Source organism: Roseateles sp. T103, from assembly GCF_057219915.1.
In genome coordinates, this window is the sequence record NZ_JBXVVS010000002.1 from 649068 (window position 1) to 762845 (window position 113778).

Consider the following 113778-nt stretch of genomic DNA (forward strand, 5'->3'; position numbering starts at 1 on the left):
GCCGCCATGTCCGCCGCCATAGCCCATCCCGCCCGCACCGACGCCGCAGCGCTGCGCGACTACAAGCTGTCGGACAACCTCGGCGCCAAGAGTGGCGCCGTGTTCATGACCGGCACGCAGGCCCTGGTGCGCCTGCTGCTGGCCCAGAAGGCTCTGGACGAGCAGGCCGGACTGAACACTGCCGGCTTCGTCAGCGGCTACCGCGGCAGCCCGCTGGGCATGGTGGACCAGCAGCTGTGGAAGGCCAGGAAGTTCCTGGACGCGGCGCAGATCAACTTCCTGCCCGCGATCAACGAGGACCTGGCTGCCACCGCCTGCCTGGGCGTGCAGCGCGTCGCGCTGGACCCCAAGCGCACGGTCGATGGCGTGTTTGCGATGTGGTACGGCAAGGGCCCCGGCGTGGACCGCTCGGGCGATGCGCTCAAGCACGGCAATGTCTATGGCACGGCGCCGCAGGGCGGCGTGCTGGTGGTCTGCGGCGACGACCACGGTTGCGTCTCGTCCAGCACGCCGCACCAGAGCGACCTGGCGCTGCAGGCCTGGAGCATGCCCATCGTGCATCCGGCCAATGTGGCCGAGTACCTGGAGTTCGGTCTCTATGGCTGGGCGCTCTCCCGCTTCTCCGGTGCCTGGGTGGGTTTCAAGGCGATCTCCGAGGTGGTCGAGTCCGGCATGACGGTGGACCTGGACAGCGTGCCGCTGGACTTCGAGCATCCGGTGGACTATCAAGCCCCGACCCATCTGCACATCCGGAGCGTCGACCTGCCTTCACTGGAGCTGGAGTCTCGCCTGGCCCACAAGCTCGACGCCGTGCTGGCCTTCGCCAAGCTGAACTCCATCGACAAGCACATCGTCACCAGCCCGCGCGCCAGCTTGGGCATCGTCACCGTCGGCAAGGCGCATTACGACTTCATGGAGGTGCTGCGCCGCCTGGACCTGGATCCCAATGCGCTGGCCGCTGCCGGCGTGCGCGTCTACAAGGTGGGCCTGGTCTTCCCGCTGGAGCCCACGCGCATCCGCGAATTCGCGCAGGGTCTGACCGATCTGCTGGTGATCGAGGAGAAGGCGCCGGTGGTGGAGCGCCAGATCAAGGAGCTGCTCTACCACCTGCCCGACGCGCAGCGTCCGCGCGTGGTCGGCAAGAGCGATGAACACGGCGCACCGGTGCTGTCGGCGCTCGGCGAGCTGCGCCCCTCGCGCATCATGTCCACCGTCGCCGACTGGCTGGCGCGGCTGAACCCCGCACTGGACCGCCGCCATCTGGTGGTGGACTTCCTCACCCCCTGCCTGCTGTCCAACGAGGCCGACGGCGTGCGCCGCCAGCCCTACTTCTGCTCGGGCTGCCCGCACAACACCTCGACCAAGCTGCCCGAGGGCTCGCGCGCGCTGGCCGGCATCGGCTGCCACTTCATGGCCAGCTGGATGGAGCGCGGCACTTCGGGCCTGATCCAGATGGGCGCCGAGGGCGTGGACTGGGCCGCGCACAGCCGCTTCACCACCGAGAAGCATGTGTTCCAGAACCTCGGCGACGGCACCTACTACCACTCCGGTTACCTGGCCATACGCCAGGCCATCGCGGCCAAGGCCAACATCACCTACAAGATCCTTTACAACGATGCAGTGGCGATGACCGGCGGCCAGCCGGTGGACGGCAAGACCAGCGTGCCGCAGATCGCGCGCCAGGTGGAGGCCGAGGGCGTGAAGCGCCTGGCTGTGGTGTCCGACGAGATCGGCAAATGGGCCGACCATCACGGCCTCTTCCCCGCCAACACGACTTTCCATGACCGCAGCGAGCTCGACGCCGTGCAGCGCGAGCTTCGCGAGATCGAGGGCGTAACGGTGCTGATCTACGACCAGACCTGCGCGGCCGAAAAGCGCCGCCGCCGCAAGAAGGGCGAGTTCCCCGACCCGCCCAAGCGCCTGTTCATCAACGAGGCGGTCTGCGAGGGCTGCGGCGATTGCGGCCAGGCCAGCAACTGCCTGTCAGTGGTGCCGGTGGAGACCGACTGGGGCCGCAAGCGCAGCATCGAGCAGAGCAGCTGCAACAAGGATTTCAGCTGCGTCAACGGCTTCTGCCCCAGCTTCGTCTCGGTGCATGGCGCCAAGCTGAAGAAGAAGGTCGGCTCGGGCTTCACGCAGCAGGACCTGGCGCGCGAAATCGCCGCGCTGCCCGCGCCCGCCGCCTGGAACTGGACGGGGCCCTTCGACCTGCTGGTCACCGGCGTGGGCGGCACCGGCGTCGTCACCGTGGGCGCGCTGGTCGCGATGGCTGCGCACCTGGAGCACAAGCAGGCCTCGGTGCTGGACTTCATGGGCTTCGCGCAGAAAGGCGGCTCGGTGCTGAGCTTCGTGCGCCTGGCGCCGACGCCGGATCTGCTCAACCAGGTACGCATCGACACCCAGCAGGCCGATGTGCTGCTGGCCTGCGATATGGTGGTCGGCGCCAGCCCCGATGCGCTGGGCACGGTCAAGCCCGGCCGCACCGTGATCCTGGCCAACACGCATGAGCTGCCCACGGCGTCCTTCGTGCGCAACCCCGACGCCAGCCTGCACAGCCCCTCGCTGCTGGCGAAGATGCAGCATGCAGTCGGTGGCGACCTGTCGCTGCTCTCGACCATCGATGCGCAGGCCATCGCGACCGAGCTGATGGGCGACTCCATGCCCAGCAATATCGTCATGCTCGGCGCCTGCTGGCAGCGCGGCCTGGTGCCGCTGAGCGAGGCAGCACTGATGCGCGCGATCGAGCTCAACGGCGTGGCAGTGGAAGGCAACAAGACCGCCTTCGCGCTGGGCCGGCTGGCGATCGCCGCGCCCGAGGCGCTGAAGCGCCTGGCCGGCACTGAGGTGCAAAAGGTCAACTTCCTGCCCAGTTTCGACCGCCTCGACGGGCCTGAGGGCCTGATTGCCCGCCGCATGGCCTTCCTCACCGACTACCAGGACGCCGCTTACGCGCAGCGTTATCAGCGCCTGGTCGAGCGTGTGCGCGCCGCCGAAGCTGCGCTTGGCGAAGCCGGCAAAGCCGAGCGCCTCACCAAGGCCGTGGCGCGTTACTACGCCAAGCTGCTGGCCATCAAGGACGAATGGGAAGTCGCCCGCCTCTACACCGACGGCAAGTTCGAGGCCGCGCTAAAGGCGCAGTTCGAGGACTGGGAGCGCCTCTCCTTCCACATGGCCCCGCCGCTGCTGGCCAAACCCGGCGCCGATGGCCGCGTGAAGAAGATCGAGATGGGCTCATGGACCTTCAAGGCCTTGAAGGCCATGGCCCGCCTCAAGGGGCTGCGCGGCACGGCGCTCGACATCTTCGGCAAGACCGAGGAGCGCCGCATGGAGCGCCAGCTGATCAAGGACTACGAAGCGCTGCTCGACGAGCTGCTCGCTCAGCTGTCCGCCGACAAGCTCGACATCGCGGTGCAGCTCGCCCGCCTGCCCGAGAAGATCCGCGGCTACGGCCATGTGAAGTTGGCCAATGTGGTGACGGTGCGCGCGCAGTGGAAGGATCTGCTGGACCGCTTCCATGGCCGCGCAGTGGCCACGGCAGCGGCGCAGCCAGTCACCGTGCGGCGGATCAAGAGCGTGGCCGAGCTCTGACCTCCGAGCCCGCGGCGCCTTGCCGCGCCGCGTCCCACTGCCCCCTCAGGTTCCGACGAGGCCGCCGTCCGCCTTGCGGATCACCACGGTGGCGGAACGCGGGCGGGCGCCAAGGCGCTTGTCGGGCCAGTTGGAGTAGCGATCCGGCTGGGCCGGGTCGCTGCGCTCGCTGGGGCTCTCGCCCGGGTGCTGGATGTTGACGAACATGCTGCGGCCGTCCGGCGTCATCGTGGCACCGGTCACCTCGCAACCTACCGGTCCGGTCAGGAAGCGGCGCACCTCGCCGGTCTGCGGGTCGGCGGCCAGCATCTGGTTCTGACCCATCACGGCCAGCTCGCCCTTGCCCATCGCCGAGGTGGACATATCGGTCTGTATCCACAACACACCGCGGCCGTCCACCCACAGGCCATCGGGGCAGGCGAAGGTGTCGCCCTTCACATTGCCCTTGGCCTCGGCGCGCTCGTTGAAGGGATCGCCAGCGAGCACGAAGTGGTTCCACTGGAAGGCCAGGCCGTCATGGTCGCCGTCTTCCTTCCAGCGGATGATGTGGCCCATGCTGTTGTTGGCGCGCGGGTTGGCGGCGTCCACGCCCGGCTGGTCCTTGCCGCCGCGATTGCTGTTGTTGGTCAGCGTGCAATAGACCCAGCCCTGCGCATCGACGGCAATCCACTCGGGGCGGTCCATCTTGGTGCCGCCGAGCAAATCGCTGGCCTGGCGCGACTTGATCAGCAGCTCGCCCTGGTCGGCAAAGCCGTTGGCGGCGTTGAGCGGCCCCTGGCCATGCACCAGCGGCAGCCAGCGGCCACGGCCGTCGGCATCGAAGCGGGCCACATAGAGCGTGCCGTGGTCCAGCAGTTCACGGTTGGCGGCAGCGCCGCCGGGCTTGACCGCATCGCGGCTGACGAACTTGTAGATGTACTCGAAGCGCGCGTCCTCGCCCATATAGACCACCGCACGGCGGTCGCGCGTCAGCGCCACCGTGGCGCCTTCGTGCGCGGCACGGCCCAGCGCGGTGCGCTTGACGGGCGTGCTGCTGGGGTTCATCGGGTCGATCTCGACCACCCAGCCGAAGCGGTTGGGTTCGTGCGGATGCTTGCTGGCGTCGAAGCGCGGGTCATGCTCATGCCAGCGGTAGCCCACCGGATCGCCCTTGCGCAGGCCCCAGCGGGCCTCGTGCGCATTGGGTGCATCAGGCCCCTTGAAGTAGAAGATGAAGTTCTCTTCGCAGGTCAGGTAGGTGCCCCAGGGCGTGATGCCGCTACCGCAGTTGTTCAGCGTACCCAGCACGCGGCGGCCGCTGGCATCGGCGGCGGTCTTCATCAGCGCGTGGCCGGCGGCCGGGCCGCTGAGCACCATAGGCGTGCTGGCGGTGATGCGCCGCGCCCAGGGCGAGGGCAGCACCACTTCCCAGCGCCCGGCCTTCTCTGCCACCTCGCAGATGCTGACGCCATGGGCGGCCTGCGCCTTGCGCACCTTCTCGGCCGACCACTGGGCCGTGCCATCGCGGTGCAGCAGCCCGTCATCCACGTACTCGTGGTTCATCACCAGCAGGCCGCTCTTCGAGCCCTCGATGGGGAAGTAGTGGATGCCGTCATGGTGCATGCCGAACTGCGCCAGCTGCTCGGCGGCGCTGTTGCTGCCGTCCGGCTTGAAGGCCGGCGTCTCGCCGGACAGGCCGACCGGGTCGCCCCAGGCAGCGATCACCTGGCTCACGTAGCCGGGCGGCACGGTCACGGTATCGGCATTGCTGATCGGAATGCTGCTGAAGCCCAGCAAGGGGCCGCTGCGGCTCGCGGCAGTGCCGACGCCGCTGCTGGCGCATCCGCTCAGCGCACCCAGGCCGGCGAGCGGCGCCAGGAAGGCTGCCGCCGCGGTGCCGCGCAGGAAGCTGCGGCGCGCGGGCTCGCTGATGTCATGGATGCTGGGATTGGAGGAGCGATTGCTGTCCTCCATCGAGGAGAAGTCCTTGGCCATGGCGAATGCTGCGTCGAGGAGTTGGAGTGAACACCAGGAGGCGCAAGCTTCCCCCTTCTCTATGACAAGCCGGTGACAGCTTGGGAACTGCCGCGGCAGCGCTAGGGCGCGTCCCGGCTCAGAGGCCCTTGAAGGGGCCGCTGCTCAGCCACTGCTCGATCTGCGCCTGACGGTCGTTTCCCCAGAAGGGCTCGCCATCGACGATGAAGAACGGCGCGCCGAACACGCCGGCAGCAATGGCCTGCTCGTTGACCGCCTTCAGGCGCTCTTTCCACTGCGGATCCTGCCAGGCCGCTTCGGCGACGTCGGCATCGAGCCCGCTCTCGGCGGCCAGGGCCTTGAGCTGCACCGGGTCGTCCAGTTGCACGCCGCGCGTGAAGTAGGCGCGCAGTCCGGCATGCGCCCAGGCGATGGCGCGCTGCGGGTCCTGCGCATCCAGCCACCAGAACACGCGTGCGGCGTTCTGCGTCGCGATGGGGAAGCGCTCGGGCTGCCTGTAGGGCACGCCGGCAAAACGGGCGGAGCGCGCGAAATCGCGCGCCATGTAGTCGCGCTTGATCGGATAGCTCATCGGCGGCTTGAGTTCGGCCGCCTGAAAGGTGGCGCCGAGCAGGATCGCGTGCCACTGCACGCGGCGGCCGTGGCGCGCGGCGACGGCCTCGATCCATTCGGATGCGATGTAGGAATACGGCGACGAGAAGTCGAAGTAGAAGTGAACGGGCGCACGCAGATTCATGGTGATGCAAGACTAGCCCAGGCCGCGCCCCACGCCAGCCCTGTGAAACCCGCAAGCAAACAGCACCGGAGCGCTTGCGCAAATCGCTGCATGCCGCCGTTGCCCGCTTGATGATCCGCAACTGCGGCGCTGCAGACGCAGGCAAGATGCGGGGCCTGAGATCCATCCGGTGAATGTCCGCGTGCCGATGAACGAGCTGCCACTGTTGGAATTGTTGATGGCTGGCGCGGCCAGCGTGCTGGCACTCGCCTTGCGCCCCTGGCAGATGCTGCGCGCGCCGGCGCTGCGCAGCCCCTGGCTGGCCGCACTGGTGCTGCTGCCGCTGGCGTGGAGCGCGCAGCGCGCGCTGCCCGGCGGTCTGCTGCTTCAGCTCTCCGGCGCGGCGCTGCTGGTGCTGATGTTCGGCTGGCCGCTGGCGATGCTCACATTGCTGCCCGTCGCCGCGACCGGCGCCTGGCTCGCCGGCGAATCCTGGCAACAGGCGGTGCAGCAGCTGGCCTGGAACGGCGTGCTGCCCGGCACGCTGGCCTTGCTGATGGGCCTGGCCACGCGGCGCCTGCTGCCGCAGCACCTGATGGTCTACATCCTCGGCCGCGGCTTCCTCGCCACGCTGCTGGCGATGAGCCTGGCCGGCTGGGCCGCCGCGCTGTGGCAACCGCTGCCGCCGGGCGGCGAGCTGGGCCTGCTGATGGTGGGCCGCTGGCTGATCGCCTGGGGCGATGCGGTGCTGACCGGCATGCTGTGCTCGATCTTCGTCGCCTTCAGGCCCGAGTGGCTGGCCACCTACTCGGACCGGCGCTACCTGCCACCTCGGCCGCAGGCCTGAGCGCGCGAAGTCTTCAGCGCCTGAAGCGCGCCGGGCTCATGCGCGCCGGCTCCACGCCTTCGCGCTGCAGGCCCGCGCTCAAGGGCTGATCCAGCAGCAGCGCCGCCGCCAGCTCGGACGCGCCGGCCGCGCTCTGAATGCCATAGCCGCCCTGGCCGGCCAGCCAGAACAGGCCGTCGCAGGCGGGGTCGAAGCCGATCACCAGCTCGCCATCGGGCACGAAGCTGCGCAAGCCCGCCCAGGCGCTGTGCGGGCGGCGGATCTGCAGCGTCGTCGCGGTCTCGATGTTGTAGATGCCGGTGGCGATGTCCAGTTCCTCCGGCTGCACGTCGTGCGGCCGCACCACGTCGGCATTGGCGGGCGAGCCCAGCATCTGGCCGGCATCGGGCTTGAAGTACCAACCCTCGTCGACGCCGGCCACCAGCGGACAGCGCGCCAGGTCCAGGCCCTCGGGCGCGGCGAACGTGAAGGCGCTGCGGCGTTTGGGCTGCAGACCCACCGGCGCCGCACCGGCGCACTGCGCCAACTCGTCGGCCCAGGCACCGGCGGCATTGACCAGCACGCCCGCGCGCGCCGCACGGCCATCGGCGAGCAGAAGCTGCCAGCTCGCATCGCCGACATCGCGGCGTGCGTGGCGCAGCCGCGCCGAGGTCCACAGCTGCACCCCGCCAGCGCGCGCGCCGCGCAGAAAGCCCTGGTGCAGCGCATGCACCTCCAGATCGGCCGCATCGGCCTCGAACACGCCGCCCAGCAGCCCGTCGGCGCGCAGCACCGGCACCCGCGCCAGCGTCTGCTGCGCGTCGAGCCGCTGTACCGCGGTGCCGGTGGATTGCAGCTCGGCCTGCATCGTGTCGAGCAGCGCCTCCTGCCCCTGCCAGCCGACGTAGAGCGCACCGCGCGGCGCCGCCATCAGCGGCACGTCGGCGAAGCCCGCGGGCGGCGCGCTGTAGAAGCTGCGGCTGGCGCGCGTCAGCGCGCGGGCCTGCGGCGGGCCGTAGCTCTCCATGAACATCGCCGCGCTGCGCCCGGTGCTGTGATAACCCGGCTGTTCCTCGGCTTCGAGCAGCAGCACGCGCGGGGCCGCGCCGGACTGCGCCAGGCGCCAGGCCAGCGAGGCGCCGGCGATGCCCGCACCGACGATGGCGATGTCGAAGCGCGGTTCGTTCATCGCTGCGTCGATTCGATCAGACCAGCGCGCGTCCGATGAGGATCTTCTGCACCTCGGACGTCCCTTCGTAGATCTGCGTCACGCGCACATCGCGGTAGATGCGCTCCACCGGGAAGTCGCTGACATAGCCATAGCCGCCATGGATCTGGATCGCCGCGGAGCAGACTTCTTCAGCCATCTCGCTGGCGAAGAGCTTGGCCATCGCCGCTTCCTTCAGGCAGGGCTGGCCGGCGTCCTTCAGGCTGGCGGCATGCCAGATCAGCTGACGCGCGGCCTCGATCTGCGTGGCCATGTCCGCGAGCTTGTGCTGCATCGCCTGGTGCTCGAAGATCGGCACGCCGAAGGCCACGCGCTCCTTGCTGTACTTCAGCGCCGCCTCGAAGGCCGCGCGCGCCATGCCCACCGACTGGCTGGCGATGCCGATGCGGCCGCCCTCCAGACCGCTGAGCGCGATCTTCAGACCCTGGCCTTCCTCGCCCAGCAGGTTGGCCGCCGGCACGCGGCAGTTCTCGAACAGGATCTGCGCGGTGTCGCTGGCATGCTGGCCCATCTTGTCCTCGATGCGCGCCACCGTGTAGCCGGGCGTGTTCGTGGGCACCAGGAAGGCGCTGATGCCCTTCTTGCCGGCAGCCTTGTCGGTGACGGCCATCACGATGGCCACGTCGCCGTTCTTGCCGCTGGTGATGAACTGCTTGACGCCGTTGATCACGTAATGGTCGCCATCACGGACCGCGCTGGTCTTCAGCCCGCCGGCTTCCGAGCCCACATGCGGCTCGGTCAGGCAGAAGGCGCCGAGCATGTCGCCTCGCGCCAGCGGCTTGAGGAAACGTGCCTTCTGCTCCTCGTTGGCGAAGGCCATCATGATCGAGCAGACCGGGCAGTTGTTGACGCTGACCACCGTCGAGGTGGCACCATCGCCGGCCGCGATCTCTTCGAGGATCACCGCCAGCGCCAGATAGTCCAGGCCCGCGCCGTCGTACTCGGTGGGCACGGCCACGCCGTAGCAGCCCAGTGCCGCCAGACCTTTGAGTTCAGCGGCGGGGAAATGATGGTTCTTATCCCACTCGGCCGCCTTGGGCGCGATCTGCTCCTGCACATAGGCGCGGATGGCGTCCTGGATGGCGCGGTGGTCTTCACTGAGCAGCATGGTTTCGGGTCTCCGATAGGTCTTCTTGGTAAGCAGTGCAGAACAGCACCTTCCAGCCGGCAGGCAGATCTGCCAGCTGATAGCCGGTGCAAAAGCGTTGCAGCACCTCGCCGCTGGCACGACTGAGCGTCCACGCGACATGGGTGAAGGCATGCTGGGGGCCCAGCGCCACATGGTCGCGGATCTCGTACGACCAGGTATGCGGCCCGACGTCGCGGTAGATGCCGCACAGCGCATGCATGTTCGCGCGCATCGGTGCGTCCTCGGCCCACCATGTCAGCCGTGCATGGCCATCGCGGCTGTCGGTGATGGCGCTGCTGTGGTGCCAGAGATCTGCAACGGCATCGCCATCGCCGGCGTTGAACGCGTCCCGATAGCGGTCGAAGAAGGCCTGCGACTGCTGAAGCGTCATCGCCCGCTCTCTCACCAGGCCAGCGCCTGGCCGTCGTAGTTGAAGAAGCTGCCGTTGTGCTCGGGCTTGAGCGTGGCCAGCACCGAGCGCATGCCGGCAACGCTGGTCTGCACGTCGATGTCGGCGCCGGCGCCGCCCATGTCGGTGCGCACCCAGCCGGGATGGAAGCTCACGCAGATGGCCTTGCCCTGCAGTTCCAGCGAGGCGTCCTTGAGCACCGAGTTCAGCGCCGCCTTGGAGGCGCGGTAGAGCCAGCCGTGCGTGCCGGCGCGCAGACCGATCGAGCCCATGCGCGAGGAGATCACCGCCAGCCGCGCGCCGGGGGCCAGCGCATCGACGAGCTGCGGCAGCACGCGCATCGCTCCCAGCACATTGGTGTGCATCACCGTATCGAAATCCGCCGCAGTGGGCGTCTGCAGACCGTCGGTGCGAGGGCCGAAGACGCCGGCGCAGATCACGACGACGTCGAAGGCCTGACCATCGATCTGCCAGGCCAGGCCGGAGGCACTGGCGGTGTCGGCCACGTCGAGCTTGAGCGCCGTGGCCCCGAGCTCACGCAGCGACGCCAGGCTGGCCTCGCTGCGCGCGGTGGCGATCACGCGGTCACCCGCGGCACGGTACTGGCGCACCAGTTCGAAGCCGATGCCGCGCGAGGCACCGATGACAAGAACCTGCTGCGCCATGTGCCGTGTCCTTTCAGCTTCAGATCATCTCCACGCCAACGGCTCGACGGCCGACGTGGAGCTTCACAGGAGCTCCACGCCAACGGCCGTCGCCTCGCCGCCGCCGATGCACAGCGCCGCGACGCCGCGCTTGAGGCCACGCTTCTTCAGCGCGCCCAGCAGCGTGACGATGATGCGCGCGCCAGAGGCGCCGATCGGATGGCCCAGCGCCACGGCACCGCCGTTGACGTTGACGATCTCGTGCGGCAGCTTGAATTCGGCCATCGCTGCCATGGTGACGGCGGCGAAGGCCTCGTTGACTTCCCACAGGTCGACGCTCTTGGCGTCCCAGCCGTTCTTCTTCAGCAGCTTGTCGATCGCGCCGACCGGTGCGGTGGTGAACCACTCCGGCGCATTGGCATGCACCGCGGTGCCGACGATGCGCGCCACCGGCTTCAGGCCCATCTTGGCCGCGGTGCTCTCGCGCATCAGCACCATTGCGGCGGCGCCGTCGGAGATCGAGCTGGAGGTGGCGGCGGTGATGGTGCCGTCCTTCTTGAAAGCGGGCTTCAGGCCGGCGATCTTGTCGAGCTTGGCCTTGAAGGGCTGCTCGTCCTTGCTGATCACGGTGTCGCCGCCACGGCCGGAAATCGTCACCGGCGCGATTTCCCAGTCGAAGCTGCCGTCCTCGTTGGCACGCTTGGCGCGCTCGGTCGAGGTGATCGCGAACTGGTCCTGCGCCTCGCGGCTGAAAGCGTACTTGGCCACGCACTGTTCGGCGAACACGCCCATGGCCTTGCCGCGCTCGTAGGCATCTTCCAGGCCGTCCAGCGCCATGTGGTCGTACAGCGCGGCACCGCCGTACTTGATGCCCTTGCGCGCGAACATCAGGTGCGGCGCATTGGTCATCGATTCCATGCCGCCGGCGATCAGGATGTCGGCGCTCTCGGCCTTCAGCGTGTCGTGGGCGAACATCGTCGCGCGCATGCCGGCGCCGCACATCTTGGACAGCGTCACCGCGCCGACCGACTGCGGCAGGCCGGCCTTGAGCACCGCCTGGCGCGCCGGGGCCTGACCCTGGCCAGCCATCAGGCAGTTGCCGATGAAGGCTTCCTGGATCGCGTCGCCGGGCACGCCGGCGCGCTCCACTGCGGCCTTGACGGCGACAGCGGCGAGTTCCCAGGCCTGCAGGCCGGCGAAGTCACCCAGCAGGCCGCCAATAGGCGTGCGGGCAGCAGAAACGATGACGATGGGATCGGACATGGCGGACTCCTGTCGATGTGTGGGCTAGAAAGCGGTGTTTACTGGATGGGCAGCTCGCGGTCGTCGGGCTCGGCCGGCTCGGGCAGAGCCGCTTCGCCCTTGGGCGGCTTGGCATAGAAGCGCTTGTGCGCTTCGTAGGGGAACACGTCGTGCACATGGCCGGCGAGGATGCGTTCCTTGTGGCCTTGCCAGAACTCGGCGTCGAGCAGGTCGGCGTGATGCTTCATGAACACGTCGCGCACGCCCGGATGCCCCAGCAGGAAGGGGCCGAAGGTTTCCGGGAAGACATCGCGCGGGCCGACCTTGTACCAGATCTCCCCGGACATCTCGTCTTCCTCGTTGCGCGGCGCCGGCACCTTGCGGAAGTTGCAGTCGGTGAGGTACTCGATCTCGTCGTAGTCGTAGAAGACCACCTTGCCATGGCGGGTGACGCCGAAGTTCTTCCACAGCATGTCGCCGGGAAAGATGTTGGCGGCCACCAGGTCCTTGATGGCATTGCCGTACTCGACCACCGCATGCTCCAGCTGGGCCGGCGTGGCCTCCTGGATGTAGATGTTGAGCGGCACCATGCGGCGCTCGATGTAGACGTGCTTGAGGATCAGGTCGCTGCCCTGCTCCTCGAGCAGGCTGCCGCAGAAGGTCTTGAGCTCCTGGATCAGTTCATCCTCGAAGCGCGAGCGCGGAAAGGCCACATTGCTGTACTCCAGCGTGTCGGCCATGCGGCCGACGCGGTCGTGTTGTTTCACCAGCAGATACTTGCTCTGGATGAGTTCGCGCGTGGTGTCCTTCTGCGGCGGGAAGTAGTCCTTGATCAGCTTGAAGACGAAGGGATAGCTGGGCAGGTCGAACACCAGCATCACCATGCCCTTGATGCCGGGCGCGATGCGGAACTTGTCGCTGCTGTGGCGCAGGTGGTAGAGGAAGTCGCGGTAGAACAGGTTCTTGCCGTGCTTCTGCAGGCCGATGGCGCTGTAGAGCTCGGCGCGCGGCTTCCTGGGCATCATCGAGCGCAGGAACTGCACGTAGGCGCTGGGCACCTCCATGTCAACCATGAAGTAGGCGCGCGCGAAGCTGAACAGCATCAGCAGATCATCTTCGCCGAACAGTGCCGCATCGATGTAGAGCCGGCCCTTGCGGTTGTGCAGGATGGGCAGCGCAAACGGCGTCTCGGTGAAGCCGTTGATGATCTTGCCGACCAGATAGGCGCCCTTGTTCCGGTAGAACAGGCTGGACAGCACCTGGATCTGGAAGTTGGTGCGCCAGCGGAACAGGCCCAGCTCCTTCTGCACCGCGCCCAGCACATGGTCGATATCGCGGCCCAGGTCCTCGAACTCGCGCTGCAGACGGAAGTTGTCGACCACGCGGACCAGCGTCTCGCGCAGGGTCTCGCGCGTCGGGTAGTAGGCGCGGAAGGTCGGCGTCGCCGCAGGCTCGTCGTTCTCGATGTACTCGGTGGAGACTGCAGGGCGAACAAAGATGAAGTCGTTGTGGAAGTAGCTGTGGTGCAGGATGCGCGTGCACACCGAATTGAAGAAGGTCTCGGCCAGCTCGGGTTGCCGATGGTTGGTCAGCAAGCCGATGTAGTGCAGCTTGACCTGATGCCAGACCTCCATCGGCAGCTTGCTGGCCTGGAAGCGCTGTTCCAGCAGCTCGCCCGCCTCGGCGACACGGGTGTCGTAGAACTCGATGCGCTCGCGCTGGGCCTTCTGCTGGCCATGCCAGTCGGCCTGTTCGAAGCGGCGCTTGGCTTCGGCCGTGGTGGCGCGAAACAAGCGGTAGTGCCGGTTGAAGCCGCCCAGCATGGTCTGCGCGATCTCGAAGGCACGCGAATCGGTCAGCTTCTGAGGAAACATCGAGGCTCCAGACGTCCGTGGCTCAAACCGACGAGCTTAGGCGCACGCCCTCGTAGCGCAGCTTGACCGCGCGCAAGGCCTGCTGGAAGGCCGGCGCCAGCTGTTCAGGCGCGGCCACCGTGATGCGCAGGTCCTGCAGCAGCCCATTGTGCAGGCCATAGACCCAGCCATGCACGACAACCTCCTGGCCTCGCGCCCAGGCCTCCTGCACCACCGTGGTCTGACAGGCATTACGCGCCTGTTCAAGCACATTGAGTTCGCACAGGGCATCGACGCGAACCTCGGCCTGCAAGGAATCCAGCCACTCCTGGTGGTGGTTGCGCACGTCCTGCACATGGCGCAACCAGTTGTCCACCAGACCGACGCGCTGGTCCAGCAAGGCAGCCTTCACCCCGCCACAGTTGCTGTGACCGACGACGATGATGTGCTTGACCTGCAGCGCATCGACGGCGAATTGCATCACCGACAGGCAGTTCAGATCCGAGTGCACCACGACGTTGGCGACGTTGCGATGCACGAACAGCTCGCCCGGCAGCAGGTTCACCAGCTCGTTGGCGGGCACGCGGCTGTCGGCACAACCGATCCAGAAGTACTGGGGCGTCTGCTGCTTGAGCAGACGCGTGAAGAAGCCAGGCTGACGGGACTCGGTCTCGGCGGCCCACTGCTTGTTGCTATCCAGCAGCTCCTGCAGTTCGGTACTCATCGGACCATTGTCGCAGTGCACAAATCGGCGCGTCTAGTTCATGCGGCCGTACATATCGGCTGGGGGCTTGCTGTCGACTCCCTTGACCATCACATGGTCTCGGCAAACAGCTCGCGGCCGATCAGCATGCGGCGGATCTCGGAAGTGCCGGCGCCGATCTCGTAGAGCTTGGCATCGCGCCACAGCCGGCCCAGCGGGTATTCGTTGATATAGCCGTTGCCGCCGAAGATCTGGATGCCCTCGCCGGCCATCCAGGTGGCCTTCTCGGCGGTCCACAGGATCACCGAGGCGCAGTCCTTGCGCACCTGGCGCACATGCTCGCTGCCCAGCAGGTCGAGGTTCTTGGCCACCGTGTAGGCGAAGCTGCGCGCCGCCTGCAGCACGGTGTACATATCGGCAACCTTGCCCTGGATCAGCTGGAATTCGCCGATGCTCTGGCCGAACTGCTTGCGGTCGTGGATGTAAGGCACGATGTTGTCCATCACCGCCTGCATGATGCCCAGCGGGCCGCCGGTGAGCACCGCGCGCTCGTAGTCCAGGCCCGACATCAGCACCTTGGCGCCGTTGTTGACACCGCCCAGCACGTTCTCCGCCGGCACCTCGACGTTCTGGAACACCAGCTCGCCGGTGTGCGAGCCACGCATGCCCAGCTTGTCGAGCTTCTGCGCGATGCTGAAGCCCTTCATGCCCTTCTCGATCAGGAAGGCGGTGACGCCGCGCGCGCCCAACTCGGGTTCGGTCTTGGCATAGACCACCAGCGTGTCGGCGTCGGGGCCATTGGTGATCCACATCTTGCTGCCGTTGAGGACATAGTAGCCACCCTTGTCCTCGGCGCGCAGCTTCATGCTGATCACGTCCGAGCCGGCGCCCGGCTCGCTCATCGCCAGCGCGCCGACATGCTCGCCGCTGATCAGCTTGGGCAGGTACTTCTTGCGCTGCGCGTCGTTGCCGTTGCGCTTGATCTGGTTGACGCAGAGATTGCTGTGCGCGCCGTAAGAGAGACCCACCGAGGCGCTGGCGCGGCTGATTTCCTCCATCGCGACCATGTGGGCGAGATAGCCCATGTTCGCGCCACCGTACTCCTCGCCGACAGTGATGCCCAGCACGCCCAGCTCACCCATCTTGCGCCACAGATCCATCGGGAACTGGTCATTCCGGTCGATCTCTGCCGCCCGCGGCGCAATCTCGGCCTGGGCAAATTCGCGCACTGCATCGCGCAGCGCGTCGATGTCGTCGCCGAGTTGGAAATTCAGGCCGGGCAAGTTCATGGGCGTCTCCTTCGATACTGGCGGTGGATGCTGGCGGCGGAGCGGGTCCACCGACAGACAGACAAGCAACACAGGCAGTTCAACTGCTGACTTACGTTTACGTAAACGTCAATTCTAAGCACAAGCGCCGAAGCAGCGACCCGGGGGACGCACGCTTGACCATCGCTTCAATCTGAGCTGAGGACTGCAGGCAAGCCATAGAAGATGGGCAGTGCGTGATGCAAGCTGACGCACGCCCTGGCGACCGGCTGCAAGCCGGAAGGCGGCCTGCAGCCCCAGCCCTGCCCCAATACACTCCTGTTTTTTCGAAGTTTTCTTCAGCGGATCTCTGCTTTTTCAAGATCTCTCGATGGCCTAGCCTGCGCGCGTCCGACACTACCTTTGCCCTAGGAGGCCATCCATGGACTTGCATAGCCACTCCAACCACGATCGCAGCAGCGGCTCGGCCCCGGCGATCGCCCTGCCGCACGGCCACGCCGCGGCGCACAGCCCGGCCGTGCAGCGCGTACTGCGCAACACCTATGCCCTGCTGGCCATGACGCTGCTCTTCAGTGCCGGCACTGCCAGCGCCGCGCTGGCGTGGAAGCTGCCCGCTCCCGGCCTGATCTTCAGCCTGATCGGCAGCTTCGGCCTGCTCTTCCTGGTGCACAAGCTGGCGCGCAGCGTGTGGTCCTTGCCGGCGATCTTTGCCTTCACCGGCTTCCTCGGCTACAGCCTGGCGCCGCAGTTGAATGCCGTGCTGTCCATGCCCGGCGGCAGCCAGAGCGTCACCATGGCCCTGGCTGCTACAGGTGCAAGCTTCCTGGCACTGTCGGCGATTGCCCTGGTCAGCCGCCGCGACTTCAGCGGCATGGCGAAGTTCCTCTTCATCGGCATGGTCGTGGCGCTGGTGGCCGGACTCGCCGCGGCCTTCTTTGAGATCCCCGCGCTGGCGCTGACGGTGGCAGCGATGGTGGCGCTGCTTTCCGCCGGCTTGATGCTGATGGAAACAAGCCGCATCGTGAACGGCGGTGAGACCAACTACGTGCTCGCCACGGTGGGCCTGTACCTGTCGATCTACAACATGTTCAGCGCGCTGCTGGCGCTGTTCGGCATCGGCAACAGCCAGGAGTGACCCCCGCCTGAAGTCGCCTGCGCCCAGCGCGCAGGCGCTTCAGAGAAAGCGTTCGAGCAGTTTCTTCGACTGCTTGTCCAGCGCAAAGCGGTCGGGCACCTGGTACTGGATGCCATGGCTGCTGCTGATCAGCAGACGGCCATTGCCGAGGCGGCGGATGTCCTCCTCGGTCCGCAGAATGAATTGCGTGTCGCCTCGGTCCGTGCTCACCGACCACAGGCTGGGCGTGGAAAAGGTCGACACCTGCCGCAAGGCAAGGATGGTCGGCACGAACTCGCGCGCCGCGAACTCCGCCTCCAGCAGCGCGCGGTCGGCTGCCGGCAGATCGGCAAGCCTGTCGATCCACGCCAACTCATGACCATCGCTGCCGATCAGCGAAATGCCTTCGTCCGGCGCACTGATCGGGTGTGCGCGCACCGGATTGACGGCCTCATGCAAGCCCCCCTCAGCATCGACCAGCACCAGGCGACCGAAGGCGTTGCGCGACAGCTGACGGTAGGGAAGAAGAGCAGCGCCGCTCATAGCACCTCCTCGGTATGGGCACTGGGGTTGGGAGGCAGGGCCGGCATGTCCTCCTCGGCCTCAGCCTCGGCACGGCGCGCCTGAGCCTCATACAGGCGCCAGTAGGCACCACGCTTGGCCATCAGCTCGTCGTGCGGGCCCACTTCGACGATATGGCCGCGGTCCATCACCACCAGACGATCGGCCTTGCGCAACGTCGACAGGCGGTGCGCGATGGCGATGGTGGTGCGCCCCTTGACCAGGTTGTCCAGCGCCTTCTGGATCTCCTTCTCGGTCTCGGTGTCCACCGCCGAAGTGGCTTCGTCCAGGATCAGCAGGCGCGGGTTGATCAGCAGTGCTCGCGCGATGGAAATGCGCTGGCGCTCGCCGCCCGAGAGGCCCTGACCACGCTCGCCGACCAGCGAGTCGTAGCCCTGCGGCAGGCGCAGGATGAACTCGTGCGCATGCGCGGCGCGTGCCGCGGCGACGATCTCCTCGCGGCTCGCATCCGGCTTGCCGTAGGCGATGTTCTCGGCGATGGTGCCGAAGAAGAGGAAGGGCTCCTGCAGCACCAGGCCGATGTGGCGCCGGTAGTCGGCCACAGCAATACGACGCAGGTCGACGCCGTCGAGCTTGATCGCACCTTCGGTGACGTCGTAGAAGCGGCAGATCAGGTTGACCAGCGTGCTCTTGCCCGAGCCGCTGTGGCCCACCAGGCCGATCATCTCGCCGGGCTTGATGTCCAGCGAGACGCCGCGGATCACCGCGCGGTTGCCATAGCGGAAGCCGATGTCCTGGATCTGCACACCGCCCTCGACCTTGGGCAGTTGCACCGGCTGCGTCGGCTCCGGCACGTTGGACTGGTGGTCGAGGATGTCGAAGATGCGCTTGGCGCCGGCCGCAGCCTTCTGCGTCACCGAGACAATGCGGCTCATCGAATCCAGCCGGCCGTAGAAGCGGCCGATGTAGGCAATGAAGGCGGTCAGCACACCCACCGTGATGTCGCCGCCGGCGACCAGGTAGATGCCGAAGGCCCAGACCACCAGCAGGCCGATCTCGGTGAGCAGCGAGACCGTGGGCGTGAACAGGCTCCAGGTCTTGTTCAGGCGGTCATTGACCTCGAGGTTGTGCTTGTTCGCGTCCTTGAAGCGCTGTGCCTCGCGACGCTCCTGCGCAAAGGCCTTGACGACACGGATGCCGGGGATGGTGTCAGCCAGCACCGAAGTCACCTCGCCCCAGACGCGGTCGATCTTCTCGAAGCCGGTGCGCAGGCGGTCGCGCACCATGTGGATCATCCAGGCGATGAAGGGCAGCGGCAGCAGCGTGGCCAGCGCCAGCCAGGGGTTGATGGAGAAGAGGATCGCCGCCGTCATCAAGAGCATCAACACATCGGTGATGAAGTCCAGCGCGTGCAGCGAGAGGAAGACGCTGATGCGATCGGTCTCCGAGCCGATACGGGCCATCAGGTCGCCGGTGCGCTTGGAGCCGAAGTACTCCAGTGACAGGCTCAACAGATGCTCGAAGGTGGCGGTGCGCAGGTCGGCAGCGATGCGCTCGGAAGCCAGCGCCAGCAGATAGGTCTTGGCCCAGCCGAGCAACCAGGAGACGATGGCAGCAGCCAGCAGCCCGCCCAGGTACAGAGCCACCAGCGAAGGATCGATCTTCTGCCCCTGCTGGAAGGGGATGAGCACCTCGTCCATCAGCGGCATGGACAGATAGGGTGAGACCAGCGTCGCTGCGGTCGAACCCAGCATCAGCAGGAAGCCCAGCAGCAACTGCCACTGGTAAGGCTTGGCGAAGCGCCACAGGCGCAGCAGCACCCAGGTGGATGGCGGGGTGTGCAGCTCGCGCCGGCAGCTGGGGCACTCCTCGCTCTCGGGCGGCAGCGGCGCATGGCAGCTCGGGCAGTACTCCGGCTCCTCGTCCACCTCGCCGCCAGCGCCGTGGGTCTGCAGCCGCTCGAACTGCTCTGCAAAGCGCTGCATCTGCAGATTGATCTGCAAGGTGAAGCGCCACAGCGCCAGGCGTTGCGTGGCATCCACAAGCTCCAGACTGCCCAGGCCGGCATGGTCGGACAGCCGCAGCTCCAGACCTGGGCTCAGCCGCCATTCGGACCAGGCCCGACTCGCCGGATCCCAAGCCAGAAGTCGTTGGCGGGTCAGCACCAACAGTCCACGCGCGAAGTGCAGGCGCGAGTCCAGGTCAACCTCGACGCTGGCCAGCACGTTCTCGTCCCGCATGAGTCGTGCTGTGACAGCGCTCAGTTCCGGATGCTGCTCCGGCGCGACAACAGGATGGTGATGTTGCATTCTTCTATTTGCCTACGCCGCCCAGGCGCACCGAGGACGCCAGACTGGCGTCATGCCCATACGCAAGGATTTTCACCGAAGCACGACCCGATGGCGAGAAGCGGGCACTAACACTGTCGCCCATCAACCCCGGCGCCCAAAGCGCGCACAATGTCAACCTTGCCAAATCCGGCCCGGCGGCCATCAGCCCTGTCCAGGCGCATTTCCTCCATGAGCAGATTCGAAGACATCAAGCTGTTGCAGGTGAACTACCTGCGTGGTCCAAACATGTGGACCTACCGTCCCGCACTGGAAACCTGGCTGGATCTGGGTGCGCTGGAGGACTATCCGTCCAACAAGCTGCCTGGGTTCAATGAACGCCTGACCACACGCCTGCCAGCGCTGATCGAGCACCATTGCGGTGTCGGAGAGCGGGGCGGCTTCCTAGAGCGTCTGCGCGACGGCACCTGGATGGGCCATGTGCTGGAGCATGTGGTCATCGAACTGCTCAACCTCTCGGGCATGCCCACCGGCTTCGGCCAGACACGCTCCACATCCAAGCACGGCGTCTACCGCATGGTGTTCCGCGCCCGCGACGAGCAGGTCGCGCGCAGCGCGCTAGCCGAAGGCCACAGGCTGCTGATGGCAACGATCAACGACGAGCCCTTCGACGTCGCCGCGGCAGTTGCACGTCTGCGCGACAAGCTGGACGACTGCTATCTGGGGCCGTCGACCGCGGCCATCGTCGCCGCCGCCACCGAGCGCCGTATTCCGCATATCCGGCTGAACGACGGCAACCTGGTACAGCTCGGTCATGGCGCACGCCAACGTCGCATCTGGACGGCCGAGACCGACATGACCAGCGCGATCGCCGAAGGCATCGCTCGCGACAAGGACCTGACCAAGACCCTGCTCAAGGCGGTGGGCGTGCCCGTGCCCGAGGGCGTGGCGGTCGAGTCGCCCGAACAGGCCTGGGCAGCGGCACAGGACATCGGCCTGCCGGTGGTGGTCAAGCCCTCAGACGGCAACCATGCCCGCGGTGTGAGCCTGGACCTGCGCAAGAAGGAAGACATCGAGGCCGCCTTCCATGTCGCCGACAAGGAAGGCTCCGAAGTGCTGGTCGAGCGCTTCATCCCCGGCGTCGAGCACCGGCTGCTGGTGGTCGGCGGTCAGGTGGTAGCCGCATCGAGGGGCGAGGAGTTCTGGATCATCGGCGACGGCAAGCACACAGTGCGCCAGCTGATCGACCTGCAACTCAACAGCGACCCGCGCCGCGGCATCGCCGAGGAATTCCCGCTGAGCCTGATCGTCCTCGAGGACGAGCCGGTGATCGCGCTGGACCTGCAGCGCCAGGGCTTCACGCCGGACTCGGTGCCGCCCACCGGCCATCGCGTGATGGTGCAGCGCACCGGCACCGTCTCCAACGACTGCACGGATCTGGTCCACCCCGAGGTGGCGCACGCGGTCTCGCTGGCCGCGCGCACCGTGGGCCTGGACATCGCCGGCATCGATCTGGTCAGCTCCGACATTTCGCGCCCCTTGAGCGAGACTGGCGGCGCCATCGTCGAGGTGAACGCCGGCCCGGGCCTGCTGATGCACCTGAAGCCGGCCGAAGGCATGCCCCAGCCCGTGGGCCAGGCCATCATCGACCATCTGTTTGCCGAGGACGAAACTGGCCGCATCCCCATCGTCGGCATCGCTTCCTCCGAAGGCGGCCGGCACATTGCCCGGCTGGTCGCCTGGCTGCTGCACCTGAACGGCCGCCATGTCGGCCTGGCCTGCCGCGACGGCCTCTTCCTCGGCACGCGCCGCGTCGAGCGTCGCGACAGCGCCGATTGGTCCGCCAGCCACCGCCTGCTGATGAACCGTGGCGTCGATGCCGTGGTGATCGAGAACGATGCGACGGCCATCCTCGACGATGGACTGGCCTATGACCGCTGTCAGGTGGGCGTGGTTACCGACATGGCGGCCCTCGGACAGCTTGCTGCCTACGACATCGGTACCGAGGAGCAACTCTTCAAGGTCCTGCGCACCCAGGTCGACGTTGTGCTTCCAGAGGGTGTGGCCGTGCTCAACGCCGAGCACCCCAAGCTCGTGGAGATGGGCCCGCTGTGCGACGGCGATGTCATCCTCTACGCGCGGGAGGCTGGCAATGCCCCGCTGTCATCCCACCGCGAGAGCGGCGGTCGTGCGGTCTTCATGCGCGGCGGAGCTGCCGTGCTCGCCGATGGCCACTCGGAGACGGTGGGCGCGAACCTGGCAACCCTGCACCAGCGCTTCGCGGCGGCAGGGATGTCGGTGGCCTCCGACACCCTGCTCGCGGCGGTCGCCACTGCCTGGGCCATGGGCATTCCGCCGGAACTGATCTCGGCTGGTCTCGACACCTTCTCGCCCGAACTCGCCCCCTGAGCCATCGGGCGCACAACCCCTCCTTCCCGAACGAAGACGACGCACCATGGAAGTCTCCCGCATTCGCGCGCTGCGCGGTCCGAACATGTGGAGCCGGCACACGGCCATCGAGGCGGTGGTCCACTGCTCCCCGGAAGAGCGCGCCATCACCGACCTGCCCGCCTTTGAGGCCCGGCTGCGTGGGCTCTTCCCGGCCGTCGGCACCTTGCGCCCGGCCAGCGCGCAGAAGATCGACATCTCGTTGGCCCATGTGCTCGAGCAGACCGCACTGGCGCTGCAGGCCCAGGCCGGCTGCCCGGTGACCTTCAGCCACACCCACGTGACCAGCGAGCCTGGCACCTATCAGGTGGTGGTGGAGTACAGCGAGGAAGACGTCGGCCGCATGGCCTTCGACGACGCCGTTGCGCTGGTCCAGGCTGCCTGCACGCCAGGCGGCAGCTTCGACACCGACAGCGCGCTGGCGCGCATGCGGGAGATCGACGAGGACGTGCGCCTCGGACCCTCGACCGGTTCCATCGTCGAAGCCGCGATCAAGCGGGGCGTGCCCTACCGTCGTCTGACGCAGGGCAGCCTGGTCCAGTTCGGCTGGGGCGCCAAGCAACGCCGCATCTGGGCCGCCGAGGTCGACGCCACCAGCGCGGTGAGCGAATCCATCGCCCAGGACAAGGATCTGTGCAAGCGCCTGCTGCAGGCAGCCGGTGTACCGGTGCCGATCGGCCGCCCGGTCGATTCGGTGGAAGACGCCTGGGCCGCGGCCCTGGAAGTGGGGCTGCCGGTGGTGGTCAAGCCGCAGGACGGCAATCAGGGCAAGGGTGTCACCGTCAATGTGGTGACGCGCGAACACCTGGAAGTCGCCTTCAAGGCCGCCGCCGAAATCGGCCATGTGATGGTCGAGAAGTTCCTGCCCGGCAGCGACTACCGCCTGCTGGTCGTCGGCGACAAGCTCGTCGCGGCGGCACGGCGCGATCCGCCGCATGTGATCGGCGATGGTGTGCATACCGTCAAGCAGCTGGTGGACAAGGTCAACGCCGACCCACGCCGCGGCGACGGCCACGCCACCTCGCTGACCAAGATCCGTTTCGACGACATCGCCGTGGCGCGCCTCGAGATCCAGGGCCTGACCCCCGAGTCGGTGCCCGAGAAGGGCCGTCGGGTCATCCTGCGCAACAACGCCAACCTGTCCACCGGCGGCACCGCCACCGACGTCACCGATGACGTGCATCCCGATGTCGCGGCACGCGCCATCGCCGCCGCACAGGTCGTGGGCCTGCATGTCTGCGGCGTCGACGTGGTCGCCGAAAGCGTGATGCAACCGCTCGAACAGGTGAACGGCGGCATCGTCGAGGTCAATGCCGCGCCTGGGCTGCGCATGCATCTGTCGCCGAGCTACGGCAAGGGTCGGAACGTCGGCGAAGCGATCATCAACCACCTCTACGGCCACGGCCACAAGAGCGAGGATGGCCGCATCCCCGTGGTGGCCGTGACCGGCACCAACGGCAAGACCACGACCACGCGCCTGATCGCGCACCTGTTCGCCACCTGCGGCCTGCGCGTGGGCATGACCAACACCGACGGCGTCTATGTGGACGGACGTCAGATCGACAGCGGCGACTGTTCGGGCCCGAAGAGTGCGCGCAATGTGCTGATGCACCCGGACGTCGAGGCCGCGGTGTTCGAGACCGCCCGCGGCGGCATCCTGCGCGAAGGCCTGGGCTTCGATCAGTGCCAGGTTGCCGTGGTCACCAACCTCGGCGATGGCGATCACCTGGGCATGAACTTCCTCAACACCGTCGAGGAACTCGCGCTGGTCAAGCGCGTGATCGTGCAGAACGTCGCGCCCACCGGCTTCGCGGTGCTCAATGCCGCCGACCCGGTGGTGGCCAAGATGGCCGGCGTCTGCCCGGGCCAGATCATCTACTTCGCGGCCGACCGCCATCATCCGCTGATGGCGGCGCACCGCGCGCAGGGCAAGCGCTGCGTCTATGTGGACGGCGACCAGCTCGTCGCTGCCCAGGGTTCCTGGCGCGAGAGCATCCCGCTGCGCGACATCCCGATCACGCGCAACGGCACCATCGGCTTCCAGGTCGAGAACGCAATGGCCTCGGTGGCCGCCGCCTGGGGCGTGGGCCTGGACTGGGACACGGTGCGCCGCGGCGTGGCCAGCTTCGCCAACGATGCCGACAACGCGCCGGGCCGCTTCAATGTGATGGACTACCGCGGCGCCACCGTGATCGCCGACTACGGCCACAACGGTGATGCGATGCGCGCGCTGGTCGCTGCTGTCGAGGCGATGCCCGGCAAGCGCCGCTCGGTGGTGATCTCCGGCGCCGGCGATCGCCGCGACGAAGACATCCGCATCCAGACGCAGATCCTCGGCAAGGCCTTCGACGAGGTGATCCTGTTCCAGGACGCCTGCCAGCGCGGCCGCGAGGACGGCGAAGTGCTGGCGCTGCTGCGCCAGGGCCTGGAGGGTGCGCCGCGCACCAGCCATGTCGAGGAAATCCGCGGCGAGTTCATCGCCATCGACCGCGCCCTCGAGCGCCTGCAGCCGGGCGATCTGTGCCTGGTGCTGGTCGACCAGGTGGAAGAGGCGCTGGCCCATCTGGCCGAGCGCATCGCCGCCGGCTGAGCTCTTCGCCGCTGGCCGGCCCCATGCGTCGTTGGCCGGATGCTCGGGATCCTCACGTACAGGGAGTACGTTCCGGTCCCTGCGCTCCGGCCGCCTAGCCTGGGGCCGGCCAGCGACGAAGAACCTGCCGCCCAAATACCCAAGCCCGCTGGACGGGCTTGTTTTCGATTCGACCTTTCGACTATCATTGAAATATGGAAGAACAAGACGCGATCAAGGCACTCGCCGCGCTGGCCCACGGCGCCCGGCTGCAGCTGTTCCGGCTGCTGGTCGTCGCCGGGCAGACCGGACTCACCCCGGGCGCGATGAGCGAACAGCTGGGCCTGCCGGCCGCCACCCTGTCCTTCCATCTGAAGGAGCTCGCCAACGCAGGGCTGGTCAGCCAGCAGCGCGACGGCCGCTACCTGATCTACCGCGCCGCCTTCGAGCGCATGACGGCGCTGCTCGCCTACCTCACCGAGAACTGCTGCCAGGGTGAGGCCTGCCTTCCCGTCAAGTCCTGCACCACCAAATCCTGCTAAGCCAAGGAGCAAGCCATGAAGCGATTCCATATCCATGTCCGCGTCACCGATCTGCAGGCCAGCATCGGCTTCTATTCCAAGCTCTTCGGCGCCGCGCCAGCCCGTGTCGAAGGCGACTACGCCAAGTGGATGCTCGAGGATCCGCGCATCAACTTCGCGATCTCCTCGCGCGGCGGCCAGCCCGGCGTCGATCACCTGGGCTTCCAGACCGACACCGCCGAGGAGCTCGGCGAGCTGAAGGCACGCGCCGCCGCCGCCGAGATGGCCATGCTCGATGAGGGTGAGACCACCTGCTGCTACGCGCGCAGCGAGAAGTACTGGGTCACCGACCCGCAGGGCGTGGCCTGGGAGCACTACCACACGCTGGGCAATGTGCCGCTGTTCAGCATGAAGGAAGAAGCAACGCAGGCCGGCGCCTGCTGCGCACCGGCTGCGCCGGCCCCCGCCCCTGTCGCTGCTGCCAAGCCTGCCGCCGCAGCCTCCTGCTGCGGCCCGGCTCCTGCCGGCGCCAAGTCGTCCTGCTGCGGCTGAAGACGATGAGCGCATCCAAGCCCTACCAGGTGCTGTTCGTCTGCACCGGCAACTCGGCACGGTCCATCCTTGCCGAGGCGCTGCTCAACTCGATGGGCCGCGGCCGCTTCCAGGCCTGGTCGGCCGGCAGCCGGCCGACCGGCAGCGTCAATCCGCTGACGCTGGAGACCCTGGCCTCGCTGCATCTGCCCTCGGGCCATTGCCGCAGCAAGAGCTGGGACGAGTTCGCCGGGCCGCAGGCGCCAGCGCTGGACTTCGTCTTCACCGTCTGCGATCAGGCTGCCGGCGAGAGCTGCCCGGTCTGGCCGGGCCAGCCGATCAGCGCCCACTGGGGCCTGCCCGACCCGGCCGCCGTGCAAGGCAGCGAGGCGCAGCGCCGCCAGGCCTTCCTGGACACCGCACTGACGCTGAAACGCCGCATCGAGCTGATGCTGGCCCTGCCTGTCGCCAGCCTGGAACGACTTTCGCTACAGACGGCCTTGCGCGAGATCGGCAGCAAGACCTGAGCCCACCATGACCACCCACGTTCTCATTCTCTGCACCCACAACTCGGCGCGCAGCGTGCTCTCCGAGGGCATGCTCAACCACCTGGCCCGGCGGCTGGGCAAGGATGTCCGCGCGCACAGTGCCGGCAGCGCACCCAGCGGCCGTCTCAATCCCTTCGCGCTGGAGGCCCTGGCCAATGCCGGCGTCGACACCGCCGGCTACCGCAGCAAGAGCTGGGACGAGTTCACCGGCAGCGATGCGCCGCCGCTGTCCATCGTCATCACCGTCTGCGACAGCGCGGCGGCCGAGCAGTGTCCGGTCTTCTTCGGCGGCCACGGCCAGCCGGTCAAGGTGCACTGGGGCTACCCCGATCCGTCGAATGCCGAGGGCGGCGACGAGGGCAAGCGCCGCGCCTTCGAGCTGACCCGCCAAGCCATCGGCTACCGCATGCTGCAGCTGCTCGCGCTGCCGCTGGCGAGCATGGGGCGCGCCGAGCTGCAGCAGGCGCTCGAAGAGATCGGCCGCAGCTGATCGGCACCATCCAACCAAACCACTAACAAACAGAAGACGACTCGCGGAGGATGTCTTGGGACTGTTCGAACGCTATCTGACCCTCTGGGTCGCGCTGGCCATCGCTGCCGGCGTGGGCCTGGGCCTGCTGACCCCCGGCGCCTTCGAGGCCATCGCCGCGCTTGAGGTGGCGCATGTCAACCTGCCGGTGGCGGTGCTGATCTGGGTGATGATCTATCCGATGATGATCCAGATCGACTTCGCCGCGGTGCGGCAGGTCGGCCAGCGCCCGCGCGGCCTGGCGCTGACCCTGGTGGTCAACTGGCTGATCAAGCCCTTCACGATGGCGCTGCTCGCCTGGGCCTTCTTCGAAGGGCTGTTCGCCCAATGGGTCGACCCGCAATCGGCCAGCGAATACATCGCCGGCATGATCCTGCTGGGCGTGGCGCCCTGCACGGCGATGGTGTTCGTGTGGAGCCAGCTGACCAAGGGCAACGCCGCCTACACGCTGGTTCAGGTCTCGGTGAACGACCTGATCATGGTGTTTGCCTTCGCGCCTATCGCCGCCTTCCTGCTCGGCGTCAGCAAGATCGCGGTGCCGTGGGAGACGCTGCTGCTGTCCACCGTGCTCTACGTCGTGCTGCCGCTGATCGCCGGCATCGCCACTCGCCATCTGCTGCTGCAGCGCGGCGGTCTGGGCGCGTTGGGTGGCTTCGTCGCGCGGCTCAAGCCCTGGTCCATCGTCGGCCTGCTGGCCACCGTCGTGCTGCTGTTCGCCTTCCAGGCGCGCACCATCGTCGCGCAGCCGCTGATCATCGCGATGATCGCCGTGCCGTTGGTGCTGCAGAGCTACGGCATCTACTTCATCAGTTATGTCGGTGCACGGCTGCTGAAGCTGCCCTACGAGATCGCGGCGCCGGCCTGCCTGATCGGCACCTCGAACTTCTTCGAGCTGGCTGTCGCGGTGGCGATCTCGCTGTTCGGACTGAACTCGGGCGCCGCGCTGGCCACCGTGGTCGGCGTGCTGGTCGAGGTGCCGGTGATGCTGTCGCTGGTGGCCTACTCGAACCGCACGCAGCACCGTTTCTCAGGCCACGCACGCTAGCGCCTCGGGGGCATCGCCGGCAGCGGTTAGGCTAGCGGCATGCCGGATCACAGAGCCTCCGACTGGCGCCTCGTCTGCGCTTTAGGCGTCGCGCAGATCGTCTCATGGGGCAGCCTGTTCTACGCCTTCGCCCTGCTGCAGCTGCCGCTGCGCGAGCAGCTTGGCGCCAGCCCGGCCGAGGTGGTCGGCGCCTTCTCGCTGGCGCTGCTCGTGGCCGGGCTGCTATCGGCCCCGGTGGGCCGCTGGATCGACCGACGCGGTGGCCGCGCGCTGATGAGCCTGGGCTCGCTGGCCGCGGGTCTGCTGCTCGCGCTGCTGCCCTGGGTGCAAAACCTCGCGCAGCTCTATCTGCTCTGGGCCGGCCTGGGCGCAGCGATGGCCGCCACGCTCTACGACCCAGCCTTCGCCGTGCTGGCGCGCGTGTTCCGCGGCGGCCCGCGCACCGCGATCACCGTGCTGACGCTGTTCGGCGGCTTCGCCAGCACGGTGTTCTGGCCGCTGACGCAGCTGCTGATCGAGCAGCTGGCCTGGCGCGGCGCCCTGTGGACACTGGCGGCAATCAATCTGCTCGTCTGCCTGCCCATCCACGCGCTGCTGCTGCCCGGCGCGCAGCCCGAAGCAGCGCAGGACGAGCCCGGTCCCGCAGCAGCACGGCAAGGCACCCGCTGGCGTGCGCTGCTGGCGCGGCCGGGCTTCGCCTGGCTGTGCGCGGCCTTCACCGCCAACACCCTGGTGTTTTCCGCGCTGTCGGTGCACCTGCTGCCGCTGCTGGCCAGCCGCGGCCTGGACGCACGCGACGCCGCCTGGGTGGGCGCGCTGATCGGGCCGATGCAGGTGCTCGGCCGCCTGGTGGAGTTCTTCGCGCTGCGCTCGCTGCGACCCTCGCACGTCGGCGCACTGACGCTGTGGCTGCTGCCCGCCTCGCTGCTGGTACTGCCGGCCATCGACGGCAGCAGCGGCCTCGGTGCCAGTGCCCTGCTGTTCGCCTTGCTCTACGGTGCCGGCAACGGCCTGATGACCATCGTGCGTGGCGCGCTGCCGGCCGAGCTGTGGGGGCGCGAGGACTATGGCGCCATCAACGGCGCACTGGCCACGCCGGTTCTGCTGGCCAAGGCCGCCGGGCCGCTGGCCGCCGCCGCGTTGCTGGGCTCGCTCACCTCGCTGAGCCTGATCCTGCTCCTGGCAGCGCTGGGAGGGCTGGGCGCCCTGCTCTTCGCGCTGGCGCTGCGCGCCCACGGCAAGGCTTAGAAAACAACAATTACACCATTTTTGCCACTTCTTTCCATTGCGCCCAGCGATGTCCCGCCACTAAGCTGCACCAGTTGAGCAGTAACGCAAGGAGCAGGCATGACGTACACAGGTACGAGCGAAGGATCCAACGAACAAAGCAGTCGCCAGGCAGCCTGGCTCAAGGCCGACAAGCTGCTGCTCGCCGTTGTCGGCGCCCAGGCCCTGCTCGCCCTGGCACTGGGCATCCAATGGGGCAATGTGGGGCTGGCCCTGGGTGTGGGGCTGCTGCTGTTGCTGGCGGCAGTGGGACTCTGCACACTGGCCGGCGGCACCATGCTGGCGGCCACCGGCATGGCCACCGTGCTGATGAGCATGACGGCCCTGCACATCCAGCTGGCCAAGGGCATGCTGGAGTATCACTTTGGCGTGTTTCTGGTGCTGGCGCTGCTGCTGGTCTACCGCCACTGGATCCCCATCGTCACCGGAGCCGCAGTGATTGCGGTTCACCATGTGCTGTTCGACCGCCTGCAGCTGGCCGGCGTCGGTGTCTTCTGCCTGTCCGAGCCCGACTTCGGCCGCATCCTCATCCATGCCGGCTATGTGGTCGTGCAGACAGGTTTCGAAGTCTTCATCGCCATGGAGATGACCAAGCGTGCGGTCGAGCAGAGTGCGCTGATCAAGATCGTCGAGGGCATGGACGACGGCGGTCGCATCAACCTGTCCATCGGCAGCGGCACGGTGACCATCGGTACGGCCGGCCAGTTGCGCCAGGCGCTGGACCGCATCGCCGGCGCGATCGGCCAGGTGCAGCAAGCCGCGCAGAGCATTGGCACGGCCAGCGCCGAGATCGCGTCGGGCAATCAGGATCTGTCCAATCGCACCGAGCAGACCGCCTCCAGCCTGCAGCAGACCTCCTCGTCCATGGACCAGCTGACACATGCGGTGGGCAATACCGCCAGCTCGGCACGCGAGGCCAATAGCCTGGCGGCCGGCGCCTCGCAGGCCGCCGCCAAGGGCGACGCGGTGGTGCGCCAGGTGGTCGACACCATGCAGGCCATCGATGCCAGCGCGAAGCGGATCGCCGACATCACCGGCCTGATCGACAGCATCGCCTTCCAGACCAACATCCTCGCGCTCAATGCCGCGGTCGAAGCCGCGCGCGCCGGCGAGCAGGGCAAGGGCTTTGCCGTCGTGGCCTCGGAGGTGCGCAGTCTGGCGCAGCGCTCGGCCGAAGCCGCCAAGGACATCAAGAGCCTGATCAGCACCTCGGTCGAGCAGGTCGCCGCCGGTGCCGATCTGGTGCAGTCGGCCGGTGAGGCGATGCGCGAAATCGAGGGCGCCGTGCAGCGTGTGGCCTCGCTGATCGGCGAGATCGCCGACTCCTCGGCGCAGCAGAGCGCCGAGATCGCCCGCGTCAACCAGGCCATCCTGCAGCTCGACCAGGTCACGCAGCAGAATGCCGCCCTGGTGGAGGAATCGGCTGCGGCCGCCGAGAGCATGCGCGAGCAGGCCAGGCGTCTGTCCGACAGCTCGGCGGTGTTCCGCACCTGAGCGGGCCAGCGTTCAGCGCGGCACGCGCTCCAGCTGTTCGCGCAGCTGTGCGACCGCGCTGAGCACCGCCTGGTGATAGGCACGCCAGAGCGGATCGCCAGCGACCGCGCTGCTGCTCTCGAGCAGGGCCGTGGATCTGGATGCCTCGGCCTCGAGCACCGCCGTCAGCGGCTCGGCGCGCTCCAGCACGCGCGCGGCGCGACGCAGCAAGGCATAGCGACCTTCGTCAGCCTTCAGCGCCGCAGCGCCGCCAGCCTGCCGGTCGAGCCGGCACATCGGCCCCTGCCCTTGCAGGCGCATTTCCAGCAGCGCGATCTCGGCCGCCAGCCAGGCGGCCAGATCGGATGCGCCGGCGGATCCGGCAGGGACGAAATCTGTGGTCATGGAGGCATCCGTCACGGCGGCGCCATTCTGGCGGCTCTGGCGCCGGCCGGCCGATGATGCAGATCAAGCCCTCCGGCCGAGCTTCGCGGCATAGTCCCGGCTGACGCAATTCCGGCCTGCCCCCTGCAGGCCGACGCCTCGTCCGTCGCGCTGTCGATCGGCCTCGGGGCGAAACCAAGCTCCGCCTCCCCGATCATGACCATTTCCACGACTTCCTTTCCCGCTGTGCTGAGCGATGGCTGGAGCCTCGTGCTCGGCACCTGGCCGCTGCTGGCCGTCGCCGGCGCGCTCTGGCTGGTGATGCTGGCCACCGCACTGCGGCGCATCGCCGCAGGCCGTTCCGGCGGCTATGCGCTGGCGCTGCTGGCCGGTGCCTGGGCCGTCGCCGTGGCGCTGGCTGTCGAGCCGGCTCTGGCACAAGCGGCCCTGAACCAGCCTGCCGCAGGTGCGGTGCTGGCCCTGCTGGCCGGCGCCATGGGCTTCGGCCTGCTCAGCGCACGCAGTACGTCGCGCTGAGGCTGCGGCCGTCGCGCGAAGCCGGTGCGGCGCCGGGTGTTCGGCCGGGGACCGATACTCGGGGTCCACGCCAAGCTGGCTGCCATCCCCGTGCTGCATCCCATGCCCGACGCCGACTCCCGCCCCTCCGTCCTGCCGCCCGACGACGCTCAACGCCGCCTGCTGCATGACGAGGTCCATGCACGCCCGCCGGCGCGCATACGCCTGCCGGCGCTGGTCGTGATGGTCGCGGTGCTCAACGAGGGCGTGAGCCGCGAGCAGGAGTGCGCGCACCTGCGCAGCCTGCCCGGCCAGGACCATCTGCGCCCCGAGGACCTGGCCGACAACTTCCTGCGCCTGCGCCTGGGCGGCCTGACGCTGAAGTGGGAGCGCCACAGCGAGTTCACCCGCTACTCGCTGGTGCAACCGCTGCCGGCGCACGCCCTGCTCGGTGCCGAGGACCCGGCCCTGCTGCCGGCATTGGCGCTGGACCCCGCCTGGCTGCGCGACATTCCCGGCCGCACGGTGGCCGCCGTCAAGCTGGCGATGGTGGAGCACGACATCAGCGACCCGCATGCTGCGCTGGCCCTGGGGCAGAAGTGGCTGGGCGGGCGCACCGTCGTGGCCTCGCTGCTGGGCAACGGCCACTCGATGGCGGTGACCAACTTCCAGCTGCGCGACAGCGGCTTCGAGCGCATGCTGGTGATCGCCCCGCCCGGCACCAGCGAGACCCGCGCCGGCCGCATCTCGGCGCGGCTGCTGGAGCTGGAGATCTACCGCCTGATGGCGCTGCGCGGGTTGCCGGTGGCCAAGTCGCTGGCGCCCATGCTGGCCGAGTCCGAGGGCGCGCTGGCCGACATCACCGCGCAGCTGGAAGACCGCCAGGGTTCGGAAGATGCGCTGCTGGACAGCCTGATCCACGCCGCGGCCCGGGTGGAGCGCGCCACCGCCCAGCACCTCTACCGCTTCTCCGCCACACAGGCCTACGACGCGTTGGTGCGCCAGCGCATTGCCGAGCTGCGCGAGCAACCCATCCCCGGCACGCAGACCATCGGCGAGTTCATGCAGCGCCGGCTCTCGCCGGCCATCGCCACCGTGGCAGCCACGTCAGCACGATTGAGTTCGCTGTCGCAGCGCATCGAGCGCGCCAGCGCCCTGCTGCGCACGCGCGTGGACATCGCCACCGAGACGCAGAACCAGCAACTGCTGGCCAAGCTGACCCGCGGCCAGGAACTGCAGCTGCAGCTGCAGACCACGGTGGAGGGGCTGTCGATCGCGGCGATCTCCTACTACGTGGTCAGCCTGCTGCTCTATGGCGCCAAGGCGCTGAAGACTGCCGGCCTGCCGCTGAACCCCGAGCTCACCACCGGCGCGCTGATCCCGCTGGTGCTGTGGGGCGTCTGGAAGGCGACGCAGCGGGTGCATGCGCGCCTGCATCGCGACCATTGATGCGACAGGGGCACGCGCGATGATGGCCCTGCAGCTCGGCCCCGTGGCCCTGCCGACCGCACCGCTGCTGCTGGGCCTGGGCCTGTGGGCCTCGTCTTGGCTGGCCGGCCGGCTGGCCGCCCAGGGAGCCGCTTCGGCCGACGAGGCGAACACCCGGCGCCAGGCAGCCAGCCAGGCGCTGCTCAATGCCGGCTTTGTCGGCCTGCTGGCGGCGCGACTCGTGCACCTGCTGCTGCATGCCGAGCCCTATCTCGCGCAGCCGCTGGCCATGCTGGACATCCGCGACGGCGGCTGGAACCCCTGGGCCGGGCTGGGCGCCGGCCTGGCCTGGCTGGCCTGGCAGGCGCGGCGATCAGCGGCCCCGCTGCGCCGGGCGCTGGCAGGCGCGGCGATCAGCGGCCTGCTAGCCACCAGCGCAGCGGCAGCGGCGCTGGGCCTGTTCGCCCGACCCGCACTGCCGGACCTGCCGCTGGTGGCAGTGGCCGGAGGGCAGACGATCGGTCTGCGCGAGGCGGCCCGCAACCGCCCGGTGGTGGTGAGCCTGTGGGCCAGCTGGTGCGGCCCCTGCAAGGTAGAGCTGCCGCTGCTCGCGGATGCTGCGCGGCAGCACCCCGAGATCGGCTTCCTCTTCGTCAACCAGGGCGAAAGCGCCGCCACGGTGCAGGACTTCCTGGCCCGCCAGCAACTCCGTCTGGACGAGGTGCTGCTCGACGCCCGCTCGCAGCTGGGCCCCGCCGTCGGCTCGGGCGGCCTGCCGACCACGCTGTTCTACGACGCGCAGGGCCGGCTGATCGACGCGCATCTGGGCGTGCTCAACGCTGCGGCGCTGCACTCGCGCCTGGCCCGGCTGCAACGCTGAGACGGCCTGTGCCCATCGAACTGCTCATCCCCCCGCTGCTCGGCGCCATCGTCGGCCTGGTGATGGCGCTCACCGGCGCGGGCGGCGGCATCCTCGCGGTGCCCATGCTGATCTTCGGCCTGCACCTGAGCGTGCAGCAGGCCGCGCCGGTGGCGCTGATCGCGGTGGGCGCCGCAGCGGCGATCAACACCGTGCTCGGCCTGCGCGAAGGCATCGTGCGCTACCGTGCCGCGGCGCTGATCGGCTGCATCGCGATGGCGATGGCGCCGCTGGGCGTGCTGCTCGCGCATCAGCTGCCCACACGCCCGCTGATGCTCGGCTTTGCCGCTGTGCTGCTGCTCAGCGCCTGGCGCATGGTCGCACCCAACGCCACGACCGCGCAGGTGACCGGACGCCCCTGCCACATCAACCCGGCCAGCGGGAGGCTGCTGTGGACGCGGCCCTGCAGCGTGGTGCTCGCCGGCACGGGCCTGGCCTCGGGCCTGCTGACCGGCCTGCTCGGCGTGGGCGGCGGCTTCGTCATCGTGCCCACGCTGGCGCGCTACACCGATCTGGACATGCGCAACATCACCGCCACCTCGCTGGCAGTGATCGCGCTGGCCTCGCTGGGCGGCGTGCTCGGCGCCGCCAGCCATGGCAGCCTGGACTGGAGCCTGGCCCTGCCCTTCGGCGGCGCCGCGGTGGCCGCGCTGCTGGTCGGACGTCGATTGGCGACGCGCTTGTCGCCGCTGCTGCTGCGTCGCGGCTTCGCCGGTGTGGCGGCGCTGGTGGCCTTGTTGCTGGTCGCGCGGGCCGTCGCTTGGTTGCCCAGCCCTGGCTGAGCCTGCCGGCTTGCAGGCGCCTGTCCTAGATCTCGTCCTGCTCGCGCACCGCGCGCTGCAGCGCGGCCACGTTCAGGCAGGCGGCGCGATTGCCGCGCAGCTCCAGCACGCCGTCGCGCCTGAGCTGGCTGATCAAGCGGCTGGCGGTCTCGATGGTCATGTCAAGCATTGCGCCGATCTCCTCGCGCCGCGGCAGCCAGACGACGCCCTGCTCGTCCGCGTAGTCCGACAGCCGCAGCAGCAGGCGCAGCACGCGGCGCCGCGCCGGGCCGGTGGCGAGCTCGGCCACCCAGGCCTCGGCATCGTCCAGCGCGCGCTGCCAGCGCAGCATCAGCTCGCGCAGCAGGGTCTGCTGCTGCTCACCGAGGGTGTCGACCAGGCTGCGCGGAATGCGGCACAGCTCCACCGGCGTGCAGGCCACCGCATCGTCGCCATAGCTGCGGCCCAGCAGCGCCTCCTGGCCGATCAGGTCGCCGCGGCCAGCCAGACGCACGATGCGCCGATCGCCGCGCTCGGTGACCCGCTCGAAGCGCACCACGCCGGAGCGCACGGTGAAGACCGCCAGTCCCTGCTCGCCGCGGCCGTAGACGCGCTCATCCGCGGCGAGTAGCGGCCCCGCGATATGGGCATGGATGCGCTCCAGCCCCTGCTCGTCCAGCGCGCCGAAGAGCGCGTTGCTGCGCACTTCGCAGGCCATGCAGACGGCGGCCTGCGGATGACGCGAGTCCTGGCGGTGGATGGGAATGACGCTCATGCGGTGCCTCACGGCGGACGGAGTCCGTCGCGATTCTCGCATATATCGCCATTCGCTTATGTTTGCACGCAAGTCGCACAACAAGCCCGGCGCGACAATGCCGCATCACCCGACGCAGGACATCGCCCCCATGAGCACCGCAGCCAGCACCTCGCACAAGATCGCCGTCATTCCCGGCGACGGCATCGGCAAGGAAGTGATGCCCGAGGCGCTGCGCGTGCTCGAGGTCGTCGAGCGCCGCTTCGGCGTGGCCCTCGATCTGCAGCCCATCGCCTGGGCCAGCTGCGACTACTACCTGCAGCACGGCGAGATGATGCCGGCGGACTGGAAGGCGCAGCTGCAGGGCATGGACGCGCTGCTCTTCGGCGCAGTGGGCTGGCCGGCCACGGTGCCGGACCATGTCTCGCTGTGGGGCTCGCTCTTGAAGTTCCGCCGCGAGTTCGACCAGTACATCAATCTGCGCCCGGTGCGCCTGTTCGAAGGCGTGCCCTGCCCCTTGGCCAATCGCAAGCCCGGCGAGATCGACTACCTGGTGGTGCGCGAGAACACCGAGGGCGAATACACCAATCTGGGCGGCGTGATGTTCGCCGGCACCGAGCGCGAGATCGTCATCCAGGAATCGGTGTTCAGCCGCTACGGCACCGACCGCGTGCTGAAGTACGCCTTCGAGCTGGCCAAGAGCCGCACACGCAAACACCTGACCGTGGCGACCAAGAGCAACGGCATCGCGATCTCGATGCCCTGGTGGGACAGCCGCGCCGACGCGCTGCATGCCGACTATCCGGGCGTCGCCGTGGACAAGCAGCACATCGACATCCTGTCCGCCCGCTTCGTGCTGCAGCCGCAGCGCTTCGACGTGGTGGTGGCGAGCAATCTGTTCGGCGACATCCTCTCCGACCTCGGCCCGGCGACCACCGGCACGATCGGCCTGGCGCCCTCGGCCAACCTGAACCCGGAGCGCAAGTTCCCCAGCCTGTTCGAACCGGTACATGGCTCGGCGCCCGACATCTACGGCCAGAACATCGCCAACCCGGTGGCGATGATCTGGTCGGCCGCGCTGATGCTGGACTTCCTCGGCCACCGTGACGCGCACGATGCGATCGTGCGCGCGATCGAGCAGGTGCTGGCCCAGGGCCCGCGCACGCGCGACCTCGGCGGCACCGCCTCGACGACGGAGATGGGCCAGGCAATCGCCGCACTGGTGGCAAGCAACTAGCACAGCGGCAGCCTAACGCTGCCCTAACGGCTGCATTCCTAGATTGGCTTGGTTCAATCAAGCCAATGGGAGTGAAGCCATGCGTATCAAACCCTCGAGCACCGCCATCGCGGCAGTGCTACTTGCCCTCAAGCTGAGCGCCACGGTCCACGCCGGCCCGATGGCGTCACAGGTCGTCGCACAGTCTTCCGACAGCAACGGCCTGCTGTGGCAGCGCACCGCCAGCGGCGAAAAGTCCGCCGCGCTCGCCTCGACTCCGTGGGCGAGCTGGCTGGATCAGTCTTACAGCTATGCCGGCCAGGCCTCGGCCGAGTTCCAGACCCTGCGCAGCAAGATGCAGGCAAGCGGCAGCACCTCCTATTTCACGCAAGGTTTCAGCACGCTGAGCAGCTTCTCGACCCAGACCTTGGTTCCCGGCGCTGCCGGCAGCAGCACCCAGCTGAACCTGGCGTTGCGCCTGGACGGCAGCAGCCATGCGGGTGCCAGCGTCAGTCCCAACGGGCTGAATCTGCACAGCGCGCGCCGGCTCGAGCTCTCGGCGGGCTCGGAGCTGCGCTACCGCGTCGTCGACCTCGACTGGATCGACACCGAGTTGCAGACGCCGATCACGCTGCTCGAGCTGAGCATCGGTTCCGGCGTCAGCTGGCAAGGGGGAGTGACACACAACGCTGACGGCAGCTGGTCCAGTTACACCACGGTCAGGACCGGAACCGCGGGGTACTGCAGCGTCGGCTGCAATGGGAACTACGGCATCGAACTGTTCAATCAGGTCGACCAGTACGACTACGACTCCATGCACGGGGGCAGGTCATTCAGCTCCGACACCGGCCCGCTTGACTTCGACTTCAATGCGATCGCCGGCCATCGGCTGCTCATCGAGGCCTCGCTCGACGCCAACATCTACTACTGGGGTTGCGATATCTGCGACTTCAATGCCGGCAGCGACTTCAGCCGCACCTTCGATGCGGAGCTGAGCGCCGGTGGCGTACCGCTGGAAGGCTTGCGCGCCGGCGTGGCACCCGCGCTGGAAACTGAGCCCAATGGCGTACCAGAACCTGCAAGCTGGACACTGGCACTGCCCGCCGCGCTGCTGGCACTGCGCCGTCGGCGCACCGCGACGGCTGCTTAGTCGCGGATCGGCAGCCGCAGCTCGACGCGCAAGCCGCCCAGGCGCTCGGAGCGCTCCAGCGCCAGCGCCGCGTCGTGCAGCTCGGCCACCGACTTGACGATGGCCAGGCCCAGCCCGCTACCACCGGCGGCCGAGCCGGGCACGCGGTAGAAGCGGTCCAGCACGCGCGCGCGGTCGGCCGCGGCGATGCCCGGGCCGCTGTCTTCGACGCGCAGCATCAGCTCGTCGCCGCCGCTACGCAGCAGGGCCGCGTCCACGCGCCCGCCTTCGGGCGTGTACTTGATCGCGTTGTCGAGCAGATTGCGCATCAGCATGCGCAGCGCCTCCGGATGGCCGCGCGTCGTCGTCTCGTCGCTGTCGCCGTGCAGGCCCAGGTCGATGCCGCGCGCCTGCGCCGCGGGTGCCAGCTCGGCCACCGTCTGGCGCAGCAGCTCGGCCGGCTGCATGGGCTCGGCCGGCTGGCCCTTGGCCGCACTGGCCTGCTGGCGGGCCAGCACCAGCAGCTGCTCGACCAGGCGCGTCGCGCGCTCGATGCCGGCCTGCAGCCGCGCCACCGCCAGCTCGCGCGCGGGTTCGTCGTCGCCCGCGCGCTGCAGCCCCTGCACCTGCAGCTTCAGCGCCGCCAGCGGCGTGCGCAGCTCATGCGCCGCATCGGCGACGAAGCTCTTCTGCGCCTCGAAGGCCTGGCGCACCCGTGCCAGCAGGCCGTTGAGCTCCTGCACCAGCGGACGGATTTCATCGGGCAGGCCTTCCTCGCCGAGTTCCGCCAGATCGTCGGGCTGGCGCGCCGCCAGCTGGCTGCGCACGCGCTCGACGGGTCGCAGCGAGCTGCGTATCGCCCACCACACCGCCAGCATCAGCAGCGGTGCCATCACCGCGATCGGCCAGATCGTGCGCAGCGCCAGCGCGCCGGCCATGCGCTGGCGCGCCGCCAGGTCCTGCGCGATCTGGATCACCAGCGCGCCGGAGCGCATCGCGAAGACGCGGTACTCGCGGCTGGCGATGCGCGCATCGACAAAACCCAGCACCGCCAGCGGCGGCAGCTCGACGCCGCGCGAGCGGAACACGCGCGTGCCGTCCAGCGTCCAGACCTGCACGACGAAATCGAAGCCCTCGACTTCGGGCAGCTCCAGCGGCACGCCCTGCAGCACCGCGGCCGGCAGGCCGGAGCGCAACGACAGCGCCATCTGCTGCATGTGGTAGTCGAAGATCTGGTCGGCCTCGGCGCGCGCATTGCGGTAGGCCACCAGGCCCTGCAGCAGCGCCGCGCCCAGGATCGCCGCCAGCACCAGCGCGAGCAGGCGCGCGCGCAGCGAATGCGGCGAGAGCCAGCTCCGGATCGCACCGATGCCGGGGTTGCTCATGCCTTGGGCACCATATAGCCGACGCCGCGCACGTTCTGGATCAGCTCGGCGCCCAGCTTCTTGCGCAGGCCGTGGATATAGACCTCCACCGCATTGCTGCTGATCTCGTCGCCCCAGCCGTAGAGCTTTTCCTCCAGCTGCGCGCGCGACAGCACCGCGCCGGGCCGCGCGATCAGCGCCTCCATCACCGCCCACTCGCGCGCCGAGAGCTGCACCGGCCGGCCGTCGACCAAGGCCTCGTGCGTGGCCGGGTCCAGGCTCACGCCCTTGTGCTCGTAGACCGGCTCGGCACGGCCGGCAGCGCGGCGCAGCAGCGCACGGATGCGCGCCAGCATTTCGTCCAAGTCGTAGGGCTTGACGATGTAGTCGTCGGCGCCGGCATCCAGGCCCTCGATGCGCTGGCGCACCGCATCGCGCGCGGTGGCCACCAGCACCGGCGTGCGGTCGCGCCGCGCGCGCGCTCGCTTGAGCACCTCGAGGCCGTCGCGTTTGGGCAGGCCCAGGTCCAGCAGCACCAGGTCGTAACGCTGGCCGCGCAGCGCCACATCGGCCTGCTCGCCATCGCGCGCCCAGTCCACGGCGTAATGCTCGGCGCGCAGCGCGTCGAGCAGGGTCTCGCCGATCATCAAATCGTCTTCCACCAGCAGCAGGCGCATCGCGTTCGTCGGTGTCGGTGTCGGTGTCGGTCTGTATCCATGCCTTGCGGGCGCGCCGATTCTTCCACAGCAGCGGCGCCGGATAATCGCCGCATCATGACGAGTGACTGCTGCAACTGCCCTACCGACGCCTGCGCCAGCGGCGCGCAGCCGCTGCAGGCTGCCGCCGCGCCCGCGGCTGCAACCGAGGCCAAGCTGCGCGCCAGCCGCTACACGGTGCCGAAGATGGACTGCCCGTCCGAGGAGCGCCTGATCCGCCTCGCGCTCGACGGCCTGCCGGGCCTGGGCGCGCTGCACTTCGACCTGGCCGCGCGCGAACTGCGCGTCGAGCATCAGGGCGATGCCGCAGCGATCACCGCGCGGCTGCAGCCGCTGAAGCTGGGCGCCGCGCTCGTCGAGACCCATGAAGCCGTCGCCCCCGCCGCACCGGCCGCCATGCCAGGTGCCGCCGACGAAGGCCGCGTGCTGCGCTGGCTGCTGGCGATCAATGCCACGATGTTCGTCGTCGAACTCGTCGCCGGCTGGTGGGCGCAGTCCACCGGGCTGCTGGCCGATTCGCTGGACATGCTGGCCGATGCCGCGGTCTATGGCCTGGCGTTGCACGCGGTGGGCCGCGGCAGTGCGCAGCGCCAGACCGCCGCACGCGCCGCCGGCTGGACGCAGCTGCTGCTCGCGCTGGGCGCGCTGGCCGAGGTGGGCCGGCGCGCGCTGCTGGGCAGCGAACCCGAGCCGCCGCTGATGATGGGCATCGCGCTGCTGGCGCTGGTCGCCAATGCCAGCTGCATGGCGCTGCTGATGCGCCACCGCGAAGGCGGCATCCACATGCGCGCCAGCTGGATCTTCTCGACCAATGATGTGCTGGCCAATCTGGGCGTGATCGTCGCCGGCGCGCTGGTCGCCTGGACCGGCGCGCGCTGGCCCGATCTGCTCGTCGGCGCGGTGATCGGCCTGCTGGTGCTGGTCGGCGCCGGACGCATCCTGCGCCTGCGCGCCGAACCCTGATTGCCGCCGGCAAGTACTTCCCCCCTGTCTTTCAACCTGAAGAGTCCCCATGCCCCGCCTGCAGTTCGATGCGCTCGAGAACGCGCCCTTCGCCACCGACATCCAGATCTACATCAGCCATGTGAACCAGGGAGGACACCTGGACAACGCGCAGCTGCTGACGCTGGTCTCGGAGGCGCGCGTGCGCTTCTTCAAGTCGCTGGGCTATCGCGAGGGCGATGTGGCGGGCTGCCCCATCGTCGTCGCCGACATCGGCGCGCAGTACAAGTCCGAGGGCTTCCACGGCGAGACCATGCATGTAGCGATGGTGCCGGCCGAGCTGAACCGCTACGGCTTCGACCTGCGCTTCCGCATGAGCGATCTGGACAGCGGCCGCGAAGTGGCACGCGGCAAGACCGGCGTGGTCTTCATCGACAAGCAAAGCCGCCGGCCGACCGAGATGCCGGCCGTGTTCCGCGCCCAGCTCGAGGCGCTGCTCGCCGGCGCCTGAATCGGGCATGGACAGCAGCAGCGCCACGCCACCCCTGCTGCTGTTCGGCGCCTTCGATCGCCACAACTTCGGCGACCTGCTCTTCCCACACATCGCCGCAGCGCTGCTGCCGGAGCGCGAGATCGTTTTCGCCGGCCTCGCCGAGCGCGACCTGCGCGCCTTGGGCGGCCATCGCGTGCAGGCGCTGGCCACGCTGGCACCGCAGTGGCGCGAGCGGCCGGTCGATGTGCTGCATGTCGGCGGCGAGACGCTCACCTGCACCGCCTGGCAGGCCGCGGTGATGCTGCTGCCGGGCGAGGCGAACGAGGTCAACGCCGGCATCGCCTGGCTGCAGCGCCTACCCGACGATGAGCGCAAAGCCTGGGTGCGCCGCATGGTCGGCACTGATGCGCAGCTGCCCTATCTGCTGGACCGCGAGCGCTACCCGGGCCTGCGCGGCCTGGCCCATGCCGGCGTTGGCGGCGTGGCGATCGATGCACTCGATGCCGTGGCGCGCGAGGAGCTGCGCCGCGCGCTGCACAGCGCCGATGCGATCGGCGTGCGCGAGGCGCGCACGCAGGCGCTGCTCGCTGCCGAGGGCATTGCCGACACGCTGCTGCTGCCCGACCCGGCGGTACTGACGGCCGAGCTCTTCGGCGCGCGCATCGCTGCCCATGCCGCGCAAGGCGAGCCGGCGCAGATCGCCGCGGCTTTTCCGCAAGGCTATCTGGCCGTGCAGCTGGCCGCCGAGTTCGGCGACGACGCGACGCTGGACGCGATTGCCGCGCCGCTGCGCCAGTTGGTCAAGGAAACCGGCCTGGGCCTGGCGCTGTTCCGCGCCGGTGCCGCGCCCTGGCATGACTCGCTCGACGTGCTGCAGCGGCTGGCGAGCCGCCTGCCGAAGCACGCGGTCCGGCTGATGGACTCGCTGCAGCTCTGGGACATCTGCGCACTGATCGCCGCCAGCCGCGGCTTCGTCGGCAGCAGCCTGCATGGCCGCATCGTCGCGCAGGCCTGTGCGCTGCCACGGCTGAACCTCCGCTCGCCCCGCCTGCCGGCCGGGCAGATCGGCAAGCATGCGGCCTATGCGCTGAGCTGGGAGCCGGCAGAGCTACCGGCCGAGGTCGAGGTAGCCGCGCTGGGCGCCGCGTTGCAGCAGGCGCTGGCTGCCGACGCGCCGCTGCTGCGCGACCATGCCGCGCTGCTGGCTGCGCGCTATCGGCAGGGCTTCGATCGACTAATGGCGGCGATCTAGCCGACGCGCCACCAGCGCGGCAGCAGCCGCCGCACCTCAACGCGCGCGAAGCGGTCGTCGATCAGATGCACGACGCCGCGATCCTCGGGCGTGCGGATCACGCGGCCGGCGGCCTGCACCACCTTCTGCAGACCCGGGTAGAGGTAGGTGTAGTCGTAGCCGGCGCCGAAGAGCTGCTCCATGCGCGCGCGGATCTGCTCGTTGATGGGGTTGAGCTGCGGCAGGCCCAGTGTGGCGAGGAAGGCGCCGATCAGCCGCTTGCCCGGCAGGTCCACGCCTTCGGCGAAGGCGCCGCCCAGCACCGCGAAGCCTATGCCCTGCCCGCCTTCGACGAAGCGGGCGAGGAACTCGCGCTGCGCGCCCTCGCTCATGCCGCGCGCCTGTGCGAACAGCGGCAGCGCCGGATGGCGCGCGCGCAACGTGGCCAGCGCCTGCTCCAAGTAGTCGTAGCTGCTGAAGAAGGCCAGGTAGTTGCCCGGCGCCGCCGCGTACTGCTGCGCGATCAGCTCGGCGATCGGCGCGAGCGAGGCGGCACGGTCGGCATAGCGGGTGGAGATGCGTCGCGCGATCCTCACCTGCAGCTGCTCGGCGGCGAAGGGCGACTCGACCTCGATCTGCAAGTGGTTCTCCGGCAGGCCCAGCAGCTGCGCGTAGTAGTCCATCGGCTGCAGCGTGGCGGAGAACAGCGTCGCCGTGCGCGCCGCCTCGAAGCGCGGCTTCAGGAACGGCGCCGGCACGATATTGCGCACGGTCAGCAGCGAGCTGCCCGGCTTGGCTGCGGGTGAGGCAGGCTTGGCCACATCGACCAGCGAATGCGCATCGAGCAGCTCGGCCATGCGCGCCAGATGCAGGATCTCGAAGTAGAAGGCCTGCAGCGCGGCGTCGGCCTCGGTCGGGTGTTCGGCCAGATGATCGGTGATCGTGCTGCTGCACTGCTGCAGCGTGGCGAGCAGGTTCGCCGGCACCTCGTCGTAGACCGCATAGTCCTCAGCCTGCGCCTTGTCCATCGCGATCCAGGCGCGGCGCAGCTTGTCCAGCGCCTTCTTGACCGTCGCGTACTGCTTGGCGGTGCTGGAGTGGCGCGCCTCGGCCAGCGTCTCGGGTCGCAGCTCGGCGCTGTACATCTTGCGGCCGCGCTCGACCAGGTTGTGCGCCTCGTCGACCAGCAGGCCGACGCGCCAGTCGTTGGCCTGCGTCAGGCTCAGCAGCAGCGCGCCGAGGTCGAAGAAGTAGTTGTAGTCGCCGACCACCACATCGGCCCAGCGCGCCATCTCCTGGCTCAGGTAGTAGGGGCAGACCTGGTGCGCCAGCGCGATCTCGCGCAGCCGCGCCTGGACGAGCGAACCTTTATGTTGCGCGTCCTCGGCCGCCTGTGCGCGCGCCGCCGGCAGGCGGTCGTAGAAGCCCTGGGCCAGCGGGCAGGATTCGCCATGGCAGGCACGGTCCGGGTATTCGCAGCTCTTGTCGCGCGCCACCAGCTCCAGCACGCGCAGCGCCGGGGCCTGCTGGCGCAACGTGGCCAGCGCTTCGAGCGCGAGCTGCCGGCCCGAGGTCTTGGCGGCGAGGAAGAAGACCTTGTCCAGGCCCTTGTCGGCGCTCTTCTCGCTGCCCTTCTCCGCGCCATCGCCAGGCGCAGCCTTGAGCAGCGGGAACAGCGTGCCCAAGGTCTTGCCGATGCCGGTGGGCGCCTGCGCGAGCAGGCAGCGGCCGGCCATCGCGGCCTTGTAGACGGCCTCGGCCAGCGCGCGTTGCCCGGCACGGAACTCGCCAAAGGGAAAGGCCAGCGCGCGCAGCTGCGCGTCGCGCGCCTCGCGCTGCGCCAGCTGCGCTTCGGCCCAGGCGAGGAAGCGTGCGCATTGCGCGTCGAAATGCGTCTTCAGCTCGCCAGCGCTGCAGCGCTCGGCGAGCACCGTCTCCTGCTGGCTGCCGACCTCGAAATAGACCAGCGCGAGCTCGATCTCGTCCAGGCCCTGTTCGGCGCAGAGCAGCCAGCCATAGACCTTGGCCTGCGCCCAGTGCAGGCGGCGGTGCGATTCGGGCAGGCGCTCCAGCCGCCCCTTGTAGGTCTTCACCTCCTCGAGCCGGCGCGCCTGCGCGTCCCAGCCGTCGGCGCGGCCGCTGACCAGCAGGCGTCCCTGGTAGTCGCCCGACAGGCGCAGCTCGGCCTGGTAGCCGGCGCCGCGCCGCGAAGCAACGGTGACATGGCCGGCGATGCCTTCCTGGCTGCTCGGCGCCGGCGTGAAGCGCAGGTCCAGGTCGCCCTGCTTGGCGGTGAACTCGCAGAGCTCGCGGACCGCGACGCGGTAGACCATGGGCTTCAGGCCGCCGCCGCGCTGTCGGGCGGCGTGCTGTCGGGCGGCACCTGGCCCAGGCTGGCCTGCAGCGGCTCGTCCAGCTCGGCGTTCAGCTCGCTGCGCAGCGGCGTGGCCTTGGCCAGCGCCATCCAGACCGCGAAGGGCAGCCTGCAGGGCTGGTGGCGCGCCGGGCGCAGCAGCGCGAACTCGCCATCGGCCAGGCTGCCGCGCAGGACCCAGACGCCGAACTGCTCGGGGATCTCCTTGGGCTGGGCCACGCCCTCTGGAAAGACGTAGTAGCACTCGCTGCACAGCCATTCATAGGCCTGGCGCTTGGCGGCGTGGCGCAGATCGGAGAGCAGATCGGCGCGGCTGTGCTTGACCTCGTGCACCTGCGGTTGCAGATAGGACTCCACCGAGCTGTGCCGCACTGAGAACAGATCTGGCCGCGCCATGCGCCACACGCGCGGCATGCGCGCAAGCATGTCGCTATCGGCTTCGAACAGCGGCGCTGAGGGCTGCGGCGGCAGCGCCGCTGCTTCGTCCGCATCGTCAACCTGCGCGCGCAGCGACAGCTCGCGCCAGACCAGCCGCCCGGCCTGGCGCATCAGCACCTCCTCGGCAAAGCGCAGCGCCAGCCGGTCGTGAGCGCTGGCCGGGCGGGCATTGCGCTGGCGCGCCTCGACCAGCCAGGCGATGCCGCTATCGCTGAGCCTGAGCGTCTCACGCCCCTCGCCATCGGGCCGGCGCTCCAGCAGCCCGGCGGCGAGCAGGTCCAGTTCGATCGCGTCCTGGCACGGCCAGCCGGCCGAGCGCCAGATCTGCATCAGGCGGCTGCGGTGGGCGCGGGTCAGGCTGGAGGTGGGCATGGCAGGCGGCTGGAAGGAATACTGATTTTATATACAGCCATTCCGCTGACGGTCGCCGTCGCGTTCGCCGCTGGTGCCCCGCACTGGGCGCCTCCGAGAGACTTCGCAGTGGCGGGCTGCCGGATGCTTGACATGACGCAACCCTGGCGGCGCCTGGCGCGTCCGATCATTGGCACGCGACGCCCATGCTCTGCAACGCCTCGCCGGGTTTGGGTGCACGCCATCCAACAAACCACCACACGGAAGGAGACTCGGATGAAGTCAAGCACAGTATCCCGATGGAGCCTGCTCGCCGCGCTGGCTGCCAGCTGCGGCATCGCCGCTGCACAGCCCAAGGTCGATCTGGGCAAGCGTGAGTACATGAACAACTGCGCCGCTTGCCACGGCGAGAGCGGCAAAGGCAATGGCCCTTACAACGACCTGCTCAAACGAAGCTCCTCGGACTTGACGCAGCTCGCGAAGAAGAACGGCGGCGTCTTTCCGGTCAGCCGTGTCTACGAGGTGATAGAGGGCGGCGGGGTCGGGCACGGCTCGCGCGACATGCCGGTCTTCGGCATGGACTACAAGGTCAAGGCCGGCGAGTACTACGGCGACATGCCCTACGACCCTGAGGTCTATGTGCGCGGCAAGATCCTGTCACTGGTCGAGTATCTGAACCGCATTCAGGCGAAGTGAGCCAACTCGCTGGCCCGTCGAGACGATGGGTCAGCGATCCACCTTCTGTTCGCGTTCCGCATCCAGCCTCTCCTCCAGGCCTGGATGGGTAGACAACCAGGCTGGTGGTTCGCCGATCCCCCTGCGTTGCAACTCGGCGCGGAACTTCAGCCACACGCCAGCCAGCGACTGGGGTGGCAAGCCCTGCATAGCAATGAAGCGACGCGCAAAGGCGTCGGCCTCGCGCTCGGCGTCGCGGCTGTAGCGCAGGCTCTGGACTGTGCCGGCCGCGGTGGCTGCCACGCTGGAGAAGTCTGTGAGTGCCACGCTGGCAACTGCAAGCAGACCGAAGTTGCGCAGCACCGACTGCATGCCATGCCGATGCACCACATGCCCAAGCTCATGGCCGAGTACCGCCATCAGTTCGTCATCGCTCAAGCCCTCCGCCAGGCCGTCGAACATCACGATGCTGCCATTCGGCAAGGCAAAGGCGTTGAAACCAGCCTCGTGCTTTCCCTCGCGCAGGAACTCCAGCTTTACCGCCACGCCGGGCGCCGCCTGTGCTGCAGCCTCCACAAAGCGGGCGCGCAGGCGGCGCTGCCGTTCCATCGACAGGGTCGAGGTCACAAAGCCGAGCTGGTCCAGCTTGGCCTCGACCAGCTCGCCCACCTTGTGGTCGACCGAGCGCGGCATCCAACCCAGCAGACCCTGTGCCGCCAGGCCGGCCCCCTGGCGATCAAACCAGACCAGCAGCGCAAGTAGGCAGACCAGACAGGCCAGCGCGCCGGCCCAGGACGCGCTGAGGCGTTGCGCCAGCCCGGGCGCGGGCTGCGGCAGTTCGGGTACCAGCATCGCGGCCGTCGCAGCGCCGAGCCACAGCCGACTCCCATCGGGCAAGTCCAAGGGCCGGGCAGTATCTGGCCAAGCCTGGCCCATGCGCAGATCAGCAAAGGCATAACGCTGCGCGGCCTGATCGGATTCAAGCGGCAGCATCACCAGCGTCTGCGCCTCGATCGACAGTTGCACCTCATGGCGGCGGCTGCTGCGGCCATCGAACCAGATGGCGGGAAGTGGCTTCAGTGAAATGGGCTTGTTCGGCATCACGAGACTCACCATCCCAGGTCCAGCCCGAACAGATCGGCACTGCCCTCACCAGCCGCGCCTTTGTCCGACGCGGCAGCGGCAGCAATTGCCACGTCCTCCAGCGGCTGGCGGGCATGCAGCGCAATGGCCTGGACGCGGTAGCGCGCCAGCGCCACCGCAGCGAAGGGCCAGTACAGGCCCACGGTCAACAGCACTAGCAGGGTTTGCTTGAGTGCCAGCCTCCACAGCGTGCCCGCCTCCATCTCGCTGCTGAACTCGATATCGCCAATGCGGGTATGCGCCCAGACGATGCCCTGGATGCGCGCAGCGAAATAGGGCCAGACGGTAAGCCAGAGCATCAGCACCAAGCCCATGGGCAGCAAGATCCGGAACACGCCATCTTTGGCCCATTGCGCGCCTCCGAGCACGGCCACCATGCTGATGATCTGGAAGGCGAGCAAGGCGCCCAGCAGCAACAAGCCTAAGGCACCGGCATACACGCCGTAGAACCGGGCCTGGGCCGGCGCAAAGCTGAAGCCCTGCTCTCCATAGCGCGCATGCACATGCTGCAACTGCTTCAGCCGCGCGTGTGCCCAAGGCAACCCCAGCGCGGTGAAGGCCAGGCTGATCCACATCGCCGCGTCACCCAGCTTCAACTCGATCACCAGCGTGCTGATGGTCCAGAGCATCAGCAGGGGCAGGCAAACCCGGTAGACCGCTTGCCACGGCGCATCGAAACCGAAGCGCAGACCGCGCCAGCTGGTGTTGCCCAGCCTGAAACGCTGCGCGCTGGCAAACAGCAAGGGCCCGGCCGCGTAAAGCAGGCCGAACATCAGCAAACCCGCTGTGGTGGACCATAGAAACGCATAGCTGTAGCCCAGCAGCAGAACGAGCCCCAGCACCCGCCCCAGCAGGATGCGCAGCGGGTCGCCGTGGTAGTCGAAGGCATCGCCCATCAAGTGGGTGTGGCGCGCGAACCAGCGCGCCTTGCGCACCTTGGCCCAGGCAGAGTAGACGCCCAGCGTCAGCAGGGTCAGCAGCAGGTTGACGACCCAGATGCGGAAGTACTCGGCGCCACGGCCAGTGAACTGCAGCCGAGCAACATGACTCGCTGCCTGAGGAGTTTTGACAGCCTCAGCCGCTGCCACAGGGCCGAACATGGCCGTCTTGAGCGCGCCTTCTTCCAGCTCCCGCTGCAGGCGACTTGCCACCTCTACCGTTGAGCGCTCTTCCACGCTGCCCCTCCAGTTTTTCGGGCAGTCTAGGGGCAGGCTGACGCTTGAACTGCGCGCCTCAGGACCAAAGCAACATCACACCTTGGCAGGATTGCCAGCCAACGCCTCGCTGATCAGGTTTTCGCAGCGCTCCTCATGCTGCGCGATCTCCGCCAGCGTCACCTCGATATCGTCGAGCTGCTGCTGCAGCTGGCGGCGGTGCTGCTGCAGCACGTCAAGGAAGGCCTTGAGCTGCGGCACGGTGTCGGACTCGCTGTCGTACATGTCCACCAGCTGCTTGATCTCCTGCAGCGACAGGCCCAGGCGCTTGCCGCGCAGCGTCAGCTTCAGCCGCGTACGGTCGCGGTGCGTGTAGACGCGGTTGCGGCCGGAACGTCCCGGCTCCAGCAGGCCCATGTCCTCGTAGAAGCGGATCGCGCGCGGCGTGATGTCGAACTCGGCGGCCAGCTCGGTGATGGTGAACAGGCGGCCCGAGCCCTCGGTTGCCGGTGTCGCGTCGGTGGCAGGGCGCATGGCTAAACTGGCTTCTAATGTGACGTTAACGTTAACGTAAGTCTAAGGCAGGCGAGCCCATGGCCAATCCGCGCGAACACGAACTGAGCTACCCCCTGGGCGATGCGCTGCCCGAGCCCGGCACCGTGCTGGAGGTGCTGCCCGGCCTGCGCTGGGTGCGCATGCGCCTGCCCTTCGCGCTGGACCACATCAACCTCTGGCTGCTGCGCGACCAGGTCGATGGGCGCGAAGGCTGGACCATCGTCGACTGCGGCATCGCCACCGACGAGACGCGGGCCAACTGGGAGCAGGTCTTCGCCGAGCACCTGGACGGCCTGCCGGTGCTGCGCGTGATCGTCACGCACTTCCACCCCGATCACATGGGCCTGGCGCACTGGCTGACCGAGAAGTGGCAAGTCAGGCTGTGGATGAGTTGCTCCGACTACAACCTGGCGCGCCTGGCCAGCCAGTCCACCGTCGGCATGGGCGGCGACACCGCCGCGGCCTTCTTTGGCAGCCACGGCCTCACCGACCCGGACTCGCAGGCCAGAATCCGCGCCCGCGCCAACTACTACCCGAGCATGGTGCCGGCCGTGCCGGCCGCCTACCGCCGCCTAATGGAGGGCAGCGAGATCGCCATCGGCGGCAGGACCTGGCGCTGCATCGCCGGCTACGGCCATGCGCCTGAGCACATCAGCCTGTTCTGCGCCGACCACGCGGGCAGCGCGGTACTGCTCTCCGGCGACATGATGCTGCCGCGCATCTCCACCAACATCTCGGTCGTCGATGCCGAGCCCGAGGCCGACCCGCTGAGCCTCTACCTCGCCTCGACCGAGCGCCTGCGCGAGCTGCCGGCCGACACGCTGGTGCTGCCCGCGCACGGCAAGCCCTTCCGCGGCCTGCATGCACGCATCGCCCAGTTGCTCGAGCACCATGAAGAGCGCCTGGCCGAGGTGATGGCCGCCTGTGCCGCCAAGCCCTGCCACGCGGCCGAACTGCTGGAGATGATGTTCAAGCGCAAGCTGGATCTGCACCAGACCACCTTCGCGATGGGCGAGGCGGTGGCGCACTTGAACCGGCTGTGGCTGCAGGGCCAGCTCAGGCGTGAACTGGGCGCCGATGGGGTGTATCGATTCGGCACAACCTGACAGCAAGCACCGCCGCCAGCTTGCGGCTGGCGGCGGCCTTCTGTGCCTTGATTCATCGCGACTTCGACAGCGGCGGTCGACCCGAGGGGACCAGCAGCACTGCAGGCCGGTGTTGTGATACTGAAGTCCGGCGGCGATGCGACATTGATGACAGCGCCCGAAGTGTCCGCTCGGCGCACATGCCACCACAAGCCCCCCCGAAGAGGGACAGGTTTTTCACCGGGCCGCCATGGCGACTCAGAGCCGTGGCAACAGCTCTTCGCGCAGCTGGCTGCGTGCCTGCTCGTAGTCGGGCAGGACCGAGCCCACGACGGCCCAGAAGCGGGCGCTGTGGTTCATCTCGCGCAGATGTGCCAGCTCGTGCGCAACCACGTAGTCGATCACCGACGGCGAGAAGTGGATCAACCGCCAGTTCAAGCGGATCGCGCCACTCGCGCTGGCACTGCCCCAGCGGGTGCGGGCCGAACTGAGGCTGAGCCGCGTGTAACGCACGTCCAGTGCCGCAGCGAAGTGCCGGCAACGCTGCTCGAAGTGGCCACGCGCCTGACGCTGCAGCCAGATCTGCACCATGGCGCGCAGCTGCTCTGCCTCAGCCGCATGAGGCAGCGCAAGATGCAGATGACGCGTCGGCTCGTCGAAGTGAGCCGCGGCGCGCAGCTCAGGCGCCAGCCGCACCGTCAGAGGCTCACCCAGATAGGGCAGACGACAGCCGTCGCCCCAGACCACGGCGGCGGCCTGCAGGCGCTGCTCGCGCTCGCGCTGCTCGACCAGCTTGCGCAGGATCCAGCCAGCCTTGGCCTGCAGGGCGCGCTCGATCTCGGCGATCGTCACCCAGCGCGGCGCTGCGACAGCCAGGCCCTCGGCGAAGACGCTGAAGCCGATGCTGCGTCGGCGCGCCCGTCGCAGCGTGTAGGCCACCGACTGACCATCGAGCCGCAGCTCGCGCTGCGAGCTGCCTGCCGGGCGCGGTGACGACCCGGCCGCGCCGGGTGTGACGACCGGCGCCGCGGGCTCAGGCGCGGGCTCGGCATCGAACAGCGAGAGCTGCAGCTGCTGCAGCGCCTGGTTCAGATGCTTGAAGAGCACAGGCGCCGCCTCTCAGGCCTGGCCGCCCTCGGCGATGGCCACCGTCGGCGCAGCGACGCCATAGGCCTCGGGGTCGATGCGCCGCATCTCGGCCTCGATCCAGGCCTCGACCTCGCGCATCAGCTCCGCCGGCTCGCGCCCCAGCGGCGAGATCGGCCGGCCGATGGCCACGTCGATCACGCCCGGTCGCAGCAGAAAGCTCTTGCGCGGCCAGCAGCGCGCCGAGTTGGTGGCGATCGGCACCACCGGCACGCCGGTCTCCACTGCCAGACGCGTGCCGCCGGTTTTGTACTCACCCTTCTTGCCGCGCGCCACGCGCGTGCCCTCGGGGAACATGATCACCCACACGCCCTCCGCTGCCAGACGCTTGCCCTGCGCGGCAACGCGGTTCCAGGCCTCGGCGCGGCGGCCGCGGTCGATGTGGATCATGTCCAGCCGGCTCATCGCCCAGCCGAAGAAGGGGATGTAGAGCAGCTCGCGCTTGAACACATAGGCCAGCGGATGCGACATCAGCGTCGGGTAGGCAAAGGTCTCCCAGGTGCTCTGGTGCTTGGACAGCAGGATCACCGCCTGGGTGTGCTGCGCCGCGCTGGGCAGGTGCTCCATGCCGGTGACGCGCCAGCGCACACCGCAGATCCAGCGCGCACCGTGGATGCACAGGCGCAGCCAGGCGATGCAGGTCCAGTAGACCGGCGCACCGCGCACGAAGATCGACAGCAGCATCGCCGCCAGCGCGAACGGCACGACCGTCACCGCCATCCACACCACATACAGCGCCGAGCGCACGGCGGCCAGCAAGGTTTCGATCAACTCAGGTCTCCAGCGCCGGTATCGGCCTCGATGGGTTCGCCGCGCGCCGCGGCCTTGGCACGCCGCTCCTGCTGCAGCAGATCGTCGGCGAAGGCCGCCAGGCTGGCGTGCACGCGTGTGCCCGGCACCTGAGCCAGCATCGCGGCCAGCTGCTCCTCGTCCATCGAGCCGAGCCGGTCGCCCAGCACCAGATGGGGGAAGCAGCCGGCGGCCAGCGCGGTCTGCGCATCCTTCAGGCTGGCGCCGACCAGATGGACCTGCGACAGATCGACACCGAAGCGCTCAGCCACCTGCGTGATCAGTCCGGGCAGCGGCTTGCGGCAGCTGCAGCCCTCGTCGGGCGTGTGCGGGCAGAAGAAGGCCGCGTCCAGCCGCCCGCCCTTCTCGGCCAGCAGCTGGTTCAGCCGCATGTGCACCGCGTTGAGCGAAGCCATGTCGATCAGCCCCCGGCCTATGCCGGGCTGATTGGTGGCCAGCACCGTGTGCCAGCCGGCATGGTTGAGCCGCGCGATCGCCTCCAACGAGCCAGGCAATGGCTGCAGTTCGTCAGGGGACTTCACATGGTCGTCCCGGTAGTGATTGATGGTGCCGTCCCGACCCAGGATAACGAGCTTCATGTTGTGGCCGTGTTCTGGACGGGAAGGCATCGCCGTGTTCCTCAGCTGGCCAGGCGCGACAGGTCGGCCACGCGGTTCATCGCCTCATGCAGGGTCTTGAGCAGGCCCAGGCGGTTGGCGCGCAGCGCTGCGTCCTCGGCATTGACCATCACGCCGTCGAAGAAGGCATCGACCGGACCCTTGAGCATCGCCAGCTCGCGCAGCGAGGCCTCGTACTGACCGGCATGGAACAGGCTGTCGGCGATCGGCTGCACGTTCTTCAACGCTGTGGCCAGATGCTGCTCCGCCGCCTCCTTGAGCAGCGCCTCGTCGACACGCGCCTCGACCGGCGTCTCGACCTTCTTCAGGATGTTGGCAATGCGCTTGTTGGCCGCGGCCAGCGATTCGGCCTCGGGCAGCGCGGCGAAGGCGCGCACCGCAGCGAGACGCTGCGCCACCTCGGCCAGACGTTGCGGACGCAGCGCCAGCACTGCGTCGACCTCCTGCGCGCTGTAGCCCTGCTCGCGCAGCGAGCCGGCCAGGCGGTCGAAGACGAAGTCGGCGAGCGGCGCGCTCGGGTCCTGGATCAGCGCGCCGAAGGCCGGCACCGCAGCAGCGATCAGCGCATCCAGGCTCAGCGAAGCGGCGCGCTCGGACAGCATGCGCACCACGCCCAGCGCATGGCGGCGCAGCGCGAACGGATCCTTGTCGCCGGTGGGCAGCTGGCCGATGCCGAACAGGCCGACCAGGGTCTCCAGCTTGTCGGCCAGCGCGACCACCAGGCCCGCATCGTTGCGCGGCAGCTCGTCGCCGGCGAAGCGCGGCTTGTAGTGGTCCTCGACCGCGAAGGCCACCGCCTCGGCGAGGCCGTCATGGCGTGCGTAGTAGCCGCCCATGATGCCCTGCAGCTCAGGGAACTCGCCGACCATATCGGTCAGCAGGTCGGCCTTGGCGAGTTGCGCTGCCTGGTCGGCCTGCGCCGTCAATGCACCGCCGCCCAGCATCTCGGCGATCGCGCGCGCAATCGCGCGCACGCGCTCGACGCGCTCGCCCTGCGTGCCCAGCTTGCCGTGATAGACCACCTTGGCCAGGCCCGGCACGCGGTCGGCGAGCGACTTCTTGCGGTCCTGGTCGAAGAAGAACTTCGCGTCCGACAGGCGCGGGCGCACGACGCGCTCGTTGCCGCCGATCACCGCGCTGGCGTCCGTCGGGCGGATGTTCGAGACGACGAGGAACTTGTTGGTCAGCTTGCCTTGCGCATCGAGCAGCGGGAAGTACTTCTGGTTGGCCTTCATCGTCAGGATCAAACACTCCTGCGGCACGGCCAGGAACTCGGGCTCGAACTGGCAGGTGAGCACGTTGGGGCGCTCGACCAGCGCGGTCACCTCGTCCAGCAGCGCCTCGTCGTCGATGGGCTTGAGGCCTTCCTTGGCGGCGGCGGCCTCGAGCTGGCGCACGATCTCGGCGCGGCGCTCGGCAAAGGAGGCGATCACCGCGCCCTGCTCGGCCAGCTGCGCGGCATAGCTGTCGGCATTCGTGATGCTGACGAGTTCGCTGAGCGCCTCGAAGCGATGGCCGCGCGTCTCGCGGCCGGCGTTCAGGCCCAGCGCATAGACCTGCACGACATCGTCGCCATGCAAGGCCACCAGGCCATGGGCCGGGCGCACGAACTTCACGTCGCTCCAGCCATCGGCGAGCTGGTAGCTCATCACCTTGGGGATCGGCAGCTTGGCCAGGGTCTCGTCGAGCGCCTTCTGCAGACCCTCGTCGAGCGAGACGCCGGGCACCACCATGTCGAGGAACAGCGCCTCGGCCTTGCCATCGGGCGCGCGCTTGAGCTGCGGCACAACCGACGCGTCGGCGCCTACACCGGCGAGCTTCTTCAGCAGCGCCGGCGTGGGCTGGCCGTTGGCATCCAGTGCCACCGCCACCGGCATCAGCTTCTGCTGCACCGCGCGGTCGGCCGCCTTGGCGGCGACGGCGCTGACATGCACGGCCAGGCGGCGCGGCGACGCGAACGGCGTCACCGTGGCATCGGCCGCCGCCAGGCCCTGGGCCTTGAGGCTGTCGGCCAGCACGGTGGCGAAAGCCTCACCCAGCTTCTTCAGCGCCTTGGGCGGGAGTTCCTCGACGAACAGTTCGACGAGCAGGTTCTTAGTCGTCATCGCAGTCATGCTCAGGCCGCCTTCTTCTCTTTCTTCTTTTCGATCTGGGCAATCACCTCATCGGCCCAGGCCTTGGGCGCCATCGGGAAACCCAGGCGCGCGCGGCTGTCCACATAGCTCTGCGCGACGGCGCGCGCGAGGTTGCGGATGCGGCCGATATAGGCGGCGCGTTCGGTCACGCTGATCGCGCCGCGCGCGTCCAGCAGGTTGAAGGTGTGGCCGGCCTTGAGCAGCTGCTCGTAGGCCGGCAGCGCCAGCTGCTCGACCATCAGCTCCTGGCTCTTCTTCTCGTGCGCGGCGAAGGCCTGCAGCAGGAAGTCCACATCGCTGTGCTCGAAGTTGTAGGTCGACTGCTCGACCTCGTTCTGGTGAAACACGTCGCCGTAGCTGAGGCCATCGGTGTAGACCAGGTCGTAGACCGATTCCTTGCCCTGCAGATACATGGCCAGGCGTTCCAGGCCGTAGGTGATCTCGCCGGTGATGGGCTTGCAGTCGATGCCGCCGACCTGCTGGAAGTAGGTGAACTGCGTCACCTCCATGCCGTTCAGCCAGACCTCCCAGCCCAGGCCCCAGCAGCCCAGCGTCGGGTTCTCCCAGTCGTCCTCGACGAAGCGCACATCGTTCTTCTTCAGGTCGAAGCCCAGCGCCTCCAGCGAGCCCAGGTAGAGCTCGAGGATGTTGGCCGGCGCCGGCTTGAGCACCACCTGGAACTGGTAGTAGTGCTGCAGGCGGTTGGGGTTCTCGCCGTAGCGGCCGTCCTTGGGGCGGCGGCTGGGCTGCACATAGGCGGCCTTCCAGGGCTCGGGGCCCAGCGCGCGCAGGAAGGTGGCGGTGTGGCTGGTGCCGGCACCGACTTCCATGTCATAGGGTTGCAGCAGCGCGCAGCCCTGCTTGGACCAGTAGTCCTGCAGGGTCAAGATGATTTGCTGGAAGGTCAGCATGGAATCGCTTCGGTGTTCGTTCACGGTGGAAAGGGGGCCGCTCGCGCGGCGCCGCCAGCGGCGGCAGGCGCCCGATTCTACGGGGCGCCCTGCCCTCGCTCAGGCTGCACGCCGTCGCCAGAATGCAGCGACCAGCGGCAACAGCGCCAGCAGGAACAGCGGGGCCAGGCCCAGACGGTAGAGCCAGCGCGCGTAGGGCGTGGAGCCGTTGCGGCCCTCGACCTCGGTCTCCAGCAGCACGGCCCGCGCCGGAGGCACGCGCACCGCGACATGGCCGCGGTGATCGACCAGCGCAGTGGCGCCGGTATTGGTCGAGCGGATCACCGGGCGCTGGAACTCCAGCGCGCGCATCTGCGAGAACTGCAGATGCTGGTCTTGCACCATGAAGGTGCCGAACCAGGCCAGATTGCTGGCATTGATCAGCACGGTGGCGGCGCTCTCGCTGTCCTGCACGCTGTCGACGAAGTCCTCGCCGAACAGGTCTTCGTAGCAGATCAGCGGGCGCAGGCGCTGGCCAGCCACCGGCAGCGGATGCTGGTGATCGCCTCTGGCCTGGTCGTCCATCGGAATGCGCAAGGCACGGACGAACCAGTGAAAGCCTGGCGGGATGAATTCACCGAAGGGCAGCAGGTGGCGCTTGCCGTAGGCATAGGCCTCACGCGCGCCCGTCGGGGCCAGAGCCAGCATCGAATTGACGAAGCCGCGCTGCTCGTCTCCCAGGAAGATGCCCAGCAGCACCTGGCGGCCCTGCGCGGCGCGCTGCAGGCGCTGCAGATAGTCGCGCGGCAGGTAGGACAGCGGCAGCGGCACCACGGACTCGGGCGTGACCACCAGCTGGCCTCGCGCGGCTTCGATCTGCTGGGCCAGCAGCTCCAGATTGCTCACGATGCGCGCGCGGTCGAACTTCTGGTCCTGCGGCACATTGGGCTGCAGCAGCGAGACGCGCAGCTTGCCGCTACTGCGCGTGAACTCCTGCGGCAGCAGCTGGCCTATCAGCAGCAGGCCCAGCACCGCCGCCGCCGGCTGCCAGTGATGACGCGACAGCGCGGCGAAAGCCGCCGCCGCTGCGGCGGCCAGTGCAGTGATGCCATAGACGCCGACCCACGGCGCCCAGGGCGCGAGCAGGCCTTCGGTGTGCGCATAGCCGCTGGCGATCCATGGAAAGCCGGTGAACAGCGTGGCGCGCGCCAGCTCGGCGAGCAGCCAGCAGGCCGTCCAGGTCAGCGCATGCCAGGGGCCGCCGCGGCCGCGCAGCCAGGCGGCCAGCGCCAGCGCCAGCGCGTAGTAGCTGGCCAGAAACACCGCCAGCAGAAGCACCGCCGCAGCCGCCGCCAGCCAGGGCAGATGGCCGTACTGGTGCATGCTGATGTGCAGCCACCACAGGCCGCCACCCAGCCAGGCAATGCCGAAGGCCGCACCCTGCGCCGCGGCGCGGCGCGGACTGGCGCCCCAGCTGAGATGCGCCAGCCAGGCCAGCGCCAGCAGCTGCAGCCACCAGGCATGGAGCGGGGCGAACGAGGCAGTGTGCAGCAGCCCCGCCGCCGCAGCGGCCCACAGCGAGCGACCGCGCATCAGCGCTGCGCCGCAGCACCCGCCGGGATGCGCGTGACCTTGAACCAGCGCACCGCGCCACCGCGGGTCAGCATCACCGTGAAGCGCAGCCCGGCGATGTCCACCACCTCGGCGCGGCGCGGCACATGGCCATGCTCATGGGCGATCAGCCCGCCTATGGTGTCGAAGTCCTCCTCGGGCAGCTGCACAGAGAAGGCCTCGTTGACGGTGGCGATCGGCGTGTCGCCGGCCACGCGCTGGCTGCCATCGGCCAGTGTGTAGATGCCGGTGGCATCGTCGCCCTTGTCGTCGAACTCGTCCTCGATCTCGCCGACGATCTCCTCGAGAACGTCCTCGATGGTGATCAGCCCGGCGGTCTTGCCGAACTCGTCGATGACGATGGCCAGGTGGTTGCGATTGGAGCGGAAATCGCGCAGCAGCTCGTTCAGGCCCTTGCTCTCGGGCACGAAGACGGCCGGTCGCAGCAACGCGCGCAGATTCAGCTCGGGCGCGCGCTGGATCTTCAGCAGGTCCTTGGCGAGCAGGATGCCGATGATGTTGTCGCGCTGACCCTCGAAGACCGGAAAGCGCGAATGGCCGGTGTCGATGACCACGGCGAGCAGTTCGTCGTAGGGCGAATCGATGTCCAGCAGGTCCATGCGCGGCGCGGCGACCATCACGTCGCCGGCGCTGAGCTCGGCCATGTGCAGCACGCCCTCGAGCATCTGGCGCGATTCGGGCGCGATCAGCTCGCGCTCCTCGGCCTCGGCAAGGGTTTCGATCAGTTCTCGGGTGGAGTCCGGCCCCGGATGGAGGAACTCCAGCATGCGATCCAGCAGTCCGCGATTCGCGGCTGCCGTCTTGTGGCCCCCTCGGGAGGGCCGACTAGGCTGCGGTTCAGACACAGGCATCGTGTCGCAGTTGAGGGACGCACAGAATAACCCATTGACAGCATCCCCCTCTTGCAACAAAGTCAGCCGCCCCCATCTGGGCAGCGATCTGCTACCTCCCCCGCGAACTTCATCACCATGTCACAAGGTCTCATCCCCGCAACCATCCTGACGGGCTTTCTCGGCTCGGGCAAGACCACCCTGCTCAAGCGCGTGCTCACCGAGGCCCACGGCCAGAAGATCGCCGTCATCGAGAACGAGTTCGGCGAGGAGAACATCGACAACGACATCCTCGTGGCCGATACCAACGAGCAGATCATCCAGATGAGCAACGGCTGTGTCTGCTGCACGATCCGCGAGGATCTGCGCACCACGCTGGCCGACCTGGCCAGCAAGCGCCGCAAGGGCGAGCTCGACTTCGAGCGCGTGGTCATCGAGACCACCGGCCTGGCCGACCCGGGCCCGGTGGCACAGACTTTCTTCATGGACGACGAGATTGCCGAGAGCTATCTGCTCGACTCCATCCTCACGCTGGTCGATGCCAAGCATGCCGAAGCGCAGCTTGACACCCGCCAGGAGGCGCGCCGCCAGATCGGCTTCGCCGACCAGATCTTTGTCAGCAAGACCGATCTGGTCGAGCCGGCCGCGGTGGACGCACTGATCCATCGCATCAAGCACATGAACCCGCGCGCGCCGGTGCAGACCGCGCACTTCGGCGAGGTGGCGCTGAGCAAGGTCTTCGACCTGCGCGGTTTCAACCTCAACGCCAAGCTCGAGATCGACCCGGACTTCCTCAAGGAAGACACCCACGGGCACGGCCACCATCACCACCACGCCCATGATCATGCGCACTGCGATCACGATCACGAGCACGGCGAGCACTGCAATCACCCGCACCACCACCATCACGACGACGACGTGAAGTCCTTCGTGTTCCGGTCAGAGCGGGCCTTCAACCCCGCCAAGCTGGAGGACTTCCTCGGCGCCATCGTGCAGGTCTACGGCCCGAAGATGCTGCGCTACAAGGGGGTGCTGAACATGAAGGGCACCGACAAGAAAGTCATCTTCCAGGGCGTGCACCAGCTGATGGGCTCAGACCTGGGGCCGCAGTGGGCGCCCGGTGAGAAGCGCGTCAGCAAGATGGTCTTCATCGGCATCGACCTGCCGCAGGACATCCTGCTGCAGGGTCTGGAAGGCTGCCTTGCCTAAGCGCGATGGACGGGCTGCAGGCCGTCAGCTTGAGCGCAGCATCGCGTAGCTACAATGCGCCCGCCCGAAAACCGACGGTACGACGCGCGCCCCCTGGATGGACGCCCCTCCAGCCGAGCAATGCAGGTATAAAGCCTGAGCGAGGAGACGACACGTGAGCAAGACCCCGGCCCCGAAAAAGACCCCGGCAACGCCTGCCAAGGCGCAGGCGGAGAGTCGGCCGGCTGCGAAGACCGGCAAGCCCGCCCCCAAGCCCAAGGCTGGGGACCAGGACGCTGGCAGCGCAGTGGCCACGCTGGAAGCCCCGTCTCCGACCCCGGGCGGTAGCCGGTTTACCGACCGGTTCGCGCCTCCGAAGCCGCCGACACGACAGATGAGTAGCCAAGACATCGATACGCCCCGACAAGCCGTGAAGGCCGACCCCAAACTCGCCAATGCCTGGAAGACCAAGGCTGGCAAGGACCTCACCGACGCCGAAGTGCTGGCCATGCCGGACTCGGAGTACATGAACGACAAGCAGATCGAGTTCTTCCGCGCCAAGCTCGAGGCGCTGAAGGACGAGGTGCTCTCCAATGCCGGCGAGACCACCGAGCATCTGCGCGAGGACACCTCCATCGTCCCCGATCCGGCCGACCGCGCCACCATCGAGGAAGAGCACGCGCTGGAGCTGCGCACCCGCGACCGCGAGCGCAAGCTGCTGAAGAAGATCATGCAGTCTCTCGCTCGTCTGGACAGCGGCGACTACGGCTACTGCGACGAGACCGGCGAGCCCATCGGCCTGGGCCGGCTGATCGCCCGCCCGACCGCCACGCTGTCGCTGGAAGCGCAGCAGCGCCGCGAGCTCAAGCAGAAGATGTTCGGGGACTGACCCCGGTCCGTACCGACCAGCAGCAGGGCCGTCGCGCATGGCAGACCCCAAGGACAACGAGAGTTTCTTCCGCAAGGTTGCGCGCTTCGTTGCCCATCCGACGACCGACTGGGCCGAGCTGAACTCGCGCCAGGACGATCCCGAAGGGGATCTGGCCAAGGCCGAGCTGCGCGCCATGGTGGAGCGCAAGCGCCGCAACGACTTCGTGCGCAAGCGCGAACTGGACATGCTGCGGCGCATCCGCCGCGAAGGCCTGTCGCCCGAGCAGCTGGCCGCTCTAGGCAGCAGCTCGCGCATCGACGAGCTCGAGCGCGGCAGCGACCTGAACTCCAAGCTGATCGATCCCGGCGTCAAGGCCAAGATCGACCAGATCGAGCAGCAGATGGTCGGCGAGAGCAGCTATGCGCCGGCTGCGCAGGCGCCGGCACAGGCGCCGCAGAGCAGCCATCCGCCGGGCTTCTTCGAGACCAGCACGCGGCCGGTGCACTTTGCCACCACGCTGGCGGCCGAGGCCGCCAGCGAACGCGATGCGCTGCCCCAAGAGGCCACGGCCGTGGAGCCGCACATGCCCGATTTCGCACCGTCGCGGGCCGCACCAGCGCCGGCCGCAGCGATGGGCGCCGGGCTGGCACCGCTGTCCGACGCCAAGCCCAGCGTGCTGCCGGCACTGGACTTCCCGAGCCTGGATCTGCCGCCCCCGGCGCCGCCGGTCAGTGCCGCAGCGGCGCCAGCGCCTGCAGTGCCAGTGGCCGCGATGGAAGTCAGCGAGGTGGTGCACGACCCCGAGCTCGACGAGGCGGTGTTCGCTTTCGCCAACGCCGACAACGCGGCCTGCGAGCAGGTGCTTGCAGCCCTGGTGAGCGAGAATGGCTCGCGCCACCGCCATGCCGAAACCTGGCTGGTGCTGTTCGACCTCTACCGCGCCACCGGCCAGCAAGCCAGATTCGAGGCCCTGGCCTTGGACTATGCGCAGCTCTTCGGCCTGTCGGCGCCGCAGTGGTTCTCGCTGCCCAAGCTGGTCGCCGAGGCGGCGCAGAAGGAACGCAAACCCATGGGCCAGGCCGGCGGCGTCGCCTGGGCCGCGCCGGATTTCCTAGATGCCGACAGCGTGGCGCAGCTCGCCACGCGCTGCCAGAACCTGCCCATGCCTTGGGTGCTGGACTGGGCCGCGCTGCGCCAGCTGGACACCGAAGCAGCCGCGCGGCTGCGCGAGCTGTTCCACCAGTGGGGACGCCAGCAGGTGGACCTGCGCTGGCTCTCCGGCGACCAGTTCCTGCAGCAGCTGCGCGAGCTCACGCCGGTGGGCGTGCGCGACGTCGATCCGAGCTTCTGGATGCTGCGTCTGGAAGCGCTGCGACTGGTCAATCGACCGGACCAGTTCGACGAGGCCGCCATCGACTACTGCGTCACCTACGAAGTCTCGCCGCCGTCGTGGGAGCGGGCGGTGTGCCGCGTGCGTGTCAGCGGCGCGACCCTGTCCACCACCGGACCGGCCAGCACCGTCCTCGGCGGCGAGCCCTCGACGCTGTTCTTCGAATCGACCATCACCGAGCAGGCACAGCTGCCGGCGGCCGTGCAGCTTGAACTCTCCGGCCAGCTCAGCGGCGACATCGGCGAGACGCTGCGCCTGATGAACGCCGAGATCGGCTCGGCCACGCAGATTCAGGTCGCCTGTCCCAAGCTGATCCGCCTGGATTTCATGGCCGCAGGCGATCTGCTGAACTGGGTGCTGCAGCGTCGCGGCGAGAACCGGTCCGTGACCTTCACCGACGCACACCGCTTGGTGGCACTGTTCTTCGGCGCGATGGGCATCAACGAGCATGCCAAGGTCAAGGTCAGGACTAATTAGGCCCGCCCCTCATAGGGGCTGAGGCCGGACACAAACAGTCCTGAGGACTGTTTGTGCCTGCCGAAGGCCAAGGCCTCTGGCCTTGGCGAGCCCGTAGGCCCGGCAAAGCCGGATCCTCGGGCTCCGCTCGATCCAGGCCCCGTTGCATTCGATGACGGCACCCCCATCTGGAGCCACCATGGACTCATCCCAACAGAACAATCCCAGCTTTCACGGCACCACCATCGTCAGCGTGCGGCGTGGCAATCAGGTCGCGATCGGCGGCGACGGCCAGGTGACGCTGGGCCACATCGTCGTCAAGTCGAGCGCGCGCAAGGTGCGCAAGCTGCACCGCGACCAGGTGCTGGCCGGCTTTGCCGGCGCCACGGCCGACGCCTTCACGCTCTTCGAGCGCTTCGAGGCCAAACTGGAGAAGCACCAGGGCCACCTGGTGCGCGCCGCCGTCGAGCTGACGCGCGACTGGCGCACCGACCGCGTGCTGCGCCGGCTGGAGGCGATGCTGGCCGTGGCCGACCGCACGGCCTCGCTGATCATTACCGGCAACGGCGACGTGCTGGAGCCCGAGCAGGGCATCGTCGCAATCGGCTCGGGCGGCGCCTATGCGCAGGCTGCGGCCAAGGCGCTGCTGAACCACAGCGAACTCAGCGCCGCCGAGATCGTCAAGCAGTCGCTGGTGATCGCGGGCGAGATCTGCATCTACACCAACGGCAACCACACCATCGAGACGCTGGAGTAAGCCATGAGCAGTATGACGCCCCAGGAAATCGTCTCCGAACTGGACCGCCACATCGTCGGCCAGAACGCCGCCAAGCGCGCCGTCGCCATTGCGATGCGCAACCGCTGGCGCCGTCAGCAGGTGGACGAGAAGCTGCGTCACGAGATCACGCCGAAGAACATCCTGATGATCGGCCCCACCGGCGTGGGCAAGACCGAGATCGCGCGCCGCCTGGCCAAGCTGGCCGATGCGCCCTTCATCAAGGTGGAGGCGACCAAGTTCACCGAGGTCGGCTATGTGGGCAAGGACGTGGACTCCATCGTGCGCGACCTGGTCGACATGGCGATCAAGCAGGAACGCGAGCTGCAGATGCGCCGCCAGCGCACGCGCGCCGAGGATGCCGCCGAGGAGCGCGTGCTCGACATCCTGGTGCCCGGCAGCGATGCCGAGAACAGCACCCGCCAGCTGATGCGCAAGCGCCTGCGTGAAGGCACGATGAACGACAAGGAAATCGAGATCGATCTGCTCGACGCCAAGCCCAGCATGGAGATCCTCACGCCCATGGGCGGCCCCGGCATGGAGGAGATGGCCGAGCAGCTCAAGGGCCTGTTCTCGCAGATGGGCGGCGCCAAGCGCAAGACGCGCAAGCTCAAGATCGCCGACGCGCTGAAGCAGCTCATCGACGAGGAAGCCGCCAAGCTGCTCAACGAGGACGAGATCAAGGCCGCCGCGCTGGCCAATGCGCAGGAGAACGGCATCGTCTTCATCGACGAGATCGACAAGGTCGCCTCGCGTGCCGAGCATGGCGGCGCCGACGTCTCGCGCCAGGGCGTGCAGCGCGACCTGCTGCCGCTGGTCGAGGGCACGACGGTCAACACCAAGTACGGCATGGTCAAGACCGACCACATGCTGTTCATCGCCTCGGGCGCCTTTCACCTGAGCAAGCCCAGCGACCTGATCCCCGAGCTGCAGGGCCGCTTCCCGATCCGCGTGGAGCTGGGTTCGCTGTCGGTGGCCGATTTCGAGGCCATACTCACCAGCACCCATGCCAGCCTGGTCAAGCAGTACCAGGCCCTGCTGGCCACCGAGGGCGTCGATCTGCAGATCAGCGCCGACGGCATCCAGCGCCTGGCGCAGATCGCCTTCGAGGTGAATGAGCGCACCGAGAACATCGGCGCGCGCCGCCTGTCCACGGTGATGGAACGCCTGCTCGAGGAGCTGAGCTTCGACGCCCACAAGCAGGCTGGCCAGACCGTCACCATCGACGCCGCGGCCGTGGATGCCAAGCTTGGCGAGCTGGCGCGCAACGAGGATCTGTCGCGCTTCATTCTCTGAGCGACGAAGCGCCGGCATAACGCCGGGCTAACGCCCTGCCACCTAGCCTCGCCCGCACTGGAATCCACCAGTGAGGGCGACAACGATGCAGGGCTTCCATCGATCGGAATCAGGCTCCAGTCCCAGGCGGGCGCCTCCATGCCGCCCGCCGGAGACCGGCCTGCTCAGGCCGCGCTTGCGGCACGGTCGCCTCGCCGCGGCACGCTGGATGGCCGCCGCCGCAGCAGCCGTGGCCCTGGCGGCGGGCGTGCAGGCCCAGACACCCGACAAGACCGAGATGCAGCGCGCGCTGAAGGAAGCGCAGCAGCTGATGCAGGGCCTGGACCCGCAGACCCGCCAGCAGCTGCAGGACGCCTTGCGCATGGCCGGCGCCGCGCAGCCCGGGGCCGATGAGGGCCGGCTGCCCGAGCGCCGCACGGCCGAGCTGGCCGGCATCAGCAGGCAACCGCTGTCGCCCGGCGCCCTGAAGGCATTCGTCGACAAGCTGCCTGGCCGCATCGCGCCGGCTCTCGCTGCCGAACGGCGCCAGCGCGCCGAGAAGATCGAAGCACAGGCGCTGGCCGCTGGCGGCCAATCGCTGAGCCCGCTGCGCAGCGCGGCCAACGGTCTGGCCGCACTCGGCGCCTGGCCCGAGGCGCTGTGGCTGAGCAGCAGGCTGGCGCAGCGCAGCGGACAGGCGCAGGACCTGAGCAATCTGGCCGCGATGCTGGTACTGCATCAGCTCGAGCCCGCCGCGCTGCCCCTGCTGCACACCCTCGACGCGCGCTACCCGAACAACTCCACGCTGCTCAACAACATGGGGCAGGCCTACTTCCAGCTGGGCGCACAGGAAGAGGCCGAGCGCTACCTGCTCGCCGCGGTGCGCCGCTCGCCTATGCACCCGCAGGCCAATGCCACACGCGCCCGGCTGCAGCTCGCGCGCGGCGACAAGGCCGGCGCACAGGCCTCGTTGCATGCGGCACTGCAGGGCGGCTACAGCCCGAGCAAGGAACAGCTGCTGCGCCGGGCCGGCGGCAAGCTGGTCCGCGAGGACGTGGCCTGGAAGCTGCCGCTGCCTGCCGACCCGCTGGGGCTGCAGTCTGCCAGGCCCTCGGTCTACCCCGAGAGTGTCGAGGCACTGCCGATGGTGATCGAGCTGGAACGCACGAGCCGCATCGCGGCCGAAGCCGAAGCCGCCCGCTTGAGCCAGCGCGCGGCAGCGCTGCCGCAGGCCGGCGCCGAGCAAGCCGCTGCGGTGCTGCGCATGCCCTTCCTGCACAGAAGCACCCAGCTGATGCAGATCGATGCGCAGCGCTACCGTCCCCAGCTCGAGAAGCTGGGCCGGCAGAAGGCCGAGCTGCTGCTGCAGCTGGCTGCGAAGCGGCGCGAGATGGACCAGCAGATCGCCGCCATCGACGAGCGCGGGCGCAAGCAGTACGCCAATGTCGCCGGGGGCTACCAGTTCGACTACAGCTGCGGCGAGGTCAAGAAGGCGATGCAGGATTTCCTGAACCAGACCGTTCCAGGCCTGAAGGCCCACGAGACCGAGCTGGGCGAGCTGATGCGGCGGCAGAGCAACGAGCAGGTGTACGGCTCGCAGTTCGTGATGCCTGCCGCCGAATTCCAGCGCGCACAGCTCAGTGCCAAGGCCTCGTTCACCCGCGGTGCCGTCGGCGCCACCGAGGCGCTGGGCGCCGTCGCCGGACTGGTGCAGCAGCGCCGCAACGCCTGCTGGCGCGGCGCCGCGCCGGCGCCCAAGGCGCACAAGCTGCCGGAGTTCAACGATCTGCACTGCCAGGAGCTGGCCGAGCTGAACATCCCCGGCGTCGGCCGCATGAGCTTTCGCTGCGACCGCACCGACGTCAAGCTGGAGCCCACGCTCGCGCCCTTCGAAGCGGCCTGGAGCAGCCGCTACACCGGCCGCGGCGACGAGATGCAGCTGCTGCGCGCTTCGGCCGCCATCAGCGTCGACGCGTTCAAGTTCGGCGCCCACAGCGAGTTCGACGAGCGCGGCTGGCAGCGCGGCGGCGTCAGCGCCACGGTCGGCGCCGAGCTGGGCGGCGTCAAGGGCGGGCCGCTGGAGATCGGCGTCTCCGCCGAGGTGGCCGGCTCGCTGGAATTCGACCGCAACGGACTCAGCGACGTGGTGGTCAAGGCCGGCCTCGAAGCCCAGGCCTCGAGCGTCACCGCCAAGACCGACGAGGGCGGTCGCCTCAAGAGCGGCATCAAGGCCGGCGCCGAGTCCAGCATCAGCTACAACGCAGGTTATAACGGCGAGATCAGCCAGGGCTTCAGCCGCAGCGCCTTCAAGCTCTAGCCCCAGGGCCCGACGGGACCATCGCCGTACCCGCCCAGGCCACCGCCGAGACTCTGCACGAAGCCCATGGCCGCAGCCCCCCGATCCGCGAGAGCCAGCCCGCCGCCGCATCAGGCCGGCACGGTGCTGCAGCTGTGCCTGCTGGGGCAGCCTGCCTGGCGCGAGGGCGTGCAGCGCGACGCGCAGCCCTTGGGACCGCGGCTGGCCGTGCTGCTGGCCCTGCTCGCGCTCGAGGGGCCGCAGTCCCGCGCCCGCGCCGCCGAACTGCTCTACCCGCATCAGGACAGCGCCGCGGCGCGCCGCAACCTGCGCCAGCTGCTCTTCGGCCAGCGTACGCTGCTGGAGCGACTGCTGGACCAGCGGGGCGAGCGCCTCGCGCTGCGCGACTGCATAGGCCTGGACCTGCGGCAGGAGCCCGACGCGCAGCAGCAGCCGCAGCCGCTGCTGGGCTCGCTGCGCTTCGACGACGCGCCGGCCCTGCAGGACTGGCTGGAGCGGCAGCGCGAGCGCCAGCGACAGCAGCAGCAGGAGGCGCTGGCCGCGCTGGCCAGCACCGAAGAAGCCGCCGGCCGCCTGGCCCACGCCATCGTGCTGGCGCAGCGGCTGGTCGAGCTGAACCCGGCCTCCGAGCACGCGCACCGCCGACTGATGCGCCTGCACTATCTGCGCGGCGACCGGGCCGCCGCGCTGGCGGCCTTCGACCGCTGCGAGCAGCTGCTGCGCGACGAGCTGAGTGCCCGCCCCGGCGCAGAGACGCTGGCGCTGCTGGCGCAGATCGAGAGCGCCGAGGCGCCGGCGCCGCTGCGCAGCCGTCCTGCGCCGGCCGCGATGTTGCGCCCGCCGCGGCTGGTCGGTCGCGATGCCGAATGGGCGCGGCTGCGCGAGTGCTGGCGAGACGGCGGCGGCCTGCTGCTGCTGGGCGAGCCCGGCATGGGCAAGAGCCGGCTGCTGAGCGACCTGACCCTGGTCGAGCCAGGCTGCCTGCTGCTCAGCGCGCAGGCCGGCGACGATGCCCTGCCCTACGCGCTGCTCAGCCGGCTGCTGCGTCGCCTGCTGGCCGACTACCTGCCGCAACCGAGCGCCAGCCTGCGCAGGGAGCTGGCGCGGCTGCTGCCCGAGCTGGGCGATGCGCCGCCGCTGGGCGGCGAAGCCGAGCTGGCGCGCTTCTTCAATGCGCTGCAGCTGCTGCTCGGGCAGGCGCTGCAGCAAGGCTTGAGCGGCTTCGCGCTCGACGACCTGCACTTTGCGGATGCAGCCAGCCTCGCGGCGCTGCCCGGCGTGCTCGGCCAGCCCGGCATGCGCTGGCTGGCGGCGGCGCGCCCGGCCGAGCTCGGCGCCGGCACTCAGCAGGCCCTGCTGGCGCTGAGCCAGCGCGCCGCACTGCAGCTGGCACCGCTGAGCGCCGCAGCGGTGGCCGAGCTGCTGGCCTCGCTGGGGCTGCAGGAGCTGCAGGCCCTGGATGCGGCCGAGCTGCACAGACAGTGCGGCGGCAACCCGCTCTTCCTGCTGGAATGCCTCAAGCACAGGCTGACACAGGACAGCGCCGTGCAGCGCGGCAGCGGGCCGCAGGGCTCACCCTCGCGCGTGGGCGAGCTGATCATGCAGCGCATCGGCCGCCTGTCGATGTCGGCGGTGCAGCTCGCCCGCTGCGCCGCGCTGGCGGGGCCGGACTTCAGCGCCGCGCTGGCGGCCCATGTGCTGGGCTGTCCACCCATCGAGCTGACCGAGCCCTGGGCGGAGCTGGAGGCAGCGCAGATCCTGCGCGACGGCGCCTTCGCGCACGACCTGGTTCGCGAAGCGGCCATCGCCTCGGTGCCGCCGGCCATCGCGCGCGTGCTGCATGCACAGATCGCCGAGTTCCTCAGCAACCAGACCAGTACGCCGGCCGCGCGGCTGGCCGTGCACTGGCAGGCCGCGCAGCACTGGGATGCCGCCGCCGCGGCCTATCTGCGCGCGGCCGGCTTCGCGCGCCAGACACTGCGCCGGCTCGAAGAGACGCAGTGGCTGCGCCTGGCGGTCGATTGCGCCAAGGCTGCGGGCAATGCGCAGGCCGAGTTCGAATCCGCGCTGGCCCTGGCGGAAGCGGCGCTGTGCGAAAGCCTGGGGCCCGAGGTGCCGGCGCTCGCGCAGCAGGCGCTGCAGCTCGCTCCCGACGAGAGCGCCCAGCTGCGCGCGCTGGCGGTGCTCGCCGCCGCGATGACCCAGCGCATCGACGATCACGGCCCGCAGCGAACGGCCTGCGAGCGCGGCATCACGCTGGCCCGCCAGCTCGGGCAGCCGGCCCTGGCCATGCAGCTGGCGCTGCCGCTGGCCGGCAGCCTGCTCAATGCGCGCCACATCACCCAGGCACTGAGCCTGCTCGAGTCGCAGCGCGACTGGGCCGAGCAGGCGGCCGAGCCGGCCCAGCTTTGCGACTACTACGACATGCTGGGCACGGCGCTGGACTACGCCAACCGCCTGGTGGAGTCGGCCCAGGTGCATGAACGCCAGTGCGAGCTGGCCCGCCGCCACGGCCTGCACGAGGCCACGGCCACCGCGCTGTTCAGCCTGGGCTCCACCCTGGCTAAGCGCGGCGGCCTGCGGGCTGCGGTGCAGGTGATGGAGAAGGGGCTGCAGCTGACCCGGTCGCAGCAGCAGCTGGCGGGTCAGGTGCTGCATCGACAGGCCACGCTGGGCTGGCGCTACCGCGATCTGGGTGAGTACCGGCCGGCGCTGGCGCTGATGGAGGATGCGCTGGACGGCCTGCGCCAATCCGGCCCCGGCAGCGCTGCGGCGTTCAATGTGTGTCATCGCCTGGCGCTGGCCTATGCGCAGCTGGGCCAGCACGCGCGCGCGCGCCAGACCCTGCAGGGCTATGCGCTGGCCGACGACGAGCCGCTCGCCCGGCGCGCGCTGTGGCTGTCGCACAGCGCCGAGCTGCGCCGGCTGGCGGGCGACCGGCGGTTGGCGCGCGAGGAGGCCGAACAGGCGCTGGCCCTGCTCGATGGGCAGCGCGATGACATGCCGTTCCGCGTCGTCTGCCTGCAGGCCTGCCTGCTGCTGGAACCCGATGCCGGAGAGGCCATGGCCGCGGGGCTGGCCGGCTGGTCGGCGGCACACGAGCGCTTCGGCCTGGCGCTGTCTGCCCATCTGCGCGCGCTGGACTGCGCGCTGCGTGCGGCGTCGCCGGCGCGTGTACGCGGCCATCTGGAAGCGGCGCGCGGACTGGCGCAGCGCTTCGACAGCGAGCTGATCTACCGTGGCGAGTACTGGCTGCAGACGATCCAGGCCCTGCGGCAGCTCGGCGACGAGCCGGCCGCGCACGAAGCACTGACGCAGGCCGGACACTGGCTGCAGCGCATCCGCAGCGAGCAGCTGCCCGAGGAGTTCGTCGACAGCTTCCTGCAGCGCAACGCCGTCAACGTCGAACTGCGACGTCTGGCTGCGCCGGCGCCGGGCGAGGCTTGACGGCAATCAAGCAAGCCGACGGCCCGCTCGCCTAAGCTGGCTGGCATGAGTCAACGCGCGAGCACGCAAACCTGGGGACTGTCCCACCCCAGCGTCCTGGCCGGCCCGGCCCGCGAAGCCGAGCGTTTCTGGCGCTGGCCGGTGCTGATCTCGCTGATCTGCACCATCCCGGCCTTCTACATCGAGTTGCTGGAGAATCTGCCCACGCCGCTGGCCATCGCCATCTACGCCGGTGCGGCCCTGGTGCTCGCCACGGCGGTATGGCAGGTGTCGCGCCGCTGCGCGCAGCCGCTGGCCTATCTGCGCTACAACCTGATGGACCTGGCGCTGATCGTCGGCCTGCTGATCGCCGCGGTGCTGCCGCCGAGTGCAACGTCGAACGTCGCGCTCGCGGCGCGCCTGGTCGTCGCGATGATGGCGCTGATGCGCATGGTCTGGACGCTCAAGGCCCTGGTCACACGCGGGGGCATCGCCTACCTGCTGATGATGGCCATGACGGTGCTGGTGTTCTGCGGCATCGGCTTCTGGGCGCTGGAGCCCAGCGTGCACAACCTGGGCGAGGGGCTGTGGCTGGCCTTCACCACCGCCGCCACCGTCGGCTACGGCGACATGGTGCCCAGCACGCCCGCCTCAAAGATCTTTGCCTTCTTCGTCGTGCTGCTCGGCTACGCGGTGCTGTCGCTGGTCACCGCCGCGATCGCTGCCTTCTGGGTGGAAAGCTCCGAGCGCGAGATGGAGGCTGACATCCTGCGCGAGCTGCGCGCCGAGATGCGCCTGCTGCGCGAGGAGGTGCAGGTGCTGCGCGACGAGCTCGACGCCCGTCGCTGAGCCTGCCACGGCTTCAGAGCGCCAACCGGTGCGACTGCAGCGCGAGGATGCCGTCGAAGATCAGCCGGTCGATCAGTTCGTGCGGGATATCCAGCGCCGGCGAGACCTTCCAGCCCGCGCCGCCGGTCATCAGCGTCACCGGGTCATGGCCAACGCGCTTGGCCAGATGGCGATGCATGCGCTCGATCGCACCGGTGATCGCGTAGTTGCCGCCGCTGGTCAGCGCGTCCGAGGTGTTGGTGGGGAACTCGCGCACCTCGCCGGTGGGCACGCGCAAGCCGGCAGTACCGCCCTCCAGCGCGCGCAGCATGATGCCGTGGCCGGGCAGGATCAGTCCGCCGAGGAAATGGCCGCGGTCGTCCAGCGCATCCACCGTCACCGCGGTGCCTATCATCACCACCAGCGCGGCCCGCTCGGGCCCGCGCGCCAGCACATGCGAGCGCGCGCCGATCAGCGCGACGAAGCGGTCGGTGCCCAGGCGCCCAGGGTGGTCGTAGCCATTGGTGATGCCGCCGGCCTGCGCGCTGGACACCACCCAGCGCGGCTCGATGTCCCACAGCTCCAGCTGCTCCTCGACACGGCGGCGCACCGCGTCGCCGGCCACATTGCAGCCCAGCATCGAGTGCGGCGCCTGCGGCAGCTGCCGCCAGTCGGTCTCGGCCAGCTGGTCGATGTTCTCCAGGAAGACCGCGCCCTGCGCAAGCAGGGCCGCACCCGGCTGCGGCGATGCATAGAGGCCCCACTTGAGCCGGGTATTGCCGATGTCGATGGCGAGAAAACTCATGGTGACGAGCGCTCGTGCGGAAGATGACCGGCGCGAGCCTACCAGACCCGAGTCCCGGCGCTTTTCTCTCGTTTGACACCCGAACGGCAGGCCCATAATCAGAGCCGAGGGCAGCAAGGGCCGCGCAAAGAGAGCCCCGGGAGCAATGTCCACTGGAGACAGGTCGTATGAAGTCGTTCTCCATCGCCACCAAGCTGTGGCTACCCGTCGTCGCGCTGGCGCTCGCCGCCACGCTGATGGTGCTGGGATCGGTCGCCCGCACGCGCGCGCTGCTGGAAACAACCGAGATCACCCAGACCGAGCAGCAGCGCAAGTTCACGCTCGCGCTGCGCTGGCGCGGCATGACCGAAGCCAATGCCACCCGTGCCGTGGCCAGCATCGTCAGCACTGACCCGCAGGTCGGCGAGCTCTTCAAGCCCGAGATCGCCGCCACCACCGCGGCGATCTCCGAGCTGCAGAAGGAGCTCGAGAAGCTCGCGACCTCGGACGAGGAAAAGGCGCTGATGAAGCGCATCGCCGAGACGCGCAGTGCCTATATCGCGATACGCAACGAGGTCACCAAGCTCAAGAGCGACGGCCAGGCCGACGCGGCAGCCGCGGCGATCAAGGGCAAGCTGCAGCCCTCGATCGCCACCTACCTGGCCGCGCAGCAGGAATTCGCCGCGCTGCAGGAGAAGCTCGCCGCGGACATCATGCACAAGAACGGCGCCGAGCGCATGCGCACCGTCTGGGTGATCGCCGCGCTGTTCGCACTGCTGGTCGCCGGACTGGGCGCCTCGGCCTGGGCGCAGGTGCGATCGATCTGCGTGCCGCTGCGCGAGCTGGTCGGCGAGGCCGAGCGCATCGGCCAGGGCGATCTGAGCAGCCGCCAGCAGACCGCGCGCAGCGACGAGATCGGCGAGGTGCAACGCGCGCTGGCCAGCATGTGCCAGGCACTGAACCGCGTCGTTGCCGAAGTGCGCCACAGTGCCGACAGCATCCAGACCGCCAGCGCCGAGATCGCCACCGGCAACCTCGACCTCAGCCAGCGCACCGAGCAGACCGCCAGCAATCTGCAGCACACCGCCGGCGCGATGGGCCAGCTCACCGGCACGGTGCGCCAGAGCGCCGAGAGTGCCGCCACCGCCAACCAGCTGGCCGGCAGCGCCGCGCAGGTCGCCGAGCGCGGCGGCACCGTCGTCGGCCAGGTGGTCGCAACGATGGAAGAGATCCAGCAGGCCTCGCGCAAGATCAACGACATCATCGGCGTGATCGACGGCATCGCCTTCCAGACCAATATCCTCGCGCTGAACGCGGCCGTCGAAGCCGCGCGCGCTGGCGAGCAGGGTCGCGGTTTCGCGGTGGTTGCCGGCGAGGTGCGCAGCCTGGCGCAGCGCAGCGCCGAAGCGGCGCGCGAGATCAAGAGCCTGATCGGCGCCAGTGTCGAGAAGGTCGAGACCGGCACGGCGCTGGTGCAGAACGCCGGCAGCACGATGAGCGAGATCGTCGCCAGCGTGAAGCGCGTCACCGACATGATTGCCGAGATCTCGGCCAGCACTGTCGAGCAGACCCAGGGCATCGAGTCGGTCAACGGCTCGGTGACGCAGCTCGACCAGATGACGCAGCAGAACGCCGCGCTGGTGGAGGAAAGCGCCGCCGCCGCCGAGTCGCTGAAGGACCAGGCACAGCGCCTGGCGCAGCTGGTCGCCGGCTTCAGGCTGAGCTGACGCAGAGCAGCTCGCTGCAAGCCTGCTCGGCCAGTGCCGGCAGGCTCTGCGCGGCCTCGCGCACCACGCTGCCGATCACCAGGATCGCCGGGCTGCGGATCTGTTCGCGCGCCAGCGTCTGCACCAGCCCACCCAGCGTGGTGATCGCCTGGCGCTGGCGCTCGGTGTGCGCGGCCGCGATCGCCGCAGCCGGCGTGTCGGCGGCCAGGCCGCCGGCCAGCAGTTCCTCGACCAGGCCGGCCGCGGTGCTCAGGCCCATGTAGACGACCAGCGTCAGCCCGCTGCGCGCCAGTGCCTGCCAGTCGGGGCCGGCGCCGGGCTCGGCGCCGTCGCGGCTGTGGCCGGTGACGAAGGCCACGCCCGGGGCATGGCGGCGGTCGGTGACCGGAATGCCGACGCTGGCCGGCGCGGCGATGCCCGCGGTGATGCCCGAGACCACCTCGACCGCGATGCTGGCGGCGCGCAGCGCCGTGACCTCTTCGCCGCCACGGCCGAAGACGAAGGGATCGCCGCCCTTGAGCCGCACCACGCGTGCGCCGGCACGTGCCTCGCGGATCATCAGCTCGTGGATGAAGCGCTGCTCGGTGGAGACGCAGCCGCCGCGCTTGCCGACCTTGAGCACGCGTGTCGCGGGGTTCAACAAGGCCAGCACGCGCGCATCGACCAGATCGTCGACCAGCACCACCTCGGCGGCCTGCAGGCGCTTGAGCGCCTTCACGGTGAGCAGCTCGGGGTCGCCGGGGCCGGCGCCGACCAGGCTGACCATGGGCACTTGGTCTGTCGTCATCGTCTTGCTCATGATGCGAGCTCCTCGGAAGTCGTCGTGGTCAGGGGCTGCTGCGCCTCCAGGCGGCGCAGCGTCGGCAGGCAGGAGCCGCATTGCGTGCCGCAGCGCAGCTGGGCCTGCAGCGTGGCGATGCGCGTGGCGGGCTGGCCCGGCGTGCGCGACAGCAGCTCGCGGATGCGGTCCTCGCGCACATCGAAGCAGTTGCAGACCTGCGGGCTGCTCGCAGTGGGTGCGCGCGCCGCGAGGTCGGCCGGCGGCGCCTCGGGGCTGAGCAGCCAGCGGCCGAAGGGCGCCACCGGCGCGGCCTCGCGCCACAGCTGGGTCAGCCAGGCGCCTTCGTCGCCTTCGCCGATGCGCAGCACGGCCTGCAGGCGCGCGCTCTCGCCCTCGCCCGCCAGGCGCAGCAGGCGGCAGCGGCCGCGACGGCTGTCGGCATAGCGCAGCACCGGCGCGGTGCCAGCCTTGGCCGGCCCGGCCAGGCCCAGCGCAGCGGCCAGGCGCTGCTGCAGCTCGGCGCCGGGCTGCGCGGCGGCCGCCGCGACGAAGAGCCAGCCCTGCTGGCCGGAGAACTCACCCTGGCCCGCCAGCGGCGTGCACTGCGTGTAGTCGAACTCGCCCATCAGCGCGCGCAAGCGCGCACGCAGCGCCGCGCCCTGTTCGGCGGGCACCCAGGCCGCGGCGGCGATGCGCCAGGGCAGCTGCACCGGCTCGACCATCACCGCGCTGTACTTCAGCTCGGGCTGGCGCGCATCGGGGCAGAAGCGCGGCTGCGTCAGCGCGTTGACGCCGCGCAGCGGCGCGCCCTTGGCATCGCGGCCGCCGATGAACTCGTCGCCCCAGTGCATAGGCAGCCAGGCCTGCGCCGGGCCGACCGCGTCATCGGCCTGCAGCGGCACCAGCAGCTCGCCGCGGCGCGAGCGCACGCGCACCAGCTCGCCGCTCTTCAGATGGCGGCGCAGCAGGTCCTGAGGATTCATGCGCAGCGCCGGCTGCGGCTCGGATTCGAAGAGGCGATCGACCGTGCCGCTGCGGCTCATGCCATGCCACTGGTCGCGCATGCGGCCGGTGGACAGCACCAGCGGATGGCGCGCGTCGGTGCCTTCGGCCGCCGGGCCATGCGGCTTGGCAACGAAACGGGCGCGGCCGTTGGCGGTGGCGAAGCGGCCGTCCTCGTAGAGACGCTGGCGGCCTGCGCCCGCGCCCTCCGGATAGGGCCACTGCTGCGGCCCCTGCGCGTCGAGCAAGGCCCAGCTCAGGCCGCCGATGTCCAGGTCGCGGCCGCGCGTCGCTTCGCGGTGCTCGAGCCACAGCTGCTCGGGCGCATCGAAGGCGAACAGCGAAGTCGCCGCCTCAGGCCGCAGGCGCTGCTCCAGCCGGCGCGCGATGTCGCTGACGATCGCCCAGTCGGCGCGCGCCTGGCCGGGCGGCGGCACGGCCGCACGCACACGGCTGATGCGGCGCTCGGTGTTGGTCACCGTGCCGTCCTTCTCACCCCAGGTCGCGGCCGGCAGCAGCAGGTCGGCATAGGCCGCGGTGGCGGTGTCGGCAAAGGCCTCCTGCAGCACGACGAACTCGCAGCGCTGCAGCGCCGCACGCACCAGCGCCTGGTCGGGCATCGACTGCGCGGAGTTGGTGCAGGCAATCCACAGCGCCTTGATCTCGCCGCGCGCAGCGGCCTCGAACAGCTCCACCGCGGTCTTGCCGGGCGTCTCGGGCAGCGCGTCGACACCCCACAGGCGCGCGATCTCGGCACGGTCGGCGGCGCTGGCCGGGTCGCGGTGGCCGGGCAGCAGCGTGGCCATGCCGCCGGCCTCGCGGCCACCCATCGCATTGGGCTGGCCGGTCAGCGAGAAGGGGCCGCTGCCGGCGCGGCCGATCTGGCCGGTGGCCAGATGCAGATTGATCAGCGCGGTATTCTTCGCGGTGCCTCGGCTGCTCTGGTTCAGGCCCATGCAGTACAGCGACAAGGTCGCCGGCGAGCTGGCAAACAGCCGCGCCGCCTCGAGCAGCTGATCTTCCTTGATGCCGCAGGTCTTCGCGGCCCAGGCCGGCGTGCTGCTGCGCACCAGGGCCTTCAGCGCGTCGAAGCCTTCGGTGTGCTGCGCGATGAAGTCGGCGGCGATCCAGCCTTCCCAAATCATCGCGTGCAGCATGCCGTTGAACAGCGCGATGTCGGTGCCGGGCAGGATCTGCAGATGCAGGTCGGCGAGCTCGGCCGTCTCGGTGCGGCGCGGGTCGACGACGATGATCTTGCTGTGCGGCCGAGCCTCGCGCGCCGCCTCGATGCGGCGGAACAGGATGGGATGCGCCCAGGCCGGGTTGGCGCCAGCGATGAACAGGCAGTCGGCCTGCTCGATGTCCTGATAACTGGCCGGCGGCGCGTCAGCACCCAGCGTCTGCTTGTAGCCCGACACCGCCGAGCTCATGCACAGGCGCGAGTTGCTGTCGATGTTGTTGGTGCAGACCAGCGCCCGCGCCAGCTTGTTGAAGGCGTGATAGTCCTCGGTGAGCAGCTGGCCGGAGATGTAGAAGCCGATCGCGTCCGGGCCATGCGCGGCGCGCACCGCGGCCAGGCGTTCGGCCACCTGCTCGGCCGCGGCCTCCCAGGCCAGTGGCTGCGGCGCCGCGCCGCGCTCCGCGCGCTGCAGCGGCTGCAGCAGGCGCCGGGTCTGAATCACCGCCGGCGCGGCCGTCAGGTGCAGGGTCGAGCCCTTGCTGCACAGCCGGCCGAAGTTGGCCGGGTGCGCCGGGTCGCCGCGCACCCCGGTGATCTGCGCGCCCTCGCTCTCGATGATGACGCCGCAGCCGACACCGCAATACGGACAGGTGGAGCGCGTCTCCCGCATGGTGTCGACCTCAGCAAGCAGCCCGGGTGCAGGGACCGGCCTTCACGGGCTCCAGATCGATCGCGACGGTATCCAGCTCCTGCCGGTTCAGCTGCACCTGACCGTTGTCGATGCGCACCGAGAAGCGCGGCGTGCTGCCCTCGTCAGGCTCGCGGGCGCAGCCGGTGGCGAGCTCGATGGTCCAGTTGTGCAGCGGGCAGGCCACGGCCGCGCCGAACACTAGCCCCATGCTCAGCGGGCCGGCCTTGTGCGGGCAGCGGTCCAGCAGCGCGAACACCTCGTCGGCGGTGGTGCGGAACAGCGCCACCTGTGGCCCCTTGGCGCGCTGCACGCGGCGCGAGCCCAGCAGCGGGATGTCCTCGACCGCGCAAATCGTCTTCCATTCGCTCATCGTTCTTCTCCTTACAGCGCTTCGAACTGACGGAGGTCGACCTTGGCCTTGTCGAACTCGAACCAGGGATCGGGCTCGCCGTCCAGCGCGTACTGCAACTCGGCCCACAGGGCCTGGCGGGCCTCAACGTCGTCGAGGATCTTCTTCTTCACATAGTCCAGGCCCACGCGGCTGATGTAATGGCAGGTGCGCTCCAGGTACCAGCCTTCCTTGCGGTAGAGCTGCAGGAAGGCGCCCGAGTACTCCAGCACCTCCTGCGGCGTCTTCACCTTGCAGAAGAAGTGCGCGACCTCGGTCTTGATGCCGCCGTTGCCGCCGACATAGAGCTCCCAGCCGGAGTCCACGCCGATCACGCCCACGTCCTTGATGCCCGATTCGGCGCAGTTGCGCGGGCAGCCCGACACCGCCAGCTTGACCTTGTGCGGCGCATACATGCGCCACAGCGCGCGTTCCAGGTCCTTGCCCATCTGCGTGCTGTCCTGCGTGCCCATGCGGCACCACTCGCTGCCCACGCAGGTCTTCACGGTGCGCAGCGCCTTCGCATAGGCGTGGCCCGAGGGCATGCCGATGTCCTTCCAGACATTGACCAGGTCTTCCTTCTTCACGCCCAGCAGGTCGATGCGCTGGCCACCGGTGACCTTGACGGTGGGGATCTGGTACTTGTCCACCACGTCGGCGATGCGGCGCAGCTCGGACGAATTGGTCTCGCCGCCCCACATGCGCGGGATCACCGAGTAGGTGCCGTCCTTCTGGATGTTGGCGTGGCTGCGCTCGTTGATCGCGCGGCTTTGCGGATCGTCCTGCGCCTCCTTGGGCCAGGACGAGATCAGGTAGTAGTTCAGCGCCGGGCGGCAGGTCGCGCAGCCGTTGGGGCTCTTCCAGTCCAGCGTCTTGTAGACCTGGTCCAGCGAGGTGAGGTGGCGGTCGAAGATCGCATCACGCACTTCCTGGTGGCTCATCTCGGTGCAGCCGCAGATGGCCTTCTTCTTCGGCGTGGCCGAGTAGTCGCCGCCGGCGGTGAACATCAGCAGCTGCTCGACCAGGCCGGTGCAGGAGCCGCAGGACGCGCTGGCCTTGGTGTGCTTGCGCACCTCTTCCAGCGTGAACAGGCCTTTTTCCTTGATCGCCTTGCAGATGCTGCCCTTGGTGACGCCGTTGCAACCACAGACCTCGTCGCTGTCGGCCATCGCCGCAGCCTTGTTCTGGCCCTGGTGGCCGCCGTCGCCGATATTGCTTTCGCCGAACATCAGCTTGTCGCGGATGTCGTGCACCTTGCGGCCGTCGCGCAGCAGCTTGAAGTACCAGCTGCCGTCCACCGTGTCGCCGTAGAGGCAGGCGCCGACCAGCTGGTCGTTCTTGATCACCAGCTTCTTGTAGACGCCGGCGAAGGGATCGCTCATCACGATCTCCTCGGTGCCCTCGCCGCCCATGAAGTCGCCGGCAGAAAAGAGGTCGATGCCGGTGACCTTGAGCTTGGTGCTGGTCTGGCTGCCCTGATAGCGGCCGATGCCAAACTCAGCCAGGTGCGTGGCGCAGACCTTGCCTTGCTCGAACAGCGGCGCCACCAGGCCGTAGGCGATGCCGCGGTGCGCGGCGCATTCGCCCACCGCGTAGATGCGCGGGTCGGTGACGGTCTGCAGCGTGTCGGTGACGACGATGCCGCGGTTGCAGTGGAGGCCGGCGCTCTCGGCCAGCTCGGTGTTGGGGCGGATGCCGGCGGCCATCACCACCAGGTCGGCGGGGATCTCGCTGCCGTCCTTGAAGCGCACCGCCATCACACGACCGTCCTTGTCGCCGATCAGCGCCTCGGTCTGCGTGGCCAGGCGGAACTTCAGGCCGCGCTCCTGCAGCGACTTGCGCAGCAAGTCACCGGCCTGGTCGTCGAGCTGGCGCTCCATCAGCCAGTCGCCCAGGTGCACCACGGTCACCTGCATGCCGCGCAGCATCAGGCCGTTGGCCGCTTCCAGGCCCAGCAGGCCGCCGCCGATCACCACCGCGTGCTGGTACTTGGCCGCGGCATCGATCATCGCCTGCGTGTCGGCGATGTCGCGGTAGGCGATCACGCCTTCCAGGTCCTTGCCGGGCACCGGCAGGATGAAGGGATTCGAGCCGGTGGCAATCAGCAGGCGGTCGTAATCGGCTGTGGTGCCGTCCTCGGCCACGACCTGGCGGCGCACGCGGTCGATCTTCGTGACCTTCTTGCCCAGGTGCAGGGTGATGCCGTTGTCCTCGTACCAGGCCAGCGGGTTGAGGATGATCTCCTCCAGCGTCTGCTCACCGGCCAGCACCGGCGACAGCAGGATGCGGTTGTAGTTGGGATGCGGCTCGGCGCCGAACACCGTGATCTCGTACAGATCCGGCGCGATCTTCAGCAGCTCCTCCAGCGTGCGCACGCCGGCCATGCCGTTGCCCACCATCACCAGCTTCATCTTCTTGGTCGTCGTCATCTCGTCATCTCCGGGCAAGGCTCCGCCCGGCCGCCGTCCGCGCGGCGGTGCAGGCGAAGGCGTTGTCTGTCAGGCCGCGGCTTCCACGTGCGCCGGTCGGCACGAGATGCCGTCCGGCCCTTGCCGCTCGTCGCCAAGGCCGCCGGGCCTTGGCTCGGTAGCGGGCGCGGCGTGGCGCGTGTAGAGGAAGTCGATCACCGCCTTGCGCGCGGCGATGTAGCGCGGGTCCTCGGCCAGCACCACGCGGTCGCGCGGGCGCGGCAGGTCCACCGCATGGATCTCGCCGATGGTCGCGGCGGGGCCGTTGGTCATCATCACGATGCGGTCGGACAGCAGCACCGCCTCGTCCACATCGTGCGTGACCATCACCACCGTGCTCTGCGTGCGCGCGACGATCTTCAGCAGCTCGTCCTGCAGCTTGGCGCGCGTCAGCGCATCCAGCGCGCCGAAGGGCTCGTCCATCAGCAGCACCTTGGGCTCCATCGCCAGCGCGCGGGCGATGCCGATGCGCTGCTTCATGCCGCCGGAAACCTCGTGCGGGCGCTTCGCGGCGGCATGGCTCATGCCGACCAGGTCCAGCGCGGCGGCGGTGCGCTCGTGCAGCTTCTTCTTCGATTCGCTGCGGCCGAACACCGATTCGACGCCGAGGTAGATGTTCTCGGCGCAGCTCAGCCAGGGCAGCAGCGAATGGTTCTGGAACACCACCGCGCGCTCGGGGCCGGGGCCGGCGATCTCGCGGTTGTCGCACAGCAGCGCGCCGTCAGTCGGCTTCAGCAGTCCGGCGATCAGGTTCAGCAGCGTGCTCTTGCCGCAGCCCGAGTGGCCGATCAGCGTGATGAACTCGCCGCGCTGCACGGTCAGCTTGATGTCGCGCAGCGCATGGAAGCGGCCCTTGCGCGTGTTGAACACCATCTCGGCGCCCTGCACTTCGATGAAGGGCTTGGTCGTGCTGTTGCTCATGATGCGTATTCCTCCTGCCACTTCAGTCGTCGAACGAGAAACGCTTGGCCAGGGCCATCAGCGCCTGCTCCAGCACCAGACCGACGATGCCGATCACGAAGATCGCGATGATGATGTGCTGCACGTTGAGGTTGTTCCACTCGTCCCAGACCCAGAAGCCGATGCCCACGCCGCCGGTCAGCATCTCCGCCGCGACGATCACCAGCCAGGCGGTGCCCACCGACAGGCGCACGCCGGTCAGCATGTAGGGCAGCACCGCGGGAAAGAGGATCTTGGTGATGATCTTCCACTCGCTGAGGTTCAGCACGCGGGCCACGTTCAGGTAGTCCACCGGCACGCGCTGCACGCCCACCGCGGTGTTCACCACCATCGGCCAGATCGAGCAGATGAAGATGGTCCAGATCGCCGCCGGGTTCGCGCTCTTGAAGACCAGCAGGCCGATCGGCAGCCAGGCCAGCGGCGACACCGGCTTGAGCAGGCTGATCAGCGGCGCCACCATGTTGTTGGCGAACTGGAAGCGGCCGATCACGAAGCCCAGCGGAATGCCCACCGCCGCGGCCAGACCGAAGCCCAGCCCCACGCGCTGCAGCGAGTTGAGGATGTTCCAGCCAATGCCCTGGTCGTTCGGACCGTTGCGGTAGAACGGGTCGGCAAAGAGCTTGACCGCCGCCTCCCAGGTCTGCAGCGGCGTCGGGAAGCTGCCGCCCTTTTGCGTCAGCAGCGCCCAGATGCCGATCAGCAGCGCAATGCCGATCACCGGCGGCAGCACGCGCAGCCAGACACCGCGCCAATCGATGCGCGCTACCGGCGCGGCAGGCTGGGGTGCCGCGGCCGCCGGTGCGGCAGCCGGCTTGGCCGTGGCGGCCTGCTTGCCCGCCTCGAGCGCTTCGCCAGGGGAATGAAATACAGCGGAGACCATCGTCAACTCCCTGCCCGCTCAGGCTTTGACTTTGAAAGAATCGGCGTACTTGGCCGGGTCCTTGCCGTCCCAGACCACGCCGTCGATGAACTTGCTGGAGCGCATCGGGTCTTTGGGCACATTGACCTTCAGCGCACCGGCAGCCTGCTTGTAGAGCTCGATCTGGTTGATCTGCTTGGCCACGCCCAGGTAGTCCGGGTGCTCCTTGATCAGGCCCCAGCGCTTGTGCTGGGTGAGGAACCACATGCCGTCCGACAGGTAGGGGAAGTTCACCAGCCCGTCGTTGAAGAACTTCATGTGGTTGGGGTCGTCCCAGGTCTTGCCCAGGCCGTTCTGGTAGCGGCCCAGGATGCGCTGGTTGATCGCCTCGACGCCGGTGTTCACATAGGCCTTGTCGGCGATGGTCTCGGCCATCTTCAGCTTGTTTTGCAGGCCTGCGTCGATCCAGCGGCTGGCCTCCAGCACAGCCATGATCACGGCGCGCGCGGTGTTCGGATACTTCTTCACGAAGTCGCCGGTGGTGCCCAGCACCTTCTCCGGATGGTCCTTCCAGACGTCCTGCGTGGTCACCGCGGTGATGCCGATACCGTCCATGATGGCGCGGTGGTTCCAGGGCTCGCCGACGCAGAAGCCGTCCATATTGCCGACGCGCATGTTCGCCACCATCTGCGGCGGTGGCACGGTGATGACCTTGGCGTCCTTCATCGGGTTGATCCCGGCGGAGGCCAGCCAGTAGTACAGCCACATCGCGTGCGTGCCGGTGGGGAAGGTCTGCGCGAAGGTGTACTCGCGCTTGTCGGTGCTCATCAGCTTGGCCAGCGAGGCGCCGTCCACCGCGCCCTTGTCGGCCAGCTTCTTGGACAGCGTGATCGCCTGGCCGTTGTTGTTCAACGTCATCAGCACGGCCATGTCCTTCTTCGGACCGGACACGCCCAGATGCACGCCGTAGATCAGGCCGTAAAGCACATGGGCCATGTCCAGCTCGCCGTTGACCAGCTTGTCGCGCACGCCGGCCCAGGAGGCTTCCTTGGTGGGGATGATCTTGATGCCGTACTTCTTGTCGAAGCCCAGCACCGAGGCCATCACCACGCTGGCGCAGTCGGTCAGCGGGATGAAGCCGATGCGGACCTCTTCCTTCTCGGGCTTGTCCGAGCCGGCGGCCCAGGCGCCGGGGGCCAGGCCCGACACTGCGGCGGCCGCGCCGCCGACCAAGAGCTTGCGACGCTCTTCACTCATCAGACCACCCTCCTTCTTCGCACCGTTGACAGCAGACATGGATAGCTTCCTCCGCATCAGAAAAACAAAAAGGACAAAGGCGTCGCGATCGACACCGCCCCGGCGGGGGGCAGCGCAAATCGGACGCCTTTGTCCTAGAACTTTGTCGAGAGCGAGGCCTACGCCGTTGCAGGCCTCAGCCTCTACTCAGCAGCTTCCGTGCCAGGCCATTCGCCAGCCATTCGCTGCACATCTGCACCGATTGCAGGCACAGGCACCGTTCCGGCGCCTTGGCTTGGTGCATTGCGGCAACGCGCCTGCTCAAGAAGAGCGCAGCAGGCTGTGCGCCTCGACGATCTTCTCGGCCAGCTCGGCCAGCTGCAGGCCGCGGTCCATGGCCATGCGGCGCAGCTTCTTGTAGGCCGCATCCTCGTCCAGGCCCTGCTCGCTCATCAGGATGCCCTTGGCGCGGTCGACGTGCTTGCGCGCGGCCAGCTGCGCCTGGGCCTTGCCGAGCTCCTCGCGCAGCGCCAGATCCTGCTCGAAGCGCGCGATCGCCACCTGCAGCACCGGCGCCAGCCGGTCGGGCTGCAGACCGGCCACCACATAGGCGCTGACGCCGGCGCGCAGCGCCTGGCGCATCGGGTCGTCGCTGGCGTCCTCGGCGAACACCACCACCGGACGCGGCATGCGCTCGTTGAGCGCGGCGAGGTTCTCCACCGTGTCGCGCGTCGGCGACTCGCTGTCGACGATGACCACGTCCGGCCGCAGGTTCAGCACGCAGTCGTGGATCAGCGTGGCCTGCTCGATCACGCCGACCACGTCGCAACCCAGCCGCGTGAGCTCCTCGCTGATGGCCTGCACGCGGTGGGCGCCATCATCGATCAGCAGCACGCGCAGGCCCTGAGGGCTGCTGCAAAGTGGGTCGCCGGCTGACTTGGGCATGGCTGCGTGGGTAAACAGATCAGATGGAAGCGGGAGCTGCGGTGCGTGTTGCACCGCAATATACGTGCCGGACCGCCCTGCCTCCGTGAGGCAGGCTTCACCATTCGGCAAGCCAGCCCTGCAGCCTCGCGGCCCCCTCCATAGAATGGCGCCGCGCCAGCCCTGCACGCCATGCCCATCACCCTGTTCCACTGCCTCAGTGCCCGCTCCTTCCGCCCCCTGTGGGCTCTGGAAGAACTGGGGCTGCCCTACACGCTGCGCCTGCTGCCCTTTCCGCCGCGGGTGCACGACAAGAGCTACTTCGAGCACAACCCGCTGGGCACCGTGCCGCTGCTGATCGATGACGGCGACGGGCCGGATGCGGTGCGCATGAGCGAATCGGCCGCCATCTGCCAGTACCTGGCCGCGCGCCATGGCGCCGGCACGCTGGACGTGGGCGTGGCCGAGGCGGACTACGGCGCCTATCTGAACTACCTGCACTTCGGCGAGGCGACGCTGACCTTCCCGCAGACCCTGGTGCTGCGCTACCGCTTCTTCGAGCCGGCCGAGCGCCGTCAGCCCCAGGTGGCCGAGGACTATGCGAAATGGTTTCTCGCCCGGCTGCGCACGCTGGAGCCGCGACTGCAGCAGCACGAATGGCTCTGTGGTGGACGCTTCAGCGCCGCCGACATCTCGGTGGGCTATGCGCTGCTGCTGGCCCAGCACCTGGAGCTGCATACGCAGTTCACGCCCGCGGTCGCCGCCTACTGGCAGCGGCTGCAGCAGCGGCCGGCCTACCAGCGCGCACAGGCGCTGCAGTTCGAGGCCGCACGGGCGCAGGGCGTGCCGCTGATCGCCGCACCCGACCTGCGGCCCTGAAGGCGCGACGATGGACTCGGTTTCGCAGATCGCGCTGGGCGCTGCCGTCTCGGTGGCCGCGATGGGCCGCCGCACCGCGCTGTGGAAGGCCGCCGCCTGGGGCGCGGTCTGCGGCACGCTGCCCGATCTGGACGTGCTGATCGACCATTGCGACGCGCTCAGCAATATGGTGCTGCATCGCGGCGACAGCCATGCGCTGTTCTGGCTGAGCCTGATCGCGCTGCCGCTGGGCGCAGCGATCGCCACGCTGCTGCGCGAGCCAGCGCTGCGCTGGCGCTGGATGCTGGCCAGCTGGCTGGCGCTGGTGACGCACCCGCTGCTGGACGCGATGACCATCTACGGCACGCAGCTGCTGCGGCCCTTCTCCACCGAGCCGCTGGGCCTGGGCAGCGTGTTCATCATCGACCCGCTCTACACGCTGCCGCTGCTGATCGGCACCGGCATCGCGCTGCGCGGCAAGGCTCTCGCCCTGCGCTGGAACGCGGCCGGGCTGCTGCTCTCCTGCGCCTACCTGGGCTGGAGTGCCGTCGCGCAGCAGCAGGTGCTGCACACCGCACGCGCCAGCCTGCAGGGCGAGCCGCACGTCGAGCGGCTGATGGCCTCGCCCGCGCCCTTCAACACGCTGCTGTGGCGCGTGGTCGCGATCACGCCGGACAGCTATCTGGAGGGCTATCACTCGCTGATCGCGCCGCATCAACCGCTGCGCTTCACACGCCACGACCGCGGCGCGGCGCTCTACGAGACGCTGCGCGAACACCCGCCGGTGGCCACGCTGGCCGCCTTCAGCGATGGCTTCTTCAAGCTGGAGCGCAGCGATCGCGGCGAGATCCTGATCGCCGACCTGCGCATAGGTCAGGAGCCCGACTACTTTTTTCGCTTCGTGGTCGCGCGCGAGCAGTCGCCGCTGCAGCTGCTGGACCGCCCCGAGGCAGCCGGCCGCCGCCCCGAGCCGGGGCCGGCACTGCGGCAGCTGTGGCGCAGGCTGTGGGGCGAGCCGCTTGGAGCCGCGCAGCCGGATCGATAGGAAGACGGCTGGCGGCCAGGCGCGGCCACAGATGAAGCTCAGCTGCGCGAGAGGCCTGACTGCAGCAGACAGCTGACCATGGGAGCGCTCCGGCCCACCTCGGGTTTCCTGGCGTGGGATCGCGCCGACCTAACGTGGCAATATGTGGCCCAGGGAGGCCTTGCGGCGCACGAACCGGGGAGTAACAAGCTGCCGGGTTTTCCGTGCTTTTCGCAGCCTTGCTATGCAGCACCAAGAGACTGGAACCCGTGGAATATCAACGATTTGGATCGCTCGACAGTGCAGTAGCAGGGTCGATAGCGACCACGTCAGGGCGCACGCGCAGTCGCCCCGCATCACGTTGGGCGTCTTGAAGTCATGCCCATGCCGCGACCGCTGAAATGGATTCTGTGGATTGTTGGCACCCTTGCGTCCTTAGCAGTCGGCGCAGTGCTACTGATGGCTTGGCTTTTCTCCGGGCTGGTTGGTGAGCCGAGCAAAGACGAAGTTGCTCGTGTCGTGTCGCCGTCCGGAAAGGTTGATGCCGTACTTCTCGAGACCAATGGCGGAGCTACAAGTTCATTGGGGTATGAAGTCTTCGTCGTGGAACACGGGGCTCAGCCTTCAGGCTCGCCCGCAGTTTCGCTATATGGTGCTGTTCGAAATCAACACGCCTATGGCGCAAACCTTAGCTGGCCATCGTCCAACTCACTGGCCGTCGAGTATCTGAGCGCAAAGTCCGCCAAGGTCAATGCACACACTCAGTCTGTTGGAACGCAAGCTATCCACATCACTATTCGAGAGGGGGCAACCGACGAGGCTGCTCCGCCAGGGGGCATGCTTCACAACCTGCGGGGGCGCCAATGACATTCCGATCAACCCATCATTCCACCGGACCTGCGCGAGAAGCCGCGCAGGTCCGGTGAATTCCGACGTTAGGCCACGCAACAACGGCTCGTTCCAGTCGTACGCAGAGAACATGGACCAGAGGTATCGCATCCCCGCCGCCGCCCTCATCGGGCTCGGTACGGGCTACCTCGCAGGAGTAACAGTTGCGTTGTTCACCCTTTCCGACCCTCACGAAGCGCTACTTCAGGCGCTCTGCGCGGGCCTTGCCGGCTCAATCGCCATAGCAAGCCTTGAGACTCTGCCTAAGTCGTGGAGATGGAAGCGATCTGCTCTCGCTGCAGCTCTCGCGCCTGTCTGCTACGCAGCCTTCGCGTCAGTCTTGGTCGACAAGCCGATTGACTTGACCGACACTGCTGCCAAGTCCTTCAGCTACGCTCTAGTGACTTGGCTGTTCGCACATCGCTTCCTCGCATCAACGCTCTCGGTTCTTGTGTACTACGTTGCCCGCATCCTCTCCCGATTGACCAGCTAGAAGATTTTGACAAGCCACAGGATGAAGGCGTGGTCTAACGACGGTGAGAAAAAGAATATGTCAGTCCTCTATCGCATCGCTTCGAAGTATTCGCCAAAGGCAACGGCTGTACTAGCTCTGGGTTCATTGATTGGAGGTGGCCTTGTGCGTCTTCTGACGCCATCCTCTTTCGTGCTCTCGGCCTTCGTGGGTCTCCTGGCTTGTCTGTTGCTCTGCGCATTCCTTGTTTCACTGGGGCAGCGCGACCCTTTAACGTGGCACCGCGTATTGACCTACCCGCTTGGCGTTCTCGGCCTTTGGTCAGTGCCCCCGCCGGCAAGCCCTGCAAGTCTTCGTGGCAATCTGTTTGTCGTGTCCGCTTTAGCATTTGCCGGCTTCGTGCTTGTGCAGTACATACTTCAGTAGAAACAGGTGCGGCGGCATGCCCCACTGCTCCGGTCAACTCTGACGTTGAGCGACTGCTTTGCGCCACTCAGTTCGGCGATACGAACATCCGCACCGGGTCTATGACCCCCACAGCTCGCGGACGCACAGCCTCTGCCCTCGTCCTCCTGCACCGCCAAGAAGCTCACGCTCGATGGCGGGCTGCCGACACCTAGCGGATGCCGCGGACGAAGCCTTGCACTTCGTCGGCCACTGTCGCGTCGCGACCGAGCCAGAGGTGGCCGCCGTCGGGGAAGATCACCAGGCGCGCCTGGGGCATCTGGGCGGCAATGTCGCGCGCTGTCTGTGCAGTGCCGAAGCGATCGTCCTCGGTCGAGACGATGAGGGCCGGCATCGTGATCTTTGTGAAATCCATGCGTGCAGGGTGGCCGGCCTGCTGGCCATCGTTCAGCAGACCGCGCACGCGTGCCGAGATGGGCAGCAGCTCGTGCAGCACGGTGAAGGCGCGCTCGCGCTCGGCGGGCGTTACCCGATCGAGCAGCGCGGGATCGGTGGCGAGCAGGGTGCCGATCAGCAGGCGCGGCATGGTCTGCTCGGCCAGCCAGAACAGCAGGTCGGAGCTGAGCAGCCGGCGCACCAGCCAGGCCTGCAGCGGGGTGAATTCAACCGGGTCGCGGTCGCGCACATTGGCCGCCGGCACCAGCAGCACCAGGCCGGCACAGCGCGCCGGGTGGCGCAGCGCGAACTGGCTGGCGCTCAGCGCACCGGCCGAACCGCCGACCACCGCGATGCGCTCGATGCCCAGCTGGTCGAGCAGGGAGGCCAGTGCATCGGCCTGTTCGGCCAGCGAAGGGTCAGCGGGAAAGTCGCTGCGCAGATAGCCAAAGCGCGATGGCGCAATCACGCGCAGCCCGCGCGCCACCAGCGCATCGGCGAAGCGCAGACCCTGGTCGAAGCCGCCGCCGGTGCCGTGGATCATCAGCACCGGCGGAGCGCCGGCGTCACCCGCCACCGCGTATTCGAGCTGGCCCCAGCGGGTCTGCAGCACCAGGCTGCGCCCGCTGACACGCTCTCGCGCTGCATCCAGGTCTTGGCGGTAGCGCAGCTCAGCCCAGATCGCACCGGCCAGCAGTGCAAGACCTAGGGTGAGCAGCATCGCGCGGTGGAACGACAGCATGGTGTGTGGCGAGGTCGAGGTTCAGCACGCAGGGTCACCGGGCTGCGCGCTCTGGAAGCCCGGCGCAACGAGCTTAGCAAGTGCGTCGAGGACTGCGGGCACATCCACAGTCTGCGGCAAATGAATTCAACCCTGCGATTGCGCCCAGACAACGCCGACGCCGACATCGATTGAAGCCCACGCCACGCATGCGCTACAAAGCCGCATAGCGATCGATGCAGAACGGCCGGCCAGTGAGTCGCCGTACGCCGCTCGCCAAGAGGAGGAGGCTCCCGCGTCATGCCGCACCCCGCCACTGCCGATCCCGGCCCGCCGCCGATACCGCGACGCCTGCTGGCGCTGTACCGCAACCGCGCCGCGCATTACGACCTGGAGCTGGTCGGCTTCGAGATGCTGCGCCAGGCCTGCATCGCCCGGCTGGACCTGAAGCCCGGCGATCGCGTGCTGGACATGGGCTGCGGCACCGGGCTGAGCCTGCCCACGCTGGCCCGGCGGGTCGGACCCGAGGGGCGCGTGCTGGGCGTGGACCAGAGCGCGGCGATGCTCGCGCAGGCGCGCGAGCGGGTGAAGCGCGACGGCCTGCATCAGGTGCGGCTGAAGCAGGCCGCGGCGGTCGAGGCGCCGCTGCAGGGCCGCTTTGATGCGGCGCTGTTCGTCTTCACCCACGACATCCTGCAGCAGCCCGAGGCGCTGCAGCACATTGCCGCCCACCTGAAGCCCGGCGCACGCATCGCCGCCACCGGTCTGGCCTGGACGCTGCCCTGGGCGCCATGGGCGCTGGCGAGCAACTGCTTCGTGATGGGCGCGGCGCTGTATTCGGTGGCCTCGCTGCAAGGCCTGGGCGAGCCCTGGCAGCTGCTGCGCGGCCTGGCGCCGGATCTGCAACTGCTGCCGCAGCTGCCCGGCGGCTTCTACCTCGCCTGGGGGCACTTCAAGGGCTAGTCAGACGGCGGCGGCGCCCGGCTGCGGCGACGTCCACAGGCTGACGCGATTGCGCCCGCTGCCCTTGGCCTGGTAGAGCGCCTCGTCGGCGCGCGCATAGAGCCGGTCCGCATCGGCCGGGCTGTCGGAGGCGACGGCCGCGATGCCCGCCGACAAGGTCAGGCGAATCGGCTGGCCGTTGCTGTCGCGCTGCGTGTCGAGCTGCTCGATGGCGCGGCGCACGTCTTCGAGCAGGCGCTGCGCACCGGGCGCATCGGTGGCCGGCAGGATCAGGCCGAACTCCTCGCCGCCCATGCGGCCCAGCACGTCGGCCTTGCGCAGCCGCGAACGGATCGCCTGCACCACCGCCTTCAGCGCGGCATCGCCGGCGCGGTGGCCGTGGCGGTCGTTGATCTGCTTGAAGTGGTCGAGGTCGATCAGCGCGAAGGCCAGCGGCGAGCCCTCGCGGCGGCTGCGCGCCAGGTTGTGTTCGAGCAGCGTGTCGGTGGTGCTGCGGTTCAGGCAACCGGTCATGCCGTCGAGCGAGGCCAGCTCCTCCATGCGTAGCGCCATGCGCTCGAAGGAGGCGAGCACGAAGCCGAAGCCGGCACCCAGCAGAGCGACGAAGCTGAGCAGGAAGGTCAGCCCCTGGCCCAGGCTGGGCTGCAGCAGGCTCTGATATTGCTCGGGCGCCCACAGCGCATGGAAGAAGCGGAACAGCATCGCCCCCGCCGACAGCGCCATCGTTGCGGCAACCATCGGCAGCGAGTATTCGCGCGGCCCGCGGTGCCGCAGCACCAGCAGGATGCTGGGCAGGAGCATGAGGGTGAAGATCAGCGACAGCGCGGCCGTGCGCTGCGGCAGCGACCAGGGCAGCATCATGACCAGCGCGAGCAGCGCGACGCCCAGCCGAAGCCAGGCCGAGCGGCCCAGCGGCTTGTCGAGCAGATAGACGCTCAACGCCTGGTTGAACAGCAGCATGCCCAGCAGCACCAGACCATTGCCCAGCAGCACCGAGATCCACAGCGGCAGCGCAAGCCGGGCGCCGAGGAAGATGTAGCCGAAGAGCAGCACCCAAGAGGCCTGCGCCCAGATGCGCAAGGCCGGCTGACGCAGGGTGCCGCGCTGCGCCACGGCCAGTTGCACGCACAGCAGCAGAAAACCTGCGATCAGGGCGGCCAGCAAGGTGGGAATGTGCAGCATCGTCGGTAGCGTGGCGGGCAGAACGGCAAGCAAGGGCCAAGCCGCAGGCAGTGTACCCAGCGGAGCACGCCGCGCCCTCGCCGATGCGCTATCGTGTGGCGAAAGCACCGCTGAGAGGAGAGTTGCAACGATGTCGTTCCACGCCCGTCCTGGCCCAGGCCTTCTTCGCCGCGCCGCGGCCCTCCCCCTGCTGCTGGGCATGGCCCTGGCAGCGCAGGCCCAGCCCGACGCGATCGGCGAGGTGGACACGGTGTTCAAGCTGATCGGCCCCGACCACAAGATCGTCGTCGAGGCCTACGACGACCCCAAGGTGGCCGGCGTCACCTGCTATGTCTCGCGCGCCAAGACCGGCGGCATCAAGGGCGCGCTGGGCCTGGCCGAAGACCGCAGCGAGGCCTCGATCGCCTGCCGCCAGGTGGGGCCCATCAGCTTCGCCAAGCCGCTGCCGCAGCAGGAAGAGGTGTTCAACGAGCGCATCTCGCTGGTCTTCAAGCACCTGCGCATCGTGCGCATGGTCGACGCCAAGCGCAACGCGCTGGTCTACCTGACCTATGCGGACCGGCTGATCGAAGGTTCGCCGCAGAACAGCGTCACCGCGGTGCCGGTGGATCGCGCCACAGCGATCCCGGTCAAGCGCTGAAGCGCCCGGCGCCGCCACAATCGCCTGCGCCATGCCGAACAACGCGCCATCGTCCGCCCCGCCCTTCTTCGCCCCGTTCTTCGCCCCGGTGGCCTGCGACAGCGCCGAGGCTGCGCTTGCCCAGGTGCAGCGCATCTACGAGGCCGGCACCAGCTTTCTGCGCGAGGCGCTGGCGCGCTTCCTGGCCGGCGAGGACACCGGGCCGGTGCGCGCCTTCTATCCGGTGGTGCGGCTGCGTGCCGCCCGGCGCGGCGCCGGTGCCAATGCCAGCGGGCTGGCCTATGGCTTTGTCACGCGCGCCGGCCATTACGAGACCACGCTGACGCGGCCGGACCTGTTCGCCAATTACTACCGCGAGCAGTTCCGCCTGCTGTTGCTGAACCACGGCGGCACGCTGGAGGTGGGCACCGGCCACCAGCCCATCCCGCTGCACTTCGCGCTGGGCGAAGGCCAGCATGTCGAGGGCAGCCTCGCGCCCGAGCGGCGCGAGCGCCTGCGCGAATGCTTCGACCACCCCGACCTCGCCGCGATGGACGACGGCATCGCCAACGGCACGCACGAGGTAGCACCGGGCGAGCCCGAGCCGCTGGCGCTGTTCACCGCGCCGCGGGTGGACTACTCGCTGCACCGGCTGCGCCACTACACCGGCACCGCCAGCGAGCATTTCCAGAACTTCGTGCTGTTCACGAACTACCAGTTCTACATCGACGAGTTCGTGCGCATAGGCCGCGAGCTGATGGCGCGCGCGCCCGACCCGGCCAAGCCCGATGCGCATGACGACTGCTGCGCCTTCGTCGAACCGGGCAATGTGCTGACGCGCCGCGGCAATGCTGCCAGCGAGGGCAGCCCGCCGCCACGGCTGCCGCAGATGCCGGCCTACCACCTGGTGCGGCCCGACCGCAGCGGCATCACGATGATCAATATCGGCGTCGGCCCGGCCAATGCCAAGACCATCAGCGACCATCTCGCGGTGCTGCGCCCGCATGCCTGGCTGATGCTGGGCCACTGCGCGGGGCTGCGCAGCAGCCAGGCGCTGGGCGACTATGTGCTGGCGCACGGCTATGTGCGCGAGGACCATGTGCTCGACGAGGACCTGCCGCTGTGGGTGCCGATTCCACCGCTGGCCGAGGTGCAGCAGGCGCTGGAGGCCGCGGTGGCCGAGGTCACCGGCCTGGCCGGCCCGGCGCTGAAGAAGATCCTGCGCACCGGCACCGTGGCCTCCACCGACAACCGCAACTGGGAGCTGCTGCCCAGCCATCGCGAGGGCGGGCCGGAGCGCCGCTTCAGCCAGAGCCGCGCGATCGCGCTGGACATGGAGAGCGCCACCATCGCGGCCAACGGCTTCCGCTTCCGGGTGCCCTACGGCACGCTGCTGTGCGTGTCGGACAAGCCGCTGCACGGCGAGATCAAGCTGCCCGGCATGGCCGACCAGTTCTACCGCCAGCGCGTCGACCAGCACCTGCGCATCGGCCTGCGCACCATCGAGCTGCTGCGCGCGCAAGGGCCGGCGCGCCTGCACAGCCGCAAGCTGCGCAGCTTCGACGAGGTGGCGTTCCAATAGGCGGCTGCGAGCACGACAAGACCCAGACCGAGGAGACCCGGCACCATGCACTTCGACATCCCCACGCTGTTCAGCCTGCTGGCCCTCGAATCGCTGGCGCTGGCGCTGGCCCTGGCCGTGCTGATGGGCTGGCGCCAGCTCGCCGCCGGCGGCCGCCACGCGCAGGCGGCGATGACGCTGCACGGCATCGGCTGGCTGCTGCTGATGCTGGCCCCGCCGCAGGGCAGCCGTTGGCTGGGCGCGCTGGCGATGGCAGCGATCGGCGCCGCACTGAGTGCGCTGTGGCTCGCGGTGGGTCACTGGCTGGGGCCGCGGCGCGGCCGTCGCGCGGTGCTGCTGCTGCCGGTGCTGCCGGCGCTGGTCTATCTGCTCGGCTTCGACAGCTATGCGCTGCGCGTCGGCGCCACCAATGCGCTGTTCGCGCTGCAGCTGCTGCTGGTCTGCGTCTCGCTGCTGCAGCCGGCCAGGGGACTGGAGCCTGAGCTGCAGCGGCAGAGCTGGCGCTGGCGCTCGCCCTTGCTGCTGGCGCTGCTGGTGATGGCGGTGCTGACCGCCTGGCGCGCCGCGCTGGCGGGGCTGGCCACCGCGCAGTACCCGGACTTCGAGGCCGCGCATCCGGTCAACACGCTGGCGGCGGTCTGCGCGCTGCTGGCCGTGCCGCTGACGCTGGCCGCAATGCTCACTGCCTGGCGCGGCGAGACCGAGAACAGCTTCCTGCGCCTGGCGCAGACCGATGCGCTGACCGGCCTGTGCAACCGCCGCGCCTTCGTCTCGCGCGCGGTGGACCTGCTGTCGATGGCGCGGCGCTACAAGGAACCGCTGGCGCTGATGGCGCTGGACATCGACCAGATCAAGAGCTTCGGCGAGACGCTGGGGCCCGAAGGCGAGGAGCGCGCCTTGAAGCTCTTTGCCGACTGCCTGCGCGAGCAGATGCGCCTGGGCGATCTGGTGGGGCGCATCGGCAGCGACGAGTTCGCGGTGCTGATGCCGCGCTGCGAGGCGCTGGGGCCGCAGGCACTGGACAAGCGGCTGCGCGACGCGCTGGCGGTGCGCGCGCCGGCCGAGCTGGGCCGGCCGCTGGAGTTCTGTGCCGGCTGGGGCCGGCTGCGCCATGGCGATCGCAATGTCGAGGACCTGCTGCGGCGCGCCGAGACCGCGCTCTACGAGGCCAGGCGCAGCGGCCGCGCCTGCCTGATGGCCGAACCCGGCCTGGAGGCCTGAGGGCCGAACCTGGCCTTGCGCCTCGTGGCTGGCACGCCACTTGCTGAGGGAAAACCACCATTCCCCGCAAGTCCAGAAGACCGGCGGGGCGAAACGCCAGACCGAAGCGAGAAGTGCCGCCATGTTCCACCGCCAAGCCCCCGATGACCGTCCCGCCCTCGAGCTCGCCTACACGGCCCTGCGCCCGCAGCGCGCCCAGCGCCTGCCGTCGGCCAGCCTGCGCAGTGCGGCCGAGGCGCAGACGCTGCCCGGCGAACGCGTGCCGCCGCGCATCAAGCTCGTCAGCGCGGCCGACCTGACCTGGCTGCCGGCACTGGCCGACCTGCTGATCGACAGCGTGCATCAGGGCGCCAGTCTGGGCTTTATTGCACCAATGTCGCGCTATGCGGCGCTGGACTACTGGCATGGCGTGTTCGCCCGCCTGGGTCCGCGCCATCACCTCTGGATCGCCTGCGAGGACTCGGAGCGCTCGCAGCTGCTGGGCTGCGTGCAGCTGGCGCTGTGCCAGCAACCCAGCGCCGCACACCGCGCCGAGGTGCTGGGCCTGATGGTGCACAGCCGCTCGCGCGGCCTGGGCATCGCCAGCCGGCTGATGAGCCGCCTGGAATGCAGCGCGCTGCAGCAGGGCCGCAAACTGCTGGTGCTGGACACGCCCACCGGCTCGCAGGCCGAGGCGGTCTACGCCCACCTGGGCTGGCTGCGCGCCGGCGAGGTGCCCGAGTGCGACAGCAGCGCCGACGGGCTGCTGCACGGCACCTCGCGCTACTACAAGCGCCTGCAGATGCCGTCCTGATCCCCTGCAGGCTGCTGCAAAGCGTAGCGAGGACGGCCGGCTGCTAGGCGCGCGGCGCGCAGGAACCGGAACGTACTTCCTGTACGTTAGGAGTCCCAGCACCGCGAAACGACGCAGAGGGGCGCCGCAGTAGCTTTTCAGCAGCCTGCTAGCGCGCGACGCGCAGCAGCTTGCCGCTGTCGGTGAGCAGCAGCAGCGCGCCGTCCGGCGCCTGGCGCACGTCGCGGAAGCGCTCGCGTAGATTGGCGTACATCGCCTCGCGCGCCGTGACGCTGTTGCCGCTGAGCGTGAGCCGCCACAGCGCCTGGCCGGCCAGCGCGCCGGAGAAGAGCTGGCCCTGCCACTCGGGGAACATTGCCCCGCTGTAGAACAGCAGGCCGGCCGGCGCGATCGAGGTCGGCACCCAATACGTGAGTGGCTCCGCATAGGTCGGCGCATGGGTGCCGCCGCCGATGCGGCAGGCCTCGCCGACCGGGTCGCCGTAGTTGCAGCCGTAGCTGCGCAGCGGCCAGCCGTAGTTGGCGCCGCCGCGGGCGATGTTGATCTCGTCGCCGCCCTGCGGGCCATGCTCGCTGACCCACAGCTCGCCGGTCTGCGGATGAAGGGCCGCGCCCTGCGGATTGCGGTGGCCGCGGCTCCAGATCTCGGGCAGCGCGCCTATGCCCCAGGCCGGGTTGTCGGGCGGGATGCTGCCATCGCGGTTGATGCGCACCACCTTGCCCAGCGTCTGCGCCAGGTCCTGCGCCGGGCTGCCCTGCTGGCGCTCGCCCAGCGTGATGAACAGGGTCTTGTCGCGCGCGAAGACCAGCCGCGAGCCGTAGTGGCCGCTGCCGCTGACCTTGGGCCGCTGGCGGAAGATCACCGTCAGGCCCTGCAGCGCATCGCCCACCAGGCGGGCGCGCGCCACCGCGGTGCCGGCGCGCCCCGCCTCGGCACCGCTGCCGGGCTCGGCATAGCTCAGATAGACCCAGGGCGTGCTGGAGAAATCCGGGTCCAGCGCGACATCGAGCAGGCCGCCCTGGCCGCCGGAGTCCACCGCCGGCACGCCGCTGATGCTGCGCGCCAGCACGGTCCTGCCGTCGGCCGAGAGCCGCATCAGGCTGCCGCCGCGCTGCGTAACGAGCAGGCTGCCGTCCGGCAGCACCGCCAGCGACCAGGGGCTGACCAGGTCGCTGCGCAAGGTGCTGATCTGAGGGGCCGGGGTCGGGGCGGGGGCGGGGGCGGGAGCCGGCGCAGGTGCGGGTGCAGGAGCTGGCGTAGGTGCGACCGGCTCCGATCCGCCGCCGCCACAACCGGCAAGCCATAGCGGCATCACGGTGCAGACGACGACAGCGCGACGGGACACGCGCGGATGGTGCATGGCAGGCTCCTCGATGCGGACGGGCGCCGCGCAGTCTAGTGCGCGGCCCTGGGCGAGCCGAGCACTCTTGCAGGCTGTTACCGGCGCTGCTGCTGCACCAGGGCTTCAGCGCCGCATCAAGGGCAGCGGATAGCTCGCCAGGCTGGCATGACCGCTCTTCGAGACCGCCTGCACGCCGAAGACGACGTTGTCCTTGGAGATGCCCTTGAGGGTGAAGCGCGTCACCAGCCCGACGTCGCGCGCATGCTCCCAGGTGGCGGCGTCGGTGCCACGCCAGACGATGCGATAGCCGGCCAGCTCGGGCTCGCTATTGGGCGCCCATTGCAGCGTGCTGTCGTTGGTCAGCTCGCTGGCGTCCAGCCTCACCTCGCGCGGCGCGGCCGGCGCCCAGGCCAGGCTGGCCAGGCCGGCGGCATTGATGCGCGCCACGTCGGCCACATAGGCGAAGTCGACGAACTCGGGCAGATCGCCGTAGGTGATGCCGTTCTCGGTGCGCAGATCCTGATGCTGGTGCGCAAAGTTCTCGAAGGGCTCGGTGAAGCGCACCGCCGCATAGCCGCGCTCCAGGAAGGGCAGATGGTCGCCGCCACGCAGATAGCGGTCGCGGCGCTGGATCAGTTTGACGGTGAAGCCGCTCAGATAGCGCTCGCCGGCAGCCTTCAGGTGACGGCCCAGCTGGTGCGTGGGCAGGTCCTCGCTGCCGCCGGCCACGGCCAGGGCCTGTAGCGGCGCCAGCGCGGCTTCGATCGCGGCCTTTTCGGCTTCGTTGCTGGGCTGGTTGGCGCGCGCCTGGTTGAGCAGGCGCAGCAGCGGGTCCAGGCCGTCGGCGAACAGGCGCAGCTGCTTCGGGTCGTGCTGGCCGGCATCGCCGCGCGGGCTGCCGACGATGTCGTTGGTGATCATCGCGTCGATGCGCAGGCCCTTGGCCAGCGCCTGGCGCGACCAGTGCGCGGCACCGAGCAGGCCCTGCTCCTCGCCCGGCACGGCCATGAAGACCAGCGTCGCGTCGAAGCGCTGCGCCGCCATCACGCAGGCCAGCTCCATCACCACCGCGGTGCCCGAGGCATCGTCGTTGGCGCCGGGCGCCTCGCCCTTTTCGTCCATCACATCGCTGTTGCGCGAGTCGTAATGGCCGCTGACCACCAGCAGGCGCTCGCGCGAGGCCGGCGAGACGCCGGGCAGAGTGGCCACCACATTGACCAGTTCGGCCGCACGCGGCATGCGCCGGCCGGCGGGCTCGATGAAGCTGTCCATCTCCACCTGAAGGCGGCCGCCGGCGCGCTGCGAGCAGTCCTGCAGCTCGCGCTGTATCCAGCGTCGCGCGGCGCCTATGCCGCGCGTGGCCGATTCGGTCTCCGACAAGGTGTGGCGCGTGCCGAAGGCGGCCAGGGTCTTGATGCGCTGCTCGATGCGCTGCGGCGAGATGCTGGCCAGCATCTGCTGGATGCGCGGGTCCGTCGGCGCGGCGGCATCGGCGGCCGGGGCCAGACCCAGGGCTGCCACCGTGGCAGCAGCCAGCGCGGCAAGACGCGAGGAGCGTGTGTTCATCGGCAGATCTCCAGCAGTGAGCGGACAGCGGGCGCTGCCGATTCTTGCACCGCCGGGCCGTCGGCATCGGCTTGATCCGGGGCTCTTGTGCGCGCTGCGCGCTTGGCCTACGCTGGGGTCAGTCCGTGACAGTGCGGCGCCGCCGGCCGGGCACGGGATGTCGGGAAGAAGCAGAAGACCCAGACCCTCAAAGCCAGCAGGAGGCAGCCATGAGCGCCAGCTTGGACAACAGCAGCCCCAAGGTCGGCAAGGCCGCGGCCGGCACCGCCGGCGGTATCGCGGCGATACGCAGCATCGCGCTGGTCGGCCCGGCGGGTGCTGGCAAGACCAGCCTCACCGAGGCGCTGCTGCACCGAGCCGGCGCTATCGCCAGCCCCGGTGCCGTGGAGCGCGGCAACACGGTGAGCGACTACGACGCGCTGGAGAAACGGGCCCAGCACTCGCTGCAGTCGTCCATCGTGCACATGGACCATGCCGGCATACGCATCCATGCGATCGACACGCCGGGCGCGCCGGACTTCATCGGCCAGTCGCTGCCCGCGCTGGAGGCGGCGGACACCGCGATCGTCGTGATCAACGCGAGCAACGGCATCGAGCTGATGGCCTCACGGATGATGGAGACCGCCGCGAAGCGCGGGCTGTGCCGCGTCATCGTTATCAACCGCATCGATGCGCCGGGCGTGAACCTGCCGGCCCTGCTCGATGCACTGCGCGAGAGCTTCGGTCGCGAGTGCCTGCCGCTGAACCTGCCGGCCGACGGTGCGAGCCGCGTCGTCGACTGCTTCTTCAATACCGCAGGGTCCACCGACTTCTCCTCGCCTGAAGGCGCGCACCGCGCGCTGGTCGAGCAGGTGGTGGAGGTGGATGGCGATTTCGTCGAACGCTATCTGAACGAGGGCGATGTCGATCCGCGCGAGCTGCATGCGCCGCTGGAGCAGGCGCTGCGCGAAGGGCATTTGATCCCGGTGTGCTTCACCTCGGCCAAGACCGGCGCCGGCGTGGCCGAGCTGCTCGACGTGATCGAGCGGCTGCTGCCCAATCCGAGCGAGGGCAATCCGCCGCAGTTCCTCAGCGGCGAAGGCGCCGAGGCGCGGCCCATCCAGGCCAGCCCTGACCCCGGCGCCCATGTGCTGGCCCATGTCTTCAAGATCAACGCCGACCCTTATCTCGGCAAGCTCGGCGTGATGCGCGTGCACCAGGGCACGCTGACGCGCAACAGCCAGCTCTTCGTCGGCCACGCGCGCAAGCCCTTTCGTGTCGGCCATCTCTTCCTGCTACAGGGCAAGGCCCATGTGGAGGTCGAGCAGGCGCTGCCCGGCGAGCTCTGCGCGATCGCCAAGGTGGAAGAGCTGCACTACGACGCGGTGCTGCACGACGCGCCCGAGGACGAGCACATCCACCTCGCGCCGCTGGACTTCCCGGTGCCGGTGCACGGCCTGGCGGTGAGCCCGACTCGGCACGGCGACGAGCAGCGCCTGTGGGAGATGCTGCACAAGCTGATCGACGAAGACCCCTGCCTCAAGGTCGAGCATGTGGCCAGCACCAACGAGACCCTGGTCTACGGCCTCGGCGAGCTGCACCTGCGCATGCTGCTGGAGCGGCTGCGCGAGAACTACAAGTTCGAGGTGCAGACCAAACCGCCGCAGATCGCCTACCGCGAGACCATCGCCTCGCCGGCCGAGGGCCATTACCGCCACAAGAAACAGAGCGGCGGCGCGGGCCAGTTCGGCGAGGTCTTCCTGCGCGTGGAGCCGCTGCCGCGCGGCACGGGTTTCGAGTTCGTCGATGCGGTCAAGGGCGGCACGATCCCGGGCCAGTTCATGCCCGCGGTGGAGAAAGGCGTGCGCGCCGGCCTGGCCAGCGGTGCGATCGCCGGCTTTCCGCTGGTGGACCTGCGCGTCACCGTCTTTGATGGCAAGCACCATTCGGTGGACAGCAAGGAGATCGCCTTCGTCACCGCCGGCCGCAAGGCGCTGATCGAGGCGGTGAAGGCCGCGCGGCCGCTGGTGCTGGAGCCCATCGTGCATGTGGAGATCCTCACCCCCGAGGGCGCGATGGGCGACGTTACCGGCGATCTGGCCTCGCGCCGCGGCCAGGTCAGCGGCACGCGCAGCGCGGTGCCGGGCCTGATCACCGTGCAGGGCCTGGCGCCGCTGGCCGAGCTGGCCAGCTACCAGACCCGGCTCAACTCGATGACCAGCGGCCAGGGCCGCTACACCATCGCGCTGTCGCACTACGAGGCGGTGCCACCCAACACGCAAGCGCAGCTGATGAGCGGCTACAAGGTCAGGGACGAGGAGTAGCGGCCGACGCGGCTGCCGCAGGCGCTACCTGCAGCGTTGGCGGCGTTGGCGCCTCGGGCCTGAGCCCGCCGGCCTCGTAGCGGTTGGCGGCGTTCCACAGCATCCAGCCGCCGGTGCCGAGCTGCTCGGCCGCGTCGATCTGCGCGCGAATCTCGTCGGCATCGAAGACGCGGCGATCGAAGGCGTAGTCGCGGAACGCCTGCAACCACGGCCGCACACGCAGCGGCGACAGCCCGCTGCGCTGCAGCAGGCGCTTCAAGGACTGCTCGACGATTGCATAGGGCGCCGCAACCGGATCGGGATGACCGGGAATGCCGTGCGAAAAGCCGGACGGATAGAGCATCGGGCACAGCACGTCGGCGTGGCGGGCGAGCTCTTCGAGCTGCTGGCCGATCTGCGTGTCGTCGCTGTTCCAGGCCACGTAGCCGAAGATGTCGGCGGCGATGCTGATGTCGTAGGGTGCCAGGCGCAGGCGCGCCGCATCGAGAAAGCCGCTGATCGCGGCGACGCGGTTCTCGCGCGTGTTCGGCGCGCTGAAGCTCAGGCCGCTCGCATCGGGGAAGCGCAGATAGTCGAACTGCACCTCGTCGAAGCCCAGGCGCGCGGCCTCCTCGGCCAGCGCCAGGCTGTAGTCCCAGGCCTCGCGACGGAAGGGGTCGATCCAGGCCTGGCCTTCACGGTCCTTCCACAGCCCCTTGCCCTGCGGATCGGCCACCGCCCATTGCGGATGCGCCTGCGCCAGCGGATCGTCCTTGAACACCACGATGCGGGCGATCAGGTAGAGGCCGCGCTCGCGCAACTGGGCGAGCAGCGTCGGCATGTCGGCCACCGAGATGAAGCCTTGCGGCCCCAGGCCCGCCGCCAGATGCGCGGCGCTGCGGTAAGGCACCAGGCCGCGGTCGCCCTTGACGTCGATGACCAGCGCGTCGAGCTCGGTCTGGTCGATCAGCGCCAGTGCCCCGTCGCGCAGCGTCTGGTTGCCGATGCCGAAGACCGAGAGGTAGAGCGCCTTGGGGCGCAGCGGCTGCAGACGGGCGAGCGCTGCCGTCGCGCCATCGCTGGCCAGCACCAGCCGCCGGTAGCCCGGCGCGCGCAGCTGCAGTGCGCCGCGGTAGCCCTCGGGCAGGCTGAAACGGCCCTGGGCATCGCCGGTCAGTACGAGCGGCTGACCAGCCAGGCGCACGCTCAAGCCAACCACCGGCTGGCCTGTGTGCGCGTCGACGGCGCGCCCCTCGATGGCATGTGCCGCTGCGACGCCAAACAGGCTGAGGAGCAGCAGAAAGGCCGGCAGACAGCTCTGGCCGAGGCGCAGCAGTGGCGACATGCAGGGCGGCAGCAAGGAGCGGCGCCCGCGCCGATCCGGCTCGAGGATGAACGGAGCTTTATCATAGAGGCATGTCACCAGCCCATCGGGACGTCGCACAGATCCGTCTGGACAACGCGATGCTCCTGTTCGAAGAATTCGTTTCCGCGACGGTCAAGCACGCCGATGCCGCCACCTTGCGCGGCCTGGAGCGCCGCTTTGCCGAGCGCCTGCAGATCCAACCGAGCTACTGGAGCCAGATCAAAGGGCGCTCGCGCCAGATCGGCGAGCGCCTGGCGCGCCAGTTCGAGCAGCTCTGCCACAAGCCCATGGGCTGGATGGACCAGGAGCACCATGCCGGCGCCGCAGCCGCCGCGGCGGCGCATGAGGACAGCACGCTGCCCAGCGTGCCGCAGGACGAGGACGAGCGCTTCATCGTCGGCCTGGTGCTGACCTACTACCGCCGCCATCCGCAGCGTGCCCGCACGCGCTTGCTCGACCTGCTCGGCGAGGTGCTGACGCCATCCGGCGCCGACAAGATGGCACCGCCAGCGCCGAGCCGCCCTGTCGTGCCGGCGCGTCCGGCGGCGACGGCTGCAGCCGCACCGCGCGTCGCCAAGCCGGCCGTCGACGAGGACATGGACGCCTGGCGCCGGCTGCAGCAGGGCATCGCGCCGCTCAAGGGCAAGAAGTGACCCCCTAGGGAAGCTCTGCACAAATCAACGCGGTCCGTGATCGCGCGGACTCGGGCGGGCTGCAGCGTTGCACTTCTCGCCAATAGCTACGGCTATTGGCCGCGAACTGCGCCTTGCATCCCATCCCGATCCGCACGACCCGGCCTCGCGCCGCTTTATGCAGAGCCCCCCCTAGCCTGAAGAGGCAATCCGATAAAAAGTACTTGCGCAAGATAATCAATCGTTTATCATTTGCTCAAGTCGCGATGGGGTTCGTCGCGATGACACAAGCTTCACTGCAACGTCTCACACGCGAGCCACGGCTTCGCGGCACTGTGAGCGACACCGGGTACTGAACCTGATCCGGTCGTCCGCTGCAGCCGCCCGCGCACGCACCGCGAGCTCCATCTGCGCCTCGCCCTGAGGCGCACGTGCCGTACTCAGAAGTAGTCCCCGGCGGATTCAGCGCCTCGCGCACCCATACCGCCCAGCCCCGCCCGCGCCTCACCGCCACGACGGGTCCGCACTGCCACAGCCGTAGGCCTCACACGCCCCAGCTGCGCCGCTGCATGGACGCGTCACCAGGAAGTCAGGCGCCAACTCGCCACCGTCGCTTGTGCGAGCCCGAGCTCGCGCAAGGCCTACAAACCAACAGGAGGCCACCATGGCCCAGTTCATCGCTCCGCGGCCGCAGTTGCTGCTCGCCAGCAAGCTGCAGCACAAGCTGCCCAAGCCGCGAAATCCGCTCGTCGGCCCCGGCCTTCAGCGCCAGGCGGGCCGCCACGGCCCCAGCACCAAGGCACTGCGCCAACAGGCACAGACCGCGCTGCGCCACGAGCTACAGCGCCATTCGACTGACAAGAACGGCCCCTAGACCCACGGGGCCACGATCCGGGAGAAGAAGATGACACGCATCCACAGCATTCAGCGCTGGCCCGAGCAGATGGCCGGCACACATAAGACAAGCCTCTGGCGCCGCAGCCTGGCGCACGGCCTGCAGCGCGGCAGTCTGGCACTGGCGCAGCTGGCCACGGCGCTGCAGCGCGGGCCCGCCCGCCGCCGCCTGCCGCCCGAGCTGGAGTTCTATGCCGAGGCCGGTGCACCCGAGGGCGCGCTGTACATCGACGGCGAGCTGATCGGGCGCCTGCCCGGCGTGACACGACTCTGAGGCGCCAATAAGTCACGCGCCGGGCCGTTTCGCCCGGCGCGTGCCTCAAGCCGGTGCATCGGTGGCCGATATACGATCACCTAGGACTCGATGACACCGAGCATGAGCGCTGACGCCGCCGTCCCCTTCCAGCCGCTGCTCCGGCCGCTGCCGGATCTGCGCGCATGGACGAACCATTTCCATCGCGCCGAGATCCCGGTGCTGGAAACGACGGCCGAGTCGCTGGAGCTGATGCGCGCCAACGAGGACGAGGTCGACGCCAACAGCCTGGGCGAGATGATCGCCGCCGACCCGCTGATGACGCTGAAGGTGCTGTCCTATGTCGCCGAGCACCGCTCCAGCCGGCGCACCACCGACGCCGAAACGGTGACGGCTGCGCTGGTGCTGCTGGGCATCACGCCCTTCTTCGCCGCCTTCGGACCGCAGCCCACCATCGAGCAGCGCCTGCTCGGCCGTCCCGAGGCCATGGATGGCCTGCTGCGCGTGCTGCGCCGCGCCGAGCGCGCCGCGCGCTTCGCGCTGGGGTTCGCGGTGCACCGGCTCGACCACGATGCCGCGGTGATCCACAGCGCGGCGATGCTGCACGACTTCGCCGAGATGCTGCTGTGGTGTCATGCGCCCGATCTGGCCCAGGAGATCCGCCGTCGCCAGGCGATGAACCGTCAGCTGCGCAGTGCGGCCGTGCAGCGCGAGGTGCTGGGCATCGAGCTGGCCGCGCTGGAGCAGTCGCTGATGCAGGCCTGGCACTTGCCCGAGCTGCTGGCCCACATCACCAACGACCGCCTGGACAACGATCCCCAGGTGCAGACCGTCAAACTGGCCGTGCGCCTGGCTCGCCACACCGCCGATGGCTGGGACGATCCCGCCGTTCCCGACGACGTGACCGAGATTGCCCAGCTGCTCAACCTCGGCCGTGAGCCGACGCTGAAGCTGCTGCACGAATTCGACTGAGCACCCGCGTGCCGCACTACAGCGGCAAGGCAGTGGTGTTCTTCACCCGCTCCAGCACGAAGCTGGTCTTGCAGTCCTGCACGCTGGGGTGCTTGAGCAGCGTCTCGCTGATGAAGCGCGCGTAGTGCGCCATGTCCGCGACGACGACGCGCAGCAGATAGTCCATCTCGCCGGTCAGCGCCGCGCACTCCACCACTTCAGGCCAGGTCTGCACCGCGGCCTTGAACAGGTCCATCGGGTTGCGCTTGTGGCTCTCGGTGTGCTTTTCCAGCCGCACATTGATGTAGGCGGTCAGGCCCAGGCCCACGCGCTCCGGCGGCACCAGCGCCACATAGGCAGCGATCGCCCCCGACTCTTCCAGCCGGCGCACGCGGCGCAGCACCGCCGAGGCAGACAGATTGACCTCCGAGGCCAGTGCGTCGTTGGTCAGGCGGCCGTTGACCTGCAGCGCCTTGAGGATGCGTCGATCGATCGCATCAAGCTGGATTTCGTTTGCCATATTGGCCATTCTTGCAGGAATCCTGTGTGCAACGCCAGATACGCGCCTGAGATCGCAGGAATCCTGCGCGGACGGCGCCCTACAGTCTTGACCCATCGCAAGCACGACCGGCACAGCCGAGGAGACACACCATGAGCGCTTTCGTTCCCTGGGACAACCCGATGGGCACCGATGGCTTCGAGTTCATCGAGTTCGCCGCCCCCGACCCCGCCGCGCTGGGCCGGCTGTTCGAGACCATGGGCTTTGCCGCCGTCGCGCGCCATCGCCACAAGAACGTGACGCTGTATCGCCAGGGCGGCGTCAACTTCATCATCAATGCCGAGACCGACTCCTTTGCGCAGCGCTTCGCGCGCCTGCACGGGCCATCGATCTGCGCGATCGCCTTCCGCGTCAAGGACGCCGCCGCCGCCTACAAGCGCGCGCTGGAGCTGGGAGCCTGGGGCTTCGACAACAAGGCCGGCCCGATGGAGCTGAACATCCCGGCGATCAAGGGCATCGGCGACTCGCTGATCTACTTCGTCGACCGCTGGCAAGGCAAGAACGGCGCCACCACCGGCTCGATCGGCAACATCAGCATCTACGACGTGGACTTCGTGCCGCTGCTCGACGCCGCCGGCCAGCCGGTCGACCCCAACCCGGTCGGCCACGGCCTGACCTATATCGACCACCTGACGCACAACGTCTTCCGCGGCCGCATGAAGGAATGGGCCGAGTTCTATGAGCGCCTGTTCAACTTCAAGGAAGTGCGATATTTCGACATCGAGGGCAAGCTCACCGGCCTGAAGAGCAAGGCGATGACCAGCCCCTGCGGCAAGATCCGCATCCCGATCAACGAGAGCAGCGACGACAAGAGCCAGATCGCCGAGTACCTGGACCTCTACCACGGCGAAGGCATCCAGCACGTCGCGCTGGGCACCGACGACATCTACGCCACGGTGGACGGTATGAAGACCGGCGGCGTGGTGTTCCAAGACACCATCGACACCTACTTCGACCTGATCGACAAGCGCCTGCCCGGCCATGGCGAGCCGGTCGAAGAGCTGCGCCGCCTGCGCATCCTGATCGACGGCGCCGCGCATCTGGGCGCCGAGAAGGAGCTGCTGCTGCAGATCTTCACCAAGGAAGTGATCGGCCCGATCTTCTTCGAGCTGATCCAGCGCAAGGGCAACGAAGGCTTCGGCGAAGGCAACTTCCGCGCGCTGTTCGAGAGCATCGAGCTCGACCAGATCCGCCGCGGCGTGCTGAAAGACGAGGCCAAGGACGAGAGCAAGGCCGCCGCCTGAAGCCGCGCGCCGACTAGACCCGCTGCGCCGCCTCGTCCAGGCGGCGCAGCACATGGGCCAGCGCGCGCGGGTCGAAGGCCAGGCCCAGATGCCCGCGCTCGGGCAGTGACAGCGCATAGGCGCCGGCCAGCACCGCGGTCTCGGCGGGAAACACAATCTGGTCCAGCGGCGTGTAGATGCAATCGATGCCGCGGTGGAATTCCGGCGTCTCGCTGGCTGCGAGCTCGTGCAGCCAGCGGCTGTCGCGGCGCATCTGCCGGCCGTTGGTGGTGTGCGAGAGATGCGCCAGCCGCGTGCCGGCATGCGGCGTGCCTAGCGTCACGATGCGCTCCACACGCCCCGCGCGGCCATGGCGGCGCCACCAGGCGCGCGCCGCCAGTCCGCCCATGCTGTGCGCGACGATCAGCGGCGGCAGCCCCGGCGCACTGGCCTCGAGCTGGCGCACTGCGGCCTCGATTGCATCGGCATAGTCGTCGATGCTGCCGTAGGCCGGCTCCATCGTCAGCGCCACATGCGGATGGCCGCGCTCGCGCAGCACGCGCATCCAATCGTTCCACAGCCCGCGGTTGCAGGTGAAGCCGTGCAGCAGCAGCACGCCGCGCTGTCTGCTGTGCGCGGGCAGATGGTCCGGCTCGCGCGCGGATGCAAAGGGCTGCAGCCAGCTGAACACGCGCTCCGCCGCCCAGACCTCGGTCCACCAGGCATGGATGGCCGCCAGCCAGCGGTCCGGCCGGTGCAGCTGCGGCAGCAAGAAGCGCGGCAGCATCAGCACCGCCCAGGCCCAGCCGGCCAACAGCGCCCAGATCAGCCCCTCACCCATGCGTTCGCTGGTCCAGCCCCAGGCCAGCAGGGCCGCGACGATGCCGCAACGAAACAGCAGCATGAGGCGTTGCAATCGGGCATTCATCTTGCGCTGGCTCCTTCGAGGTGTGCGGCGTCGAGTGTAGGCTTGCCATGTCTGCCACCCTGCCCGCTGCGCGGGCCGCGTTCGAGATGGATCAAGCGACAGCCGAGAGGATTCTGGATTTCCTGCATCAGGTGGGCGAGCAGCGCCGCCTGCGCAAGGCCACGCCCGGGCTGGAGCAGGCCGTCGAGAAGCTCAAGCACTACCAGCAGCAGCGCTTCCGGCGCAGCTATGCCGACCTGCTCGCGTCCGAGCGCTATCGCGACGCGGCGCAGTTCTTCCTCGACGAGCTCTACGGGCCCGGCGACTTCACGCAGCGCGACGCGCAGTTCGCGCGCGTGGTGCCGGCGCTGGTGCGCCTGTTCCCCGCCGAGGTGGTGCGCACGGTGGAGGAACTGGCGCGTCTGCATGCCACCAGCGAGCGACTGGACACCGAGATGGCGCGGCATCTGCTCGGCACCGAGCCCGATCGCGCCGGCTATCTGCGCGCCTGGCAGGCCTGCGGCCATGCGCCGCAGCGGCAGCTGCAGATCGACCTGACGCTGGACATCGGCGAAGCGCTCGACGCCTACACGCGCAAACCGCTGCTGCGCCAGGCGCTGCGCATGATGCGCGGCCCGGCACGCGCGGCGGGCTTGCAGGACCTGCAGCACTTCCTCGAATGCGGCTTCGACACCTTCAAGGCCATGAAGGGCGCAGGTCATTTCCTCGCCACGGTGCGCGGGCGCGAGGAGGCCTTGGCGAAGGCCCTGTTCGACGCCGACGCGCGCAGTGCCGAGGCCCTCTGTCCCTCAGGTGACGATCCATTGGGGCAATTACCCTAACCTGCGGCCGTGCGCTGCCGCGACCATGCGAAGCAGTGATAAAGCATGGGGCGCGATTGACGCCTAGGAGACAAGCAAGGTGCAGGATCTGGCGAACGAGGCCGTCGCCGCTGCCGCCCCGACGGCGGCTGGCGCATACAGCAGCAGCAAACCCTGGCTGAAGAGCTACCCACCGGGCGTGCCGCACGAGGTGGCTACCGACACCTACAGCTCGCTGACCCAGTTGCTGGAGGAGGCCTTTCACAAGCACGCCCACCGTCCTGCGGCGATCTGCATGGACCGCACCCTGAGCTTCCGCCAGATCGACGAGATGTCGCAGGCGCTGGGCGCCTGGCTGCAGGCCCGGGGTCTGGAGCGCGGCGCGCGCGTGGCCATCATGATGCCCAATGTGCTGCAGTACCCGGTGGCGATCGCCGCCATCCTGCGCGCCGGCTTCACAGTGGTGAACGTCAACCCGCTGTACACCGCGCGCGAGCTGGAGCACCAGCTGAAGGACTCGGGTGCCGAGGCCATCATCGTGCTGGAGAACTTCGCCACCACGCTGGAAGAGGTCATCGACCACACCGCCGTCAAGCATGTCGTGCTGGCCTCGCTGGGCGACCTGATCGGCTGGTGGTACGGCCGCTGGATCAACTTCGCGGTGCGCCATCTGAAGAAGATGGTGCCCGAGTTCCGCCTGCCCACCCATGACGGCCGCACGGTGACGCGCTTCAACCGCGTCATCGAGGAAGGTTCGCGCCTGTCATTGCGCCGCGTGGCCGCCGGCCCGGACGACGTGGCCTTCCTGCAGTACACCGGCGGCACCACCGGCGTGTCCAAGGGCGCGACGCTGCTGCACCGCAATGTGGTGGCCAACATCCTGCAGTCCGAGGCCTGGTTCAAGCCCATGCTGGACAAGGTCGGCAACAAGCAGATGACCACGGTTTGCGCACTGCCGCTGTATCACATCTTCGCGCTGACGGCCTGCTACATGCTCGGCGCGCGGCTGGGCATGACCAATCTGCTGATCCCGAACCCGCGCGACTTCCCCGGCTTCGTCGCCACGCTTCAGAAGCACCGGGTGCAGATGTTCCCCGGCGTGAACACGCTGTTCAATGCGCTGACCGCTGAGCCCGCCTTCGCGCGGCTGGACTTCAGCGAGCTGGTGATCTCCAACGGCGGCGGCATGGCCGTGCAGCAGGCCACCGCCGAGAAGTGGCTGAAGATCACCGGCTGCCCCATCGTCGAGGGTTACGGTCTGTCGGAGACCTCGCCGGTGGCGACGATCAACCGCCTGGACGTGCACGACTTCAACGGCTCCATTGGCCTGCCGGTGCCGTCTACCGAGATCGCGATCCGCGACGACGACGGACGCGACATGCCCATCGGCGAACGCGGCGAGATCTGCATCCGCGGCCCGCAGGTGATGGCCGGCTACTGGAACCGCCCGGACGAGACCGCCAAGGTGATGTTTGACGACGGCTACTTCAAGACCGGCGACATCGGCGTGATGGACGAACAGGGCTTCATCCGCATCGTCGACCGCAAGAAGGACATGATCCTGGTCTCGGGCTTCAACGTCTATCCGACCGAGATCGAGCAGGTCGTTAGCATGCACCCCGGCGTGCTGGAGTGCGCGGCGGTGGGCATCCCCGATGCGCGCTCGGGCGAAGCGGTCAAGCTCTACGTCGTCAAGCAGGACCCGACGCTGGCCGAAGAGGATCTGGCCTCGTTCTGCCACGACCAGCTCACCGCCTACAAGCGGCCCAAGTACATCGAGTTCCGCGACGAGCTGCCCAAGAGCAATGTCGGCAAGATCCTGCGCCGCGAGCTGCGCAGCACGAACTGAAGCACAAGCCCTTGCGGCGGCAGGCCGGCGCGGCTGCCGCTAGGCTGCGCCGATGAGTCGCGAATCCATGCAACTGCCGCCGGGCGTCCAGGTCTTCGAGCGCGGCTGGCTGTCGGCCAACAACATCCTGCTCGGCGGCGATGCTCGCGGCGCCGTGCTCGTCGACACCGGCTACTGCACGCATGGGGAGCAGACCGCGGCGCTGCTCGATGCCGCGCTGCGCGCCGACATCGCCGGCCGGCTGCGCCTGATCGTCAACACGCACCTGCATTCGGACCATTGCGGCGGGAATGCGCGGCTGCATGCGCTGCATCCCGAGGTGCCGATCTGGATACCGCCCGGCGACTTCGCCGCCGCCGCGGCATGGGACGAGGACAGGCTCAGCTACCGCTACACCGGCCAGCAATGCCCGCGCTTCACCCCGGACCGCGCGCTGCGGCCCGGCGAGCTGATCGAGCAGGCCGGGCTCGGCTGGCAGGTGCATGCCGCGCCGGGCCACGATATGCACGCGATCCTGCTCTTCGAGCCGCAGCAGCGCTGCCTGATCTCGGCCGATGCGCTGTGGGAGCATGGCTTCGGCATCGTCTTCCCCGAGATCGAGGGCGCGCAGGCCTTCGACGAGGTCGGCGACACGCTGGACCTGATCGAGTCGCTGGACGCGCAGCTGGTCATCCCCGGCCACGGCCGCCCCTTCGCCGATGCGCCGCAGGCGCTGGAAGAAGCGCGCAGCCGCCTGCAGTTCTTTCGCCGCTATCCGGAGCGCCACGCCAGGCACGCCGCGAAGGCGCTGATCATGTTCCACCTGCTCGATGTGCGCGAGCGCTCGCGGCAGAGCCTGCTCGACTGGCTGGCCGCTTCGCCGATCTACGAGCGCATGCGCGCGCGCTTCTTCACGCAGCTGCCCCTGACGCAGTGGAGCGAGGAGCTGCTACACGAGCTGGCCGCCAGCAGCGCGATCCGGCTCGACGGCGAACGCGTGGCGGTACTCGACTAGGACCGCCGGACCTTGCCTGCGCCCGTCGGAAAGCGAAGCAGGTTCAGCACATTCCCGGCCAGGATCAGGCCGACGCCCAGCGCCGTGAACAGGTCCACCCGTTCCGAGTACACCAACCAGCCGACGAGCGCGGTCAAGGGCACGCGCAGGAAGTCCATAGGCACCACCACGGTGGCATCCGCATGCTGCATCGCCCGGGCGAAGCAGTAGTGCGAATAGGTGCCGCAGAAGGCCACCACCACCACCCAGCCCCAAGCCGCCGCCGATGGCCATTGCCAGACCGCGAGCGCCGGCACGAGCCCGATCGCGCTCTGCACCACCAGCATCCAGAAGCTGATCGCCACCGCCGCGTCGGTGCGAGTGAGCGACTTCACCAGCACGATCGAGACCGCGAAGCCCAGCGCCGAGGCCAGCGCGATCAGCTGCCCGGCATCCACCTCGCCTGCGTGAGGGCGCACGATCACCGCCACGCCCACCAGCCCCAGCAGCACCGCGAACCACTTTCGGCCGCTCATGCGCTCGCCGAGAAAGGCCACGGCAAGAGCCGCGGACCAGATCGGCATCGTGAATTCGATCGACACCACCTGTGCGAGCGGAATCAGCGTCAGGGCTGCGAACCAGCCGTACTGCGCGGCGTAGTGAACCACGTTGCGCAGCACATGCTGGGGCAGTCGTTCGGTTCTGACGGCTGACAGCCCCCCCGCTGCACGCACCAGCGGCCACAGCATGACCATGCCCAGCGTGGAGCGCAGCAGCATGATCTGGAACACCGACAGCTCGCGCGCGGCCTCGCGCCCGGCGACGGCGATCACGACCATCAAGGTCAGCCAGCCGGCCATCCAGCCCGCAGCACGGGCGATCGAGGTGTTGGAAGCGTTGGGGGCGGTTTGCATCAGCCGGAGCGTAGCGGATCAGCCCCAGGGACCTGGCCCGCCGCAACCCTTGCCTGTTCAGCCGCGCTGCGACTGCTGATAGCGCTTCATGCTGCGCTGCAGGCGTTCGCGGGTTTCCTGTGCCAGGTCGCGCCGCACAAACAGATGAACGTCGCGACGCCCCGTCACCAGCGTGGCTCCGAGTTCGTCGCGCCTTACGCCCGCCTCGCCCAGGCTGAGCTGGAGAGCCTCGCGCGTGATTCCGCAGACGGCGTCCAGGCGCCTCATCTTCAACATGCGCAGGCCGCTGGTGAAGCTGTTGAGCTCGACGAACTTGATGCCGATGTCAAGCTTCTCCAGGTCCTGACAGCCGCCACGCAGGCGCCCCACGGTCCAGGCCGCCAGGGCTTCACGCTTGTGCAGCTCTCGCCGCTCAGGATTCGCCACCACCAGAGACTCGTAGCTCGCCACCACGCCCAGGCTCATGCCATCCACCTGCAGCGCCTCGGTCGAGAAGCCCAGCGTGATATCGGAGCTCCTGTCGCGAAGGCTTTGAGCCACGCGAGCAAAAGGCACGAGGGACAGGTCGAGCGTCATGCCCGCGTCGATCACGATGCCGCGCAGCAGATCGGGATACAGGCCTACGACTCCCCCTTCAGCACTGCGCATCGCATAGGGGGCCACATCCAGCAATGCAGCGCGCAGCGCTTCGGCGCGCGCCAGGCAGGCTGCCGCCAACAGTGCCACACAGCAGGTCAACTTCGTGATGTGCCGCATCCGGCCATCCTATACGGATCCATCGCACGCTCGTGAGCCCGGTGCATGCGACAAGTCGGCCGTCGCAAGGGGCGCGCACTCAGACGGCCCAGTAGGCGCCGAAATCAACAAAATAGTCCGTCGGGCAACCCCGCGAAGGCCAGCGCTGCATTTGCAAGATGGGGGCAGATGGGATCTTGCGCCGGGCAGCTTTGCAGTAGTCGCAGCCAGGCGCGCGCGCACCCAGAGGGCAGCGTTCTGGTCCACGGTGACTGTCGCGAGGGCTGGCTCCAGTTCCCCCGGCCTGCGACTTGGTGATTGGAGTCGCCCCATATCAGGAAGTCGATCGAGTCGTGCCGCCACGCTGACCGAGCGCAAACGCTCGACGCGATGGGCCAACTTCTCTGAGCAGTGTCCACGACGATCAACTCAATGCCAACGCCAGCAAGCAAAGGCCGGCGTCCTCAGTTGCCCCAGCGCCTGCAGATCGCTTCTCTGCAACAGAGGGCCGAATGCTTTCTCATCGGAGGGGCTGGGAGACCTGACGACCATCCGCGACGGCGCCAAGTCGGTCCGGGTCGATGATCGTGATGGTGGTGTGTCGAGTGCGAATGACGCCCAGCATCTGCAACCTCCGAAACACCAGATTCACCCGCTGCCGACTGGCACACAGCAGGTCCGCCATGTCACTCTGCGTCAAGGGGACCTCGATGTGTATGCCACCAAGCGTTGGTCTGCCGAACTGCTGGCTCAGGCGTTGGAGCTGTGCGGCGACGCGTGGGAGCAGTGCCGGGGTCTTCAGCCCTTCGATGCGCCGAAGCAGCCAGCGCAAGCGCCTGCAGTTCATCTGGAGCAAGGCCGAGCGCAGTTCGTCGGACTCGTTCATCAGCTCATGCAGGCTGCGTCGCGGCAGGATAAGCAGCGTCGAGCGCGTGTGGGCCTGCACTGCAACCATCGCTGGCGCAGGATCGACAAGATCCACATCGCCATACCAGTCGCCAGGGCCCAGGAATTGGAGCGTGAAGCTCGCGCCTTCCTTCCAGTCCTGACTCAAGCGCAGTGCGCCGCTGGCAACCCCGATCCAATCGCTGGCCATGTCTCCGGAGCAAACCAGCATTGCGCCCTTGTTGACATGACGCACGACAGCCCGGGCCAGCATTGCCTTGCGGAGCGCTGGTGAGAGCGAGGCGAACCACGCGCCCGACTCCAGATTGGCAGATTCCTCACTGCGCAACTCTGGATGTGAAGCCCCCCCTTGCGCTTGAGCAGCGCTGCGCAGTGTCGGCCCGCTCCTTCGAGTGTCTGCGCTGATCGCCAAAGCCGAATATGCGCGTGCTGTTGTCATGCCTTGCCTCTTGGCCTCCTGCTGCCGCCGAGCACTCTGTGGGTGCCGCAGACGCACATCAGAACTGGTAACTGGTTGCGGACGACGGACAGTCCGGCCGCCTCTCGGAACGCGCTGTTCAGGGCACTCCAGGCCGAGACGCGGTCGCCTCGATCGATCCGCCGACGCTAGGCAATGTCCGCGTCGCCGGGCCTTGCCTGATCTGCCGTCATGCGACCCTCCCCCCCGGGCACAGAGCGCACTCCCCTACGCTGCTCGCATGGTAGCAAATTGAACAATAGGAATGCAATGATGCATTCGCATTGCAGCGACATTGGCCATTATTAATCGAGCTT

At 68.7% G+C, this 113778-nt stretch carries 96 protein-coding genes; 49 read left to right on the top strand and 47 right to left on the bottom strand.

Annotated features, from left to right (window positions below; genetic code table 11):
• Positions 1-6: 6 nt before the first annotated feature.
• Positions 7-3588: an indolepyruvate ferredoxin oxidoreductase family protein gene (locus AC2EBS_RS09415; protein ID WP_484728133.1), complete on the top strand. Its 3582-nt coding sequence runs from the start codon at positions 7-9 to the stop codon at positions 3586-3588.
• Positions 3589-3633: 45 nt separating this feature from the next.
• Here AC2EBS_RS09415 and AC2EBS_RS09420 read toward each other — a convergent pair whose 3' ends face one another.
• On the bottom strand, positions 3634-5562 hold the full coding sequence (locus tag AC2EBS_RS09420) for a PhoX family protein (protein ID WP_484728134.1): 1929 nt from the start codon (positions 5560-5562) through the stop codon (positions 3634-3636).
• Between the two features lie 118 nt (positions 5563-5680).
• Positions 5681-6298 (bottom strand): DsbA family protein, encoded by a 618-nt coding sequence (locus AC2EBS_RS09425; protein ID WP_484728135.1) that lies wholly within the window; start codon positions 6296-6298, stop codon positions 5681-5683.
• 169 nt (positions 6299-6467) lie between these two features.
• On the opposite strand from AC2EBS_RS09425, the gene AC2EBS_RS09430 reads away from it, so the two are divergent.
• On the top strand, positions 6468-7124 hold the full coding sequence (locus AC2EBS_RS09430) for an energy-coupling factor ABC transporter permease (protein WP_484728136.1): 657 nt from the start codon (positions 6468-6470) through the stop codon (positions 7122-7124).
• Positions 7125-7137: 13 nt separating this feature from the next.
• On the opposite strand, the gene AC2EBS_RS09435 is transcribed toward AC2EBS_RS09430, so the two are convergent.
• The 8 genes from AC2EBS_RS09435 to AC2EBS_RS09470 all read right to left on the bottom strand — a co-directional run bounded on the left by AC2EBS_RS09435 (position 7138) and on the right by AC2EBS_RS09470 (position 15600).
• Positions 7138-8292: an NAD(P)/FAD-dependent oxidoreductase gene (locus tag AC2EBS_RS09435; protein WP_484728137.1), complete on the bottom strand. Its 1155-nt coding sequence runs from the start codon at positions 8290-8292 to the stop codon at positions 7138-7140.
• A 16-nt stretch (positions 8293-8308) separates the two neighbouring features.
• A complete protein-coding gene (locus AC2EBS_RS09440; protein WP_484728138.1) occupies positions 8309-9439 on the bottom strand; it encodes an acyl-CoA dehydrogenase family protein in 1131 nt (376 codons plus the stop codon).
• Positions 9426-9851 (bottom strand): hypothetical protein, encoded by a 426-nt coding sequence (locus tag AC2EBS_RS09445; RefSeq protein ID WP_484728139.1) that lies wholly within the window; start codon positions 9849-9851, stop codon positions 9426-9428. The genes AC2EBS_RS09440 and AC2EBS_RS09445 overlap by 14 nt, the downstream gene beginning before the upstream one ends.
• Before the next feature lie 11 nt (positions 9852-9862).
• Positions 9863-10534, bottom strand: a complete 672-nt coding sequence (locus AC2EBS_RS09450; protein ID WP_484728140.1) for an SDR family oxidoreductase — start codon at positions 10532-10534, stop codon at positions 9863-9865.
• A 63-nt stretch (positions 10535-10597) separates the two neighbouring features.
• On the bottom strand, positions 10598-11776 hold the full coding sequence (locus AC2EBS_RS09455; RefSeq protein WP_484728141.1) for an acetyl-CoA C-acyltransferase: 1179 nt from the start codon (positions 11774-11776) through the stop codon (positions 10598-10600).
• A 38-nt stretch (positions 11777-11814) separates the two neighbouring features.
• Positions 11815-13629 carry a bifunctional isocitrate dehydrogenase kinase/phosphatase gene (gene aceK, locus AC2EBS_RS09460; RefSeq protein ID WP_484728142.1) on the bottom strand — a complete coding sequence of 605 codons (1815 nt, stop codon included), beginning with the start codon at positions 13627-13629 and terminating at the stop codon, positions 11815-11817.
• Positions 13630-13651: 22 nt separating this feature from the next.
• Positions 13652-14332, bottom strand: coding sequence for a carbonate dehydratase (gene can / locus AC2EBS_RS09465; protein ID WP_484728143.1), 681 nt, complete (start codon positions 14330-14332; stop codon positions 13652-13654).
• An 89-nt stretch (positions 14333-14421) separates the two neighbouring features.
• The gene (locus tag AC2EBS_RS09470; RefSeq protein ID WP_484728144.1) at positions 14422-15600 is read right to left on the bottom strand and encodes an isovaleryl-CoA dehydrogenase; all 1179 of its coding nucleotides are present in this window, start codon (positions 15598-15600) and stop codon (positions 14422-14424) included.
• Between the two features lie 400 nt (positions 15601-16000).
• Here AC2EBS_RS09470 and AC2EBS_RS09475 point away from each other — a divergent pair, with 400 nt between their 5' ends.
• On the top strand, positions 16001-16714 hold the full coding sequence (locus AC2EBS_RS09475) for a Bax inhibitor-1/YccA family protein (RefSeq protein ID WP_484728145.1): 714 nt from the start codon (positions 16001-16003) through the stop codon (positions 16712-16714).
• Between the two features lie 39 nt (positions 16715-16753).
• Here AC2EBS_RS09475 and AC2EBS_RS09480 read toward each other — a convergent pair whose 3' ends face one another.
• A complete protein-coding gene (locus AC2EBS_RS09480; protein WP_484728146.1) occupies positions 16754-17236 on the bottom strand; it encodes a cyanophycin metabolism-associated DUF1854 family protein in 483 nt (160 codons plus the stop codon).
• On the bottom strand, positions 17233-19524 hold the full coding sequence (locus AC2EBS_RS09485) for a cyanophycin metabolism-associated ABC transporter (RefSeq protein WP_484728147.1): 2292 nt from the start codon (positions 19522-19524) through the stop codon (positions 17233-17235). Before AC2EBS_RS09485 ends, AC2EBS_RS09480 begins: the two co-directional genes overlap by 4 nt.
• 210 nt (positions 19525-19734) lie before the next feature.
• Here AC2EBS_RS09485 and AC2EBS_RS09490 point away from each other — a divergent pair, with 210 nt between their 5' ends.
• The 9 genes from AC2EBS_RS09490 (at position 19735) to AC2EBS_RS09530 (ending at position 30475) form a co-directional block, all read left to right on the top strand.
• Entirely contained in the window at positions 19735-21912 is a 2178-nt protein-coding gene (locus tag AC2EBS_RS09490; protein WP_484728148.1) for a cyanophycin synthetase, read from the top strand.
• Between the two features lie 46 nt (positions 21913-21958).
• A complete protein-coding gene (gene cphA, locus AC2EBS_RS09495) occupies positions 21959-24541 on the top strand; it encodes a cyanophycin synthetase (RefSeq protein WP_484728149.1) in 2583 nt (860 codons plus the stop codon).
• Positions 24542-24735: 194 nt separating this feature from the next.
• On the top strand, positions 24736-25062 hold the full coding sequence (locus AC2EBS_RS09500) for an ArsR/SmtB family transcription factor (RefSeq protein ID WP_484728150.1): 327 nt from the start codon (positions 24736-24738) through the stop codon (positions 25060-25062).
• A 15-nt stretch (positions 25063-25077) separates the two neighbouring features.
• Positions 25078-25593 carry an ArsI/CadI family heavy metal resistance metalloenzyme gene (locus tag AC2EBS_RS09505; RefSeq protein WP_484728151.1) on the top strand — a complete coding sequence of 172 codons (516 nt, stop codon included), beginning with the start codon at positions 25078-25080 and terminating at the stop codon, positions 25591-25593.
• A 5-nt stretch (positions 25594-25598) separates the two neighbouring features.
• On the top strand, positions 25599-26099 hold the full coding sequence (locus AC2EBS_RS09510) for an arsenate reductase ArsC (protein ID WP_484728152.1): 501 nt from the start codon (positions 25599-25601) through the stop codon (positions 26097-26099).
• Between the two features lie 7 nt (positions 26100-26106).
• The gene (locus tag AC2EBS_RS09515; RefSeq protein ID WP_484728153.1) at positions 26107-26610 is read left to right on the top strand and encodes an arsenate reductase ArsC; all 504 of its coding nucleotides are present in this window, start codon (positions 26107-26109) and stop codon (positions 26608-26610) included.
• Between the two features lie 55 nt (positions 26611-26665).
• Positions 26666-27694, top strand: a complete 1029-nt coding sequence (gene arsB, locus AC2EBS_RS09520) for an ACR3 family arsenite efflux transporter (RefSeq protein WP_484728154.1) — start codon at positions 26666-26668, stop codon at positions 27692-27694.
• A gap of 39 nt (positions 27695-27733) precedes the next feature.
• Positions 27734-28942, top strand: coding sequence for an MFS transporter (locus AC2EBS_RS09525; RefSeq protein ID WP_484728155.1), 1209 nt, complete (start codon positions 27734-27736; stop codon positions 28940-28942).
• Between the two features lie 99 nt (positions 28943-29041).
• Positions 29042-30475, top strand: a complete 1434-nt coding sequence (locus tag AC2EBS_RS09530; protein ID WP_484728156.1) for a methyl-accepting chemotaxis protein — start codon at positions 29042-29044, stop codon at positions 30473-30475.
• Positions 30476-30487: 12 nt separating this feature from the next.
• On the opposite strand, the gene AC2EBS_RS09535 is transcribed toward AC2EBS_RS09530, so the two are convergent.
• Positions 30488-30859, bottom strand: a complete 372-nt coding sequence (locus tag AC2EBS_RS09535; protein WP_484728157.1) for a hypothetical protein — start codon at positions 30857-30859, stop codon at positions 30488-30490.
• 195 nt (positions 30860-31054) lie between these two features.
• Here AC2EBS_RS09535 and AC2EBS_RS09540 point away from each other — a divergent pair, with 195 nt between their 5' ends.
• From AC2EBS_RS09540 to AC2EBS_RS09555, 4 genes are all read left to right on the top strand, one after another.
• Complete coding sequence (locus AC2EBS_RS09540; protein WP_484728158.1) at positions 31055-31375, top strand: hypothetical protein; 321 nt, start codon at positions 31055-31057, stop codon at positions 31373-31375.
• Between the two features lie 102 nt (positions 31376-31477).
• Positions 31478-32803: a DUF3422 family protein gene (locus AC2EBS_RS09545; protein ID WP_484728159.1), complete on the top strand. Its 1326-nt coding sequence runs from the start codon at positions 31478-31480 to the stop codon at positions 32801-32803.
• Positions 32778-33662, top strand: a complete 885-nt coding sequence (locus AC2EBS_RS09550; protein ID WP_484728160.1) for a prolipoprotein diacylglyceryl transferase family protein — start codon at positions 32778-32780, stop codon at positions 33660-33662. Before AC2EBS_RS09545 ends, AC2EBS_RS09550 begins: the two co-directional genes overlap by 26 nt.
• An 8-nt stretch (positions 33663-33670) precedes the next feature.
• Positions 33671-34483, top strand: a complete 813-nt coding sequence (locus AC2EBS_RS09555; protein WP_484728161.1) for a sulfite exporter TauE/SafE family protein — start codon at positions 33671-33673, stop codon at positions 34481-34483.
• A 25-nt stretch (positions 34484-34508) separates the two neighbouring features.
• Here AC2EBS_RS09555 and AC2EBS_RS09560 read toward each other — a convergent pair whose 3' ends face one another.
• Positions 34509-35237: a Crp/Fnr family transcriptional regulator gene (locus AC2EBS_RS09560; protein WP_484728162.1), complete on the bottom strand. Its 729-nt coding sequence runs from the start codon at positions 35235-35237 to the stop codon at positions 34509-34511.
• A 130-nt stretch (positions 35238-35367) separates the two neighbouring features.
• Here AC2EBS_RS09560 and AC2EBS_RS09565 point away from each other — a divergent pair, with 130 nt between their 5' ends.
• Both AC2EBS_RS09565 and AC2EBS_RS09570 read left to right on the top strand, forming a co-directional pair.
• A complete protein-coding gene (locus AC2EBS_RS09565) occupies positions 35368-36453 on the top strand; it encodes a tartrate dehydrogenase (protein WP_484728163.1) in 1086 nt (361 codons plus the stop codon).
• Between the two features lie 79 nt (positions 36454-36532).
• The gene (locus AC2EBS_RS09570; RefSeq protein WP_484728164.1) at positions 36533-37582 is read left to right on the top strand and encodes a hypothetical protein; all 1050 of its coding nucleotides are present in this window, start codon (positions 36533-36535) and stop codon (positions 37580-37582) included.
• On the opposite strand, the gene AC2EBS_RS09575 is transcribed toward AC2EBS_RS09570, so the two are convergent.
• On the bottom strand, positions 37579-38946 hold the full coding sequence (locus tag AC2EBS_RS09575; RefSeq protein ID WP_484728165.1) for an ATP-binding protein: 1368 nt from the start codon (positions 38944-38946) through the stop codon (positions 37579-37581). The two genes, AC2EBS_RS09570 and AC2EBS_RS09575, sit on opposite strands and share 4 nt — an antisense overlap.
• Positions 38943-39602, bottom strand: a complete 660-nt coding sequence (locus AC2EBS_RS09580; RefSeq protein WP_484728166.1) for a response regulator — start codon at positions 39600-39602, stop codon at positions 38943-38945. Before AC2EBS_RS09580 ends, AC2EBS_RS09575 begins: the two co-directional genes overlap by 4 nt.
• A gap of 96 nt (positions 39603-39698) precedes the next feature.
• Here AC2EBS_RS09580 and AC2EBS_RS09585 point away from each other — a divergent pair, with 96 nt between their 5' ends.
• The 3 genes from AC2EBS_RS09585 to AC2EBS_RS09595 are packed head-to-tail and all read left to right on the top strand — an operon-like array spanning position 39699 to position 42328.
• Positions 39699-40604 carry a cation efflux transmembrane domain-containing protein gene (locus tag AC2EBS_RS09585; protein ID WP_484728167.1) on the top strand — a complete coding sequence of 302 codons (906 nt, stop codon included), beginning with the start codon at positions 39699-39701 and terminating at the stop codon, positions 40602-40604.
• A gap of 49 nt (positions 40605-40653) precedes the next feature.
• The gene (locus AC2EBS_RS09590) at positions 40654-41094 is read left to right on the top strand and encodes an acyl-CoA thioesterase (protein ID WP_484728168.1); all 441 of its coding nucleotides are present in this window, start codon (positions 40654-40656) and stop codon (positions 41092-41094) included.
• A gap of 7 nt (positions 41095-41101) precedes the next feature.
• Entirely contained in the window at positions 41102-42328 is a 1227-nt protein-coding gene (locus AC2EBS_RS09595) for a polysaccharide pyruvyl transferase family protein (protein ID WP_484728169.1), read from the top strand.
• Here AC2EBS_RS09595 and AC2EBS_RS09600 read toward each other — a convergent pair.
• Both AC2EBS_RS09600 and AC2EBS_RS09605 read right to left on the bottom strand, forming a co-directional pair.
• Positions 42325-44640: an ATP-dependent DNA helicase gene (locus AC2EBS_RS09600; RefSeq protein WP_484728170.1), complete on the bottom strand. Its 2316-nt coding sequence runs from the start codon at positions 44638-44640 to the stop codon at positions 42325-42327. The genes AC2EBS_RS09595 and AC2EBS_RS09600 overlap by 4 nt on opposite strands.
• A gap of 5 nt (positions 44641-44645) precedes the next feature.
• A complete protein-coding gene (locus tag AC2EBS_RS09605) occupies positions 44646-45491 on the bottom strand; it encodes a hypothetical protein (RefSeq protein ID WP_484728171.1) in 846 nt (281 codons plus the stop codon).
• Between the two features lie 255 nt (positions 45492-45746).
• Here AC2EBS_RS09605 and AC2EBS_RS09610 point away from each other — a divergent pair, with 255 nt between their 5' ends.
• Positions 45747-46166, top strand: coding sequence for a c-type cytochrome (locus tag AC2EBS_RS09610; protein WP_484728172.1), 420 nt, complete (start codon positions 45747-45749; stop codon positions 46164-46166).
• A 30-nt stretch (positions 46167-46196) separates the two neighbouring features.
• Here the strand turns inward: AC2EBS_RS09610 and AC2EBS_RS09615 are convergent, their stop codons facing one another.
• From AC2EBS_RS09615 to AC2EBS_RS09625, 3 genes are all read right to left on the bottom strand, one after another.
• Complete coding sequence (locus AC2EBS_RS09615) at positions 46197-47246, bottom strand: M48 family metallopeptidase (RefSeq protein WP_484728173.1); 1050 nt, start codon at positions 47244-47246, stop codon at positions 46197-46199.
• Positions 47247-47254: 8 nt separating this feature from the next.
• On the bottom strand, positions 47255-48439 hold the full coding sequence (locus tag AC2EBS_RS09620; RefSeq protein WP_484728174.1) for a YjgN family protein: 1185 nt from the start codon (positions 48437-48439) through the stop codon (positions 47255-47257).
• 99 nt (positions 48440-48538) lie between these two features.
• Complete coding sequence (locus tag AC2EBS_RS09625; RefSeq protein ID WP_484728175.1) at positions 48539-48976, bottom strand: MerR family transcriptional regulator; 438 nt, start codon at positions 48974-48976, stop codon at positions 48539-48541.
• Between the two features lie 59 nt (positions 48977-49035).
• Between AC2EBS_RS09625 and AC2EBS_RS09630 the strand changes: the two genes are divergently transcribed.
• Entirely contained in the window at positions 49036-50103 is a 1068-nt protein-coding gene (locus AC2EBS_RS09630) for an MBL fold metallo-hydrolase (protein WP_484728176.1), read from the top strand.
• Between the two features lie 237 nt (positions 50104-50340).
• Here AC2EBS_RS09630 and AC2EBS_RS09635 read toward each other — a convergent pair whose 3' ends face one another.
• The 7 genes from AC2EBS_RS09635 to AC2EBS_RS09665 form a co-directional block, all read right to left on the bottom strand.
• On the bottom strand, positions 50341-51189 hold the full coding sequence (locus AC2EBS_RS09635; protein WP_484728177.1) for a M48 family metallopeptidase: 849 nt from the start codon (positions 51187-51189) through the stop codon (positions 50341-50343).
• 12 nt (positions 51190-51201) lie between these two features.
• Entirely contained in the window at positions 51202-51984 is a 783-nt protein-coding gene (locus AC2EBS_RS09640) for a lysophospholipid acyltransferase family protein (RefSeq protein WP_484728316.1), read from the bottom strand.
• Between the two features lie 11 nt (positions 51985-51995).
• The gene (gene gmhB / locus AC2EBS_RS09645) at positions 51996-52616 is read right to left on the bottom strand and encodes a D-glycero-beta-D-manno-heptose 1,7-bisphosphate 7-phosphatase (protein WP_484728178.1); all 621 of its coding nucleotides are present in this window, start codon (positions 52614-52616) and stop codon (positions 51996-51998) included.
• A 41-nt stretch (positions 52617-52657) separates the two neighbouring features.
• A complete protein-coding gene (gene glyS / locus AC2EBS_RS09650; protein WP_484728317.1) occupies positions 52658-54760 on the bottom strand; it encodes a glycine--tRNA ligase subunit beta in 2103 nt (700 codons plus the stop codon).
• A gap of 11 nt (positions 54761-54771) precedes the next feature.
• Positions 54772-55701 (bottom strand): glycine--tRNA ligase subunit alpha, encoded by a 930-nt coding sequence (glyQ, locus tag AC2EBS_RS09655; protein ID WP_484728179.1) that lies wholly within the window; start codon positions 55699-55701, stop codon positions 54772-54774.
• 99 nt (positions 55702-55800) lie between these two features.
• Positions 55801-57273: an apolipoprotein N-acyltransferase gene (gene lnt / locus AC2EBS_RS09660; RefSeq protein WP_484728180.1), complete on the bottom strand. Its 1473-nt coding sequence runs from the start codon at positions 57271-57273 to the stop codon at positions 55801-55803.
• A complete protein-coding gene (locus tag AC2EBS_RS09665; protein ID WP_484728318.1) occupies positions 57273-58157 on the bottom strand; it encodes an HlyC/CorC family transporter in 885 nt (294 codons plus the stop codon). The genes lnt and AC2EBS_RS09665 overlap by 1 nt, the downstream gene beginning before the upstream one ends.
• Before the next feature lie 123 nt (positions 58158-58280).
• Here AC2EBS_RS09665 and AC2EBS_RS09670 point away from each other — a divergent pair, with 123 nt between their 5' ends.
• The 8 genes from AC2EBS_RS09670 to AC2EBS_RS09705 all read left to right on the top strand — a co-directional run bounded on the left by AC2EBS_RS09670 (position 58281) and on the right by AC2EBS_RS09705 (position 70689).
• Entirely contained in the window at positions 58281-59351 is a 1071-nt protein-coding gene (locus AC2EBS_RS09670) for a CobW family GTP-binding protein (RefSeq protein WP_484728181.1), read from the top strand.
• 373 nt (positions 59352-59724) lie between these two features.
• Positions 59725-60219: an RNA polymerase-binding protein DksA gene (gene dksA, locus AC2EBS_RS09675; protein WP_484728182.1), complete on the top strand. Its 495-nt coding sequence runs from the start codon at positions 59725-59727 to the stop codon at positions 60217-60219.
• A 37-nt stretch (positions 60220-60256) separates the two neighbouring features.
• Positions 60257-62068: a hypothetical protein gene (locus tag AC2EBS_RS09680; protein WP_484728183.1), complete on the top strand. Its 1812-nt coding sequence runs from the start codon at positions 60257-60259 to the stop codon at positions 62066-62068.
• Between the two features lie 178 nt (positions 62069-62246).
• Complete coding sequence (hslV, locus tag AC2EBS_RS09685; protein ID WP_484728184.1) at positions 62247-62804, top strand: ATP-dependent protease subunit HslV; 558 nt, start codon at positions 62247-62249, stop codon at positions 62802-62804.
• A gap of 3 nt (positions 62805-62807) precedes the next feature.
• Positions 62808-64118 (top strand): ATP-dependent protease ATPase subunit HslU, encoded by a 1311-nt coding sequence (gene hslU, locus AC2EBS_RS09690; protein ID WP_484728185.1) that lies wholly within the window; start codon positions 62808-62810, stop codon positions 64116-64118.
• Between the two features lie 208 nt (positions 64119-64326).
• Positions 64327-66414 carry a tetratricopeptide repeat protein gene (locus tag AC2EBS_RS09695; protein ID WP_484728186.1) on the top strand — a complete coding sequence of 696 codons (2088 nt, stop codon included), beginning with the start codon at positions 64327-64329 and terminating at the stop codon, positions 66412-66414.
• A gap of 66 nt (positions 66415-66480) precedes the next feature.
• On the top strand, positions 66481-69861 hold the full coding sequence (locus tag AC2EBS_RS09700) for a BTAD domain-containing putative transcriptional regulator (protein WP_484728187.1): 3381 nt from the start codon (positions 66481-66483) through the stop codon (positions 69859-69861).
• Positions 69862-69906: 45 nt separating this feature from the next.
• The gene (locus tag AC2EBS_RS09705) at positions 69907-70689 is read left to right on the top strand and encodes a potassium channel family protein (RefSeq protein ID WP_484728188.1); all 783 of its coding nucleotides are present in this window, start codon (positions 69907-69909) and stop codon (positions 70687-70689) included.
• 13 nt (positions 70690-70702) lie between these two features.
• Here the strand turns inward: AC2EBS_RS09705 and AC2EBS_RS09710 are convergent, their stop codons facing one another.
• The gene (locus AC2EBS_RS09710) at positions 70703-71473 is read right to left on the bottom strand and encodes a type III pantothenate kinase (protein WP_484728189.1); all 771 of its coding nucleotides are present in this window, start codon (positions 71471-71473) and stop codon (positions 70703-70705) included.
• A gap of 167 nt (positions 71474-71640) precedes the next feature.
• On the opposite strand from AC2EBS_RS09710, the gene AC2EBS_RS09715 reads away from it, so the two are divergent.
• Positions 71641-73179, top strand: coding sequence for a methyl-accepting chemotaxis protein (locus tag AC2EBS_RS09715; RefSeq protein ID WP_484728190.1), 1539 nt, complete (start codon positions 71641-71643; stop codon positions 73177-73179).
• Here AC2EBS_RS09715 and cobA read toward each other — a convergent pair.
• The 8 genes from cobA to AC2EBS_RS09755 all read right to left on the bottom strand — a co-directional run bounded on the left by cobA (position 73166) and on the right by AC2EBS_RS09755 (position 83689).
• The gene (gene cobA / locus AC2EBS_RS09720; protein WP_484728191.1) at positions 73166-73978 is read right to left on the bottom strand and encodes a uroporphyrinogen-III C-methyltransferase; all 813 of its coding nucleotides are present in this window, start codon (positions 73976-73978) and stop codon (positions 73166-73168) included. The two genes, AC2EBS_RS09715 and cobA, sit on opposite strands and share 14 nt — an antisense overlap.
• Positions 73975-76812: a nitrate reductase gene (locus AC2EBS_RS09725; protein ID WP_484728192.1), complete on the bottom strand. Its 2838-nt coding sequence runs from the start codon at positions 76810-76812 to the stop codon at positions 73975-73977. Before AC2EBS_RS09725 ends, cobA begins: the two co-directional genes overlap by 4 nt.
• A gap of 10 nt (positions 76813-76822) precedes the next feature.
• Positions 76823-77203 carry a nitrite reductase small subunit NirD gene (gene nirD, locus AC2EBS_RS09730; RefSeq protein WP_484728193.1) on the bottom strand — a complete coding sequence of 127 codons (381 nt, stop codon included), beginning with the start codon at positions 77201-77203 and terminating at the stop codon, positions 76823-76825.
• A gap of 11 nt (positions 77204-77214) precedes the next feature.
• Positions 77215-79650, bottom strand: coding sequence for a nitrite reductase large subunit NirB (nirB, locus tag AC2EBS_RS09735; protein ID WP_484728194.1), 2436 nt, complete (start codon positions 79648-79650; stop codon positions 77215-77217).
• A 69-nt stretch (positions 79651-79719) separates the two neighbouring features.
• Positions 79720-80610 (bottom strand): ABC transporter ATP-binding protein, encoded by an 891-nt coding sequence (locus tag AC2EBS_RS09740; protein ID WP_484728195.1) that lies wholly within the window; start codon positions 80608-80610, stop codon positions 79720-79722.
• Between the two features lie 22 nt (positions 80611-80632).
• Positions 80633-81529 (bottom strand): nitrate ABC transporter permease, encoded by an 897-nt coding sequence (gene ntrB, locus AC2EBS_RS09745; protein ID WP_484728196.1) that lies wholly within the window; start codon positions 81527-81529, stop codon positions 80633-80635.
• 18 nt (positions 81530-81547) lie between these two features.
• The gene (locus tag AC2EBS_RS09750; protein ID WP_484728319.1) at positions 81548-82765 is read right to left on the bottom strand and encodes a CmpA/NrtA family ABC transporter substrate-binding protein; all 1218 of its coding nucleotides are present in this window, start codon (positions 82763-82765) and stop codon (positions 81548-81550) included.
• 300 nt (positions 82766-83065) lie between these two features.
• Positions 83066-83689 (bottom strand): ANTAR domain-containing response regulator, encoded by a 624-nt coding sequence (locus tag AC2EBS_RS09755; protein ID WP_484728197.1) that lies wholly within the window; start codon positions 83687-83689, stop codon positions 83066-83068.
• Positions 83690-83860: 171 nt separating this feature from the next.
• Here AC2EBS_RS09755 and AC2EBS_RS09760 point away from each other — a divergent pair, with 171 nt between their 5' ends.
• From AC2EBS_RS09760 to AC2EBS_RS09770, 3 genes are all read left to right on the top strand, one after another.
• Positions 83861-84547, top strand: a complete 687-nt coding sequence (locus AC2EBS_RS09760; RefSeq protein ID WP_484728198.1) for a glutathione S-transferase family protein — start codon at positions 83861-83863, stop codon at positions 84545-84547.
• 10 nt (positions 84548-84557) lie between these two features.
• Positions 84558-85571, top strand: coding sequence for a metal-dependent hydrolase (locus AC2EBS_RS09765; protein ID WP_484728199.1), 1014 nt, complete (start codon positions 84558-84560; stop codon positions 85569-85571).
• A gap of 363 nt (positions 85572-85934) precedes the next feature.
• Complete coding sequence (locus AC2EBS_RS09770; protein WP_484728200.1) at positions 85935-86417, top strand: hypothetical protein; 483 nt, start codon at positions 85935-85937, stop codon at positions 86415-86417.
• 1109 nt (positions 86418-87526) lie between these two features.
• Here AC2EBS_RS09770 and AC2EBS_RS09775 read toward each other — a convergent pair.
• Positions 87527-88492, bottom strand: coding sequence for an alpha/beta fold hydrolase (locus AC2EBS_RS09775; protein WP_484728201.1), 966 nt, complete (start codon positions 88490-88492; stop codon positions 87527-87529).
• A gap of 279 nt (positions 88493-88771) precedes the next feature.
• On the opposite strand from AC2EBS_RS09775, the gene AC2EBS_RS09780 reads away from it, so the two are divergent.
• On the top strand, positions 88772-89434 hold the full coding sequence (locus tag AC2EBS_RS09780) for a class I SAM-dependent methyltransferase (protein WP_484728202.1): 663 nt from the start codon (positions 88772-88774) through the stop codon (positions 89432-89434).
• Here the strand turns inward: AC2EBS_RS09780 and AC2EBS_RS09785 are convergent, their stop codons facing one another.
• The gene (locus AC2EBS_RS09785; RefSeq protein WP_484728203.1) at positions 89435-90616 is read right to left on the bottom strand and encodes a GGDEF domain-containing protein; all 1182 of its coding nucleotides are present in this window, start codon (positions 90614-90616) and stop codon (positions 89435-89437) included.
• Between the two features lie 199 nt (positions 90617-90815).
• Here AC2EBS_RS09785 and AC2EBS_RS09790 point away from each other — a divergent pair, with 199 nt between their 5' ends.
• The 4 genes from AC2EBS_RS09790 (at position 90816) to AC2EBS_RS09805 (ending at position 94831) form a co-directional block, all read left to right on the top strand.
• Positions 90816-91256, top strand: a complete 441-nt coding sequence (locus AC2EBS_RS09790; protein WP_484728320.1) for a CreA family protein — start codon at positions 90816-90818, stop codon at positions 91254-91256.
• A gap of 31 nt (positions 91257-91287) precedes the next feature.
• The gene (locus AC2EBS_RS09795; RefSeq protein WP_484728204.1) at positions 91288-92817 is read left to right on the top strand and encodes an AMP nucleosidase; all 1530 of its coding nucleotides are present in this window, start codon (positions 91288-91290) and stop codon (positions 92815-92817) included.
• A gap of 45 nt (positions 92818-92862) precedes the next feature.
• Positions 92863-94038, top strand: coding sequence for a GGDEF domain-containing protein (locus AC2EBS_RS09800; RefSeq protein ID WP_484728205.1), 1176 nt, complete (start codon positions 92863-92865; stop codon positions 94036-94038).
• Between the two features lie 121 nt (positions 94039-94159).
• Positions 94160-94831 (top strand): GNAT family N-acetyltransferase, encoded by a 672-nt coding sequence (locus AC2EBS_RS09805; protein WP_484728206.1) that lies wholly within the window; start codon positions 94160-94162, stop codon positions 94829-94831.
• Between the two features lie 148 nt (positions 94832-94979).
• On the opposite strand, the gene AC2EBS_RS09810 is transcribed toward AC2EBS_RS09805, so the two are convergent.
• Together AC2EBS_RS09810 and AC2EBS_RS09815 are read right to left on the bottom strand one after the other, a co-directional pair.
• Positions 94980-96143 (bottom strand): PQQ-dependent sugar dehydrogenase, encoded by a 1164-nt coding sequence (locus AC2EBS_RS09810; protein ID WP_484728321.1) that lies wholly within the window; start codon positions 96141-96143, stop codon positions 94980-94982.
• 153 nt (positions 96144-96296) lie between these two features.
• Positions 96297-97739 carry a M28 family metallopeptidase gene (locus AC2EBS_RS09815; protein WP_484728207.1) on the bottom strand — a complete coding sequence of 481 codons (1443 nt, stop codon included), beginning with the start codon at positions 97737-97739 and terminating at the stop codon, positions 96297-96299.
• Between the two features lie 209 nt (positions 97740-97948).
• On the opposite strand from AC2EBS_RS09815, the gene fusA reads away from it, so the two are divergent.
• Complete coding sequence (gene fusA / locus AC2EBS_RS09820) at positions 97949-100042, top strand: elongation factor G (protein ID WP_484728208.1); 2094 nt, start codon at positions 97949-97951, stop codon at positions 100040-100042.
• Here fusA and AC2EBS_RS09825 read toward each other — a convergent pair.
• Positions 100026-101366: a putative glycoside hydrolase gene (locus AC2EBS_RS09825; RefSeq protein WP_484728209.1), complete on the bottom strand. Its 1341-nt coding sequence runs from the start codon at positions 101364-101366 to the stop codon at positions 100026-100028. The genes fusA and AC2EBS_RS09825 overlap by 17 nt on opposite strands.
• 119 nt (positions 101367-101485) lie before the next feature.
• On the opposite strand from AC2EBS_RS09825, the gene AC2EBS_RS09830 reads away from it, so the two are divergent.
• From AC2EBS_RS09830 to AC2EBS_RS09845, 4 genes are all read left to right on the top strand, one after another.
• Positions 101486-102040 carry a hypothetical protein gene (locus AC2EBS_RS09830; protein WP_484728210.1) on the top strand — a complete coding sequence of 185 codons (555 nt, stop codon included), beginning with the start codon at positions 101486-101488 and terminating at the stop codon, positions 102038-102040.
• A 643-nt stretch (positions 102041-102683) separates the two neighbouring features.
• A complete protein-coding gene (locus AC2EBS_RS09835) occupies positions 102684-102893 on the top strand; it encodes a hypothetical protein (protein ID WP_484728211.1) in 210 nt (69 codons plus the stop codon).
• A 30-nt stretch (positions 102894-102923) separates the two neighbouring features.
• Positions 102924-103187: a hypothetical protein gene (locus AC2EBS_RS09840; protein WP_484728212.1), complete on the top strand. Its 264-nt coding sequence runs from the start codon at positions 102924-102926 to the stop codon at positions 103185-103187.
• Between the two features lie 102 nt (positions 103188-103289).
• Complete coding sequence (locus tag AC2EBS_RS09845; protein ID WP_484728213.1) at positions 103290-104138, top strand: HDOD domain-containing protein; 849 nt, start codon at positions 103290-103292, stop codon at positions 104136-104138.
• A gap of 16 nt (positions 104139-104154) precedes the next feature.
• Here the strand turns inward: AC2EBS_RS09845 and AC2EBS_RS09850 are convergent, their stop codons facing one another.
• Positions 104155-104637: an Lrp/AsnC family transcriptional regulator gene (locus AC2EBS_RS09850; RefSeq protein ID WP_484728214.1), complete on the bottom strand. Its 483-nt coding sequence runs from the start codon at positions 104635-104637 to the stop codon at positions 104155-104157.
• Between the two features lie 131 nt (positions 104638-104768).
• On the opposite strand from AC2EBS_RS09850, the gene hppD reads away from it, so the two are divergent.
• On the top strand, positions 104769-105920 hold the full coding sequence (gene hppD, locus AC2EBS_RS09855; RefSeq protein ID WP_484728215.1) for a 4-hydroxyphenylpyruvate dioxygenase: 1152 nt from the start codon (positions 104769-104771) through the stop codon (positions 105918-105920).
• 13 nt (positions 105921-105933) lie between these two features.
• On the opposite strand, the gene AC2EBS_RS09860 is transcribed toward hppD, so the two are convergent.
• Positions 105934-106803: an esterase/lipase family protein gene (locus AC2EBS_RS09860; protein ID WP_484728216.1), complete on the bottom strand. Its 870-nt coding sequence runs from the start codon at positions 106801-106803 to the stop codon at positions 105934-105936.
• A gap of 71 nt (positions 106804-106874) precedes the next feature.
• On the opposite strand from AC2EBS_RS09860, the gene AC2EBS_RS09865 reads away from it, so the two are divergent.
• The 3 genes from AC2EBS_RS09865 to AC2EBS_RS09875 all read left to right on the top strand — a co-directional run bounded on the left by AC2EBS_RS09865 (position 106875) and on the right by AC2EBS_RS09875 (position 110470).
• Positions 106875-107648: a DUF8198 family protein gene (locus tag AC2EBS_RS09865; RefSeq protein WP_484728217.1), complete on the top strand. Its 774-nt coding sequence runs from the start codon at positions 106875-106877 to the stop codon at positions 107646-107648.
• 88 nt (positions 107649-107736) lie between these two features.
• A complete protein-coding gene (locus AC2EBS_RS09870; RefSeq protein WP_484728322.1) occupies positions 107737-109476 on the top strand; it encodes a long-chain-fatty-acid--CoA ligase in 1740 nt (579 codons plus the stop codon).
• Between the two features lie 52 nt (positions 109477-109528).
• On the top strand, positions 109529-110470 hold the full coding sequence (locus AC2EBS_RS09875) for an MBL fold metallo-hydrolase (RefSeq protein WP_484728218.1): 942 nt from the start codon (positions 109529-109531) through the stop codon (positions 110468-110470).
• On the opposite strand, the gene AC2EBS_RS09880 is transcribed toward AC2EBS_RS09875, so the two are convergent.
• The 3 genes from AC2EBS_RS09880 to AC2EBS_RS09890 form a co-directional block, all read right to left on the bottom strand.
• The gene (locus tag AC2EBS_RS09880; protein WP_484728219.1) at positions 110467-111309 is read right to left on the bottom strand and encodes a DMT family transporter; all 843 of its coding nucleotides are present in this window, start codon (positions 111307-111309) and stop codon (positions 110467-110469) included. The two genes, AC2EBS_RS09875 and AC2EBS_RS09880, sit on opposite strands and share 4 nt — an antisense overlap.
• A gap of 111 nt (positions 111310-111420) precedes the next feature.
• Positions 111421-112119 carry a substrate-binding periplasmic protein gene (locus AC2EBS_RS09885; RefSeq protein WP_484728220.1) on the bottom strand — a complete coding sequence of 233 codons (699 nt, stop codon included), beginning with the start codon at positions 112117-112119 and terminating at the stop codon, positions 111421-111423.
• A 499-nt stretch (positions 112120-112618) separates the two neighbouring features.
• Entirely contained in the window at positions 112619-113443 is an 825-nt protein-coding gene (locus AC2EBS_RS09890; RefSeq protein WP_484728221.1) for a Crp/Fnr family transcriptional regulator, read from the bottom strand.
• Positions 113444-113778: the final 335 nt, after the last annotated feature.

Coding starts and splice junctions, on each gene's coding strand:
- AC2EBS_RS09535 (WP_484728157.1), bottom strand. CDS start 30,859: ATGACCACAGATTTCGTCCCTGCCGGATCCGCCGGCGCATCCGATCTG.
- AC2EBS_RS09605 (WP_484728171.1), bottom strand. CDS start 45,491: ATGCCCACCTCCAGCCTGACCCGCGCCCACCGCAGCCGCCTGATGCAG.
- AC2EBS_RS09545 (WP_484728159.1), top strand. CDS start 31,478: ATGCCCGACGCCGACTCCCGCCCCTCCGTCCTGCCGCCCGACGACGCT.
- lnt (WP_484728180.1), bottom strand. CDS start 57,273: ATGCGCGGTCGCTCGCTGTGGGCCGCTGCGGCGGCGGGGCTGCTGCAC.
- AC2EBS_RS09775 (WP_484728201.1), bottom strand. CDS start 88,492: ATGCTGTCGTTCCACCGCGCGATGCTGCTCACCCTAGGTCTTGCACTG.
- AC2EBS_RS09580 (WP_484728166.1), bottom strand. CDS start 39,602: ATGCGCCTGCTGCTGGTGGAAGACGATTTGATGATCGGCGAGACCCTG.
- AC2EBS_RS09475 (WP_484728145.1), top strand. CDS start 16,001: ATGGACTTGCATAGCCACTCCAACCACGATCGCAGCAGCGGCTCGGCC.
- AC2EBS_RS09610 (WP_484728172.1), top strand. CDS start 45,747: ATGAAGTCAAGCACAGTATCCCGATGGAGCCTGCTCGCCGCGCTGGCT.
- AC2EBS_RS09625 (WP_484728175.1), bottom strand. CDS start 48,976: ATGCGCCCTGCCACCGACGCGACACCGGCAACCGAGGGCTCGGGCCGC.
- AC2EBS_RS09600 (WP_484728170.1), bottom strand. CDS start 44,640: ATGGTCTACCGCGTCGCGGTCCGCGAGCTCTGCGAGTTCACCGCCAAG.
- AC2EBS_RS09785 (WP_484728203.1), bottom strand. CDS start 90,616: ATGCTGCACATTCCCACCTTGCTGGCCGCCCTGATCGCAGGTTTTCTG.
- nirB (WP_484728194.1), bottom strand. CDS start 79,650: ATGACGACGACCAAGAAGATGAAGCTGGTGATGGTGGGCAACGGCATG.
- AC2EBS_RS09515 (WP_484728153.1), top strand. CDS start 26,107: ATGACCACCCACGTTCTCATTCTCTGCACCCACAACTCGGCGCGCAGC.
- AC2EBS_RS09890 (WP_484728221.1), bottom strand. CDS start 113,443: ATGACAACAGCACGCGCATATTCGGCTTTGGCGATCAGCGCAGACACT.
- AC2EBS_RS09770 (WP_484728200.1), top strand. CDS start 85,935: ATGCCGCGACCGCTGAAATGGATTCTGTGGATTGTTGGCACCCTTGCG.
- fusA (WP_484728208.1), top strand. CDS start 97,949: ATGAGCGCCAGCTTGGACAACAGCAGCCCCAAGGTCGGCAAGGCCGCG.
- AC2EBS_RS09585 (WP_484728167.1), top strand. CDS start 39,699: ATGACGAGTGACTGCTGCAACTGCCCTACCGACGCCTGCGCCAGCGGC.
- AC2EBS_RS09845 (WP_484728213.1), top strand. CDS start 103,290: ATGAGCGCTGACGCCGCCGTCCCCTTCCAGCCGCTGCTCCGGCCGCTG.
- AC2EBS_RS09865 (WP_484728217.1), top strand. CDS start 106,875: ATGTCTGCCACCCTGCCCGCTGCGCGGGCCGCGTTCGAGATGGATCAA.
- AC2EBS_RS09810 (WP_484728321.1), bottom strand. CDS start 96,143: ATGCCGCTATGGCTTGCCGGTTGTGGCGGCGGCGGATCGGAGCCGGTC.
- AC2EBS_RS09875 (WP_484728218.1), top strand. CDS start 109,529: ATGAGTCGCGAATCCATGCAACTGCCGCCGGGCGTCCAGGTCTTCGAG.
- AC2EBS_RS09435 (WP_484728137.1), bottom strand. CDS start 8,292: ATGAACGAACCGCGCTTCGACATCGCCATCGTCGGTGCGGGCATCGCC.
- AC2EBS_RS09540 (WP_484728158.1), top strand. CDS start 31,055: ATGACCATTTCCACGACTTCCTTTCCCGCTGTGCTGAGCGATGGCTGG.
- AC2EBS_RS09470 (WP_484728144.1), bottom strand. CDS start 15,600: ATGAACTTGCCCGGCCTGAATTTCCAACTCGGCGACGACATCGACGCG.
- AC2EBS_RS09425 (WP_484728135.1), bottom strand. CDS start 6,298: ATGAATCTGCGTGCGCCCGTTCACTTCTACTTCGACTTCTCGTCGCCG.
- hslU (WP_484728185.1), top strand. CDS start 62,808: ATGAGCAGTATGACGCCCCAGGAAATCGTCTCCGAACTGGACCGCCAC.
- AC2EBS_RS09570 (WP_484728164.1), top strand. CDS start 36,533: ATGCGTATCAAACCCTCGAGCACCGCCATCGCGGCAGTGCTACTTGCC.
- AC2EBS_RS09525 (WP_484728155.1), top strand. CDS start 27,734: ATGCCGGATCACAGAGCCTCCGACTGGCGCCTCGTCTGCGCTTTAGGC.
- AC2EBS_RS09500 (WP_484728150.1), top strand. CDS start 24,736: ATGGAAGAACAAGACGCGATCAAGGCACTCGCCGCGCTGGCCCACGGC.
- AC2EBS_RS09550 (WP_484728160.1), top strand. CDS start 32,778: ATGCGCGCCTGCATCGCGACCATTGATGCGACAGGGGCACGCGCGATG.
- cphA (WP_484728149.1), top strand. CDS start 21,959: ATGGAAGTCTCCCGCATTCGCGCGCTGCGCGGTCCGAACATGTGGAGC.
- AC2EBS_RS09480 (WP_484728146.1), bottom strand. CDS start 17,236: ATGAGCGGCGCTGCTCTTCTTCCCTACCGTCAGCTGTCGCGCAACGCC.
- AC2EBS_RS09790 (WP_484728320.1), top strand. CDS start 90,816: ATGGCCCTGGCAGCGCAGGCCCAGCCCGACGCGATCGGCGAGGTGGAC.
- AC2EBS_RS09415 (WP_484728133.1), top strand. CDS start 7: ATGTCCGCCGCCATAGCCCATCCCGCCCGCACCGACGCCGCAGCGCTG.
- ntrB (WP_484728196.1), bottom strand. CDS start 81,529: ATGGTCTCCGCTGTATTTCATTCCCCTGGCGAAGCGCTCGAGGCGGGC.
- AC2EBS_RS09800 (WP_484728205.1), top strand. CDS start 92,863: ATGCACTTCGACATCCCCACGCTGTTCAGCCTGCTGGCCCTCGAATCG.
- nirD (WP_484728193.1), bottom strand. CDS start 77,203: ATGAGCGAATGGAAGACGATTTGCGCGGTCGAGGACATCCCGCTGCTG.
- AC2EBS_RS09840 (WP_484728212.1), top strand. CDS start 102,924: ATGACACGCATCCACAGCATTCAGCGCTGGCCCGAGCAGATGGCCGGC.
- AC2EBS_RS09835 (WP_484728211.1), top strand. CDS start 102,684: ATGGCCCAGTTCATCGCTCCGCGGCCGCAGTTGCTGCTCGCCAGCAAG.
- AC2EBS_RS09695 (WP_484728186.1), top strand. CDS start 64,327: ATGGCCGCCGCCGCAGCAGCCGTGGCCCTGGCGGCGGGCGTGCAGGCC.
- AC2EBS_RS09455 (WP_484728141.1), bottom strand. CDS start 11,776: ATGTCCGATCCCATCGTCATCGTTTCTGCTGCCCGCACGCCTATTGGC.
- AC2EBS_RS09630 (WP_484728176.1), top strand. CDS start 49,036: ATGGCCAATCCGCGCGAACACGAACTGAGCTACCCCCTGGGCGATGCG.
- AC2EBS_RS09740 (WP_484728195.1), bottom strand. CDS start 80,610: ATGAGCAACAGCACGACCAAGCCCTTCATCGAAGTGCAGGGCGCCGAG.
- AC2EBS_RS09815 (WP_484728207.1), bottom strand. CDS start 97,739: ATGAACACACGCTCCTCGCGTCTTGCCGCGCTGGCTGCTGCCACGGTG.
- AC2EBS_RS09615 (WP_484728173.1), bottom strand. CDS start 47,246: ATGCCGAACAAGCCCATTTCACTGAAGCCACTTCCCGCCATCTGGTTC.
- AC2EBS_RS09705 (WP_484728188.1), top strand. CDS start 69,907: ATGAGTCAACGCGCGAGCACGCAAACCTGGGGACTGTCCCACCCCAGC.
- dksA (WP_484728182.1), top strand. CDS start 59,725: ATGAGTAGCCAAGACATCGATACGCCCCGACAAGCCGTGAAGGCCGAC.
- AC2EBS_RS09440 (WP_484728138.1), bottom strand. CDS start 9,439: ATGCTGCTCAGTGAAGACCACCGCGCCATCCAGGACGCCATCCGCGCC.
- AC2EBS_RS09825 (WP_484728209.1), bottom strand. CDS start 101,366: ATGTCGCCACTGCTGCGCCTCGGCCAGAGCTGTCTGCCGGCCTTTCTG.
- AC2EBS_RS09590 (WP_484728168.1), top strand. CDS start 40,654: ATGCCCCGCCTGCAGTTCGATGCGCTCGAGAACGCGCCCTTCGCCACC.
- AC2EBS_RS09680 (WP_484728183.1), top strand. CDS start 60,257: ATGGCAGACCCCAAGGACAACGAGAGTTTCTTCCGCAAGGTTGCGCGC.
- AC2EBS_RS09830 (WP_484728210.1), top strand. CDS start 101,486: ATGCTCCTGTTCGAAGAATTCGTTTCCGCGACGGTCAAGCACGCCGAT.
- can (WP_484728143.1), bottom strand. CDS start 14,332: ATGAGTACCGAACTGCAGGAGCTGCTGGATAGCAACAAGCAGTGGGCC.
- aceK (WP_484728142.1), bottom strand. CDS start 13,629: ATGTTTCCTCAGAAGCTGACCGATTCGCGTGCCTTCGAGATCGCGCAG.
- AC2EBS_RS09860 (WP_484728216.1), bottom strand. CDS start 106,803: ATGCTGCTGTTTCGTTGCGGCATCGTCGCGGCCCTGCTGGCCTGGGGC.
- AC2EBS_RS09450 (WP_484728140.1), bottom strand. CDS start 10,534: ATGGCGCAGCAGGTTCTTGTCATCGGTGCCTCGCGCGGCATCGGCTTC.
- AC2EBS_RS09710 (WP_484728189.1), bottom strand. CDS start 71,473: ATGAGTTTTCTCGCCATCGACATCGGCAATACCCGGCTCAAGTGGGGC.
- AC2EBS_RS09755 (WP_484728197.1), bottom strand. CDS start 83,689: ATGCCCAAGTCAGCCGGCGACCCACTTTGCAGCAGCCCTCAGGGCCTG.
- AC2EBS_RS09880 (WP_484728219.1), bottom strand. CDS start 111,309: ATGGCCGGCTGGCTGACCTTGATGGTCGTGATCGCCGTCGCCGGGCGC.
- AC2EBS_RS09885 (WP_484728220.1), bottom strand. CDS start 112,119: ATGCGGCACATCACGAAGTTGACCTGCTGTGTGGCACTGTTGGCGGCA.
- AC2EBS_RS09490 (WP_484728148.1), top strand. CDS start 19,735: ATGAGCAGATTCGAAGACATCAAGCTGTTGCAGGTGAACTACCTGCGT.
- AC2EBS_RS09445 (WP_484728139.1), bottom strand. CDS start 9,851: ATGACGCTTCAGCAGTCGCAGGCCTTCTTCGACCGCTATCGGGACGCG.
- hppD (WP_484728215.1), top strand. CDS start 104,769: ATGAGCGCTTTCGTTCCCTGGGACAACCCGATGGGCACCGATGGCTTC.
- AC2EBS_RS09725 (WP_484728192.1), bottom strand. CDS start 76,812: ATGCGGGAGACGCGCTCCACCTGTCCGTATTGCGGTGTCGGCTGCGGC.
- AC2EBS_RS09850 (WP_484728214.1), bottom strand. CDS start 104,637: ATGGCAAACGAAATCCAGCTTGATGCGATCGATCGACGCATCCTCAAG.
- AC2EBS_RS09510 (WP_484728152.1), top strand. CDS start 25,599: ATGAGCGCATCCAAGCCCTACCAGGTGCTGTTCGTCTGCACCGGCAAC.
- AC2EBS_RS09505 (WP_484728151.1), top strand. CDS start 25,078: ATGAAGCGATTCCATATCCATGTCCGCGTCACCGATCTGCAGGCCAGC.
- AC2EBS_RS09760 (WP_484728198.1), top strand. CDS start 83,861: ATGCCCATCACCCTGTTCCACTGCCTCAGTGCCCGCTCCTTCCGCCCC.
- glyQ (WP_484728179.1), bottom strand. CDS start 55,701: ATGCTGACCTTCCAGCAAATCATCTTGACCCTGCAGGACTACTGGTCC.
- AC2EBS_RS09780 (WP_484728202.1), top strand. CDS start 88,772: ATGCCGCACCCCGCCACTGCCGATCCCGGCCCGCCGCCGATACCGCGA.
- AC2EBS_RS09670 (WP_484728181.1), top strand. CDS start 58,281: ATGTCACAAGGTCTCATCCCCGCAACCATCCTGACGGGCTTTCTCGGC.
- glyS (WP_484728317.1), bottom strand. CDS start 54,760: ATGACGACTAAGAACCTGCTCGTCGAACTGTTCGTCGAGGAACTCCCG.
- AC2EBS_RS09805 (WP_484728206.1), top strand. CDS start 94,160: ATGTTCCACCGCCAAGCCCCCGATGACCGTCCCGCCCTCGAGCTCGCC.
- AC2EBS_RS09485 (WP_484728147.1), bottom strand. CDS start 19,524: ATGCAACATCACCATCCTGTTGTCGCGCCGGAGCAGCATCCGGAACTG.
- gmhB (WP_484728178.1), bottom strand. CDS start 52,616: ATGAAGCTCGTTATCCTGGGTCGGGACGGCACCATCAATCACTACCGG.
- AC2EBS_RS09560 (WP_484728162.1), bottom strand. CDS start 35,237: ATGAGCGTCATTCCCATCCACCGCCAGGACTCGCGTCATCCGCAGGCC.
- cobA (WP_484728191.1), bottom strand. CDS start 73,978: ATGAGCAAGACGATGACGACAGACCAAGTGCCCATGGTCAGCCTGGTC.
- AC2EBS_RS09565 (WP_484728163.1), top strand. CDS start 35,368: ATGAGCACCGCAGCCAGCACCTCGCACAAGATCGCCGTCATTCCCGGC.
- AC2EBS_RS09715 (WP_484728190.1), top strand. CDS start 71,641: ATGAAGTCGTTCTCCATCGCCACCAAGCTGTGGCTACCCGTCGTCGCG.
- AC2EBS_RS09530 (WP_484728156.1), top strand. CDS start 29,042: ATGACGTACACAGGTACGAGCGAAGGATCCAACGAACAAAGCAGTCGC.
- AC2EBS_RS09420 (WP_484728134.1), bottom strand. CDS start 5,562: ATGGCCAAGGACTTCTCCTCGATGGAGGACAGCAATCGCTCCTCCAAT.
- AC2EBS_RS09765 (WP_484728199.1), top strand. CDS start 84,558: ATGGACTCGGTTTCGCAGATCGCGCTGGGCGCTGCCGTCTCGGTGGCC.
- AC2EBS_RS09595 (WP_484728169.1), top strand. CDS start 41,102: ATGGACAGCAGCAGCGCCACGCCACCCCTGCTGCTGTTCGGCGCCTTC.
- AC2EBS_RS09575 (WP_484728165.1), bottom strand. CDS start 38,946: ATGAGCAACCCCGGCATCGGTGCGATCCGGAGCTGGCTCTCGCCGCAT.
- hslV (WP_484728184.1), top strand. CDS start 62,247: ATGGACTCATCCCAACAGAACAATCCCAGCTTTCACGGCACCACCATC.
- AC2EBS_RS09795 (WP_484728204.1), top strand. CDS start 91,288: ATGCCGAACAACGCGCCATCGTCCGCCCCGCCCTTCTTCGCCCCGTTC.
- AC2EBS_RS09750 (WP_484728319.1), bottom strand. CDS start 82,765: ATGAGTGAAGAGCGTCGCAAGCTCTTGGTCGGCGGCGCGGCCGCCGCA.
- AC2EBS_RS09700 (WP_484728187.1), top strand. CDS start 66,481: ATGGCCGCAGCCCCCCGATCCGCGAGAGCCAGCCCGCCGCCGCATCAG.